Genomic DNA, 112,644 nt, shown 5'->3' on the forward strand with positions numbered 1-112,644 from the left:
AGCGGCAGGCCGAGCCCGCGGGCCCGGCGGCGGAGGACGCTCGTGGTCTCGTCGAAGCTGAGAACCAGCACCTTCTCGCCCCGGGCCACGGCCGCCGATACGCTCATCAGCGCCAGCGTCGACTTGCCGACGCCGGAGGGGCCGATCAGCATCGTGCTGGTGCCACGGTCGAGGCCGCCGCCGAGCAGGAGATCGAGTTCGGGGTTTCCGGTGCTGCAGCGCTCCTCCGCGAACGTGCCGACATGCTCGGCCGCGACGAGCCTGGGGAACACCGTGAGGCCGCCGCGCCGGATCAGATAATCGTGATATCCGCCCCGGAACGGCGTCCCGCGCATCTTGATCACGCGCAGGCGCCGCCGCTCGCCGCCATACAGGGGTGCGAGCTGCTCCAGCCGGATTACCGCATGGCTGAGGCTGTGCAGGTTGAGGTCGTCCGTCTCGGCGGTCAGGTCGTCGAGGAACAGGGCGGTGGTGTTCTGGATGAGCAGGAAGCTGCGCAGCGCGTGGACCTGCCTGCGGTAGCGCAGCGACCCCTCCGACAGGAGCCGGATCTCCGACAGGCTGTCGAACACGACCCGCTGCGGCTTGACCCGCTCGATCTCGGCGATCGCGATCCGCACGGTCTCGCCGAGTTCGAGGTCGGACGAATGCACGAGGCTCTGCTGCTGTTTCGGATCCATGCTGAGTTCGGGCGGGACGAGTTCGAAGATCTCGATTCCGTCCAGGGACCAGCCATGGCGCTCGGCGACGTTCAGCAGCTCGCGCCGGCTCTCGGACAGCGTGATGTACAGGCAGCGCTCCCCGCGCATCACGCCTTCGAGAAGGAACTGTATCGCCAGCGTGGTCTTGCCGGCACCGGGCCGTCCCTCGACGAGGTGCGAACGCTGCGCGGCGTAGCCGCCGGCCAGGATGTGATCGAGGCCGGTCACACCGGTGGAGACCGGCGCGGCGTCGTGATCGCTCGATGCCATCTGGGTGTCCTTGCCGTCCCAAGACGGCCGTTGATCACCGTCTCCACGCGCCGCCACGGATGAAACCCGGAGGCAGGGCGTAGCCTGGTACACGAACTCCTCACAAGGACATAACGGGGTCCAACCGAGAGCAAGACGCGGAGCCCCTCGCGGAGGCGCCTCGCCATGCCCGGAGCGCCGCATGCCTCCGGCGAAGCCGACCCTCGCTTGTACGTCCGCGCGGATCGGCCCCGAGGCAGGCGGCGGGCCGATGCCCGGCTTTCTGATGCGCGTGGCCGGTACCCGAAAGGTGGCGTTTACCATTCGGGGTTCAGCGCTGGGGGTCAGATGCGCGTGGCGCTGTCGCCCACAGCATCGTGCGGCGGCGTACGGATCGTTCCCGAGGGCGCCCCGTTGGGGTGAGCGAAGCCGTTTGGAGAACCGACGATGTGTCCGGCCCGGAAACCGACACCCGCCCGGTTCGTCGCCAACCCGCATGTCCTGACCGCGGCGCCGTGGCAAAGCTTTCGGGCCGCCAACGACAACATGCGCCTGGACAGGGCGGCCGCCATCGTCGTCGCGATCGGTCAAGCCAGCGCGGCGCTCGCCGGCATCAGCGGGCTCGTCGCGGTCGCCCTCATGATCGCCCGCTGAGGACGGGCGTCGCGACGCGACCCGGGCGCGCGGACGCCCGGACCGCGTCCGCGGACCTGTCGCCCCGGTTCAGGAACCGGGATGCCGCAGGCGGCCGGGTCCGCCCGTCGCCGTGAGCGGTTGTCCACGCCCGCAGGCCGCTCTCCACATCCCTGAGGCGCCGGACGGGCATCACTGCATGGTTCTTGCGTCCGACTAGGCGTCGGGCCTTCGCCCGATCTCCATGCCCGCCCCGCGGTCATCTCCCCCCTCAGCCGGAGGGGCGGGCGTGGATCCCCGATCGCGGATCCCGGTTCGGTACCGGTCGTACCGCAACGATGCCGGGCGGAGCGGGCCGTCGCCGGCGCGAAAGCCGGGGGCGGAACGCTTGAACTCGCCTGCCTGGGCTGTTTTTATTGCAACCAGGCCCGTATGCGGCGATCAAGTCCCGCGAAAACGGGCCGTCCGCGGCGTGCTTCGGCCCTGGTCTTGCCGGAGACATCGGTCGTTCCGAAGCCGGGCAGATCCGCACCGGGCACCAGAGGCGAAGGGCTCAGGCAGATGACGGGAGCCGGCGGGGGGCCAGACAAGATGGCTGAGGTCGCCGGTCTGGCGGCCGCGATCGCCGATCGCATCCTCGAACAGCACGAGGCGGGGACGTCGATCCCACCCGAGCAGTTCCGGATGCTCGTGCGCGCGGCCCGGATGCTTCTGGACAACGACGTGCCGTGGCCGCCTTCCGTGGAGCACGTCGTGATGGAGGTCGCCCGGCGGCTGCAGGATGTCGAGGGGCCATCCGCCCAGCCTGCGCCGGGGCCGAAAGGCGACGATGTCGTCGTGGGTCTGACGCGGGCGTTCGGTGCATCCAAGCGGCCGTGACCCGGCGGGGGTGAGGGCCGACCGGGCGTGATCGCTCCCCGTCCACCCTGGGGCCGTGGCACAGCCGCCATGGGCGTGTCCCGATGGAGCAAAGTCCGGCGGATGTTCGTTGCGGTCGTCGAGGGGCGGCACCGCGTCCCCGCTATCGCAGCGCTCGGGCGGGTGCATCGCGGCTGTCCGCCTCCCGCGGGCGGCGCATCGCGACGGCGACCTCCGGGCTGAGGGGGTGCGTCAGGAGGTTGGCCGGTTGGCTCATTGGATCGCGATCGCCGCCGCTGCAGGCGCGGCGGCCTGGGTGACCTGCGGATCCGCATGGGCCACCTCCGACATCACGATCGCGGCGATCGCGACAGGCCGGCTCTACGTCGTCGGCAGCACCGATCAGCCGCACACGCCCGTGGTGCTGGATGGCCAGTTCCGCACGGAATCCGACGACCAGGGCAAGTTCCAGTACGAGTTGGTCTACCATCCGTCCCGCTGCATCGTCTCGGCGATGATCGCGGGCGAAGCCCACGAGGCAGTGGTCGGCAATTGCGGGGGATCCTGCGCGCTGCCTCCGTCCGGCACTGTCGGAAAGCCCCCCGTCTCGGGCCGGACACCGCAATCCGCGACGCCCGCGATCACGCATCCCCCGCTGCCGCCGCAAAGGCCGAGCTCCGGCCTCGGCACCTGAGCGGGGACCGGTTCACCGGCGGCTGGCGCGATCGATCGTCTCAGGAAAGCCGTACGCGCTTTGGGATGTGGGCGAACGAGGCCCGTCCGATGGCCGTCTCGAATCTCGAGCGCCAGGCCGGAGCGTGGGGCAGGCCGGCTACACGCCCGTCTGGCGGATCAGCGGAGGCCTAGCGGCTGCGTGCGTGCGGGTCGCGGACGGCACCCGCGGCGGCGGCGCTGAGCGCGGCGCTGATCACGACGAGGAGACCGGCAGAGATCATGGAACAGGCCCCTTTGTATCAAGCGAACCAGCGCCCGTGATAGTTAATATTCCATTAAATGGTACTGAACTCGACCCAACAATTTAACAAACGCGAACGATTCATAGAGCTGTGCTTGAGCCCCAGCCAGTCGCAGGCGCGGCTCGTCAACAGCGAAGCGCAGTCTTGTTTGTCGGCTGGGGCATCCCGGTGCGGGATCGAACACGCCCGCGCCGGAGAGGGAGCCGCTGCCGGCGGACCGTGCGTGGATTGGCAAGGGACTGGCTCCGGCTGTCGAGCAGATGCCGGTGCGTCAGAGCCACCGCTCGTCGAGATCCGTGGCGTTCCGCTCGGCCAGGGGCTGCGTGTCATCACCCTCGGCGAAGATTACGATATCGCCGGGGCCGACATCGCGGCTGGCGTAGAAGTCCCAGCGGCGATGAATCACCCGAGGGCCGCCGAAGATCCGGACGGCGTTCCAGTAGCGGTCGTCGCGGAAGCCGACATAATGGACGCAGCGCGTCGTCATCGGCCGTCCGTCAAGGTCGCCGCGCGACCAGCCGCGCCAGGCGCGGCCGCAGGGGCAGCGAGAGGCGGTAGGCCAGCTCGGCGATCGTCAGCACGGGGCGGCGGCCGAGCACGTGCAGGTCGAGCAGCCGGCCGAGCCACCGCCATCCGGGCAGCGTCCGCCACAGGCGGGCGAAGGCGGCGGCGCCGGACAGCACCCGCCCGTCCGGCGCACGCACGTGGAAGCGCCGCAGGGCTGCCCCACGATCGAGTCCGGGCCCGAGCGCCTGCGCGGGTGCCGTGCGCCCGACATCAACGAAGGCGATCCGGTCGGCCCCCGCACAACCGCGGTAATGGTCGATCTCGGCGCGGCAGAGCGGGCAGTCCCCGTCGTAGAAGACCTCGAGCCCCGCTCCCGATGCGTCGTCGCTCATGGCGGTTCCGAACCTCCCGAAATCCCGGCCGGCGCCTGTGCTCTCAATTGGCCGGCGGAACCAGGACCAGCTTGCCCTTGAACGGGGCATCTTCCGCGCGGGTGCTGGTGCAGGCGTACTCCTCCTGCCCCGCCTTCATCGTGCGCAGGCGCAGCGTGCCCTGGCCGTTCTGCTTGACAGTGTAGCCCTTCTCGCTGGCTACATGGATCAGATCGCCGTCCGCGTGCAGAACCAGGCCGTTCTCGAACTGCCCGGGGGCGGTCAGCGTGACCGGCGCGTTGGCGGTGCTGACGATGTGCAGCGCGATGTTCGTGTCGGCCGGCAGGCGGAGCTCGGCGGGGGCGCAGACCGGCTTGCCGTCCTTGAGGCTGATGCTCAGTTCCACGGGCGGCATCGCATCGCTCGCCGGGGGCGGCAGCGGCTTGCCCTGGGCGAAGGCCGGCCCGGCGGCAAGACAGGCGACGAGGGCCGCCGCACCACGCGAAAGAGTCAGCATCAGGGGCGTCTCCGGGACAGGGACTCGGCGGCAGCCGCCGGGCATCCTCGGAAAGGCGATGCGCTCCGCGGTGTTCCCGGGCGCAACGCCGCACCGGGGCATCCCGGAGGCCGGACCCGGCGACGTCGCGGCTCTCAATCGAGGGCGTAGCCGAGCAGGCCCTCGGTCGCCTGCCCCTCGCAATGGGGGTCGGTCGATGCGAAGTGATCCCGGCCGCCGGACAGGCAGCGGAAGATCGGGTGGCTGCCGGTGTGCGGCGCTTCGTAGAGGTAGCCGGTCTGCCCCAGCGGGGTCCGGCCCTCGCAATGCGGATCGCGGCTGAGGAAGTGGTCCGTGCCGGCCGCGCAGCTCATCAGCGCGGCGGTGCCCGGCTTCGGAAGGAGGAACAGCGCGCCGAGGGCGGGCTCCATCGTGTAGCCCGGGGCGATGTAGCCGGTCGTGACCCAGTGGCCGCCCGGTCCGAACGCCCGCTTCAGCGGCGCCCGGTCCGCGGCGCGCGTCTCGGTCGCGACGGCGATCCGCCACGTGCCCGGATAGGGATCGCCCCCCGAGAAGTAGACGGTGATGCTCGGCAGGAACGGCGTGAGGTTGCCCGAGGGGTCGCGCTGGAAGCCGGGGCTGTGATTGAGATAGAAGCCGGTCACATCCGTGTTGAGATAGCCGGCCGGGCTCCACGTGGCGGGGGTGCCGCTGAGCAGGGCTTTCAGCGGCATCCGGAACAGACCCATCTGGAAGGTCTCGCGGTCGGGATTGCGGGCCGTGTCCTTGCAGGCGACCTGCCGGCAATCGCGCCCCGGCAGGCCGGTGATCACGTAGATGTCGCCCGAGGACGGGTCGTAGGCGAAATCGGAATTCGGGTTGATGGTCGCGCCGTCGGCGGTACGGTTGGGCACGCGGATCGGCGGGTCGAAATGCACCGCGTCCGCCGTGCGGCGCACGTAGAGATCGCCGAACCCCGCGACGCCCTGCGGGCCGGTCAGATCGGTGGTGAACACGAGCAGGCTGGACCGGCCGTCGAGGTTGACGGTCGCCGGCTGCCCGGCGCCGTAAGTGCCCTGCGCGACGGCCGGGTTGAGCGGGGCGATGACCGGCTCTGGGTAATCGATCCAGGTCACCTTGTCGTTGGAGAAGGCCAGGCCGGTCTGGTTGTTATGCCCCGGCAGGTTGTCCGACCCCGAATAGTACATCGCGTAGGCATAGGTCCGGCCGTCCGTAGGGTTGCGGAACGCGCCCTTGATGACGCTCGGATCGCAGACATACTGGTGGTTCCAGGATCCGGGCGTGGGCTGGAAGACGACCTGCGCCGGCGAGAGCCCGGCTTGCCGGCTCGACGTGCGGTGGAAGATCACGTCGGTCTTGCCCTGCCCGCACCACCAGATGTCCGTCGTCCCGCCCTCGGTGATCACGCTCGGCGCGTAGTTGTACCCACTCGGATTGGCCTCGTTGATGAACAGGGCCTGCGCCTCCGGCCCCTGCCAGCCGGCCTGCGCCGCAGGGAACGCCAGGGTGGCGACGGCGGCCCCGATGCGGGCGGCGGATGACAGGCTGAGTTTCACGACGATCCCTGCTCCGCGCGGTCGATCACCCGGGGTTCGGGTCGGCAGCAGCCCCCGGGATTGGTGTGGAGGAGCCGGTTATATCGCGGCACGGTCGTGTGCCCAGCGATGGGACGCCGGCCGGAGAGCCCTCACGCCGCGGGGTGCCTCGCCGCCCGGCCTCGCGACCGCGCGGCGGTGTCACACAATGCCGCCATCATTGGTACGTAAGTCCCTGTTTCATCATAGAAATTGCGCGGATGGCAGGGGCCCGCGCGCCGCGCCGGCAGAGTCTCGGTCCGGGCCTCGTGCCGCAGCCGCCGCGATCATCCGTTGAAGGGACGGTGCGGACGTGAATTCGACAGCCCTGTTCACGATGGTGAGCCTCGTCCTCGGCTGGGCCGTGCTGGCCGGTGCCGCGCTAGCGAGCGGCCGGCTGCCGACCTTCGCGTTCCTGATCCTGTCGCTGACCGCGCTCTACCTCTACGTGCCCTGGGTGCGGCTGCGTGCCGGCGGCATCGACGGCTCCAGCAGGCCGGTCCGCTTCTGGACGAATGTCGCCATGCTGATCGTCAGCGTGGCGGCCTGCCTCGCCCTCGGGGTGATGCTCGCCCGGCGGATGGGGGTCCTGTAAGCGGCGCCGGAGCTTCCCGGCTCGACGCTCCGGGGGCAGCCCCGGGCGGATCAGACGGGAACGGCGCTGGTTTCCAGATAGGCGGGATCGAACTGCGCCAACCGTTCCAGTCGCGGGCGGTCGAGGAGCGTCAGTCGTCCGCCGTGCAGGTGGATCAGCCGGCTGTCGCGCAGGCTCTTCAGCACCCGGTTGACGTGAACGGAGGTCAGCCCCAGCGCGTCGGCGAAATCGCTCTGCGTGATCCGCATCTCGAAACTGTCCCCGATGACCAGCCCCACCGCTGCGAGCCGCCAGTGCAACTCACACAGCAGGTGGGCCATCCGCTCGATGCCGACGCGTCGGCCGAGGCTGACAATCCACTCGCGCGCGATGGCCTCCTCACGGCGCAGACGACGGTTGAGGGCGTCGGTCAGATCGTGATGATCGAGGGCGGCGATCCGTGCCAGCGGGATTTCGCCCACCGTGCAGCGGGTGAGCGTGTTGACCGCATAGTCGGCGCGTTGCGCAAGGATCGCCTCTGGATCGCAGATGTCGCCCGGGATCAGGATCGCGGTGATCTGCCGGCGGCCATCCCGCAGTACCCGGTTGCGGCAGGCCTGACCCGCCAGGAGCAGGTGGGCGAGATCGGGCAGCAGCAGATCCTGCTGCTTGGGGATCGACCGCTCCCGCATGGGGAGGTCGAACCTCCGCGCGAAACCCTCGGGGCTGGCGGGGTGGACCGTCGGGAAGTCGGTCAGCCCGTTGATCTGGGCGGTGAGCATCGATGCACTCCAAGCCGTTGACGATGCACCCCAGGCTTGCATGCGCAGCGGAAACTGACGCATCTTGGAGTATAAGCCTGCCAAACGTGTTTCGACCACCGTGAGTTGAAAATATTCGATCGCGCCGCACGCGCGCGAACCGACAAACCTGGCCAATCCGCTTGCGCGTCAGGTCGATCATCTGTGGCTGCGCTTGATGGATTGGTCCCCGCCGCCGGGGGCGTCCTCTCTGCTCGGGCTTCGCGGGGCGTCACGTGCGAACGGCCGTCGATAGACCTGCGGCCGAAGGGCCCAGATTTCCGGTGCGAAAGCCCCGTCCGGCGACGGGACATTAACATGGATTGAGACGTCTTAACTTGAGTTATAAAACCGTCGAGCCCGATTTTATCAGAGAAAAATTAAATTTTTGGCCGCTTCACCGCTGATTTATCAGCAGAAAATCAAATTTCGCGCGGATTAATCGCTCTAAATCTGCCCATCGACTGAACCGAGGTCCCGAAGCCGGGTTGGACAGGGTGCGAGGCCCGATGCTCCCATGGAGTACGGGACCTACGGCCGATCGTGCGGTGAGCTTGAGCGCGCCGTGCCTCTCACGAGGGACAGACATTATGTACTATCACGACAAGCGCCTGCAGTACCCGGTCAAGGTCGAAAGCCCCGATCCCGTCTATGCCCGCATGCTCCAGCAGGCGATCGGCGGCATCGAGGGCGAGATTCGCGTCGCCTTCCAGTACTTCTTCCAGGCCTGGGGCAACCGCGCTCCGACCACCAAGTACCGCGACATGCTCCTCCACACGGCCACCGAGGAAATCGGCCATATCGAGATGCTGGCGACCGCGGTGGCGATGAACCTCGAAAACGCCCCCACCAAGGTTCAGGAAGCCGGCGCGGCCGACGCCATCGTGGGCGCCGTCATGGGCGGCGAGAACCCGCGCCACATGGTTGAGGGCATGCTGCACCGGCACCTGCTCTCCACCGGCATGGCGGCCTTCCCGGCCAATTGCGACGGTGTGCCGTTCGACATGAGCCACATCTACGCCAGCGGCAACATCGCGGCCGACATGTACTGCAACGTCGCTGCCGAGAGCACGGGGCGTGTCCTGGCGACCCGCCTGTACAACGCCACCAATGATCCCGGCATGCGCGACATGTGGAGCTTCCTCATCGCCCGCGACACGATGCACCAGCAGCAATGGCTGGCGGTGATCGAGGAACTGGGCGGCGACGCCGGCACCCTGCCGATCCCGAACTCCTTCCCGCAGGAGAAGGAGAACCAGAAGTTCAACTACAACTTCTTCGCGACCGCCGCGGACGGTTCGCCGCCCCCGGCCGGCCGCTGGACGGAAGGCGCCGCGATGGACGGCAAGGGCCAGTTCAGCGTGGTGCAGAACCAGCCGATGGGCGAGGAGCCGGTGCTCGGTCCGGCCCGTCCCGACAGCGGGGCCGAGACCCAGCAGATCGGGTAACGGCACGGTGCTCCGGCCCGCTCGACGCGCCAGCGCGCCGGAGCACTCCTCCCCCGAGGCGCGCCGGGCCCGGCCCATCCAGGTCGACCCCCGGCGCGGATCAGACAGGCAGGTCCCAGAGCGGTGACAAACGGCACCTTCGTCGATGGTTGTGTCCTGCTCGCCCGTACCGACGCGGAGCGCGCGCCCCTCGTCCGGCGGCTGGGGCGCATCGAGGGGCAGATCCGGGGCCTGCGGGCGATGGTCGAGGCGGACCGGTACTGCCTCGACGAGATCCAGCAGGTCCGGGCCGCCACCGCGGCCTTGCGCGAGGTGGCGCTCCTCCTCATCGGTCAACACCTTGAGGCGGGTCTGGCCCTGGCGACCGAGCCGCAGGATCGCGAGGCGGTGCTGGAGGATCTCCGGCGGGTCCTGCGGGCCGCCATGGCGGAGACGCGGTAGGATTTGGTGGTTCCGGCCGCCGGTCTCAGTGCCGGGTCAGCGTCGCGACAACCGCATCCTGCTCGACCGTCTCGGAGAAGCGGGCGAGCCGGCTGAGGCTCGGTTCGCTCAAGCCCCCGGCATGGGCGAAGGTGGTCAGCGCGATGCCGACCAGGAACCGCGCCTCGTCGGCGGTCACGGCCCGCCCGCTCAGCGTGCTGGCTGCGCCGCGCAGCGCAAGGACGGCCTGCTGGAAGGCCGGGTCGTTTTCGAGGTCCGATAAGCGGGTCATGCCTGGGGTTCCGGATTCGGCGTGCGGTCATCTCGGCACGGTCGAGCTTGAAGGGTCACCGCGATGATCTTCCGCCCGGGTCGGCAGATACGCCGCAGTGCGGGATAGATTTGCGGTGCTGACATCCCTCGAAAACCGTTCCGAAATCACGAGTTTCGTCCTCGATTATCAGCCGGTACATCATGGATCAATCGTAAGATCTCGATTTCGGCTGATCCATGTTGCGGCATCGGTTTGGGGATCAGGGACTAATGGGCGGACCGATGCTCTTAATTCATCTCAGGTGATCGGCTGTCATGCTTCAACACGCGACTGACGGTGAGACACTCACCCCGCAGGTGCCCCGGCTCCCGGGCAGCGTCCAGTCTCATCTGGGCCATCTGCTCGCGGCGACCTATGCCCAGGATGCGATCGAGCCGACCATCGCGGACCGCTTCGCCGACCTCCTGAAGCTGCTGGACGCGGCCTTCGGCAGGGCCCAGGACGGCCACGAGGCGGCGTTCCAGACCTCCCTGCTGCGCATGGTGCCGAACCTTCAACGCTTCGCGCGCTCGCTGCTGCGCAACCATGTCGGGGCCGACGACCTCCTTCAGAACACGCTGCTGCGAGCGTGGCGCTCGCGGGCCAGCTTCGCGCCGGGCACGAACCTGGAGGCGTGGCTGTTCACGATCATGCGCAACCAGTTCTACAACGAGCACCGCAAGCGCGGCCGCGAGGTGCAGGACGAGGATGGCGCGCAGGCGGAGCGGATGGTCTCGCTCCCCGAGCAGGGGGGCCACCTCGACCTGAGCGACGTGCGCGCCGCCCTCGACCGGCTCGCGCCCATGATGCGGCAGGCGCTGGTGCTCGTGGCGATCGAGAACCTCACCTACGAGGAGACAGCCGCAGTCATGCGGTGCCGGATCGGCACCGTGAAGAGCCGGGTCTGGCGGGCGCGGACCCAGCTCGCCGAGATGCTGGGCTATACCGGCCTGGAGGTCGGCACCGACGAGGTCATGCTGGCCGCGGCCGGGCCACGGGGCCGGAGACCCGCCACCGTCTCCTGAGCGCGACGCGTTTCGGGGGTCGCGTCAGGCAACCTTGCACGCGTAGGATGATGCAACCGTCACGCGCGCCAGGAGCCGCCGTTCCCGCATGCCGTCGCTTGTTCCCGCCCGCTGGACCCTCCTTCTCGGTTTGCTTCTGGTCGCCTGCGCGTCTGCCGTCCGGGCGATGCCCGGACCTGCGGCGCGGGCTTGGCTCTCGGACCTCGTCATGCGGATCGATGCCGCGGATCGGGCCGAGCGGCGGACAGGGTCCGGGCGGCGGGCCGGCACCGTTGTCGTCCATGTGGAGATCGCCACCGACGGGGCCTTGCAGCTTGCCGAGATCGAGCGCAGCTCGGGCTCGCCGGCGCTCGATCAGCGGGCTCTGCGCGCCGTCAGGGGCGTCGGCCCGCTCTCCGCGCCGCCGGCCGGCCTCGTGGGAAGCGCGGGCGTGGCCGACCTGAGCATCCCTGTCGAACTCGGCCGCTGAGTGCGCGGCGGGTCAGCGTGATGACGATCACGCCCGAACCGAAGCAGGACGCCACGCGCAGCAGGATGCCGGCCCGTTCCCGCACCCAAAACCGCCTCCCGAAGCTCGAGCGATCCTGGGCTGATCCGCTGGTGCGCCAGTGGCGCGGGGATCGCAGTGCTGCGTCTGGGCAGCGGAGGATCGGGCCCGCCCCACGTCGGTCGGTGCGCGTGCGAATCCGATCGAACATCGATGTCATCAATATGAGCTATCGATCCAATCTGTTTGGATCATGTTGCTGTGCAGCGTAAATATCCCTCGACGCCGGGCAGGACCCGGCCATTGAGAGGATTGATCATGACCCTTCGCACCTTTGTTCTCGCCGCCCTCATCGCCGCTCCGACAGCCGGCACGGCCCTGGCCGACGAGGCCCTCACCCTGACGCCGCCGCTCTACCGCGAGCAGGCGCGGACCACGGCCGCGACGCGCCCGACCTCCGAGCTCGCGACGGTTCCGCGCCTCGTCCCGGCCTCGCCGACCGCCCGGCGGGTCGTCGCGACGGCGGTGCCGGCCCGCTGATGCCGGCGCGGCCGATGAGCCGCCCCTGCCGGAGCAGCCGGCCCCTCTCGGACGTGCTGCGGGCGTCCCGTCCGCAGCACGCAGGCCTTCGCACAGGGCCTGTTCGCCATCCCAGCTGATTCCCGGTGTCGCCCCTCGGCCCGGCGCCCCATGCAAATATTGCATGGCCGTCCCCACCGCTCGCCGTGCATCTGGGCCATGCCCTCCGGGGACGACTCTCTTCGGCCGCAATGTGTATGCTCGGGCCAAACGGAGGATACCGATGGCCTACAGAATCTCGTTCCAGAAGGGGAAGCGGGTCAGCTTCACCAAGCTGTGGCCCTGCGATCTTGAGGCCGCCATCGCCCACGCCAAGGCTCAGCTCCCGGTTCAGAGGGCGCAGAGCGGCGCCACGTCCGTCAGCGTCGTGTGCGAGCGGACCGGCGAAGTCGTGTACACCTTCACGGAGCAGCCCGAGGCGGTCGAGTCCTGATCTGTCCCGCGGCGCCCCCGCGCGGGTCAGCGTCAGTTCCCGCCCGGCAGGTGGATCGTCCAGGGGTGCGCGAACGTGTGCTCCGCCAGGTTCTCGCCCGGTCCGCCCCGGTCGATCACCACGAAATCCTGCCGCGCCCCGAACGGCGTGAGAACGCCGTGCCACGTGCCGCGCGCGTAGCAGACGCCCTGGCAGCCCCCGGCGGTAACGAAGGCCCGCGGCCGCCCGGGCTTGCCGTCCTCGTCCGGGCAGACCACGACCAGGAACGGGGCGGCGCTCAACGGAACGAAGGCCTGCGCCCCGAGTGGGTGTCGCTCGACTAGGCTCAGGCGTAGCGGCAGCGCGTAGGGTTGAGCCTCCACGAGGCCGACCACCACCCGCGCGCCCTCTCCCACCACCTCGACGGCCGCGAGATCGTGGAAGCGGCGCGCCATGCCGGCATTCATCGGGCGCGGCGCAGTGCCCGCCGTGTCGATCACCTGCCCGAACGGCGCGAAGGCCGCCGCCGTCAGGGGCTCGGCCGTCACCGAGCGCGTTCCGGGCTCCGCCGCCTTCATCGGGCAAACCCGCGCGGCGCCAGGGCGGGATGCCGGTTGACGTCCTTGTACAGGAGGTAGCGGAACTGGCCCGGGCCACCCGCGTAGCAGGCCTGGGGACAGAAGGCGCGCAACCACATGAAGTCGCCCGCCTCGACCTCGACCCAGTCGCGGTTGAGACGGTAGGCGGCCTTGCCCTCCAGCACGAACAGGCCGTGCTCCATCACGTGCGTCTCCTCGAACGGGATGGTCCCGCCAGGCTGCATCGTGACGATGGTGATGTGCATGTCGTGGCGCAGGTCGTCGGGGGCGACGAAGCGGGTCGTGGCCCAGGCGCCGTTGGTGCCGGGCATGGCGGCCGGCGCGATCTCGCTTTCGTGCGCGACGATGGCGTCCGGCACGCCGAGCCCCGGCGCGGGCTCGTAACGCTTGCGGATCCAGTGGAAGCGGGCCGCCTCGGTGCCGTCGTTGCGCAGGCGCCAGGACGCGCCCGGTGGCAGGTAGGCGTAGCTGCCGGGACGTAGCGTGTGGGCCTCACCCGCCAGTTCCAGGCGCGGGGTGCCCCCGCTCACGAACAGCACGCCCTCGGCTCCCGAATCGGGCTCAGGGGTCTCGCTGCCGCCGCCCGGGGCGACCTCCATCAGGTATTGGGCGAAGGTCTCGGCGAAGCCCGAGAGGGGCCGTGCCAGGATCCAGGCCCGGGTCCCATGCCAGCCGGGCAGGAAGCTCGTGACGATGTCGCTCATCACGCCGTGCGGGATCACCGCGTAGGCCTCGGTGAAGACCGCGCGGCCGGTCATCAGCGCCGTCTGCGCCGGCAGGCCGCCACAGGCGGGGTTATAGGCTTGCGCGGTCATGGACGCTCTCCGATGGCCGTCAGGCCGATTGCGGCTGGGCGACCGGCGGCGTCGAGGATCGCCGCCGTGTCGGTGGTCTGCTCGCCGTTCAGTACGCGGTGCGCCTGCGCGCGGTCGAGGTCACCCTCCCAGGCGGCGACCACGAGCGTCGCCACGCAATTGCCGATCAGGTTGCCGAGCGCCCGGGCGATGCCGACGAACCAATCCACCGACAGGACCAGCACCAGCCCGATCACCGGGATCTCCGGCACCGCCGACAGGGTGGCGGCCAGCACGACGATGGCCGAGCCCGGCACGCCGTGGGCGCCCTTCGAGGTCAGCAGGGCGATGCCGAGGATGAGCATCAGATGGCTGAAGGACAGATCCGTGTTCGTCGCCTGGGCGATGAACACCGTGGCCAGCGTCAGGTAGAGTGAGAACGCGTCGAGGTTGAACGAGTAGCCGGTCGGGATCACGAGGCCGACCGTCGAATCCTTGATGCCGAGCCGCTCCAGCTTGCGCATGACCTGGGGCAGGACGCAATCGGAGGAGGCGGTGGCGGCCACCACCGTCAGTTCCTCGCGCAGGTAAGCCAGCAGCTTGAGGATGCTGAAGCCGGCAAGCCGCATGATGCCGCCGAGGACGACGAGCACGAACACGCCCACGCCCGCGTAGAACAGCGCGACCAGCATCCCGAGCTGCTTCAGCGAGCCGACGCCATACCGGCCAACCGTGAACGCGACGGCGCCGAGCACGCCAAGCGGGGCGAGCCGAACGATGAAGCCTACGATCTTGAACAGGACCTCGGTGATGCGCTCCAGGCCGTCGGCCAGGGGCCGGCCGCGCTCGCCGAGGAGGGTGAGCCCGGCGCCGAACAGGATCGCGAGGATCAGGACCTGGAGGATGTCGCCCTTGGCGAAGGCATCCACGAAGGTCGTGGGCACGAGCCGCATCAGGAAGTCGACGGGCCCGGTGACCTGCCCGACGCGCTCCGTGTAGCCGGCGAGCGACTTGGCGTCCAAGGTCGCCAAATCGATGTTCATGCCGTGGCCGGGGGCGAACAGGTAGGCGAGGACGAGGCCGAGCACGAGGGCCACAGTCGTCACCACCTCGAAGTAGATCAGCGCCTTGAGGCCGACACGCCCGACCTTGCGCAGGTCGCCGGCGCCGACGATGCCATGCACGACGACGCCGAAGACCAGCGGCGCGATCACCATCTTGATGAGCTTGATGAAGGCATCGCCCAGCGGCTTGAGGGCGATTGCGAAGCCCGGCCAGACCATGCCGACGACGATGCCGAGCACGAGGGCGGCGACCACCTGCCCGAACAGCGACGCGAAGAAGCGCCTCATCGCAACCTCCCTGATGTGCGCGAGCGGTTCCGCTCCCGGGCCGTTCGGCTCCGATCCGCGGACGCGGGCCAAATGGTCGAGCGTCGCAGCACGACACCCTCCCGCCGGAGCATTCAGACGTCAAATATCTGTTTCGTTTGCATTCAGACGCTTTGAGTCTAGATATGGTTGTAAACCAGCGTCGAGCCCTCCTTGGCCCGGGGATCCCGCTCCCGCAGACGCGTCAAAGCTGACCAGCGCTTCGCCGGCACGCCGGCGGACCTCCACCGCGTCGCCTTCGCCTGCCTCCTGCTCCGACAGGCCGCTCGAGCCGCCAAAGGCCCATAGGAGCCCTGGGATACACGGCATGGAACTTCGGCATCTTCGCTACTTCCTGGCGGTCGCCAGACATCTGAACTTCACCGCGGCCGCCGAGAGCCTCGGTGTTGCGCAGCCGCCGCTGAGCCAGCAGATCCGGGACCTCGAGGCCGAGATCGGAACCGCCCTGTTCGTGCGCACGACGCGGCGCGTCGCCCTGACCCCGGCCGGACTGGATTTCCTGGCGGAGGCCGCCGCGATCCTGGAGCGGGCCGGCGGGGCGGTCGAGCGCGCGCGGGCCATCGGGGCCGGAACCGCCGGCATCCTCAATGTCGGCCTGACCGGATCGATGCTGGCCGGTCCCCTCGCCCGGGCGATCCGGGACTATGCGCGCGCCTATCCGGACGTCGATCTGCGCATCCACGAGATGTCGCCGGACCGGCAGATCGCCCTGCTGCGATCCGGGCAGACGGATGTCAGCTTCCTGCGCTGCCCGCCGCCCGACGCCGACCTGATCCGTGCACGCGCCTGGCGGGAGGGCGTCCGCCTCGTGCTGCCGAAGGGGCACCGCCTGGCCGCCTCGCCCGTCGCCCTGGCGGATCTCGCCGGCGAGCGGTTCGTGTTCCTGCGGCTCGCCGATTCCCGGTTCGCCAAATACCTCTGGGACCGCTGCACCGAGGCCGGCTTCGTCCCGACCATCACGCATCAGGCCGTCGAGGCGGCATCGCTGACGAGCCTCGTCGCGGCCGGGCTGGGGATCGCCATCATCCCCGAATGCGTCGCCCGGCTGGCCCATGCCGACGTGGTCTACAGGCCCCTCCGGGGACCGCGGATCCGCGCCGACGTCTACGCCCTCTGGATGCACGCGAAGCAGCCGCTGGTCGAGACCTTCGTGCGTCGGGTGCAGGGCGAAGACCCGCGCCCATGATCGATCGGATCCGCGGCCGGACCTGGGTTCGCGTCCCAAGCCGCGCCACCGTCTGAGAATCGGGGCGCCGGCACGAACGATCAACCTGAACGCCAGCCGGCACGGCGTTGTAGAAAATTCATGATAGTCACCATCGCGTTGCTCGACCGTACTGGAGAAAATAGAGCTTCTGATAGTGAAGTCTGCGCAAGAGATGGTTATATTGAACGCGTACCGACCAAGAATGACTTTGCATTGTAGTGTATAACTCAAAGATCATCTGAACAATTTGTGGTTCATCTGTGCATCGCAGATCAGAAAATCACGATCAGTTTATTGATTTGAAACTTGAGGCTTCGTATGACCCGCCGCGTGAAAGCGTTCTGCGTGGTCGTCGCTGGCGTGCGGCCTCAACTTGAGAAGAGCGGAAAGACGTCATGGCTCTCGTGAAGAAGACCGCCCTCCCGGGGCCGCAAAGCGCAGTGCGGAAGAGCGAGCAGGCCAGTGTCAGCCAGCTCGGGCGGCTCAACGAGGAGAACCGGCGCAGGGCCCGGACCTTCGCCAAGCAGCAGAAGGCGGCCGAGCGCATCGCCGCCGCCACGACGCAGCTCGCCAGCGGCATCGCCGAGGCATCCTCCGCGGCGGAGGAACTGCGCAAGGCCATGGAGCAGATCGCCGCCGGGGCCGAGGAGGCGGCCGGCGCCTCCGAGCAATCGCAGCGGGCCGTGACGACGGTGTCCGAGGCGATCACCGGCGCCCGCACCGAGGCCGAGACCTCCCGCCAGAAGACCGAGGCCCTGCAGACCCTGATCGCCGGGGTGAGCCAGCAGATCCGGTTCAGCCTCAGCTCGATCGGCACCGCCGCCGAGCGTCAGGCCGCCTCCGTCAGGATGATCGTCGAGCTGGAGCGTCAGGCCGCCAATATCGGCGACATCGTCCGCGCCGTCGCCCGGATCGCCGACCAGACCAACCTGCTGGCGCTCAACGCCGCCATCGAGGCGGCCCGCGCCGGCCAGCACGGCAAGGGCTTCGCGGTGGTGGCCGACGAGGTGCGCACCCTGGCCGAGACCTCCGAGAAGAGCGCCGAGGAGATCCAGGCGCTGATCGGCCGGATCCAGGAGGACGTGAAGGTCATCGCCGACGGCATCAACCGCTCGGCCGAGGGCTCCCGCCAGCAGGTCGAGCGGGGCCAGGCGATCACCGCCCAGCTGGAGGGCGTGCGCGCCGCCATGGTCGAGATCGCGAACGGGGCGGATGCCATCGCCCGGGTGTCGATCGAGGCCGAGAAGGGCGCGGTCGAGGCGCAGAAGGGGGCCGAGCTGATCGCCGCGGCGGCCGAGGAGCAATCCTCCGCGTGCCAGGAATCGCTCAAGACCATCGAGCAGCAGACCACCGCCCTCGGCGAGAGCGAGCAGGCCTCCGCCGAACTCTCGACGCTGGCCGACGAGCTGAAGAACGCCACCGACATCGGCAAGAGCGCCGAGGAGGTCGCCTCCGCGGCCGAGGAGCTGTCCTCCGCGGTGGAGGAGATCAACCGCGCCGCCGCGCAGATCACCACGGCCCTCGACCAGATCGACCGGGGCGCCCAGCAGCAGACCGCCGCCGCGCAGCAATCGTCGGCCGCCATCGCGCAGATCGAGCGGGGGGCGGGCGTCGCCCAGGCCCGGGCGCAGGAAGCCCTCGACAAGGGCAACCTCGTCACCGGCCAGCTTCAGGAGAACCGGGCCGCGGTGGACGCGCTGGTCGCCGGGGTCACCGAATCGCTCGCGGAGACCGACAAGAGCCGCGAGCAGATCCACGGCCTGGAGCAGGTGAGCCGGAAGATCGACAAGATCGTGGACGCGATCACCACGGTGGCGATCCAGACCAACATGCTGGCGGTGAACGGCTCGATCGAGGCGGCCCGGGCCGGCGAGTTCGGCAAGGGCTTCATGGTGGTGTCCACCGACATCCGGAACCTCGCCCGGGATTCGTCCGAGAACGCCGAGCGGATCAAGGATCTGGTGAAGGCGATTCAGGATCAGATCGTGGTGGTGAGCCGCGACTTGGAGGCGATCTCGTCGGCCGCCGGCGCCGAGGTCGAGAAGAACCGGGCCATCACCCGGGACCTGCAGACCACCGCCGACGACATGGAGGGGGTGCTCGAAGGCAACCGGCAGATCCTGCAGGGCGCCGACATGATCCTGCGCACCATCGAGGAGGCCAAGCGCGGCATCGACCAGATCGCTACGGCGGCCCAGCAGGGCAGCCAATCGGTGGTCGAATCGCAGCAGGCGGCCCGCGAGCAGGCGAAGGGCGCGGAGGAACTCGCCGCCGCGATCGAGGAGGTCGCCTCGCTCGCCGACGAACTTCAGAACCAGGAGTAAGGGGCGCCGGCTCTCGGCGCCGTCGCGGCGTCCGCCCGCGCCAGGGGCGTCCTCTCCGAGGGCGCCCACGCAAAGACCGCCCCGCCGGGACGGTCCCGCCCGAACCCTGCCTGCCCGGAATCCGACATGTCCAACGATGTCACCGCCTCCGCCGCACCGGACGATCCCTCGGTGGCCTCCAATGTGCGGCAGTTCGTGACCTTCCACGTCGAGCGCGAGACCTACGCGGTGCCGCTCGCCGAGGTGCAGGAGATCATCCGCCTGCCCGAGATGGTCGATGTGCCGCTCGCGCCACCCGCGCTCGCCGGCCTCGCCAACCTGCGCGGCTCGGTCCTGCCGGTCGCCAGCCTGCGGCGGCTGTTCTCCCTCCCCGACAAGAGCCACGACGACGCGACCCGGGTGGTGGTCATCAACCGGGCGGGCGGCCATGGGGGCGGCCAGGAGATCACCTCCGGCTTCGTGGTCGACCGGATGGCGAGCGTGATCACGGCCGAACCCGGCGAGATCGAGGGCGCCGAAGGCCTCACCGCCAGCGCCGAGGCCGACCTTTTGTCCGGCGTGATCAAGCGGACGGCCGGGATGGTGATGATCATCGATCTCGGCCGCCTGCTGCAGCGGAGCGGCTCGGGGCGCGGCGGCGGGGCCGGCCGGCAGGTCGACGGCCCGGTCGAGTTCGGTGCCGCGACCACGGCGCGGGCCGGGGCGGAGGGCGAGGCTTCCGATGAGATCCAGCTCGTCTCCTTCGAACTCGCCGGCCAGGAATACGCCCTGCCGATCGAGCACGTGCAGGAGATCGTTCAGGTGCCGGAGGCGGTGAGCGAGCTGCCGAACGCCGAGCGCCACGTGATCGGTGTGATCAACCTGCGCGACCGGCTGTTGCCGCTGGTGAGCCTGCGAACCTTGTTCGGGCTGCCCGCGGCGCCGCTGGGCGAGCAGAACCGCATCGTCGTCGTGTCCCGGGGGGAAGCGGCCGGTTCCGTCGGGATCGTGACCGACACCGTGAAGGAGGTGCTGCGGGTCGCCCGCGCCGTGGTCGATCCGCTGCCCGACCTGCTGTCGAACGGCGGCTCGCTGCGCGAGGTCGAGTCGATCTGCCGGCTCAACGGCGGCAAGCGGCTGGTCTCGATCCTGTCGGCCGGCCGCCTGTTCGCCACCACCCAATTGTCCGGCGACTTGGCCGTCGAGGAGGGGACCATGCAGGAGACGCGCGGCGGGGCCGAGGTGACGCGGGCCGACGAGGAGGAGCAGTTCGTGGTCTTCCGCCTCGCCGACGAGGAATACGGCGTGCCGATCGAGGCGGTGCACGAGATCGTCCGCGTCCCCGAGCAGCTGACCCACGTTCCGCGGACCCCCGACTTCATCGAAGGGGTGGTCAACCTGCGCGGGGCGGTGCTCCCGGTGGTCGATCAGCGGCGGCGCTTCCAACTCCCGGATGCCGAGCGCAACGACCGCCAGCGCATCATGGTCTTCGCGATCGCCGGGGTGCGGACCGGCTTCATCGTCGATTCGGTCTCGGAGGTTCTGAAGATCCCCCGCTCGGCCATCGTGCCGGCGCCGGATCTCTCGCAGGACGGCGACAACGCCGTCGAGCGGATCGCGAATCTCGCCGCGGCCAAGCGCATCATCCTGATGGTGAACGTCGATCGGCTGCTGAGCCGGCACGAGGTCGCCGATCTGAAGGCGGCCTGACGGCCGCCCTGCCCCCGAACCCCAGCCCGCCGACCCACCGACCAGCCTTTCGCATCCCGATGCCCAAGCTCCTGATCGTCGACGATTCCGCCCTGATGCGGCGGCACCTGCGTCAGATCTTCGAAGAGACCGGCCAGTTCGAGGTCCGCACCGCCCGCAACGGGCGCGACGCCCTGGACCAGCTCCCCACCTACGCGCCCGACGTGATCACCCTCGACATCAACATGCCGGAGATGGACGGGCTCACCTGCCTGAACGAGATCATGACCACGAGCCCGCGCCCGGTGGTGATGGTCTCCTCGCTCACCCGCGACAGCGCGGCCGTGACCCTGGAGGCGATGCAGCTCGGCGCCGTGGACTACGTCGAGAAACCCGGCGGCACGGTCTCGCTCAACATCGCGGATGTCCGCGACGAGATGGTCGAGAAGGTGCGCCACGCCGTCCGGGCCAAGCCGCGGCGCGCCCACGGCCTCGTCGACCGGGTCCGGCGCGGGCGCAGCGAGATCGTCAACAGGGCGCCCCGGCCGGCGACCCGGGTGGACGGCTGCGTCCTGATCGGCGTCTCGACCGGGGGGCCGCGGACCCTCGAGGAGATCCTGCCGGACCTGCCCGCCGACCTGCCCTGGCCGGTGGTGATCGCCCAGCACATGCCCGCCGCCTTCACGGGGCCCTTCGCCCAGCGCCTCGACCGCATCTGCGCCCTGAAGGTCGTCGAGGTCACCGGTCCGGCGCCGCTATCCCCGGGCCACGTCTATATCGGCCGGGGCGACGCCGACGTGGTGATCGAGCGCAAGCTCGGCCGGCTCATCGTCAACACGGTGGCGAGCGACCCGGCCCTGCGCTGGCACCCGAGCGTCGATCGCCTCGTGCGCAGCGCCCGGGACCACATGGCCGCCGACGCCCTGATCGGCGTCGAGCTCACCGGCATGGGCGATGACGGCGCCGCCGCCATGGCGGCGCTCAAGGCCGCGGGCGGCCGGACCATCGCGGAGGCGGAATCCAGCGCCGTCGTGTTCGGCATGCCGGCGGAGCTGATCCGCCTCGGCGGCGCGACCCTGACGCTGCCCGCCCGCTCCATTCCCGGCCAGCTTGTCGGCTGGCTCTCCTGAGATCGTCATGGCCCTCATCCGCAAGCATCCCGAGGCGCCAGCGCCTGCCGCCGCCGAGGATCCGCTGGTGGCCCTGGAGGGGGCGACGGCCGCCGAGCGCCGGGAGGCGGCCCACCGGCTGGCGGGCGATCCCGGCGCGGTCGGGCCGCTGGCCGACCGCCTCGCCCGGGAGGCGGATCGCAGCGTCCGCGAGGCGATCCTCCTGGCTCTGGGCCGCATCGGCACCGCGGAAGCGGCCGACAGCCTGTTCGCGCTGCTCGGCTCCGAGGATGTCTGGCTGCGCAACGCCGCCATCGAGACCCTCTCGGAGATGGACGCGGCGGTGATCGGCGCCCTCGACCGGGCGCTCTCCGATCCGGACAGCGACCGGCGCATCTTCGCGGTCAACGTCCTGGTCTCCCTGCGCCATCCCGCGGCGGCGGATTACGCCCGCCGGGCGCTGGCCGAGGACGCGCATGTCAACGTCGTCGCGGCCGCCATCGATGTGCTCGCCGAGATCGGCACACCCGAGATGATCCCGGAGATCGAGGCCGCGGCGGAACGCTTCCCCGACGCCCCGTTCCTGCGCTTCGCCGCGCGGGCCGCCCGCCGCCGCATCGCCTGACCGGCGGCCCGCATGAGCGCCCACGACCCCCGATCGGCACCGGTCGTCTCGGACAGCGACTTCGTCCGATTCCGCGATTTCTTCTATCGCAAGACCGGCATCATGTTCGCCGACAACAAGCGCTACTTCGTCGACAAGCGCCTGCAGGAGCGGATGCTGGCCAGCGGCCAGACGCTGTTCCGCGACTATTTCAACACCATCCGGTTCCAGGCCAGCGGTCAGGAGCTGCAGACGCTCGTCAACCTGATGACGGTCAACGAGACCTATTTCTACCGGGAGGAATATCAGTTCCGCTGCCTCGTGCAGTCGATCCTGCCCGAGGTCACCCGCCGCAAGCGGCCCGGCGAGGCGGTGCGGATCTGGTCGGTGCCCTGCTCCACCGGGGAGGAGCCCTATTCGGTCGCCTTCCAGCTCCTCGATACCTGGCCGGAGGTCGACCACTACGACATCGAGATCGTCGCCTCCGACATCGACACCACCGTGCTCGACCAAGCCAAGCGCGGCCTCTACGGCGACCGGGCGGTCCAGCACGTGCCCAAGGCGACGCTCGAGCGCTACACCCAGCGGGTGCGCGGCGCCTACGAGGTCATCCCCGATATCCGCGACTCGATCGCGTTCGCGCGGGTCAACCTCTCGGACCCGCTCTCGACCCGGCAGTTCCGCAACTTCGACGTCGTGTTCTGCCGCAACCTGCTGATCTACTTCGACGACGCCTCCCGGCGCGACGCCGCCCAGACGATCTACGAGGCGCTGCGGCCCGGCGGCTTCGTCTGCCTCGGCCATTCGGAATCGATGAGCCGGATCTCCTCGCTGTTCGAGCTGCGAAAGTTCACGGAGGCGATCGTCTACCAGAAGCCCCTGAGCGCGGAGGCATGAGATGACCCGTATCCTCGTGGTCGACGATGCCACCACGGTGCGCATGTACTATCGCGACGTGCTGGAGGAGGCCGGTTTCGCGGTCGAGGAGGCCGTGAACGGCTTCGAGGGCCTGGAGAAGGCCGTGGCCGAGAGCTTCGACCTGATCCTGGTCGATGTGAACATGCCCAAGATGGACGGCTATGCCTTCCTGCGGCAGGGCCGGACCATGCCCGAGCTGCAGGCGGTGCCGGCCGTGATGATCTCCACGGAGAGCGCCGCGCAGGACCGGGACCGGGCCTACGCGGCGGGCGCCAACCTCTACCTCGTCAAGCCCGTGCGCCCGGAGGTGCTGACCGAGGTGGCCGCCGTAATGGCCGGAGTCGCACCGTGACCAACGCCCTGCTCGCCCAGTTCATCCCGGAGGCACGTGAGCTCCTGGAGCATGCCGGAAGCGGCCTGCTGGCCCTGGAGAAGTCGCAGAGCGCCGAGGCCCTCGACGACATCTTCCGGGCGGTGCACACCCTCAAGGGCACCTCCGGCCTGTTCGACATCGCGCCGCTGACCAACCTCGTGCACGCCGCCGAGGATCTCCTGGTTGAGGTGCGGGCGGGCAAGCTCACCCTGGAGTCCGAGATCGTCGATGGGCTGCTCGACAGCCTCGATCTCGTCGGCCACTGGATCGATGCGCTGGAGAGCCGCGAGGTCCTGCCCGACGACGCCGAGGCCGCGATGGCGGGCCGGGTCGAAACCCTGCGCGGCTGGCTCGAAGCAGGGGGGCCGGCAGCCTCGGTGGACACGGTGGGGCGCCAGGCGGCGCCGGACTGGCTCGGTTCCCTGCCCGAGGCCGAGCGTCAGGCCGCCTATGCGGCGGGGGCGCCCCTGGTTGCCTGGAGCTACGAGCCCGACGAGAGCTGTTTCTTCCGCGGCGACGACCCGGCCCACCTCGTGGCGCAGGCGCCCGGCCTGCTCGGCCTGCGGGTCGTGCCGCGCGGCCCGGTGCCGCCCCTCGAAGCCTACGATCCGGTCCTGAGCTGGCTACGCTTCGAGGCGCTCTGCGCCGCCCCCCTCGAAGCTGTATCCGAACACCTGCGTTACGCCTCCGATCAGGTGCAGCTGAGCCCGATCGAGCCCGAGGATCTGATCGTCCTCGCCGGGCCCGAGGACGCGGCCGAGATGTTCGGCGATTTCGGCGTGCGGGCGCGGGCGCTGGTGGCGACAGGCGCGCGAGCGGAGCTCAAGGCCGCGGCCGCGGCACTCCTGGGCATCATCGGCTCGGCGACCCGGCAGGCCGCGGCCCTGCGCTGGATCGCGGCGTTGGCCGCAACCGCCGACGCCGGCGCGCTGCTGCGCCTCGTGTCCGCCATCGACGGCGCGACACCCGTCCCGACGCCCGCTTCTCCTCCGGCCGCCGCTCTCCAGGCCCCTGCCGGGGCCGCGCCGTCTCGGACCTCAGCCGGGGCGGAATCTCCCTTGCGCCAGCGGGCGGAGGCGATCCTGGCGGTGCAGGCCGAGATGCTGGCCGTGACCGCCGAGGAGGCTCTGAATGCGGGGCGGCTCGCGGCAGCGCGGACGGTGGTGCGGCGCTGCCTGCCGCACCTCGCCCCGGCCCGGGCGGAGGCCTTGAAGGCCGCCCTGGCCCGGCCCGGCGATACCGCCGCGCTCTTCGCCCTCCTCCGGCCGGCGGACGACGCCGTGCCGACCGCCGCCCCAGCCGCGACACCGACCGCCGTGGCGTCGCCCGCCGCGCCCGCGCCGGCGCTGTCGGCCGCGGAATCGCCGGACGGCGGTGACGGCAAGGGGGCGGGCGCTGGCCCGGCGCGGATGCTGCGGGTCGATCAGGCCAAGGTCGACACCCTGATGAACTTCGCCGCCGAGTTGGTGGTCGCCAAGAACGGTCTCGCCTATCTCGCCGGCCGGGTCGAGCAGGTCAGCGGTTCGCGCCAGCTCGGGCGGGAGATCAAGGAGCAGTACGCGGTCATCGACCGGATCGCCCAGAGCCTGCAGGTCGGCGTCATGGCGATCCGCATGATGCCGGTGAGCCAGGTGTTCCAGCGCTTCCCGCGGCTGGTGCGCGACACCACGCGCAAGCTCGGCAAGGAGGTCGAGCTGGTGATCCAGGGCGAGGACACCGAGGCCGACAAGAACGTGCTGGAGAGCCTCGCCGATCCGCTGATCCACATGGTCCGCAACGCCCTCGACCACGGGATCGAGACGCCAGCCGACCGTGTGGCCGTCGGCAAGCCGGCCCGCGGCACCCTGCGCCTCTCGGCCCGCCAGGAGAACGACAACGTCATCATCGAGGTGGCCGATGACGGGAAGGGCATCGATCCGGAGGTGGTGCGCGACAAGGCCCTGCGCGTCGGCCTGATCACCCCGGATCAGGCCGCCCAGATGGCGCCCGAGGAATTCGTCAACCTCGTCTTCGCGCCGGGCTTCTCGACCAGGGAGCAGGTCTCCGACCTCTCGGGCCGGGGCGTCGGCATGGATGTGGTGCGCAACGCCGTGCGCAAGGCCGGCGGCGACGTCTGGCTGGCGAGCCGGCTCGGCCAGGGCAGCTGCGTGACCGTGCAACTGCCGCTGACCATGGCGGTGACCCGGATCGTCACCGTGGAGGCCAGCGGCCAGCAATACGGCGTCGCCATGGACGCGGTGGCCGAGACCGTGAAGGTGCCCCGCGGCCAGATCCACCGGATCAAGCAGCGCGAGACCTTCGTGCTGCGCGACGCGGTCATCCCCCTGGTGCGCCTCGCCGACAGCCTCGGGCTCGCCCCGGCCGCGGGCGCCCCGCCCGACGAGGAGGCCGTGATGGTCGCCCGGGTCGGGCGCGAGCGGGTCGGCATCGTGGTGGATGGCTTCCGCGAACGCATGGAGGTGATCGTACGGCCCCTCGACGGGCTGCTCGCCGGGCTCGTGGGCTTCTCCGGCACGGCGCTGCTCGGTGACGGCCGGGTCCTCCTGGTCCTCAACCTTCCGGATCTGATCTGATGGCCCTCGAACAAGACGGCGCGACCCTCCGACTCATGGGGCATTGCCCGGTCGAGGAGGCCGAGCCCCTGCTCGACGCCCTGCGGGCGACCCCGGACGCCACAGTGGATCTCACCGGCGCCGCGTGGCTCCACACCGCCGTCCTGCAGGTGCTGATGGTGGCCGCCCCTGCCCTACGCGGCCGCCCGGACGGTCTGGTGGCTGCCGCCTGCCTCGCCGGCCTTCCCGCTGCGGTGGCCGAATGACTGCGCGGATCCTCGCCGTTGCCAATCGGAAGGGCGGCACCGCCAAGACCACCACGGTGGTGAACCTCGCCGCCGCCCTCGCGGATCGCGGCCAGCGGGTGCTGCTCGTCGATCTCGACACGCAGGGTCATGCCGGCCTGGGCTTCGGGGTGCGCGCGGCGCCGGGCGAGCCGACGGTGCACGATCTCTACCGCGGCACCGGGCGCGGCACCGGGGCAGCGGATCTCGGCCATGCCATCCGTGGCACGAACGTGCCCCAGGTCGACATCCTGCCGGCCGACCGCGGTTTCTTGGGTCCGGATGGCGCGGTCGCGCCGCTGGCGCTCGCGACGGCGTTGAAGCCCCTGGCGGCGTCCTACGCGATCACCCTGATCGACACTGCACCGACGGCGGACGCCCTGTTGATCAACGCCCTGGCGAGCGCGCACCACGTCCTCGTCCCCACCCAGCTCCACCACCTCGCGGTCGATGGCGTCGGCCAGTTCGCCCGCTCGTATTTCCACGTCGCCACGACGCTCAACCCGGAGCTGCGCGGCCTCTCGATCATGCCGGTCCAGGTCGATCTGCGCATGACCATGCAGCGGGAGGCGCTGGAGCGGCTCGAGCACCGGTTCGGCCGCGATCGGCTGTTGCCGGGGATCCGTCCGGATATTGCCCTGGCAGAAGCTTTCGGCCGCGAAGTGCCGCTCCGTTATTTCAAGCCGCGCTCGCGAGCGGTTCAGGATTTTGACGTGCTATGCAGTCACGTCATGGAAAAAGTTCTGGCGATCTGAAAAACCCCATTGCTGAGGAATTTATGATGGTTCTAATCTAAAGATGTCGAAATAGAGAGGTCGGGCATGTACCGCGTTTTAATTGTTGATGACTCGCCAACGATTTTGGCAAGCATGTCCGGTATCTTGAACAGTGCAGGATACGCCGTGGAGAGGGCCGCCAATGCTGAGGAGGCGCTCAAGAAAATCCAATCCGGGCTCAGCCCTGCACTGGTGATTACGGATTACCACATGCCCGGCATGCACGGCGTCCAGCTCATTCAGGAGCTGCGCAAGCTTACGCAGACCCGCTTCACGCCGATGCTCGTGCTGACCACCGAGTCCCAGCAGGAGAAGCGGGACGAGGCGCGGAAAGCGGGCGCGACCGGCTGGCTGGTGAAGCCGGTCCAGGCCGACAAGCTGCTGCAGGTGGTAAGGCAGGTCGCCCCATCACTCCAGGCCCGCGCTGCTTGATCCGGACGACGCACCTGTGCCGAAACCCGTTTGCGGGCTTCGGCCTCCCGGCCCCGTAGCGTGTCGCCGATCGAGACGCAGCAACTGTTCCCGCGATGCAAACCGCTTCCTCCGCTGCCCTTAGGCCTGCCGCCCACAGACCTGCCGTCGTTAGGACCGACGTGAAGACGCTGCTCGTCAGCGGTGCCGCAGGCTGCGCGGTCGGCGTCCTGCCGCTGATCCTTGGCGCGGCGCAACCGACGCAGCTCCTGATCACGGCCGCCGCCTCGATCTGCGGGGGACTGGTGACGCGCGCGGCGCAGCGCTCCGCCGATCCGGCCCCGGCCGATGCGGCACTCCCACCTCGGCCCATCGATGCGGCCTCTGCTGAGCCGACGCGGAGTGCGCTGCCGGTCGAGAGTCACGTGGCTGTGGCGGGACGGGATGTGGCGCGGGACCTCGTCGCGCTCGAACCCCTCTTTTCCGTCACGCACGAGCAGTTGCTCAGCATCGTCGCGCAGACGGAGGATGCGGCCGGCGCCATCATGATGTCCCTGGAGGCGCTCAACGCGGCTCAGATGCGCAGCGCCGGCTGCATCGCCGACACGCGTGAACGGATCGTCGGCTTCGCCGAGCAGAGCGACACCGCGCTTCACACCCTGGCGCAATCCCTTGGAACCTACCTCGATGGCCGTCTCCGGGAGACTCGGGCGGAGCGGAGCACGGTCGATGCCGCGGCGGACCAGATGCGTGGTCTTGATACCCTGATCGTCTCGCTGGAGAAGGTCGGGGCCTCGACGCGGATGCTCGCCCTCAACGCCAACATCGAGGCCAGCCGGGCCGGCATCCACGGGGCCGGATTCAAGGTGATCGCCCGGGAACTCCAGGATCTCGCCCAGGCATCCCAGGCGGCCATGGCGGAGGCCCGGGCCCAGGTCTCGAACGTGCAGCGGACGATCGCTCAGGTGCTCACCACCGATCACGGGGCCGAGGGGACGCACAGCGAGCAGCAGCGCCTCGAGTCCCTGATGACCGAGTTGGACGGCATCGCCCGGACGACGACCCAGGTGCTCCTCGGGATGGTGCGCACCGATCTGGCCGAGATCGCGTCTCAGACATCCGCCGTGGGCGATCAGGTCCTGTCGGTCTTCGGACAGGTGCAGTTCCAGGACGTGGTGCGCCAGCAGATCGAGGCGGTCGATGAATCGAACGCGATGCTCCGCCAATGTCTCGACGGGCTGCGGCAAGGCCTGATCGGGGCCGAGCCGGCGGCACTGATCCGGCCGACCGCCATCCTAGAGACGGTCCGGTCGCGCTACGTGACGCAGATCCAGCACCGCGTCGACGCGCAGGCCCTCGGCAAGGCGACTGCCGGCACGGATACGCCGGATATCGAGCTTTTCTAGAGCCTAGTCCCGGGGCAGCGTCCGGCGCTGCGAAGGCCCGGCACGCCCGTCTGTATGCGCCATCCCCGCTCCCGATCGCAGGCGTGGGCGTCCGGGCCTGGGGGGCTTGGGCGTCCCGCCAGTGAGCCCTGGGGAGACGCGGTGGACCGGCGAACCTCGTGATCGCGCAGACTCGGCCCGGCACCCTAGGGGTCGCGATGGCCTACACCTCCGAGCGCTTCCGTGCGCCCGATCAGCGGGGCGGCAACCTCCCGGTCCGATGCAGCTTGGGAGGTGAGGGCGTCGTCGTACTGCGTCAGCGGGGTCGACACCAAGCGGCCATCGCGGAAGACGCGCGGCGGCGCATCATCGCTGCACAACCATGCCGACGCCGCCGTGGCGGCTTAGAGCCGAGGATGTTGTTTTCCCGCCAGACATTTGGCTGGGGGCGCCGTGATCCTGTTTCTGTGCGACCTAAGCCGAATTCTCGAGCAATTTCAGGGCTCACTTAGATCTGTCAGTCCGCATTCGTAGCAAGCGAATGGGGCGGACGGCGGGGCGCGGGCCGAGGCGGAGGAGGGTCTCGCCGCGGTGAACGGGCAGATGCGGACGCTGTGCCGGGTCGGCTGGGGGCTGGCCTCGGCCGCGCTGCTGGCGTTCAGGGGAATCGTGCTGGCGAAGGTGGGGCTGACGGGGCACTGATCGAGAATGCGAAGTTTCGCTGACCGCAAAGGCGTCCTGGTTTGGGCAGGGGCACCTCTCGTCGCTTCAGCCCCAGTGGCTCAGCCGCGCAAGTTCTTTGTAAGCCTGTCGCATCCCTCGCTGAGACTGACCAGTTCGCACGAAGAAATTTCAGGGACTGCCTCTTGTTCCATTTCTGATTAGCTATTGCGAAGAACGTTGTTGCCATACAGGCATTCAATTCTATGACAGATTGAGCTTTTCATTTAATAGACTAATCAGGAGTGCATGTTCCTCGTGACTCAGATCATCCTTTGAATGTGGTAGGTGTGTTGCAGCGAATGCGAGATCCTCGCCGCCGCCTTCCTCAATGATGTGTTTGAATTTATAAAATAAAACTGGGCTCGAAACAGCTGGATGATATATCATTCCGTCTTTGAAGCCACGCCTGAGATAATTATAGGGGTACGGCCTTCGAATGCCGAATGTCTCAATGGATGTTAGGTGGCGACCAAATGAATTGATGTTTCTGCAGTTGAACCCAGCATCTGTGAGCATCGTTGCGCAAAATACCTCATCATTCGGATAATCCTCGATTCCTAGTTTTTGCCCAGGGAGTGGAGCGCGGCGTTTGTCGAGCAGATAATTTGCTGCTCCCCACGATATTCGGACGACTGGAAAGAGGCATCCGTAGACCGGCAGTCCATAGGCAGACATTGTATTCGACCAGACCCAGCCCGGGTAAGCTCGATCATAGCCCGCAGCAATAAAATCTACCTCGGCATGATCATCGAAAAGAGAAAAAAATTCGTTTTCGTCTTCGAATCTGAGAAAGACGTCCGGTTCGATCATCCAATAATGTCTATACGGTCGTCTGCTCAACATGGATGCATATATAAAATAGTCTCCACAGGCCCAGCCAGCCTTTTCCGCAAGCGGCAGATTTTCTTGCGTCATGAAATCCTTATCAATCACAATTTTAATAAAGCGTCCTGGAATCGGGACAGCACCCGATGTTTCGTCAACAGCAACGCAGAAATCAAAACCCTTGATAGTCGACAATCTATTGCAAATAAATTCATGACGATCGTCGAATTTATTTGTTCGAAGAATGATAATCTGCTCGTTAGTCAAGTTAATTTATCCTCAGGATGCGGGTAAACGCGAAGTGAATCGCTTGGTCTTATCAATTCGGGAAGTTTTGAATCTGCTTCTGTAGCAAAACTGCTGCTGTTCTGAGAGATAAAGCCTTCGATCTCTAAGTAATCCCCCTGCTTCTCAGAGTCGAGGGTTTATGCCCGTTCTCTTGCATTAAGACAAGATGCTCTAACACTGCTTTGGCTGACTGAGTTTGGGGTGGGAGATCGAGGAGTGCGTGACAGTGCGGGCAAGGCCGCGGCGGTGGCCGACTGAGGTGATCGAGGATGGCCTGCCGGATCGCCGGCATCCGGGGCTGGGGCGGGGGGCAGGCGCGTCCTTGTTTCGTCCCGCCGCTGCGTGGCGCCGGGTCTGAAGGAAGGCGTAGGCCATCCTTGTCATCAGCGCGTGCCGATGCAGCCCGGTCCACGAGCGGCCCTCGAAGTGGTCGAGGCCGAGCTCCTCCTTCATCTGCTGGTGGGCCTGCGCGCAGAGCGCGCTCAAGGCCTACTGGAACGGGGCTGACCCATACCGTGCATTGGCCACCATGTAGCCGAAGCGCATGCCACCCGCCCGAACCCGGTCGATCTCCGCGACCGCACTCTCCAGCTTGGTGCAGCCCGCACGCAGGCCCTTGGGTATGCCGGCCCATACCATTCGATTCGGGTCGCCCGTGGAGCGCTCGGGCAGGAACTGCGCTCAGCCGACCGCTATGGGTGCCTCACCGCGTGCCAGGGTGAGCGACACCCGCGTCTAGCCGTCGGCGGACTTGCCCAGCGTCGTGGCGTATAGCGGTGCGACCCCGACCGAACGGTTTCCCGTCTTCGGCAGGGGGTGTCTTCGCTGACCATGATCGCATGTATATTGCATCGCGCCAGCGTAGCTTGATCGAATTATCGGCAGCAAAATTATCTTTTCATATGAGGTCAAGGTGTGGAACTTCTGTTGAGATGATTGCTCGCGTAGCAGAGTTTGGTGACCACCACGATCCTGTCGAGCCGCAGTTCCAATGCATCCTCCGCTTTGGCAGCGTCATCTCTAAGGGGTCCGCCATCTGCCAGTCTTGAGCGCTTGGATTCCTTTCAGGTACTTTGTTGGACGCGGGGACCGAACCAGGATTGGCAGTACCGAGACTTGGTCACCCGTGTAGCGCTGACAGCGGCCGATAAACGTTGGTGACGAAGTTCCAGAACATCCCGATCCAGATGAAGAGATTGATGCGGAGCGGCACAGCGCAGGTCCGGCGCGGAGGTCGCGCCGGGAGATGGTGCGGCAGCGGAACGCGCTCAGCCTCGTGCCCGGCGAGCCAAGCCTCGAGCCGCTTCTGAGGGGGCTTTCGGATCGAGCGCCATATCTTTGGGCTATGCTGGCCGGTCTGATTCGCCCACCGGGTGCGCAAACATGATTGCGGCTGGGACCTTGTCACGCTTCCGCACGAGCTGGTCGGCCTTCGACGCTTCTGCTTCCGCTTCGCGCTGACTCGCGAGACGCGTCTCGACGAATGTGCGGGTCCAGCCGGTTGTGGGGTTGGCACGCTTCCGGGGCGCGGTCGGTCGGAACCAGATCGACCAAGGCGTCAATTTGGCAATCGTCGATCTCAGCGGCTCTTCGAAGCTCAGGGACGGCTGGGTTTGTGACCGTTTGGAAGTGTGCCGACCCTTGTGCGCCGGAAAAACACGTTCTGTTCCGCAGTGTCCATCATATCCCGGCCCTGAGGGCTTGAAATTCCTCCAGAAATTTGGCTGGGGCGCCAGGATTCGAACCTGGGAATGGCGGTACCAAAAACCGCTGCCTTACCACTTGGCGACGCCCCACCATGGGCCGTGGCTCTCTAGACGGCGGGACAGGGCGTGGCAAGAGCGTGGCAAGCCGAACCCTGTGCCCCGACCCTTCGGCGATCCGACGACCGGCCGATCCGGTCTCAGCGGCGTTCGGGCACGCCGTCAATCCGGCGGGGCAGGCCGAGGGGGTTGGCGGCCTGGAGGGCGGCCGGCAGCAGGGTATCGGGCATGTCCTGATAGCAGACCGGCCGGAGGAAGCGCTCGATCGCGAGGCTGCCCACGGAGGTCGTGCGTCCGTCCGAGGTCGCCGGGTACGGGCCACCATGCACCATGGCGTGCGCCACCTCGACGCCGGTGCCGAAACCGTTGACCAGAATGCGCCCGACTCGCCGCTCCAGGAGCGGCAGCAGGTCCCGGACGGCCGCGTGATCCTCCGCGGCGAGGTGCAGCGAGGCCGTGAGCTGCCCCTCCAGATGGTCGAGGACCGCCCGCATCGCTGACAGATCCGAGCAGCACACGACGAGCGCGGTGGCGCCGAACATCTCCTCCTGCAACACCGGATCCGCCAGGAAGGCGTCCGCATCGGTGGTGAACAGGGCGGCCCGCCCCTGGGTTGCCGCCCCCTCCGGTCCCTCCGCCACCACGGTGACGGCGCCGTGGCCCGCCACCCGGGCGACGCTCTCACGGTAGGCCCGCTGGATGCCGGGGGTCAGCATGGTGGCGGCCGGGCTCTGCTTCAGGGCCGCAGCGGCGGCCTCCAGGAAGGCGTCGAGGCCGGGCCCGGGCTGAGCCAGGATCAGGCCCGGATTGGTGCAGAACTGACCGGCGCCGAGCGTCAGCGAGGCCGCGAAGGCCTGTCCGATCGCCGCGCCGCGCGTCGCCAGGGCGCCGGGGAACAGCAGGACCGGATTGATGCTGCTCATCTCGGCATAGACCGGAATCGGAAGCGGGCGCCCTGCTGCGATCGCCATCAAGGCCGTGCCGCCCCGGCGCGAGCCGGTGAAGCCCACCGCGGCGATCCGGGGATCGGCCACCAGTGCCTGCCCGATGGACTGGCCGGCATCGAACAACAGGGAGAAGACTCCCTCCGGCAATCCGCAGGCCGCGACCGCCTTCTGGACAGCGCGTCCGACCAGCTCGGAGGTGCCCGGATGGGCCGGGTGGGCCTTCACCACCACCGGGCAGCCCGCTGCCAGCGCCGACGCGGTGTCGCCGCCCGCCACCGAGAAGGCGAGCGGGAAGTTCGAGGCCCCGAACACCGCCACCGGCCCCACCGCGATCCGCCGCAGGCGCAGGTCCGGGCGCGGCAGGGGGGTGCGGTCGGGCAGGGCCGGGTCAATGCGGGCTTCGACGGCGCTGCCCTCGCGCACCACGCCGGCAAAGAGGCGCAACTGCCCGGCCGTGCGGGCGCGCTCGCCCTCGATCCGCGGGCGCGGCAGCCCGGTCTCGGCCATGCAGCGGGTGACGAGCTCGTCGCCGATCTCCAGGATGTTGGCCGCGATGGTCTCCAGAAAACCCGCGCGGGTCTCCGGGTCGGTCTCGCGGTAGGTGTCGAAGGCGGCCTCCGCCAAGGCGCAGGCTCGCTCCAGATCCGCATGGCTCGAACCGGGGAAGTCCGGCTCCAGGGGCTCGCCGGTGGCGGCCTCGACGGCGCGGAACGCCGTCTCGGTGCCGCGCCGGGCCTCGGAGCCGATCAGGGTCTCGCCGCGCACGGTCATGGTCGTCTCCTCATCCTGTGATGCGGACGCGCTGGGGCGCCCGCGGGCGGCGGTCAGCCGCGTTGCGCGGCCAGCGCCTTCTCGCGGATCGCCGCGAGGGTCATGGTCGGGGTGAGTGCTTCCGCGTCGACGCGGCAATGGATCAGCGCCGGCAGGTTCGAAGCGAGGCTGCGCTCGAAGGCCGGGGCGAACTCTTCGGTGCGTTCGACGGTCTCGCCATGGCCGCCGCAGGCCCGGGCGAGGGCCGCAAAATCGGGATTGCGCAATTCGGTCGCCGAGACCCGGCCGGGATATTCCCGCTCCTGGTGCATCCGGATCGTGCCGTACATGCCGTTGTCGAGGACGACGACCACGATGGGTACGGCGTACTGCACGGCGGTGGCGAACTCTTGGACAGTCATCATCACGTCGCCGTCGCCCGCGAGGGCCACGACGATCCGCTCCGGGTGGCTGCGCTTGGCCATCACGGCGGCCGGCAGGCCGTAGCCCATGGAGCCCGAGGTCGGCGCGAGCTGCGTGCCGTAGGCGCGGAACCGGTAGTAGCGGTGGATCCAGGTCGCGAAGTTGCCGGCGCCGTTGCAGATCACCGCGTCCGGCGGCAGCCGCTCCCGGAGCCACGTGATCGCCTGGCCGTATTGGAACGCCCCCGGCTTCGGCTCCGGCGTCTCGGACCACGCGCGGTAGGCGGCATGGGCCTCAGAGGCCCGGCCCGACCCGGTCGGCGCGAATTCCGGCAGGGCCGTGCAGAACGCCGCCGGGCTCGCCTGGATCGCCAGGGTCGGCTGGTAGACCCGGCCGAGCTCCGCCGGGTCCGGATGGACATGCACCAGCGGCAGGCCGGGGTCGGGGATGCCGAGCAGGCCGTAGGATTGCGCCGGCATCTCGGACAGGCGCCCGCCGACCATGAGCAGCAGGTCGGCTTCCTTGATCCGGGCGAGGAGGGCCGGGTTCGGGCCGATCCCCAATTCGCCCGCGAAATTCGGGTGGTCGGCGGGGAAGAGCTGCGCCCGGCGGAACGACACCGCCACCGGTATGTCGTGGCGCTCCGCCCAGGCGGCGAAGGCCGCGCAGGTTTCGGCGCTCCAGCGCGATCCGCCGAGCAGCGCGACCGGGCGCCGGGCTTCCGCGAGCATCGCCCGCAGGCGCTCCGCATCGGCCTGGGACGGGGCGGGCTCGGCCGGCTCGACACGAGGGGCGTCACCGACCGCCGCGACGTCGTCGAGCATGTCCTCCGGCAGGGCGATCACGACCGGGCCGGGCCGGCCCTGCATCGCCACCCGGAAGGCCCGGGCGAGGATCTCCGGGATCCGGGCCGCGTCGTCGATTTCCACCGCCCATTTGGCGACGCCGCCGAACATCTGGCGGTAATCGATCTCCTGGAACGCCTCGCGATCCCGCATGCCCCGGGCGATCTGCCCGACGAACAGGATCATCGGCGTCGAATCCTGCCGGGCGATATGGATTCCCGCCGAGGCATTGGTCGCGCCGGGGCCGCGCGTGACCATGCAGATGCCCGGGCGCCCGGTGAGCTTGCCGGCCGCCTCCGCCATGATGGCGGCGCCGCCCTCCTGTCGGCAGACGAGGACGTCGATGCCGCTGTCGCGCAGCGCGTCGAGCACCGCGAGGTAGCTCTCGCCCGGGACGCAGGTGACGCGCTCGACCCCCTGCCCGAGCAACTGGTCGACGAGAATCCGCGCGCCGGTGCGTGGGGGCAATCCGCTCAAGCCGTCCTCCCTGGCGATCCCGCCGTGCGGCCTTCGGCCGAGGTGGCCGCTGATCCGGTCTGAGATGCCGGTGATATCTCAGCCAAGGATAGAGGTCCGCGGGTCGCCGTCAACCTGTCAGACCAGTGGCCGGCGGTCGAGGGCCCTGCGCGTCATCTGGTCGAGAAAGTCGAACAGGGTGCCGATACCGGCAACTGCCATCTCGGCATCGCGCGCCACGACGCCGGCCACGATCCCTGCGTGGATCCGGGCACAGTCGACGAAGCTCGCGGTCGGCTCGTAGGTGTACCAGAAGCGTCGGGACTGGGCGTGGAGCGCCGCCATGGTGCTGGTCAGGGTGGCGTTGTGGGCGGCGTTGACCATCGCCTCGTGCAGCACCCGCTTGCTCCGGAAATAGGTCTCCCGGTCGCGGGCCCCGGCGGCGGCGAGCAGACCGGCGACACCCTTGTCCAGGGCGGCGAGTTCCTGGTCCGTGCCGCGCGCGATCACGCAGCGCGCCACCGTCTCGTCGAGGGGGCGACGGACCTCCAGCAGTTCGAGATGCGTGATGAGGTCGACGGGGGTGACGAGGACGCCCCGGCGCGGATGGACCTCGACGAAGCCGATGGCCTTCAGTCGTGCCAGCGCCTCGCGGACCGGGGTACGGCCGAGCGCCAGTTCCTCGCCCAGCTCGCCCTCGGACACCATCGCCCCGGGGGCGAGGCGGCGGCTGATGATCATCTGCTCGATGGCGTCGTAGGCGGTCTCCGCGAGGGAGCGCGGCCGTTCCGTGATGCTGAGGCCGTTCAAGCCCGATCCTGCCGACACAAATTTCGCTCCGACCAATACACGTGTTTGTTGGTTTCAGGATTTGTCTGACGCCAGACGGAGGCATTGACAATGGCGCCGAACGGCATGCTACTCAAGCCCTGAGATATCAGTCGGCGCCCACGGCGGTTCCTTCGGGCCGCACCGTGGAGTGACACGACCACCAGGGAGGATGAGCCGATGTCCGGGCTGTCGCAGGAAACGCGCGCCAAGCTGAAGACCGTCAGCACGGCGACATTGATGACCGCCCTGTACAAGCGCGGCTTCCGCAACCAGATGATCCAGGGCGTCCTGCCCCTGAAGAAGGGCGGCCCGACCATGGTCGGCGAGGCCTTCACGCTCCGCTACATGCCGGCCCGCGAGGATCTGAACCCGATCACCGTGTTCCGCGACCGGGCGCATCCCCAGCGCAAGGCCGTGGAGGAATGCCCGCCCGGCGCCGTCTTCGTGATCGACAGCCGCAAGGATGCGCGCGCGGCTTCCGCGGGTTCGATCCTGGCGACCCGGCTGATGGTGCGGGGCTGCGCCGGACTCGTGACCGATGGCGGGTTCCGCGATGCCGACGAGATCGCCGCCCTCGACATGCCGAGCTACCACGTGCGGCCGTCCGCGCCGACGAACCTCACCATCCATCAGGCGATCGACATCAACGTGCCGATCGGCTGCGGCGACGCCCCGGTCTTCCCCGGCGACGTGATCGTGGGTGACGGCGACGGCGTCGCGGTGATCCCCGCCCACATCGCCGACGAGGTCGCCGCGGAGGCGGTGGAGATGACGGCCTACGAGGATTTCGTCACCGAGGAGGTCCGCAAGGGGCGCTCGATCCTCGGCCTCTATCCAGCGACCGACGAGCAGAGCCTCGCCGACTTCGCCGCGTGGCGGAAGCAGACCGGCCGCTGAAGGCCAGCCCCGTTCGCGGGCAGATAAAAGCACGGTCAGAACAGGGAGGGCGCCATGGCGGCGGGCATTCCAACGGTCTCGGCGGCGCCGGAGATCGAACGGCGGACCATTTCCAAGGTTTCGTGGCGTCTCCTGCCGCTGATCGTGGTGATCTACTTCGTCGCCTATATGGACCGGACGAATGTGGGCTTCGCCTCCTTCGGCCTGAACCGGGAGTTCGGCTTCTCGGCGACGCTCTACGGCTGGGGGGCGGGAATCTTCTTCCTCGGCTACTTCTTCTTCGAGGTGCCGAGCAACGTGCTGCTGGAGCGCACCGGGGCGCGGATCTGGATCGCCCGGATCATGATTACCTGGGGGCTGATCGCGGGTGGCATGGCGTTCATCGCTGGCCCGGTGAGCTTCCTGGTGATGCGCTTCCTGCTCGGCGTCGCCGAGGCCGGGTTCTTCCCGGGCATGATCCTGTACTTCACCTATTGGTTCCCGCGGAAATACCGCGCCCGGGTGGTGGCGGCCCTGTTCCTGGCGGTGCCGGGCTCGAACGCCCTGACGGCGGTGATCTCCGGGGCGCTGCTCCAGCTCGACGGGGTGCTCGGCCTCCATGGCTGGCAATGGCTGTTCATGGTCGAGGCGGTGCCCGCCATCATCCTGGCCTTCGTGGTGCTGGCGCTGATGACCGACCGGCCCGCCAAGGCGACGTGGCTCGCCGAGGACGAGCGCCGCTGGCTGGAGGATACGCTGGAGGCGGAGCGCCGCAGCACCGTGAAGGCCCATGGCCATTTCACGCTCCGGCAGGCGCTGACCGATTCCCGGGTCCTGACGCTGGCCGGGATCTACTTCACCATCGTCACGGCGACCTACGGCATCACCTTCTTCCTGCCACCGATCCTCAAGAGCCTGAAGCTCACCGACTGGCAGACCGGGCTCGCGACCGCGGTCCCCTACATCGTCGGCACCCTCGGCATGGTCTCGTGGAGCTGGTCGTCGGACCGGCGCAACGAGCGGCGCTGGCACTTCGTCATCGCGGCGATCGTCGCCGCCATCGGCCTCATCGCCTCCGGGCCGCTGCTCGGCAGCCTCTGGGCGCTCGTGGCGATGTCGGTGGCCACCGTCGGGCTCTACGGCACCAAGCCGGCCTTCTGGCCCCTGCCGGCCGAGTTCCTGTCGGGATCGGCCGCGGCCGGCGGCATCGCGCTGATCAACTCGATCGGCAATCTCGGCGGCTTCGTCGGCCCCTACGTCCTGGGCTGGCTGAAGGACACCACCGGCACCTACGAGGCCGGCCTCTACTTCCTCGCAGGCTGCGCGCTGGCCTCGGCGGCCCTGGCCTTCGTGTCGATCCGCCCGCAGGCGCCGGCCACGGAGGCGGGCGCGACCGGCGCGGTCCGCCCCAACGCGTGAGACGAAGGGCATCGCGATGAGCGCACGCAAGAAGACACTGGGTGAGCTGCGCAGCCAGCGCTGGTTCGGCGCCACCGACCTGCGCAGCTTCGGCCACCGCTCGCGCATGCTCCAGATGGGCTACGAGCGCGCCGATTTCAGCGACAAGCCGGTGGTCGGCATCATCAACACCTGGAGCGACATCAACCCCTGCCACCAGCACTTCAAGGCGCGGGTCGAGCACGTGAAGCGCGGGGTCTGGCAGGCGGGGGGCTTCCCGATCGAATTGCCGGCGCTGTCGCTGTCGGAAAACTTCGTGAAGCCGACCACGATGCTCTACCGCAACCTCCTCGCCATGGAGGTGGAGGAACTGCTGCGCCAGCATCCCGTGGATGGCGCGGTGCTGATGGGCGGCTGCGACAAGACCACGCCCGGCACCGTGATGGGCGGCATCTCCATGAACCTGCCGATGATCTTCCTGCCGGCCGGCCCGATGATGCGCGGGCATTTCGGCGGGACGATCCTCGGCTCGGGCTCCGACGTTTGGAAGTACTGGGCCGAGAAGGAGGCCGGGAACATCACCACGCAGGAGTGGAACGACATGGAGGCGGGCATCGCCCGCTCGGCCGGCACCTGCATGACCATGGGCACGGCCTCGACCATGACGTCGATCACCGAGGCGCTGGGGCTCACCCTGCCGGGCGCGGCCTCGATCCCGGCGGCGGATGCCGACCATCCCCGCATGGCCGGCGCCTGCGGTCGGCGGATCGTCGAGATGATCTGGGAGGATCTGAAGCCCTCCGACATCCTCGACCGGCGCTCCGTCGACAACGCGCTGGTGGTCCACAACGCGCTCGCCGGCTCGACCAACGCGATGATCCACCTCGTCGCCATGGCGGGACGCGCCGGAATCCCGGTGAAGCTCACCGAGTTCGACGAATTCGCCCAGAAGGTGCCGGTGATCGCCAACCTGCGGCCCTCCGGTCAGTGGCTGATGGAGGATTTCCACATCGCAGGCGGGATCCGGGCGCTGATGGCGCGCCTGTCCCCCCTCCTCCATCTCGATGCCCGCGCGGTCAGCGGCGGCACGATCGGCGACGGGCTCGCCGGCATCCGGGTCTACAACGACGACGTGATCCGGCCGCTCGACCAGCCGATCGTCGCCATGGGCGGCACCGCGATCCTCTACGGCAACCTCGCTCCCGACGGGTGCGTGATCAAGCCGCCGGCCGCCGAACCGCGCCTCCTCCAGCACACCGGCCCGGCGCTGGTCTTCGACGATTACGATTCCATGAGCGCGGCGGTGAACGACCTCGACCTCGACGTGACGCCCGACCACGTGATGATCCTGCGCAATGCCGGCCCGATCGGCGGCCCCGGCATGCCGGAATGGGGCATGCTGCCGATCCCGAAGGTCCTGCTCCGCCAAGGCGTGCGCGACATGGTCCGCATCTCCGACGCGCGCATGAGCGGTACGAGCTACGGTGCCTGCATCCTGCACGTCTCACCGGAATCGGCGGCCGGCGGGCCGCTGGCCGCCGTGCGCAACGGCGATCTCATCACGGTCGACGTGCCGGGACGGCGGATCCACCTGCACCTCGACGATGCCGAGATCGCCGAGCGGGTGAAGGCGTTCCGCCCGCCGGACCGGGCCTATCCGCGGGGCTACAACCGCCTGTTCGCCCAGCACGTGCGGCAGGCCCACGAGGGTTGCGACTTCGATTTCCTCGAGGGGGCGGGTGGCATCCCCGAACCCGAGATCCACTGACCCATCCTCGGGTCGCCCGGCTCCTGAAATCTCATAGTGCCGCCGGGCGAAGCGATTGGGAACGAAGCACGGGTCCCCTCTCCCGTGCGGGAGAGGGACAGGGTGAGGGACGAGAACTCTCCGGATAAGGCGCACCGTGAACGCACGTCCACGGAGTGGTCCCTCCTGAAATGTCTCGCCCCTCACCCCAACCCTCTCCCGCACGGGAGAGGGGGCCCGTCGCGGCCTGCCGCCGAGGGTTTTTCGGTCTGAAACGCGTGAACAGCGTCAGACTTTCATCAGGGAGGACACATGGCGATGATCGCACGCAGGGGGCTGCTCGCCGGGGCGGCCCTCATCGGTGCCGCGCGGGCGGCGGGGGCGGGCTGGGAGCCGTCGCAGCGGGTGCCGGACCCGGCCGTTGAGATCCTCGAGCCGGCCTTCGCCAAGTACCGCCTCGCCTCGGCGACCGTGGAGCGGGTCGCCACCGGCTGCCGCTGGGCCGAGGGGCCGGTCTGGTTCGGCGACATGGGGTCGCTGCTGTTCAGCGACGTGGTCAACGACCGGATCATGAAGTGGGAGGAGGCGTCCGGCACGCTCTCGGTGTTCCGCAAGCCGTCGAACTACGCCAACGGCAACACCCGCGACCGGCAGGGCCGGCTGATCACCTGCCAGCACAAGACCCGCAGCGTCACCCGCACCGAGCATGACGGCACCATCACCACGCTGCTCGACCGGTTCGACGGCAAGCCGCTGAACTCGCCGAACGACGTGGTCTGCCATTCCGACGGCGCGATCTGGTTCACCGACCCGGCCTTCGGGCCGAACCCGCACGAGTCGATGGCGGCGCCGGAGCTTCCGGGCAACATCTATCGGATCGACCCGAAGACGGGCCAGGCCAGTGTCGCGGTCGAGGGCGTAGCCGGGCCGAACGGCCTCTGCTTCTCGCCCGATGAGTCCAAGCTCTACGTCATCGAAGCCCGGGCGAAGCCCAACCGCCTGATCCGCGTCTACGACGTGGTCGAGAACGGCACCAAGACCGCCAACGGCCGGGTGTTCTACGATGCCGGCACCGGCACGCCGGACGGGTTCCGGGTCGATGTCGACGGCAATCTCTGGTGCGGCTGGGGGATGAGCGAGGCCGAGGACGGGGTGCTGGTGCTCTCGCCGCAGGCCAAGCCGATCGGCCGGATCCGCCTGCCCGAACGTTGCGCCAACCTGTGCTTCGGCGGCCTCAACCGCAACCTGCTGCTGATGGCGGCGTCGCACTCGGTTTATGCGCTGTATGTGAATACGCGGGGTGCGGGGACGTGCTGAAGGCTGGAGGGGCGGTTTGAGCGTACCGTCCTTGCGAGCGGAGCGAAGCAATCCACGGCGGCGGCACGCTGACGAATGTCGCGCTGCCCTGGGTCGCTTCGCTGCGCTCGCGATGACGGGGGCGCGAGCCCCCGCCCCTACTCCGCGGCTTCAGCCAGATACCGCGCCGGGTCGTAGTTCAGGATCGGCCCGAGCCAGCGCTCGACTTCGCGGACATCCATCCCCTTGCGGGCGGCGTAATCCTCGACCTGATCCCGCTCCACCTTGGCGACGCCAAAGTAGTGCGCCTCCGGGTGGGCGATGTAGATCCCCGACACCGAGGAGCCCGGCCACATGGCGTAGGACTCGGTGAGCTTCACGCCGATCCGGCTCTCGGCCTTCAGCAGGTCGAACAGGGTCGTCTTCTCGGTGTGATCGGGCTGGGACGGGTAGCCCGGGGCCGGGCGGATGCCGTCGTACTTCTCCAGCACCAACTCTTCGGGGGCGTAGGCCTCATCGGCCGCGTAGCCCCAGAACTCCTTGCGCACCCGCTCGTGCATCCGCTCGGCAAACGCCTCGGCGATGCGGTCGGCGAGCGCCTTCACGAGGATCGCCCGGTAATCGTCGTTCGCCCGCTCGAAGCGCTCGGCGATCCGCACCTCCTCCAGGCCGGCCGTGACCACGAAGCCGCCGACGTAATCGGCGATGCCGGTCTCGGCCGGGGCCACGAAGTCCGACAGGCAGGTGTTCGACCGCCCGTCGCGCTTGGAGAGCTGCTGGCGCAGCCCGTGGAAGGTGGCGAGCCGCTCCGACCGGCTCTCGCCGGTGTAGAGCACGATGTCGTCGCCGACGCTGTTGGCCGGCCAGAAGCCGATCACCGCCTTCGGGTTGAACCAGCGCTCCGCCACGATCTGCTTCAGCATTTCCTGCGCGTCCTCGTAGAGGGCGCGGGCGGCCGGCCCCTGCTCGGGATCGTCCAGGAGTGCCGGGAAGCGGCCCTTGAACTCGTAGGTCTGCAGGAACGGCGTCCAGTCGATGTAGGGGACGAGGTCGGCGACCTCGTAGGAGCCGTAGACCCGCGTGCCGGTGAAGGTCGGCTTGGCCGGCTTGTAGCCCGACCAGTCGATCTTGAAGGCGTTGGTCCGTGCCTTGGCGAGCGGCAGCCGCTGCTTGTCGAGTTCCGAGCGCTTGTGGGCGTCGGCGACCTTGGCGTACTCGGCCCGGACCTTCTCGATCGTGGGCCCACGGGTCTCCTTCGAGATCAGGCTCGACACCACACCGACCGCGCGGCTCGCGTCGGTGACATAGACCGCCTGACCCTTGGCGTAGGCCGGGTGGATCTTCACCGCCGTGTGGACGCGGCTCGTGGTGGCGCCGCCGATCAGCAGCGGCACGTCGAACCCCTCGCGCTCCATCTCGCCCGCCACATGGACCATCTCGTCGAGCGACGGGGTGATCAGGCCCGACAGGCCGACGATGTCGACCTGCTCGCGCTTGGCGGTTTCCAGGATCTTGGCGGCCGGAACCATCACGCCGAGATCGATGATCTCGTAGTTGTTGCAGGCCAGCACGACGCCGACGATGTTCTTGCCGATATCGTGGACGTCGCCCTTCACGGTGGCCATCAGCACCTTGCCGGCGGCCTGGCGCTTGCCGTCGCCGCCATTGGCGCGCTTCTCCTCCTCCATGAAGGGTTCGAGATAGGCCACCGCCTGCTTCATCACGCGGGCGGACTTCACCACCTGCGGCAGGAACATCTTGCCGGAGCCGAACAGGTCGCCGACCACGTTCATGCCGGCCATCAGCGGGCCCTCGATGACGTGGAGCGGGCGCTCCACGCCCTGGCGCGCCTCCTCGGTGTCGGCCACGATGTACTCGGTGATGCCGTTGACCAGCGCGTGCTCGATCCGCTTCGCGACCGGGGCCTCGCGCCAGGTCAGGTCGGCGGTCTTGGCCTGAGCCGAGGCGCCGGTCTTGAACCGCTCGGCCGCCTCCAAGAGGCGCTCGGTGGCATCGTCGCGGCGGTTGAGGACGACATCCTCGCACAAATCGCGCAGCTCCGCCGGAATCTCGTCGTAGACGGCGAGCTGGCCGGCATTGACGATGCCCATGTCCATGCCAGCCTTGATGCAGTGGAACAGGAACACCGCGTGCATCGCCTCGCGCACCGGCTCGTTGCCGCGGAACGCGAAGCTGAGGTTCGAGACGCCGCCCGAGATATGGGCGTGCGGCAGGGTCTCGCGGATCGTGCGGGTCGCCTCGATGAAGGCCACGCCGTACGGGTTGTGTTCCTCGATACCCGTGGCGACGGCAAAGATGTTCGGATCGAAGATGATGTCCTCGGGCGGGAAGCCGACCTGCTCGGTCAGGATCCGGTAGGCCTTGGTGCAGATCTCGACCTTGCGCTCGTAGGAATCCGCCTGCCCCTGCTCGTCGAAGGCCATCACCACCACGGCGGCCCCATAGGAGCGGCAGATCTTGGCGGCCTCGATGAATTTTTGCTCGCCCTCCTTCATGGAGATCGAGTTCACGATCGGCTTGCCCTGGATGCACTTGAGGCCGGCCTCGATCACCTCGAACTTCGAGGAATCGACCATCACGGGCACCCGGGCAATGTCCGGCTCGGCGGCGACGAGGTTCAGGAACTCGACCATCGCCTTCTGCGAGTCGAGCAGGCCCTCGTCCATGTTGACGTCGATCACCTGCGCGCCGGCCGCCACCTGATCGCGGGCGACGTCCAGCGCCGCCGCGTAGTCGCCGTTGGTGATGAGCTTGCGGAACTTGGCCGAGCCGGTGACGTTCGTGCGCTCGCCGACGTTCACGAAGGGGATTTCCGGCGTGAGCACGAAGGGTTCGAGGCCCGACAGCCGCATCAGGCGCGGGATCTCGGGGATCGGCCGCGGCGCCTTGCCGGCGACCGCCTCCGCGATGGCACGGATATGGTCCGGGGTGGTGCCGCAGCAGCCGCCGACCATGTTGACGAGGCCGGATTCGGCGAACTCGCCGACCAGCTTGCCCATGGCCTCCGGGCTCTCGTCGTAGAGGCCGAACTCGTTCGGCAGGCCGGCATTCGGGTAGGCGCAGACCAGCGTGTCGCAGATCCGCGACAGCTCGGCGATGTGGCCGCGCATCTCGCGGGCGCCGAGCGCGCAGTTGAGGCCGAAGGTCAGCGGCTCGGAATGGCGCAGGGAGTGCCAGAAGGCCGCCGGGGTCTGGCCCGACAGGGTGCGGCCCGAGAGATCCGTGATCGTGCCGGAGATCTGGATCGGCAGGCGGATGCCGGTCTCTTCAAAGACCTGCCAGGCCGCCGCCACCGCGGCCTTGGCGTTGAGCGTGTCGAAGATGGTCTCGATCAGGATCAGCTCGGCGCCGCCGTCGATCAGGCCGCGGACCTGCTCCACGTAAGCCTGCTTCACCTGATCGAAGGTCACGGCCCGGAAGCCCGGGTTGTTCACGTCCGGCGAGATCGACAGGGTGCGGTTCGTCGGCCCGATGGCGCCGGCCACGAAGCGGCGGCGACCGTCCTTCTCCTCAGCGAGCTTGGCGGCCTCCCGGGCGAGCCGTGCGCCCTCGGCGTTCAACTCGTGGATGATCGACTCCATGCCGTAATCGGCCTGGGCGATGGTGGTGCCCGAGAAGGTGTTGGTCTCGCAGACGTCGGCGCCGGCCAGGAAATAGTCGAGGTGGATCTGCCGGATCGCATCGGGCTGGGTCAGGATCAGGAGGTCGTTGTTGCCCTTCTGATCGTGGCCGTGATCCTTGAACCGGCCGCCGCGAAAGTCCTCTTCCGAGTACTTCAGCCGCTGGATCACGGTGCCCATCGCCCCGTCGAGGACGAGGATTTTTTCGGCCGCGCGCTGGCGGAGGGCCTTCTCGATCTCGGTGCCGTCGACGGGGGCAAAAGCGGTCATTCGGGTGATCCCATCAGCCACCTCATCCTGAGGTGCCGGAGCGAAGCGGAGGCCTCGCAGGAGGCCTCCAGATGTCGTGTCGATCCCTGGACCCCTCCTTCGAGGCCGCTCGCGCGGCACCTCAGGATGAGGTGGAGGGTTGGATCCTCGGTTTCTCGTGCGTGCCTGGGCCGTTGGCTCAGACACAACCCGTCTTTGCGAGCGGAGCGAAGCAATCCAGCCGCGCCGCTTCAAACGAGCTGGTGGTGGCTAGCTAGGTCAGCCTGCCTTCTCCAGGGCGGCAAGTCGCCTCTCAATCGCTTCGAGCCGCTCTTCGACCTCCGCAGCAGCGTAGCGTCCGAGGACCGATTCGCCGTTCACGGCTTCACGCAGGTTGTCGAAGCGGCGCTCAAGCTTGTCGAAGCGCGCATCGTGCTCTTCGAGCTTGCGGTCGACGCGCTCGAAACCTGCGCTCATCTCCGCTCTTATCTCCCGGAGGAGCGGAACGATCATATCCTGCGGCTCGGCCATCGCGATGAACCCCCTGCCGCGCCCGAACCGGGCGCGGCTGAAATCTAAGCCGCAGCCTTAGCCGCCGCCAGCTTCGGCGCCTGGGCGCGCAGGCCGAGCAGGTGGCAGATCGCGTAGACGAGATCCGAGCGGTTCATCGAGTAGAAGTGGAAGTCGTTGACGCCCTCGTCCACGAGGTCGAGCACCTGCTCGGCCGCCACCGCGGCGGCCACGAGACGGCGGGTCTCCTTATCGTCGTCGAGCCCCTCGAACCGGGCGGCTAGCCAGTAGGGCACCGAGGCGCCGGTGCGGCGGGCGAAGTTCGCCGCCTGCTTGAAGTTCTGCACCGGCAGGATGCCCGGGATGATCGGGATGGTGATCCCGGCGGCCCGGACCTTCTCCAGGTAGCGCAGGTAGATCTCGTTCTCGAAGAAGAACTGGGTGATCGCCTGATCGGCCCCGGCATCGACCTTGGCCTTCAGGGCGTCGATGTCGGCGTCGAGGGAGGCGGCCTCCGGGTGCTTCTCGGGATAGGCCGAGACCGAGACCTTGAAGTCGCCGATCCGCTTGATCCCCTCCACCAACTCGGCGGTCGAGGCGTAGCCCTCCGGATGCGGCCGGTAGGCGTGGCCGACGCCTTCGGCCGGGTCGCCGCGCAGGGCCACGATGTGGCGCACGCCGGCATCCCAGTAGGACTGGACCACCGCGTCGATCTCCTCGCGCGAGGCGTCCACGCAGGTGAGGTGGGCGGCGGGCTTCAGGCTGGTCTCGCGGACCATCCGGGCGACCGTGTTGTGGGTGCGCTCGCGGGTCGAGCCGCCGGCGCCGTAGGTGACCGAGACGAAGCTCGGCTGCAGCGGGGCAAGGCGCTCGATCGAGGCCCAGAGGATCTTTTCCATCTCTTCGGTCTTCGGCGGGAAGAACTCGATCGAGACGCGAATCGGGTGGTAGCCGTCGCGGCTGGCGCGGTGGGTGGAGCGGCGCATCGGTCTCGTCCTCTATGTCGGTCGGTTCAGACGATGGGTTGGGCCTCAGGCGACGGCGCGCTGAGGCTGTTCGGTGGTCTCGTCGGCCAGCCCGTCCTGGGCCAGCCAGAGGGTGACGGTGAGCTGGCCCGACTCGCGGGGCGCCAGATCGCGGGTGGCGATTGTCGCAAGTCCGGCGTCGGCGAGCCAGCCGGAAACCTGATCGGCCGAGAAGCCGAGCCGCCGGTGGGCTTGGCCGGTCCGCAGGAATTCGAGTTCGTGGGGGGCGAAATCCACCACCAGCAGCCGGCCACCCGGCGCCACCAGCCGCGCGGCACCGCGCAGCGCCCGGGCCGGGTCGTCGAGATAGTGCAGCACCTGATGGACCACCACGAGGTCGAAGCTCGCCCGGGCGAAGGGCGGCGCGTGGATGTCGCCCTGCCGCAGATCGACCCGCGCCAGGCCCTGCCGCTCCAGGTTGGCCCGGGCGACCGACAGCATCGCGTGGCTCGAATCGAGACCCGTGGCGCGCCCGGCGAGCGGCGCCAGCAGGCCGAGCATCCGGCCCGTGCCGGTGCCGAGGTCGACCAGGCTGCCGATCGGCCGGTCGCCCAGAGCGTCGAGCACCGCCGCCTCGACCACGGTCTCGCAGATGTGCAGCGAACGCAGCTCATCCCACTTCGGCGCGAGCCGGGCGAAGAAGGTCTGGGCCGTCTCGGCCCGCTGCGCCCGCACGGCGTCGAGCCGGGCGCGATCCTCCGAGAGGGGCGGTGCCGTGCGGTCGAGCCCGGAGAGCAGCGGATCGGCGAGGCCGGCCCGGGCCTCGGCCAGCCGGAAGAACGCCCAGGCGCCCTCGCGGTGGCGCTCGACCAGCCCGGCCTCGACCAGAAGCTTGAGATGGCGCGAGATCCGCGGCTGCGACTGGCCGAGAATGTCAGTGAGATCGGAGACTGACAGCTCTCCCTCGACGAGCAGGGCCAGGATGCGCAGGCGCGTCTCCTCGGCGGCTGCGCGCAGGACGCCCAAGGCCTCCGGAAAGGGGATCGATCCCGCCTGTCGCTTGGCTTCGATAGACATAAAGATATGTTTATGTGCGTTTCGCGCCCGGCGCAAGCGCGAAACGTCATGGTTTCAAAAGGCCTGGGCCTTTTGCGGGTCCGGGGCGGAGCCTGGGTGGGTTCGGGCGAAGCCCGATATCGGGGCTCCGCCCCGATGCCCCGCCAAAGGGCTCGCCCTTTGGGAACCCGAGAATTACCGTAGCCAGTACCCGTCCGGCGCCAGCGGCTCCGGCATCGGCTCGCCGAGGGCGTGGTGGACGATCCGATCGACCGTGCGGACCATGGCGTCGAGGGGCAGGTCGTTCGGCTCGGTGCCGAAGGGTTCTTCCAGCTCGTCGCCGAGGGCGTCTAGGCCGAAGAACGTGTAGCCGACCAGCGCCACCACGATCGGCGTGCCCCAGCCCAGGGATCCGGCCAGCCCCACCGGCAGGAGCAGGCAGTAGAGCCACGCGGTCCGGTAGACGAGCAGCGTGTAGGCGAAGGGCAGCGGCGTGTTGGCCAGGCGCTCGCAGGCGGTGTGGACCCCCGACAGCGCCTCGATCCGCGCCTCCAAGAGCCCGAACTGAATATCCGTGAGCCGGCCGGCGCGCATGAGCCCGGCGAGGTCGCGGGTCATGGCCGCCAGGATCGCGTCGGTGGCGTTGGGGCCGGACAGGTCCGATCCGGGGGCCTTCCCGTCCACGGCCGCGGCCTCGTCCAGGGCACGCAGGCGGGCGCGCAACCCGTGCGCGAAGGCCGAGAGCCGTCGGAGCTGGGGCGCCGCGTCCGGGTCGGGCAGCAAGGCTGGCAGGGCGCGGGCGAGGTTGCGCACCTCGCCGATCAGGCTGCCCCAGTGCTTCCGGGCCTCCCACCAGCGCTCGTAGCAGGCGTTGTTGCGGAAGCTCAGGAAGATCGAGAGCGCGAGGCCCACCACCGTGAAGGGCGTCACCCCCGCGCTGACCGGGAAGAAGCCTGGCCAGCGCGCCTCCGCCCACACCACCGCGCAAGACACCGCAACGATGCCGACGAGCTTCGGGGCCACCCGCGGCAGGATCGAGCCGCGCAGGGTGAACAGCAGGGTCAGCAGGTTGGGCCGGGTGCGGACGATCATGGGGGCATCGCGGAACGGGGCCGGCCCTCCTGCCCCGCCCAACCGGCGCCCGCAAGGCGGCCGCCCCCAACACGTCTGCGTCAGGGGCGGCAGCCGTGCGTCAGAAGCCCACGGCCGCCGGCGGCCGGCAGGTTTCGGAGAGCGTGGGCGGCGCGATACCCCCCGGCTCCGCCGTGCTGGCGAGCAGGCGGACGGAGGCCGGCGACCAGCAGGCGGGGCGCTTGAACACGAACGCGTTGCGCGCCCGGTGGTAGGGGGAATCTGGCTGGAAGAAGTTCCGGTACATCTGGGTCAGCTCGGCGCGCCGGTACTGCGCCAGCGGGCGCTGCGCCTCGTCCGCGTCCCGCGCCGCCTGCTTGCGGGCGGTGATCGCGGCGTGACCTTCGATCTTGGCAGCGGCGAAGGCCTGCACGGCCAAGTCGAACGCTTCACCGGCGATCGCCTGATCGGCGAGGTCGATCTCCGCGGCGCGGCGGGCGCTGATCGGCAGGCAGCCCTCCGTCAGCGCGACGGCGCGTTCCCATCCGACCCGGCGGGGCAGCAGGTAGGTCCAGTACTCCGAGCCGTAGAGCCAGCCCATGTTGCGGTAATGCGGGTTGAGCACCACGCCCTCGCGGACCAGGACGAAATCCGCGGCGAGCGGCAGGATCGCCCCGCCCGCCCCGACATTGCGGCCGACCGCCGCCACCACGACCGTGTCGGTCGCCAGGATGATCGCGCGGATCAGGTCGTCCATGGCCACGATGTTGGCCCAGGATTCCGCGGCGGCATCCGCGCTCGCCTCGATTTCGTTGAGGTGGATGCCGTTCGACCAGAGATCGTCGCCGCCGGCGAGTACGATGACCTTGGGCGAGCGGGCCCGCGCCTGCTCGAAGGCGGCCTGGAGTTGGCGGCACTGGGCCGTGCTCATGGCGCCGTTGTGGAAGTCGAAGCGCAGGCGGATGATGTCGCCCTGGTGCTCGATGCGCACCTCCTCGACCGGGTTCGGATAAGCCAGCTCCTCCGAGGGGGCGATGACCGGTAGATCCGCGGGGAGCGCGTCGCCGAGCACCTGCACGGCGCTGAGCTTGATGCCGCCCTCCTGCTTCGGCTTCAGGCGGCCGATCCAGACCGCGCCGTCCACCGTCGCCCGGCAGATCGCGCCGCTCTCGGACCGGGCGATCACCTGGCCCGGCTCGCCCCGCAGGCGCGGCTCGGCGCAGGCGGCGTGCAGGTAGACCGGACGGCCGTAGAGTTCGTCGAGGACGCCCGGCACCCCGTCGGCCGCGTGGATATGCGCGAGGATTTCGGCCGTCTCGTGCCGGCTCCAGTCGATGCGGCGGTCCGCCTGTTTCATCGAGGGGCGCAGGCGTCCGAGGGCGGTCGGGGCCGCGTAATCGAGCGGCCGCGGCTGGAATCCGGGCCGTTCGAGGTTGGCCAGCGCCTCCCACAGGCAGGCCACCGCGCCGTCGATCACCTCGCGCCGGTAGATGCTGCTTTTGGGAGCTTGGCGCAGGGGGAAGGTCCGCGTCGCCCAGATCGGGCCGGCATCCATCTCGGCCTCGGCCTGCAGCAGGGTCACGCCCCAGAGGTCCCATCGCTCCTGGATGGCCCAGTCGAGCGCTGAGGGGCCGCGGTCGCCCTCGATTCCGGGATGCACGATCAGCGTGAGGTAGGCGCGCCAGAGCCGTTCCGGGATCGCGCGGGTCAGGAACGGGGCGATGGCGAGATCCGGGCGGAAAACCGCGAAGGCCTCCGCGAGGCGCTCCTCGTCGCCGGCATAGACCTCCACGGCGACGTCGTGGCCGGCATCCGAGAGTTCGACGAAAAACCTCTGCGTCATGCTGTTGAACGCCGAGGATACCAGGAGCACGCGCATTTCAAGACTCCGAAGGGGTTTTGGCTGGTACCAAACCCATCTCGGAGCTCATCCCTGACATTTTATTGATTGTTTTTCTAATTAGCGAGTCAAAAACGCAAAATGAGCAGCTTGTAAGGACGGTAAAATTCGATTGTCATCGAAAATTTTGCGGTCTGTCAGGCTGAATCATCAGAGCTGGACAAAAATAATCTCTGGAAAGACTTTGAGCAAGATGGTTGCAACGGCAAAAATCATGACGGCACCGCGCCGGTGCTGTCCGACGGGCGCGCGGCGAGGTGGATGTCGGGTGTGAACCGATCGTCCGGAGGGTCCCGGTCTGCGGCGGGACCGCGCCCCGTGTCGGCACGGGAGGCGCGCTCAGAGCCTGTTGACCGCAAGGCCCCGGTCGCACGCCGCACGATGCGGCGGCGATCGCGCTCCCGCCCTTCAGGATGTGGATCGGGCGGTCCGAGCCGCCATGCTCCGCGTGGACGCCGTCTCAGACGGCCTCCGCCTCCCACAGCCACGCCGCACCGCGCACGCCCGAGGCGTCGCCGTGAAGGCTCGCCCGCACCGGGGTCTCGAAGGCATCCGAGAAGACGTGGGGGGCGATTGCGGCGGGTAGGCCGGCGATCAGTTCCGGGATCCGCGACAGGCCGCCGCCGATCACGATCACGTCCGGATCGAGCAGGTTGATCACCTGCGCGGCCGCGCGCCCGAGCCGGTCGAGATGGTGGGCGAGCGTCTCCGCCGCGTCGGACGCGCCGTCGCGGGCGGCCTCCACGATCGCCTCGGCGGTCAGGCCCCCACCGTGCCGCCGCGCGTGATCGGCCGCGAGGCCCGGCCCGGATAGCCAGGTCTCGATGCAGCCCCGCCGTCCGCAATAGCAGGGCGGCCCCGGGCGCTCGTCGTCGCGGGGATAGGGCAACGGGCCGTGGCCCCACTCACCCGCGATGCCGTTATGGCCGGTGAGCACCCGCCCGTCGATGGCGAGGCCCGAGCCGACGCCGGTGCCGAGGATCACGGCCCAGACCACCCGCGCGTCCGCGCCGGCGCCGTCGATCGCCTCCGAGACCGCGAGGCAATTGGCGTCGTTCTCGATCCGCAGGGGCCGGGCGAGCCGCCGCGCGAGGTCGGCGCCGAATGGCAGGCCGTTGAGCCAGTGGGAGTTGGCGTTGCGCACGAGCCCGGTGGCCGGGGATAGGCTCCCCGGCATGCCGATCCCGACGGTGCAGGGCAGGTCCGCCTCGGCCTCCAGCCGCAGCACCAGGTCCGCCACCGCCTCCAGCGTGGTGCGATAGTCGCCGCGCGGGGCCGCGATCCGGGCTTCGGCCAGCGTCGCACCGGCCCCGTCGAGGACGATCCCGGCGATCTTGGTGCCGCCGAGATCGATGCCGAGGCGTGCCCGTCCCGTCGGGGCCGCCATCACTCGGCGGCGGCGACCTTGCGGTCCGTCGCCATCGGCTGGGGCGTCTCGTCGGTGATGTGGGTGCCGATGGAGACCGGGTGGGCCATCACCTCGTTGAGCTTGGCCACGTCGAGCTCGCCCTCCCAGCGGCTGACAACCACGCAGGCGACGCCGTTGCCCACGAGGTTGGTGAGCGCGCGGCACTCGGACATGAACTTGTCGATGCCGAGCACCAGGGTCATGGCGGCGACAGGGACCGGGCTGTTGGGGATCGCCGACAGCGTCGCCGCCAGGGTGATGAAGCCCGCGCCGGTCACGCCCGAGGCGCCCTTCGAGGTCAGCATCGCCACAAGGATGATGGTCGCGTATTGCGAGAGGGTCAGATCCGCGCCCACCGCCTGTGCCAGGAACAGGGTGGCGAGCGTCATGTAGATGTTGGTGCCGTCGAGGTTGAACGAGTAGCCCGTGGGCACCACGAGGCCGACCACCGAATCCGAGGCGCCGAGCCGGCGCATCTTGGTCATGAGCTGCGGCAGCACCGTCTCGGAGGAGGAGGTGCCGACCACGATCAGCAACTCGTCCTTGATGTAGGCGAGGAAGCGCAGGATCGAGAAGCCGGCCACTCGGGCGATCGCGCCGAGCACCACCACCACGAACAGGATCGCGGTGACGTAGAAGGTGCCGACGAGCCACGCGAGGTCGTAGACCTTCTGGATGCCGTACTCGCCGATGGTGAACGCCATGGCGCCGAAGGCACCGATCGGCGCGAGCTTCACCACGATGCCGATGATCCGGAAGAAGATCTGCCCGGCGGTGTCGATCGCGTGGTTCACGGACGCCGCCCGATCACCGAGACCCGTCACCACGACGCCGGTGAGGATCGAGATCAGCAGCACCTGCAGCAGGTCACCGGTTGCGAAGGGATCGAGGAAGCTCTTGGGGATGATCGCCAGGATATGGGCGACGGTCGAGTCGGCGGCGGCCTTGTTGGCGTAGCTCGCGACCTTGGAGGCGTCGAGCTTCGACGGGTCGGCGTTGAAGCCGGCCCCGGGCTTGATCACCTCGCCGACCAGGACGCCGATCAGCAGCGCCACGGTCGAGACCACCTCGAAGTAGACCAGCGCCTTCAGGCCGACACGGCCGACCTTCTTCAGGTCGCCGATCGAGGCGATGCCGTGCACGATGGTGCAGAAGATGATCGGCGCGATCATCATCTTGATCAGGCCGATGAAGGCGTCGCCGAGCCACTTCATCGCCTTGCCGGTGGCCGGGTCGTACCAGCCGAGCAGGACGCCGAGCGCGATGGCGATCAGAACCTGAATGTAGAGAACTTTGTACCAGGGCTCGCGGGGCGCCGCGGCCGGACTCGTCGCGTGGATTGCTTGTGCCATGTCCTATCCGTGCGACTGCCGCGCACCCTCCCGATGTGCCGGCACGCTAGCGGCTATCGTCCGGCGCCTCAACGGTAGGTCGGTAATCTACCGGGAACCAAGCGTGACAAAAACCTGTCGATCCCCGCCGCGAAGTACTTCTCGCGCCCGATAATCGCGCTCATCCCAACACGTGCGGCTTATTTCCGTCGTCGCCGGATTTCGCCGTCCGCCCATCGGCGTTCAGAGGCATTCCGGAGGTTTTCCGTGGCTGTACGTCATTGGGCTGGGGCCGCCTTGCTCGGCGGGCTCCTGGCCGGCGTCCTGTCGGCGCCGGCGGCCGCCGGGGTCGTCGCGCAGATCGACCAGGGCAGCCAGCGGATGCGCGTGTTCGTGGACGGCTATCCCGCCTATGACTGGCCGGTCTCCACCGCCCGGCGCGGCTACGTCACGCCGACCGGCCGTTACAGGGTCGGGTTGATGGCGCCGATGTGGCGCTCGCACAAGTATCACGGCTCGCCGATGCCGCACGCGATGTTCTTCCGCGGCGGCTACGCGATCCACGGCACCTACGCGACGGGCTCCCTCGGGCGCCGGGCGAGCCACGGCTGCATCCGCCTGTCGCCGGGGCACGCGGCCGCCCTGTTCAGCCTCGCCCGCAGCCGCGGCGGCGCGGCGGTGGTGATCCGCAACTGAGGCGGAGGCGGGTCGGGCTCGGTCCGCCAGGAAAGGGGCGCGGGGCCTGCTTGTGCAGGGTGTTGAGCAATCCGCAGACATCGCGGCCCGCCGATTTTACGGCGGCCTTTCCCGGGCGCACGGAGCGTCAGCGGAATGCGACCCGGCGCCGTGCGTCTGATCAAGTCTCTCAAAACAGCGGGCCGCGGTGCGTGATGCACCGCGGCCCGGATATCGCTTCGTGCCGGCGCGGCTGGCCCGGATCTCAGGTCTGCTGCTGGCTCCGGCGGGGGCGCACGGTCCAGCGCTCGAACATCGAGCCCGGATCGGTCTCCTTCGCATCCTTGGCCTCGGCCCCATGCTCCGGCTGCTGGTGGATCGCCGCACCAAGCGCCTGCGATAGGCTCTCGATCACGTCGTCGATCCGGGTGTCGCCGTGCAGGGAATCCGCGGCGGCGGCCTGCGGCGCGGGGGCTTCGTGGTGGACGGGTTCCGGCGCCGGCGGCGGGGCCGGGGGGGCTTCCGGCTCGACATGGGCTTCGGGGGCCGGCTCGGGCGGAGCAACCGCGACCGGCGCAGCTTCGACAGGTTCCGGTGCCGGCTCCGGCGCGGGCGGCGGCGGGGCGACGGGCGCGGCCGGGACGGGGGCCGCCTGCGGGGCCGGAGGCGGCGTTACGATGCGCCGCATCGCGCCGAGCGCGCCCTCGTCGGACTCCGTGGACCGGGCGCTCGCGCCGTAGCGGCCGAAGCCGAAACGCGGCTCGATCAGGTCGAGCACCGCGTCCAAAGCCGCGTTGCTCAGGGGCACCTCCTCCTGGGCCGGCACGCCCTGGATCGCCAGGGATTGCCGCTCGAAGGCCGGCTCGCCGCTGACCTCGCGACCGAACCAGCTCGGCGTCTGGAAGCCTGCCGCGTCGCCGTCATTGTCGAAGGCGACGCTGATCAGGTCCAGGCTGCCCGGGGTGACGTAGCGGTCGATGGCGATCTCGCGCCCGCCGATCGTCAGCGTCGTGCGGTCATAGGCGGCCTTGCCGGGGCAGACGTCGAGCAGCGCGTCGCCGTGGGCGCGCGGCACGTCTGTGCGCTCCTCGACCGGGATGCCGTCGGGCCCCTTGTTGACCAGCACCAGCTGGCATTGCTGCCCATCGACCCGCACGAAGGAGGCCCGGCCGCCCTGCGGCGCGAAGTGCCCCTCGGTGATGCGGGCGCCGCCGCGCTCCTTGCGGATCAGGCGGACCAGGGATGGGGCGACCAGAAATCGGCGAACGGTGCTCATGGACTCAATACCCCTCCCGCTTGGTCGGCGGCGCGCCGATCCGGCGGACACCCTTCGGGTCGCAGGCCCGGACACGAGGATGCAAGTGGAACGGCCACGCACGGCGTATAAGCGGAACCGCAACGCCGTATTGGACCATACCCGACCGCTTCCGTCGCCGAACTCCAGGCAGCGACAACATGAGAGAATAAAGCGCTAAGCAAAACTGTGCCGAAATCAAGACCGATTGCGGGCCAGGACACGGTTGCGGCCCGTCCTGTCCCCGCTATCCCGCCTTTGCGCTCAACGTTCGCAACCCAGGTTAAAGGAGAGCCCTAACCTCAACCGGCCGGCTCGAAATTCATCGCGGCGCCGTTCATGCAGTAGCGCAGGCCGGTGGGGGCGGGGCCGTCGTCGAAGACGTGACCGAGATGGCCCTGGCAGCGGGCGCAATGCACCTCGGTGCGGACCATCCAGTGGCTGCGGTCCACCGTGGTTGCCACCGCCCCGTCGATCGGCTCGAAGAAGCTCGGCCAGCCGGTGCCGGACTCGAACTTGGTGCCCTGCTCGAACAAAGGCTGGCCGCAGCCCGCGCAGGTGAAGGTGCCGGGGCGCTTCTCGGCAAGCAGGCAGCTCGTGCCGGCCCGCTCGGTACCGTGCTCGCGCAGGACCCGGTACTGCTCCGGGGTGAGGGTTTCGCGCCACTCGGCGTCGCTGCGGGCGTCGGGGCTGGTGGTCGGCGTATCCGCCATGGTGATCTCCCTTGTCGCAGCACCATATAGGCGTGCGCCGGGGTATTCGGCAGTCCTGCCGCTGACAGTCAGGCTGCCGCACCCACCGTGTCGGCCATCCGCGCCTTCCGGTGCCCGATCGGCAGGGGCGCCCCCGTGGTGGTGTCGCGCCCGGTCTGATGTTCCAATTCGGCGTTGATCTCGCCGCCGAGCAGCACGATCGTCGACGAGATCCAGATCCAGGTCATGAAGCCGATCACCGCGCCGAGCGAGCCGTAGGTCTCATTGTAGGTGCCGAAATTGGCGACGTACCAGGAGAACAGCAGCGAGGCGACGAGCCAGAGCAGCCCCGCCACGACGCTGCCGACCCCGACCCAGCGCCAGCGGGCATGCTCCCGGCTCGGCCCGAACCGGTAGAGCACCGAGAGGCCGCCGAGCAGCACAATCAGGATCGCCGGCCAGCGCAGGGCCGCGAGCAACCACGCGGTCGATCCGAGCCCTAAGAAGTTCAGCATCACCGGCACCACGACGATGACGTTGAGCGCGATGATGATGAATAGCAGCGCCCCGATCGTGAAGGTCAGCGAGCGGAGGTTGAGCCAGAAGAAGTTGCGCTTCTCGTCCTCCTCGTAGACCACGTTCAGGGCATCGAACATCGCCTTCATGGCGGCGTTGGCGCTCCAGATCGACAAGAGCAAGCTGGAGAAGAACGTGACGCTCAAGGAGCCGCTGCCCTTGGCGGCGATGCGCTTGACCTGATCGCCGATCAGCTCGACGGCCCCGGAGGGCAGCACCGCGTGGAGCTGCGCGAGGTGGTCGTTGATCACGGTCACGTCCGCGAACAGGCCGTAGCAGGTCACCAAAGCGGCGATGGCCGGGAACAGCGACAGCAGGGTGTAGAAGGTCACGCCCGCGGCGACGGCCAGGACACGGTCCTTGTTGAACTCCAGGTAGACCCGGACCGCGATGTCCTTCCAGCCGGCCCGCGTCATCTCGGTGGGGGCGTCGGCGGTGCGGCCGCGCTCGGGCTGGGTCGCCACGGTGAGCTGCGCCGCGCGGCCGGTGATCGAGCGCGCCCCGGGGGCCACGTGCCGGCGCGGATCCTTGTCCCCCGGACCTGTCCTGCCGGGCTCGGGGTCGGCCAGCGGGCCAGGGGTCGGACGAGGCGCCGGCTCACCTCGCCGGGCCGCGGCCAGGGTGACCAGTGCCGAGCCGAGCATCAGGATCCACAGGATCGAGCCTGTTTCAGACTGTCCGGTCGAACGCGAGGGCGGCGGAGTCATGGGTCGGGGGCGGCCGTGCGCGCGGAACTGCCGCGCTCACGGGGGCAAACGTCGGCGCGCAGCCCCCGTTCCGCCAATCTTCGCCCTTTGGGCCGGCACGCGAACGCTTTCCGCGCGTTGTGCGTCTTATGGTCGATCAGCCCCGCCTCGGTTTCTGCTGCAAGTTCATCCTGGACGAGCCCCCCGGTACGCACGCCACCCTCAAGGCGGAGCGCGAGGCGACGCTCCACATGAACCTGACCAGCGTGACGATGGCCCATCTCGCCAAGCTGGACCCCGCTTCCCGGCGGGCGAAGCTGTCCGGCCTCGTGGCGCACAACCTCGACGCGCTCGCCCGTCAGATCGCCTGGGTCGGCGCCCGCCCGCCCCTGGAGCGCCTGCTGCGCATGGCGAGCAACGTCCTGCCGGGCTACACCCACCCGATCGCGCAGCCGATCTACGCCGAGCCCGAGATGGCGGCCCTAGTCGAGCGCGGCCTCGCGGAGGCCGGCGCCCTGGCGCGCCGTCTCGGGGTGCGGCTGAGCTTCCATCCCGGCCCGTTCTGCCTGCTGGCGAGCCGGAACCCGGCGGCCATCGCCAACGGCCTGTCGGAACTCGACTACCACGCCGAGATCTTCGATCGGATGGGCTACGGCGGCGGCTGGCACCCGCACGGTGCCCATATCAACATCCATGTCGGCGCGGGCGACCCCGGCGTCGCGGGATTTCGCGAGACCCTGCCCAGGGCGAGCCAGGTGGCGCGCGACCTCATCACGGTGGAGAACGACGAGAACGTGTTCGGCCTCGACGCCGTGCTGCAACTCGCCGACATCGTGCCGGTCGTCCTCGATCTGCACCATCACTGGGTCCAGAGCGGCGGCGAGTACCTCGAACCCGACGAGCCCCGCATCGCCCGCGTGAAGGAATCCTGGCGTGGAGTCCGGCCGATCGCCCATATCAGCGTGTCCCGCGAGGCGGTGATCCCGGATTCCGATCCGGAGGCGCTGCCGGACTTTCCTGCCCTGCGCGAGGCCGGCCATGCCGTCCGGGACCTCGCCGCCCATTCCGACCTGATGTGGAACCGGGCGGTGAACGACCTCGTGGCCCGCCACCTGGTCTGGGCGGATTTCGAGATCGAGGCCAAGGCGAAGAACCGGGCCTCGATGCAGATCGCCGCCTACATCACCGAGCTGGAACGGGCCGCCCCGATCGCCGCCGAATGAGGCCCGGTCTCGACGGCTCGTGCGGACCGCATTAGGCAATCCGGCATGAAGACCGCCGATTGCGACATCCTCATCGTCCCGGGCCTCGGGGGCTCAGAGGAGGACCATTGGCAGGCTCGCTGGGCGGGCCGGCTCGCCACAGCGCGCGTGGTCGCGCAGGACGATTGGCACGCGCCGACGCCGGAGGCCTGGTGCGGGCGGATCGCCGAGGCGGTCACGGCCGCGACCCGGCCGGTGATCCTGATCGCCCACAGCCTCGGGGTGGTGGCGAGCGTCGAGGCAGTGCCGCTTCTCCCCGCGGGCGTGGTGCGCGGCGCCCTGCTGGTCTCCCTCCCCGACGTGGAGGAAAGCCCCGACGTGCCCGCGGCGGCGCGCGCCTTTGCGCCGGTGCCCCGGGACCCCCTGCCCTTCCCGTCGCTGCTCGTCGCCAGCCGGACTGACCCGTACTGCCGCTACGATCGGGCCGATGATTTCGCCCATGCCTGGGGCTCGCTGACGGTCGACGCGGGCGAGTCCGGCCACATCAACGTGGCGAGCGGGCACGGGCCGTGGCCTGAGGGGCTGATGCGGCTCGCGGGGTTTTTGAAGGGTTTGTGAGGGGGCGCGCAGCCCGCTTCGCACGGTCATCGCGAGGGCAGCGAAGCGACCCGGGGCGGCGGGTCGCTTCCGGACGTGGCGCTACCCTGGATTGCTTCGCTCCGCTCGCAAGGACGGCGGTCCACTGCGGTGGCGCGACCTCACTCGGATCGCATCGTTGCGCGGTTTGAGCCGGACATCCGGTAGTGCAGCGGCGACTGGCCGAAGACCCGCCGGAAGGCCGTGCTGAAGGCGGCCTCCGATTCGTAACCTACCCCATGCGCGATCGCGGCGACGCTCGCCTGCGTGCGCCGCAGGCGGTCGGCGGCCAGATGCAGGCGCCAGCGTCGCAGGTATTCGAACGGCGTCAGGCCGACCGTCTCGTGGAAGCGCTCGGCGAACACTGTCCTCGACAGGCCGGCCCGCGCCGCCAGCGCGTCGAGCCGCCACCGGCGCTGCGGCTCGGCATGGAGAGCCTCCAGGGCGCGTGCGAGGCGCGGGTCGGCGAGCGCCCTCAGCCAGCCGGCATGGCGCGCCTGATCCGAGGCCAGCCACAGCCGCAGCACCTGAAGCAGCATGATCTGCGCGAGGTGATCGGCCATCAGCGCGCCGCCCAGCGGTTGCCGGTTCAGCTCGCCGGCCAATTGCTCCAGGGACCAGCGCAGTACTGACGCTTGGTTCGACGCATCCTGGACATGGACGATCGCCGGCAGGGCATCGAACAGCAGGCCCGCCTGATCACTGTCGAAGTGGAAGCGGCCGCCGATCAGGAAGAAATCGCCGCCGCCATTGCAGGTCGCGATGCCGTCCACGGCCCGGTCGTAGATCGCCTCCGATGGGATCGGTAGCAGGCCGCGATCCGTCGCAAGGCGGAACGGCTTTCCCCGGGTCAGCAGGAAGCAATCCCCCGCGCGCAGCGGGTGCGGCTCGGCCTCGCCGTCGACCGACACCCAACACGCACCCTGTAGCACGGCGTTGAACTTGATGCCGTCATGACCGGGGAATTGCAGGGCCCAGGCGCCGCCCGCCTTCAGACCCGCGCTCACCGCCCGTCTCGGCCTCAGCAGCGACAGCACGTCCGACAAGGGATCTATCGGGAGGTCCATCGGGTCGCAATCGGACGCGCGGAAAAGGATAGCGGATCCTAAAGCATGGTCTGCTCTGCCGCCACAGCGCATCGTTTCCGGCGTCGAAGGCAATCCGGCCTTCTCGTCTCAGGAGCCGCAGCGTGCAGGACCCACAAAGACCACTCGGTACCGGATATGGCCCGCAGACGAAGGCCTCGGATGTTCTGAAGGGCCTCGATCTGACTGGCCGATACTTCGTCGTCACAGGTGGGCATTCCGGGCTCGGCCTCGCGGCGACCCGGGCGCTCGCGGCGGCCGGGGCCGATATCCTGGTCGCCGCCCGCCAGCCCGAGGCCGCGATGGCGGCGACGCGGGGCATCGACCGTGTCGCGGTCGCCGCCCTCGACCTCTCGGACCTCGCCGCCGTGGAGCGCTGTGCCGACCGTCTCCTGGCGGCCGGTCGGCCCATCGACGGACTCATCAACAATGCCGGCCTCATGGCCTGCCCGGAGACGCGGGTCGGACCGGGCTGGGAGGCGCAATTTGCCACCAACCATCTCGGGCATTTCGCCTTGACCCTCCGCCTTTGGCCGCTGCTGGCGCGGGGTGCGCGCGTGGTCTGCGTCTCCTCGGCCGGGCACCACATCGCGGGGATCGACTGGGACGATGTGCAGAGCCTGAGCGGCTACGACAAATGGCGCGCCTACGGCCAGTCCAAGACGGCGAACATCCTGTTCGCGGTTCACCTCGACCGCCTCGGACGCGAGAGCGGCATCCGCGCCTTCGCCCTCCATCCGGGCAAGATCTTCACGCCGCTGCAACGCCATCTCAGCCAAGCCGAGATGATCGCACAGGGCTGGCTCGACCCCGAGGGCCGGCCCGCCGATCCAACGTTCAAGACACCCGAGCAGGGGGCGGCCACCCAGGTCTGGGCCGCGACCGCGCCGCAGCTCGACGGGCTCGGGGGCGTCTACTGCGAGGATTGCGACATCGCGGTCCGCGCCGAGACAGCCGATCGACCATTCGTCGGCGTGAAAGCCTACGCCACCGATCCCGACTCGGCCGCGCGGCTCTGGGCGTTGTCGGCCGAACTCACGGGAGTTGATCTGTCGGGCGTTGGGTAGGGCATTGCCCGGAAAGACGGCGTCCGGCCTTCGGGACGGCGTTTCGAGCCGGACGCGTTAACGCGCCGTTTACCACCGCCCCGTTCATTGGGGCCGCGGGCGGTCCTTCGGCCCGAGGCCGCCCCGGGAGAGAATCGTGACGCGCAAAGAGCTTCTGGAACGACTCGAGGCGGTCCAGACCGCGCTCGGGCCGCGGGCGCAGGCGAACTTCAACAGCTCGCTGTTCAACGACGTGGCGCTGCTCAAGCGCATCGAGGCCTTCGAGGCGAAGGTCGGCGAGGCCGAGAAGCCCAAGGTCGCCGACTATACCGGCAACATGTTCTCCCGCATCGCCAACCGCCGGGCTGCGGCGGGCGCCAAGTAGCCCTTATTTCGATTCGGCTTCGGCCGCGCGCAGCAGCTCCCCGGCGACGTCGGCGAGCCGCGGCGGCGCTTCCCGCACGAAGGGGAGCGGGCGGCAGACGTTGAGGGCCGCAAGCCCGAACCGGGCGGTCATCAGCCCGTTGAGCACCCCCTCGCCCAGCTTGGCGGAAATCCGGGCCGCGATCCCGAGACCCAGCACCTGCTGCATCACGCTCTCGCCGACCGCCATGCCGCCGGTGATCGTGAGATGCGCGACCGCCGCCCGTGCCAGCCGCAGGAAGCCGAGGAAACCCGGTCGCCCGCCGTAGATCGCGGCGATCCGGCGCAGGAGCCGCACGGCGGCGAAGACCACGAAGGCCACGTCCACGATCGCCCGCGGGCTGAGCGCCGTCACCGCCGAGACCTGCTTGGCCGACGCCGCGATGGCGTTGCGCGCCTGCCGGTCGAGACCGGACAGCAATTCGTGCTCGGCCAGCCCGATCCGGTCGTCCACGTCGAGGATCGCGTCGGCGGCGGCATCGATCCGGGCGCGGCCGGCCGAGAGGGTGTCGCGGTCGGCGTAGAAGGCTGAGAGCGCCTGCACCACCGCCTGCGCGCCGGTGTGATCGCGCGTGCTCAGGGCATCGACGGCCGATTGGCGCAGGCGCTCGATCTTGCGCTCGCGCCGCAGGCCGGCAAGCTCCCGCACGACGATCGCCAGCAGCGCCAGCGCGGCGAGGCCGAGCAGGGCGAGCGCCACCCATCCGAGCCAGGGTGCGGCCTGGAACAGGTCGGCGATCATCCGCTCGACCGAGAGCCCGATCCCGAGCGAGACGAGGCCGCCCACCGCCGACAGGAACAGCGCCCCCCAGGGCGAGCGGCGCTTGGGCGCCACCGGCACCGCGACGCCGTCGGCGGCATCCACGATCTCGAAGGGTTCCTCGACGATCCGGGTCTGCGGCCCGGGGGAGAGGGGCGTGGTGGTGACGCTCGCGTTCGCGGGCGGCTCCGGGGTGATCCGGAAGGCGCGGGGTTTCTGGCCCGAGGTCATGGAAGAGGGCTCCGCAGACTCACAGACATCGTCACGCCAGCTTGTCCCCGATCAGGAACTGCATCGCCCGGTCCAGCCGGATCTGCGGCAGGTGCCCAGGCCGGCCGAGGCCGTCGGGGCGGACCAGCGGCGGCCGGAAGCGCGGGAAACGCAGGGAGCCCGGTTCCACCGCCCCCTCCAGCACGGCTTCGGCTCGGGCGGGCAGTTCGCCCGGGAAGATCGCGGCCTCGCTCTTGCCGTCAAAGACCTCGTCGCCCACCACCTCGCCGGCCTCCGGCGTGCCGGCGACCGCCCGCAGGGTCTCGGCGCCGTCGTGGACGGTGGTCTCGCGGGTCGCCCGCACGGAGGCCAGGGCCACGGTGCCGACCCGGGCACCCGCGGCTTCCGTCCGCCGCATGGCGCGCGACACGAGGAGGCGCAGCAGCGCATCGAGCCGGTCGTGGCTGGTCTGGTGGAGGTGGTCGGCCTTGGTGGCGGCGAACAGCACCCGGTCGGCCCGGGGCGCGAACAGCCGCGACAGCACCGTATTGCGGCCGATATTGAGGCTGAGCAGCACCGCGTCCAGCGCCTCCTCCAGCTCCGCCAGGGCGGTCGGCCCGGCATCGACCGCCGAGAGCACGTCGACCAGCACGATCTGCCGGTCGACCCGCTGGAAATGGTCGCGGAAGAACGGGGTCACGACCTTGCTCTTGTAGGCCTCGAACCGCCGCTCCATCAGCCCGGCGAGGCTGTTGGGGTCGATCGTCTCACTCAGGCGGTCGAGGGGCGCGAAGGTCAGCGCCGGCGAGCCCGCGAGATCGCCGGGCATCAGGAACCGCCCCGGCGGCGTGGTCGCCACTGATTCCGGCCCGGCCCGCAGGCCGGCGAGGTAGGTCTTGAAGGCGTCGCTCGCCCGCTCGGCCGCGATCTCGTCGAGGGGGCCGTTCGGGTCAAAGCCCTTCAGCGCCTCGAGCCAGGGGGCCGCCACCGCGGCGCGGCCCGGCCGCCGGGTGCCGTTGATCGTGGCCCGCGACCACGCGGTGTAGCTCGTCTCGATCAACGCGAGGTCGAGGAGCCACTCGCCGGGATAATCGACCACGTCGAGCATCAGGGTCGCCGGCCCGGTGCGCCAGCCGGCGGCGCGCTCGTAGGCGATCTCCAGGCGGAACTGGCTGATCCGGTCGGTGGAGCGCGGCCAGCGCCGGGCCTCGGTCAGGGTGCCGAAATGCTCCTCGAAGGGGAAGCGCGGCACGTCGTCGTCGGGCTGCGGCACCAGCTTGGCGCGGCGCAGGCGGCCCTCCTGCGCGGGCGCGAAGGCCGGCAGGGCGTGCGTCTCCACGAGGTGGTGGATCAGCGCCGTCGTGAACACGGTCTTGCCCGAGCGCGCGAGCCCGGTGACCCCGAGCCGGAGGGTCGGCTGGATCAACAGGTCGTGCGAGGCTTCGGCGAAGGCTTTGACGGCCGAGCCGGCGCGCGCGGCAAGGTCGGTCAGGGGCACGGGCGGGCTCGTCGTGAGGGGAACAGGCGGGGCACAGGTGGCGCGACTCGCGTCGAACCGCAAGGCTTGTCGTTACGGCGGCGTGCCTCCGGCGGCCGGCGTGAGCGGGCGCAGCCGGGCGATCGCCCCGGCGACGAGGTCGGGGCCGGCCCGCAGCGTGCCGAGTTCCACCGCCGACATGGCCAGCATCACCGGCGCGAGATTGGCCCGTGGGGCGCCGTCCGGCCCGAACAGGTCGAGGTCGTCGCCGGGCTTCAGGCCGACGCTCCCACTGATCCGGGCGGCATAGGCCTGGATCCGGGTCTCGTCGCCGGTGCAGAGCGGAGCCGGCAGGCGCAGGTCGAGGACTGGCAGGCCGGCCGCGATGGCGGGCAGGAGCGCGGATTCGGCGACCAACCGGTCGGCGCTCGGCACCCGGCCATCCGTTTTGCGGTCGAGGAGTGCCGCCGGATCGGCGACGGTCCGGGCCGGGCGCGCGGAGGGCGTGATGTCGGACGCGATTGAGGGAATGGGCCGGAGGGCCGCGACGTGCGGAATGGTCGGGCGTCGGGCGGGCCGGCCGGCCATCCGGGCCAGCGGCGACCAGGGCTGTACCCGCAGGGCGGTCCGGCCCCGGGGCGCCCCGCCGGGGCGATGCTTGGCGAGGAAGCGGGCGCGCAGCGTCCCGCCGAGGCCCCGGGGCGCCAGGGCCGCCGAAACCGCGGGTGTCTTTCCGCCCCGGCTCGCGGACGCGACCCGGCACTCGGCCGGCGCCCAGCGGCGCACGATGGCGAGCGCCGTATGCCGGTTATAGTCGCGGTAGTAGCGCCGCAGCAGGCTCGCCGCGGCGTCGGCCCCGTCATCGAGGGTGGCGAAGGCGGTGTGACCTTCGGCATCGGCGCCGATCTCGCCGGGCCAGCGGGCCGACTTGATGCACCAGCCATTGTTCAGCCGCACGCAGCGGGCGACGTAGGGCGGATCCTCCGCCAGCGAGGCCGTGAGGGCGAGCGCGCGCGGCGTGAGTTGCGCGCCGGTCTGGGCGTGCCAGTTCGACACCGAGCGGGTGGCGGAGTCGAAGCGCGGGGCTGGTTCGGCGGGGGTGGTGGCTGCCGGTGTGGTCGGCGCGGCGCGCAGGAGGGCCTCCGCGCGCTCTGTGGTGATAGGCATCAGGCTTGTGAGCAGAACGAGGGCGTTCAACAGCACGCGGATCGGCCCTGAAGGCTTTTGGTAGGCGCGCCGCCCTCCCTCCCCCCTCTGCGGGGGAGGGTGGCCCCCGAAGGGGGTCGGGAGAGGGGAGCGACGGCGCAGACCGAGCCTCTGCCCTTCATGAAGGTCGCGCCCTTTCCTGAACCCGGGTTCCCCTCTCCCGACCCCTGCTGAGGCAGGGGCCACCCTCCCCCGCAAAGGGGGGAGGGACGGCGCGTGCCGTCTGCCGATGCGTTCAATCCTCCCGCCGCCTTGCCAGTATGCGGATGGTTTTGCCGCCCTGCCCTCACGGGTTCAGCACCTTGAGCGCCGCCGCGTGCAGCCGCGGGTCGCCCGCCGCCACGACGCGCCCGCCGCCGGCCGCCGACCCGCCGTCCCAGGCGGTGACCCGGCCCCCGGCCCCCTCGATGATCGGGATCAACGCCACGATGTCGTAGGGCTTCAGACCCGCCTCCACCACGAGGTCGATCTGCCCCGCCGCCAGCATGCAATAGGCGTAGCAATCGGCGCCGTAGCGGGACATCCGCACCTGTCCCTCCAGGGTCCGGAAGCGCTCGGCTTCTTCCCCGGCCGCGAACAGGCGCGGGTCTGTGGTGGCCAGGATCGCCTGGCCGAGATCGGCACACCGGCGGGTCAGCAGGGTGCGCTCGCCCGCGGGGCCGCGCAGGCGGGCGTTCTTCCCGTCGCCGGTGAAGCGCTCGCCGAGATAGGGCTGGTGCATCAGCCCGCGTACCGGAACGCCGTTGCGGGTCAGCCCGATCAGGGTCCCCCAGGTCGGCAGGCCCCCGATGAAGGCCCGGGTCCCGTCGATCGGGTCGAGGACCCAGACGCATTCGGCGTCGGTCCGCTCCGAGCCGAATTCTTCCCCCAGGATGCCGTGGCCCGGGAAGGTCTGGCCGATCATCTTCCGCAGCACGACCTCGGCGGCCCGGTCGGCCTCGGTCACCGGATCGAACGGCGCGCCGCCGCGGGCCTTGTCGTCCAAGCCGAACTGCGCCCGGAAGAACGGCAGGATCGCCTTCCCGGACGCATCCGCGAGATCGTCCAGGAACCGCCCGAGTTCGACGACGCTCATCGGTTCTGTCCCCTGTTCCGGCCCCGGCCCGATCGGTCGCCGGGCCGGTGCGAGACGAAACCGGCGTGGGGCCCCGGCCGTCAAGTCCCCCCGCCGCTTCGCCCCGCTCATGCCTCGGCCGGCGCCGACAGGCGCGCCGTGCCCGCGCCCCTGTCGGGGACAGGCTTCGATCCGGTCTCGTCCGGCGCGGCAGGGTCTTGCTGGGCGGCGGCCAGTACCGCCTCGACGGCCTCGCGCAGGGAGCCGACCTGCGCCTCGGCCTGGGTCGCCCGCTCGGTCCCGCGGCCGGCACGCCCGGCCGCCTCGCCCTGGGCGAGCCAGAGCCCGAGCAGGATCGGCACATCGGGCATCCGGTCCTTGAGGCGCCGGATCAGCCGGCGCAGATGCGTCGGCTCGCCGTCGAGCGCCAGGGATATCACGCAGGCCATCCGCGCCGCGCCCGGCCCGAACCGTGTGATTCGTGCCGAGGATGCCTCCGCGAACGGTACCGTACGGACGCCGAGGCCGCGCTTCTCCAGGATCTGGGCCAGGATGGCGGCGGCGGCCTCGTCGAGGAAGCCGCGCCCGGAGATGCACAGGACTGCGCCCGGGCGGGTCCACGCCCTCGACAGGGCATCCGGCGCCGGTCCCATCGGCATCGGGCTGCAGGCGCCCGCCTCGCCCTCCCCGCCGGCTTCGGTCACGGCGTCGCCCCGGTCGGAGAGGTCGGCGATCAGCTCGCCGAGCGCCGTGCGCATCGCCCCCTTCTGGCGCGCGGTCAGGACCCCGCGGGCGCCATCGCGGGCGGCGAGTTCCAGCGCCTTGAGCACGACCTCGTTGTAGTAGGACGAGAGCGAGCATTGCTGCAGGATCAGCTCGGCATGGCCCAGCACCTCCTCCGAATCGCCCGCCAGGATCCGCTGGTAGAAGTTCTGCACGGGGGTCAGGGCGGGCCGGTCGCCGAACAGCACGTCGAGGAATTCGAGGTGCTCCACGTGGCGGCCGAGCACCACGAGGCAGACGGTGAGCGGCGTCGAGAGCAGGAGGCCGACGGGCCCCCAGAGCCAGGTCCAGAACAGGGCCGAGACCAGCACCGCGAACGGGGAAAGTCCGGTCGACTGGCCGTAGAAGATCGGCTCGAACACCTGGCCGGTGAGCGGCTCCAGGATGATGAACAGGATCGCCACGGCGATCATCATGTTCCAGCCGGGATCGACCGCGGCTGCGAGCGCCATCGGCAGGATCGCCGACACGACGGCCCCGAGATAGGGCACGAACCGCATCAGGGCCGAAAAGATCGCCCAGAGCACCGGGTTCGGCACGCCGATCACGTAGAGCCCGATGCCGACCACGATTCCGAAGGCGGCGTTGAGGGCGAGCTGGACCACGAAGTAGCGGCTCAGCCGCTTGGCCGCGTCGTCCATCGCCACGGTGGTGCGGTGCAGGTCGCTCGAACCCGCGAGCCGGATCATGCGGTCGCGGAGGTCCTCCCGCTGCATCAGCACGAACAGCAGCACCACGAAGACGATGCCCACGGTGGCGAGCGGGTGCATCACCGGCGCCAGCACGGTGGACAGCATCTCCAGCGCCCCCGGCGGGGTCGAGGCCACCTCGACGACCAGGGGCTTCTGCGGCGGCGCAGCCTGTTCCGGCCCCGGTTGCGGAGAGGCGGCCTGCTTCTCGGCGCCGGCCGCCTCCTTGCCGGCTTCCTTGCCGCCGTTGTGGAGTGCCCGGCCGATATTGGCCACGTACGCGGTGACGTGCCCGACGGGGGAGTCGCGCAGGCCTTCGATCTTGCGCTCGATCGTGGCCCGGTAGCGCGGGACGTCGCCCGCGAGGTCGGCCGCCTGGATGCCGATCAGGGTGGCCATCGCCCCCACGATGCCGAGCGTCAGCAGGACGCTCACGCCCACCGCCACCAGCCGCGGCAGGCGCAGCCGCCGCAGGCGGTTGATCAGCGGCGTCAGCACGAAGGACAGGAGCAGCGCGATCGCGATCGGGATAAAGATCTCGCGGCCGAAATACAGGGCCGCGATGATGGTGGCACCCACCACCACCGGCGAGGCCATGGCGGCCCGCGGCGTCTCGGCCGCGGTCACGCGCGCCGAGCGCGGCGGGTTCAACGCGGTCCCGCGCCGCGCCGTCGTTTCAACCCCGACCGGGGTGTCGCTACCCATACGCTGATCCGCGTCCCGAACGCCACGCGCGGGCAGCCGCCGGGAGCATCGGATGCCTCGCGGACGGGGAACGGCACAGGGGCCGAAAACGATCCCGCAGGCTTCCTTGCGCGCTTACGCCCCCTGGACGCCCGCCCGCATCACGTCGCCCGCATCCTTCAGCTCCGGCAGGGACCAGCACAGCTGCATCACCCGCTTGGCCTGCGCGTCCGGCAGCACGCCCGCGGCGAGGTCGGCGAACTTCGCCTCCAACTGCTTGTCGGACATCGGCTTCTCGACGCTGCCGATCGCGTGCTCGATGTGGCGGTGGAAGGTCCGTCCGTCATTCAGCGTGACGGTCATGTCGACCTGCGCGGCGTCGATGCCGGGGGTGACCACCGGCATCACCTTCTGGCGCAGCGCCACCACGCGCGGGTCGTTCACCGCCCGGTCGCTGAACTGCTTCTCGCCGCCCGCCCCCTCCACGAAGGCCACCGCGGCGGCGTGGTAGATGCTGAACTTGCCCTCTAGCCCGGTCTTTGGCGCGGTCTTGCCGGTCAGTTCCAGCACGAGCGGATGGACCTTGAGGTCGACCCGCTTGATGTCCTCCGGCTTGACGTGATCCTCGTCGCGGATCTGGATCGCGGCGTCGATCGTCGGATGCATGACGATGCCGCAGGCGAAGGGCTTGTAGGTGTTGAGCTGCGATTCATAGCGGGTGCCGAGGCCGTCGGTGATCTCCGACCAGTCCTGCTTAGTCGAGATCGTGTTGGCCCAGCCGCGCTTGGCCTCGATCATCCCGTCCGACGAGGTGAAGCCCTTGGCCGCCAGGATCGCCGCGAACAGGCCGTTCGCCGCCGCCCGGCCCGGGTTGAAGCTCTTGTTCATGGAGCCGAACGATTCCCGCAGGCCCACCGGCTGCGAGGCGGCCAGCCCCAGCGCGTAGACCATCTGCTGCTCGGTGAGCCCCATCAGCTTGCCGGCGGTGGCGGCCGCGCCGAACGGCCCGCAGGTGCCGGTGATGTGCCAGCCGGCATCGTAGTGGTTCGGGTAGACGGCATTGCCGATCCGGCATTCGGTCTCGATCCCCACCACCAGGGCGTCGAGGAAATCCTTGCCGGAGATCGGCTTCATCCCGGCATAGGCCAGGATCGCCGAGGCGACCGGGCCGGCCGGGTGGATGATCGTCTTCAGGTGCGTGTCGTCGAAATCGAAGATGTGGCTCGACACGCCGTTGATGAAGGCGGCGTTCATGATGTCGAACCGCTCGGTCCGGCCGAACAAACCGGCCTGCGGCGGCCCCGAGAAGGGCTGCAGGGCCGAGACCGCCACGTCCACGGTCTCGTGGTGCGAGCCGCCGATCGCCACGCCGACCCAGTTCAGGAAGCTGCGCACGCCCTCGCGCCGGACCGCCTCCGGCAGGGTGTCGTAGGACGAGCTGAGGATCCACTGGGCGAGGATCTTTGTGACAGGCGGCGGTGCCGGCTTGGCCGCGGGCTTCGAGGCCTCGGCGGCGTGACCGGCCTGCAGGGCAGGCGTCGTCAGGGCGAGCCCAGCGGCCCCGATCAGCGAGCGGCGATTCATCGACATGGCGTTCTCCCGGACAGGGCCGCTCCAGGGCGGCTCCGATTGCCGGGCAGTATAATGAATTCAATCGCCGCTCGTCAGCCCGCGAGTTTCACCGCAGCGGGTCTGACACCGATCCTCACACCACCACGGGTAGCGCCTCCTGGTCGCCCACGCCGAACACCCGTCGATAGCGGGCGACCTCCTCGGCCGGTCCCTGCGCCTTGGTTGGATTGTCGGAGAGCTTCACGGTCGGCCGCCCGTTCGCCTCCGTGACCTTGCAGACGATCGAGACCGGATCGAGCTTGCCGTCCGGCATGAGGCCGCGGAAATCGTTGGTGAGCAGCGTGCCCCAGCCGTAGCCGATGCGCATCCGCCCGTGGAACCGGGCGTGGATCCGCTCAATCTCGTCGATGTCCAGCCCGTCGGAGAAGATCGCGAGCTTGTCCCGCGGGTCGCGCCCACGCTCCTGCCAGAACCGGATCGCCTCCTCGCCACCCTCGATCGGGTCCTTGGAATCGATGCGGATTCCGGTCCAGTCGCTGACCCAGTCGGGGGCGTTCGCCAGGAAGCCCGTCGTGCCGTAGGCGTCGGGCAGGGCCACGAGCAGGTTGCCGCCATAGTCCTCCTGCCAGTCGGACAGCACCGCGTAAGGGGCCTTGGCCAGGGCGGCATCGTCCTCGGCCAGCGCCGCGTAGACCATCGGCAGCTCGTGGGCGTTGGTGCCCACCGGCTCGACCTCCTGCCGGGCGGCGATCAGACAGTTCGAGGTGCCGAGGAACGCCCCGTCCAGCCCTTCGGCCATGGCCTGAACGCACCAATCCTGCCAGAGGAAGCCGTGGCGGCGCCGGGTGCCGAAGTCGGCCACCGACAGGTCCGGCAGCTTCTGCAGCCGCTGGATCTTCTCCCAGACCCGGGTCATGGCCCGGGCATAGAGCACCTGAAGCTCGAGCTTGCCCATGCCGCGCAGCACGGCCCGCGCCCGCAGCTCGTTGAGAATGGCCAGCGCCGGCACCTCCCACATCGTGGTCTCGACCCAGGGGCCGTGGAAGGTCAGCTCGTACTGGCCGTCATGGACGGCGAGTTCATATTCGGGGAGCTGGAAGTTCTCGAACCAGGATACGAATTCCGGCCCGAGGATCCGTCCCTGGCCGCGGAAAACGTTGCCGCGCAGCCACGTGACCTCGCCCTTGCTGAGGCGCAGCGTCCTGGCATGGTCGAGCTGCTCGCGCAGGCGTTCGGCATCGACCTCGTCGGCGATGCGGATCCGGCGCGTCCGGTTGGTGATGCCGAAGGTGGCGCGGATGTCCGGGTGCCGGCGCAGAATCGATTGCGCCATCAGCAGCTTGTAGAAATCCGTGTCCAGCAGCGACCGCACGATCGGATCGATGCGGAAGCTGTGATCGTAGACCCGCTTGGCCAGATCGAGCATTCTTTTGGGACTCTGCCGCGCCTTGCTGACGCAGAGCGCATGCCGGGCCCGGCCCCGTCAAGAAGACGGGCGGCCTCCGATGGAGACCGCCCGCAAAAACGCCGTGACCTGAAACCGGAAGCTCAGGCCAGATCGACCTTCTTGGTCTCGGTCTTCGGGCTCTCGCCGGTGAGCGAGGCCTTCACGTAGCCGTAGAGGTGCAGCATTGTGCTGTTGGGGCTGTCCCAGTACTCGCCCTTCTCCGGGTGGACGCGGATCAGCGCGACTTCCGGGTCGTCCTTGCCGTTCGGGAACCAGGTCTTCAGGCTCTCATTCCACTTTTCATTGATCTTCGCCTGATCGCGCACGATCTCGGCCTTGCCGGCCACCGAGACGTAGGTCTGGCTCGACGGGTCGGAATAGGCCAGGTTGACCTGGTTGTCCTTGCTGATCTCGGCCGTCTTGGGCGAGTGCAGCTTGGTGAAGAACCACAGGTCGCCGTTCTCGTCGGCGTCGTTGTTCCACATCGGGCGGCTGTTGAGCGTGCCGTCGGAATCGGCGGTGGTCATCATGGCGATCTTCACGTCCTTGATGAGCTCGAACAGCTTTTTCGCGCCCTCGTGGTCGCGGTGGTTGCCCTGATGCATGAACTTGGTCTCCTGATCGTCGGTTCGGGCGGTGAGTCCCGCGGGGCGCGAAGGCGCTTCCGGAGAGGTCCCCGCCTGAAGGCTGCCCCGACAACGGATCAATCTCCCGTTGGTTCAGCTTGCGCGTGCCGAGGCGGAGGTTCGGATGACGCGGTCACAGGCGAGGCGGCGGGCCGCCATGCCGCTGGCAATCGGTGCGCTCACCCTCTCGATCCTGCCGGCGTGGGCCGAGGTGCGGTTCGGCTCGGGCGTGCGCATCGGCGGCCACGACTTTTCCAATCGGCGCGCCGGCAGTGTCCATGTCGAGCGCGTGAAGCGGCTGCGCGGCCCCCTGGGCTGCCGGCACGTCCGCAACGGCATGTACCGCCGTGGCGATGGGAGCGTGGTGCGCGGCCCAATGGAGGAATGCAATCTGATCGCCAAGGCGCACTGAGAGATTGACCCGGCAGATCCGAACGCCGTCGGTCTGAAGCTGCCGAAGCCTTGGTACTGGCGCGGCTGGCGATCGCAGACCGGGGGTCTGGTGTTCTGGGCAGGCTTGGTTACATGCACTGGCATACCTGCTTGCCCGGTGGAGAACGATTTTGGCGATTACCCGCGACGACGTGCTGAAGGCGCTTGCCGACGTCACCGTCGATGCCGCCGGCACCACCCTGCCCGGTTCGGGGCGGCTCTCCCAGGTCGTGGTCGATCCGAACAGCCGCGTGATGTTCTCGATCCTGGTCGATGCCAGCGAGGCCGAGCGGTTCGAGCCGGTTCGGCGGCAGGCCGAGGGCCGCGTCCTGCAGATGCCGGGTGTCTCGGGCGTGTTCGCGAGCCTGACCTCCGAGCGGAATCAGAGCCATCCGGCTCAGAGCAGCGCCGCCCCGCGGCCCGTGACGCCACCGCCGGTCGCGCCGCCCCGGCCCGGCGCGCCGCCGAACCAGGGCCCGCAGATCGCGGGCGTGCGCCACATCGTGGCGGTCGCCTCCGGCAAGGGCGGTGTCGGCAAGTCCACCACCGCCTGCAACCTCGCCCTGGCGCTCCAGGCGCAGGGGCTGAAGGTCGGCCTCCTCGACGCCGATATCTACGGCCCGTCGGTGCCGAAGCTGTTCGGGCTCTCGGGTAAGCCGACCGTGGTCGACAACAAGGCCATGGAGCCGATGGTCGGCTACGGCCTCAAGGTCATGTCGATCGGCTTCCTGATCGAGCCCGAGACGGCGATGATCTGGCGCGGCCCGATGGTGCAGTCGGCGATCACCCAGATGCTGCGCGACGTGCTGTGGGGCGAACTCGACGTGCTGCTCGTCGACATGCCGCCCGGCACCGGCGACGCGCAGCTCACCATGGCCCAGGCGACGCCGCTCTCGGGCGCCGTCATCGTCTCGACGCCGCAGGATCTCGCGCTGATCGACGCGCGCCGCGGCGTGACCATGTTCAAGAAAGTCGCGGTGCCGATCCTCGGCGTGATCGAGAACATGGCGACCTTCGTCTGCCCGAATTGCGGCCACGCCTCGCACATCTTCGGGCATGGCGGCGCGCGGATCGAGGCGCAGCGCCTCGGCGTGCCGTTCCTCGGCGAGGTCCCGCTGGACATGGCGATCCGCGAAACCTCGGATAACGGCCAGCCGGTGGTGGCGACCGATCCGGACGGGCCGCACGCCAAGGTCTACCGGGACATCGCCGCCCAGCTCTGGGCGAACCTGTCTGGCGCGCCGGCCGGGCGGACGGCGCCGAAGATCGTGTTCGAGTAAGGCCATGACGTCGCCGCCGGTCCTGGGCCTGATCCTGGCCGGCGGGCAGGCGCGGCGGATGGGCGGGGGCGACAAGCCCCTGCTCCGGCTCGGCGGCCGGACCCTGCTGGAGCGGGTGGTCGAACGGCTCGGACCGCAATGCAGGGCCGGGCTGGCGCTGAGCGCCAACGGCGACCCGGCGCGGTTCGCCGGGTTTCCGGGGCCGATCCTGCCGGATCCGCTACCGGGCCAGCCGGGACCGCTGGCTGGGATTCTGGCAGGGCTGGAGTATGCCGCGGCTCACGGGATCGGGCGCGTGGTGAGCGTGTCGGGGGACGCGCCGTTCCTTCCGGACGATCTGGTGGCGCGGCTCCACGCTGTCGTGCTGGAAACCAGCATCGCCCTCGCGGCCTCGGGGGAGCGGCAGCACTTCACGATCGCGCTCTGGCCGACGGCCCTGCGCCATGCGCTTCGGGATTATCTCGAACGCGGAGAGCGGCGCGTCGGCGCCTTCATCGCGTCTCACGGGGCAGCGGTGGCGTCGTGGCCGGTAGAGCGGCTGGACCCGTTCCTCAATATCAACGCGCCGGAGGATCTGGCCGCAGCGGAAGTGCTCGACCAAGACTGATACAGTTCCGCCGTCATCACGAGCGAAGCGAAGTGACCCAGGGCAGCGGAACATTGGGATATGTCGCGCTGACTGGATTGCTTCGCTCCGCTCGCAAAGACGGCGGAGCCGAAGCCGTTTACCGTGGCCGGTCTCAGGCCTCCGCGACCGTCGCCTTCACGATCTTGTCCGGCGAGCGCGGCGGCTCGCCCTTGTTGATCGTGTCGACCACGTCCATGCCTTCCACGACCTTGCCCCACACCGTGTACTGCTTGTCGAGGAAGCGGGCGTCGTCGAAGCAGATGAAGAACTGCGAGTTCGCCGAGTGCGGGAAGTTGGTCCGCGCCATCGAGCAGGTGCCGCGCACATGCGGCTCGGCGTTGAACTCGGCCTTCAGGTCCGGCAGGTCGGAGCCGCCCGAGCCGGTGCCGGTCGGGTCGCCCGTCTGGGCCATGAACCCGTCGATCACCCGGTGGAACGGCACGCCGTCATAGAAGCCCTGGGCGGCGAGCGTCTTGATGCGCTCGACGTGGCCCGGGGCGAGGTCGGGGCGCAGCGCGATCACGACGCGGCCCTTGGTGGTCTCGAGCACGATGGTTTCGTTGTCGGCCATGTCTTTAGTCCTTCCGGTTGAGGGGAAAGTAGGGGCGCGCGCCGGATCCGGCCAGGACCCGAACGGGGTCGCCGGCGCTCAGGCCGGCGGGCGGTAGACGAAGCGCAGCGCCACCGGGCGGCCTGCAATGGCCCTGCCGAGGCCGGCCGTGATGTGGGCCGGGGTGCAGCGCGACAGGGCATCGAGCGTGCCACGCACGAGGGTTTTGCGCTGGTCGCCCGCAACGCCCGCCGCGTAGGTGATGCGTGGCGGGCCAATCAGGCTGCCGTCGCGCCGGAGAGCGAAGCGCGTGGTGATCTCGAAGTTGTCGGCCCCGGCGTTCGGGCGGCCGAGCCCCGCCGGCACCTGCCAGCAGGCGGCGAGCGCCGGGTAGAGCTCGGCCAGGGTGTCGGCCGGCCGCGTCGCCATGCGGGACACCGGCACCGCGATCGTGGCCCGCAGGGTCTGCGGCAGGCTCAGCGGGTAGCCGCCGCCGGGCTCGAAGGCGTAGCCGTAGAAGGGGCTCCCCTCGTAGGGCGCGGCGGCCGCCGGGCCCAAGCTCACGAGAAGGATCACGGCGGCGCGCCAGCCCGGCATACGGCCGCTACTTGCCCTTCTCGGCCAGCGTCATGCTGACGATCTTGTCGGGGTCCTGCACGGCGCCGCCCGGGGCGCCGGGGGCGGCCTTCTTGATCTTGTCGAGCACGTCGAGCCCGTCGGTGACGTTGCCCACGATCGTGTATTGGCCGTTCAGATTGGGCGCATCGGCGAGGCAGATGAAGAACTGCGAGTTGGCCGAGTTCGGGTCGGACGAGCGGGCCATGCCGACCGTGCCGCGGCGGAACTGGGCCGATTGCGAGAACTCGGCCGGGATGTTCGGCAGGCTGGAGCCGCCGGTGCCGTTGCCCTTCGGGTCGCCGGTCTGCGCCATGAAGCCGTCGATGACGCGGTGGAACTTCAGGCCGTTGTAGAAGCCCTGGGAGACCAGCGTTTTGATCTGCTTGACGTGCTTGGGCGCCAGATCCGGGCGCAGCTCGATGGTGATCCGCCCATCCTTGGTCTGGAGATAGACCGTGTTGGCGTCGGCAGCCCGGGCCGCCGTGGCGGTGCCGAGCGTGAGGGCGAGCGCGAGGAGGGCGTGGCGTCGGTTCATCGAAGTCCTTTCGGGTGATCAGGAATTGGCGGCGAAGCGCTGCCGCAGACGCGCGGCGACGGAAGCGGGCACGAAGGGCGAGACATCCCCGCCCATGCCGGCGATCTGGCGCACCAGCGTCGCGGTGATCGGGCGCGCCTGGATCGAGGCGGGCAGAAAGACGGTCTGCACCTCCGGCGCCATGGCGCCGTTCATGCCGGCGAGCTGCATCTCGTAGTCGAGATCGGTGCCGTCGCGCAGGCCGCGGATGAAGATCGCGGCGCCCCAGCGCCGGGCGGCCGAGACCGCGAGGTCGTCGAAGGTGACGATCTCCAGGGATGCCCCCTCCTCCGTGGCCACCGGCCCGCAGGTCTCGGCGAGGAGCGCCGCCCGCTCCTCGGCGGAGAACAGCGGCGCCTTGCCGGGATGGACGCCGATGGCGATCACGAGGCGGTCCACCAGCCGGCAGGCTTGGCGGACCACGTCGAGATGGCCGTTCGTGACCGGATCGAACGAGCCGGCGTAGAGGGCAGTGCGGGTCATCGCGACCCGACCTAGAGCATTTTCGCGCCGGACGGAACCTGCCGCGCCGGCGCGACGTGTCAGCCCTCGCTGCCGCCCTCCGGGACGTCGTCCGCAGTGCCCTCCGCGCCACCCTCGGCGGCGCCCTCGTCCTCGCCCTCGATGTGCTCCACCGAGACGACCTTTTCGTCCTTGGCGGTGTTGAACACCGTCACGCCCTGCGAGGCCCGGCCGACGATGCGGATGTCGTCCACCGGGACGCGGATCAGCTGGCCGCCATCGGTGACCAGCATGATCTGGTCCGAGGCCTCGACGGGGAAGGACGCCACGAGGCTGCCGTTGCGGGCATTGACCCGCATTGCCGTGATACCCTTTCCGCCGCGTCCCGAGGTCCTGTACTCGAACGAGGAGGAGCGCTTGCCGTAACCGCGCTCCGACAGGGTGAGCACGTATTGCTCGGCCGCCCCCATCTCGTTGTAGCGGTCGAGCGAGATCGCGGCCGCCTCGGTGCCGTCCTCGGCCTCAGCCTCGTTGTTCTCCTCGGCCTCGCCGGTCACGGCGCGGCGCATCTTGAGGTAGCCGGCCCGCTCCTCCGCGGTGGCATCGAAGGCGTTGAGGATGGTCATCGAGATGACCTTGTCGTCCTTGCCGAGCAGGATGCCGCGCACGCCGGTCGAATCGCGGCCCTTGAATACGCGCACATCCTCGACGGGGAAGCGGATGCACTGGCCCAGCGCCGTGGTCAGCAGCACGTTCTGGTCGGGCCGGCAAATCTCGACATGGACGATGTGGTCACCCGGATCGAGCTTCATGGCGATCTTGCCGTTGCGGTTCACCGTGGTGAAGTCCGACAGCTTGTTGCGCCGGACGTTACCGCTCGCAGTCGCGAACATCACGTCCAGCGTCTCCCAGGAGGCCTCGTCCTCCGGCAGCGGCATGATCGTGGTGATGCGCTCGGAGGTGTCCTGCAATTGCAGGATGTTGACCAGCGCCTTGCCGCGAGCGTTCGGGGCGGCCATCGGCAGGCGCCAGACCTTCTCCTTGTAGGCCTGACCTTGGCTGGAGAAGAACAGCACCGGCGTGTGGGTGTTGGCCACGAACAGGCGGGTGACGAAATCCTCGTCGCGGGTCGCCATGCCGGAGCGGCCCTTCCCGCCCCGGCGCTGGGCCCGGTAGGTCGAGAGCGGCACGCGCTTGACGTAGCCGGCATGCGACACGGTCACCACCATGTCCTCGCGGGCGATCAGATCCTCGTCCTCGACGCTGCCGTCGAAGTCGACGATCTCGGTCCGGCGCGGGGTCGCGAAAAGCTCGCGGACCTCGACGAGTTCCTGCTTCACGATGGTCTGGATGCGCACCCGCGAGCGCAGGATGTCGAGATAGTCGGCGATCTCGTCGGCCAGCGTCTTCAACTCGTCGCCGACCTCGTCGCGGCCCAGAGCCGTGAGGCGCTGCAGGCGCAGGTCGAGGATGGCGCGGGCCTGGGTCTCGGACAGGCGGTAGGTCCCGTCCTCGGCGACCCGGTGGCGCGGGTCGTCGACCAAGGCGATCAGCGGCGCGATGTCGTGGGCCGGCCAGTCGCGGGCCATCAGGGCCTCGCGGGCGGTGTTCGGGTCCGGCGAGGTCCGGATCAGGCGGATCACCTCGTCGATATTGGCGACCGCGATGGCGAGGCCGCACAAGACGTGGGCGCGCTCACGCGCCTTGCCGAGGAGGAACTTGGTCCGCCGGGAGACGACCTCCTCGCGGAAATCCACGAAGGCCTGGAGCAGGTCCTTCAGGTTCATCAGCTCGGGGCGGCCGCCGTTCAGCGCCACCATGTTGCAGCCGAAGGAGGATTGCAGCGGCGTGAACCGATAGAGCTGGTTCAGCACCACGTCCGCCATGGCGTCGCGCTTGATCTCGACGACGATGCGCATGCCCGTCCGGTCGGATTCGTCGCGCAGGTCGGAGATGCCCTCGACGCGCTTCTCCTTCACCAGCTCGGCGATCTTCTCGACGAGGGTCGCCTTGTTCACCTGATAGGGGATCTCGGTGAAGATCAGCGCCTCGCGCTCCTTGCGCAGCTCCTCGACATGCGACTTCGCGCGCAGGATCACCGAGCCGCGGCCCGTCGCGTAGGCTTGGCGCGTGCCGGCGCGGCCGAGGATCATGCCGCCGGTCGGGAAGTCCGGGCCGGGCACGATCTCGGTGAGCTGCTCGATGGTCAGACCCGGCTCGTCGATCAGCGCCACGCAGGCGTCGATCAGCTCGCCGAGATTGTGCGGCGGGATGTTGGTCGCCATGCCGACCGCGATGCCGCCGGCGCCGTTGACCAGAAGGTTCGGGAACCGGGCCGGCAGGACGGTCGGCTCCTCCCGCGATTCGTCGTAGTTCGGCTGGAAATCGACGGTGTTCTTGTCGATGTCGGAGAGCAGCGCCGTGGCGGGCTTGGCCAGCCGTGATTCGGTGTAGCGCATGGCGGCCGGCGGATCGCCGTCCACCGAGCCGAAATTGCCCTGCCCGTCGATGAGCATCAGGCGCATGGAGAAGTCCTGCGCCATCCGCACCAAGGCGTCGTAGATCGATTGGTCGCCGTGCGGGTGGTAGAGACCGATCACGTCGCCGACGATGCGCGCCGACTTGACGTATTTCCGCTCGGGCAGGTGCCCGGATTCGAAGGCTGAGTAGAGGATGCGCCGGTGCACCGGCTTGAGCCCGTCGCGCGCGTCGGGAAGCGCCCGGCTCACGATCACGCTCATGGCGTAATCGAGGTAGGAGCGGCGCATCTCGTCGGTGATGGAGACGGGGCGGATGTCGCTGGCGGGCGGGGCTGCGCCAGTCGGATCGTTCTCGGCCAAGTCGGTTTCCGTTCTGAAGCCCGGATGGGCGGTGCTCTCGGCCGCTCCGGGGTGGCGCGCGATGCGCCGGAACGGCCTCTCGGAAGAGCAGTGATATCAGACGGTTAAATAAGGTTTTCCGAGGCCGCCCGCAAGGTCGTCGGCAGGCCCGCGACCCGGCCGGAAAAGGCCGGGCCGCGGGCTGCTGGGCTCAGTAGAATGTCAGGTGGCGGTGGCCCACCGCGCGGCCCCGAAAGGCGTGGTGCCGGTAGCCGTGATGGCGGTGCCAGTGGTGCCGGCGCCAGTGGTGCCGGTGGTGCCAATGGTGGCGGCGGTGATGCCAGTGGCGCCGCCAATGATGGCGATGGTGCCAGTGCCGCCGGTAATGCCAGCGGGCGAGCTGTACCACTGGGGCGGGCGCCGCGGCCTCGGCGGTCGCCGGGACCGGTAGGGGCGCCGCGCGGGCGGGCGCGCCGGCAAGGCCGCCGATCAGCGCGGCCAGGAGGACCAGGATAGGCCAGGGTCGCATCGTCTCTCTCCCGTGGTGAGGCCCGGATGTGCCTGCGGATCCGGGTCGGCGCGCGACGCGCCACCGCCAAGAACGGCCAAGGTCGGCAAACGGTTCGATCCGTGGGACTGCGCAGACGCACCACCCTTGCTTGGGGTTAAGGAACGCCCAGTTTCCGGTAGACCCAGCCGGGCCGTTCCCGCCCCGATCCCCAGACGAGCCGCGTAAGATCCCCATGGCGTTCGCGTTGTCCGACTCTGTCCGCGCCCTCCTCCCGCGTCGCTTCCGCGACCGCCGCCCGCGGGTCGCCGTGGTCCGGCTCTCCGGCACGATCGGGGCGGTCTCGCCGATCCGCCCGGGGCTCTCGATCGGCGGCGTGGCGGGCAGCCTGGAGCGGGCCTTCGGGATGCCGGGCGTCAAGGCGGTGGCCCTCATCATCAACTCGCCGGGGGGCTCGCCCGCGCAGTCGCACCTGATCCACCGCCGAATCCGGGCGCTGGCTGAGGAGAAGCGCCTGCCGGTCCTCGCCTTCGTGGAGGATGTCGCGGCGTCCGGCGGCTACATGATCGCCTGCGCGGCCGATGAGATCGTCGCCGACCCGACCTCGATCGTCGGCTCGATTGGTGTGGTCTCGGCCGGGTTCGGCTTCCACGGCCTGCTGGAGAAGCTCGGCGTCGAGCGCCGTGTGCACACCCAGGGCGAGGCGAAGTCGATGCTCGACCCGTTCCGACCGGAGGATCCGGCGGATGTCGAGCGGCTGAAGCGCATTCAGGCCGACGTGCAGGACCTGTTCACGGGCCTTGTGACAGCGCGCCGCCCGACCCTGTCGAAGGGCGAGAACCTGTTCACCGGGGCGGTCTGGACCGGCCGGCAGGCGCTGCCCCTCGGCCTCGTCGATGCGCTGGGCGACGTGCGCACGGTGATGCGCGCCCGGTTCGGCGAGAAGGTCGATCTCAGGCTCGTCGCCGAGGCCCGGGGCGGGTTCCTGTCCCGCCTGCTGCGCCGGGGTGGTACGCCGGGGGGGATCAACGACCTCGCCGGGGGCGCGATGGCGGCCGTTGAGGAGCGCGCCGCCTTCGCCCGGTTCGGGCTCTGAGCGCGGGCTGTCGCTCTCAGGAAGGATGCGATTGCCCCGTTGCCCGACGGGTGGGCCTAGCAGATTTCCGTTTCCCTTGCCGGCGCTGAACGCTCTTGAAACAAAGCGCTTTTCCCTCCCCCTTGTGGGGAGGGGCCAGGGGTGGGGGTGGTTCAGGATCGAGCGTCAAGGTGCCTTCTGCTCTACCCCCACCTCCAACTCCTCCCCACAAGGGGGAGGAGAGCGCGTCGGCGCCGTTGTGTGAACATCGTAGCCGAGCGGGTGACGGGCAGGCCGATCTGCTGCCGCCCGCACCCAATCGACGTTGTGCGTCAGGCTGCCACCTGCGCCAGGAAGCGCTCGATCTCGCCCTCCAGCTCGGCCGCAACGGTATCGACCGTCTGAGCCGCCTCGGTGACGGTGGCAGCCATCCGGGCGGAGCGCCGGGCGGCGCCCGCCACCGTGGAGAGGCCGCTGGCGATCGCCTCCGTGGCGCCGGCCGTCTCGGCGACGTTGCGGGAGATCTCGGCGGTGGCCGCGCTCTGGGCGCTCACCGAGGCCGCGATGCCGCCCGTGGTCATGCTGACCGCGCGCATCCGCTCGCCCATCCGGCCGATCGCCGCCACGGTGGCCGCGGTGGAGGTCTGGACGCCGGCGATCTGGCCGGAGATCTCTTGGGTGGCCTTCGCGGTCTGCTCGGCCAGTGCCTTGACCTCGCTCGCCACCACCGCGAAGCCGCGGCCGGCGGTGCCCGCCCGGGCGGCCTCGATCGTCGCGTTGAGGGCCAGCAGGTTGGTCTGCTCGGCGATCTGGCGGATCAGCCCGACCACGGCGCCGATGCGGCCGGTGGCCTCGGCGAGGCCGCCGATCTCGGCATTCATCGCGTCCGAATCCGCGCTCGCGGTGGCGACCAGGGCTTCGGCCTGATTGAGCTGCCCGCCAATCTCGCTGATCGAGGCGGAGAGTTCCTCGGCCGCGCTCGCCACGGTCTGGACGCTGGCGGACGTCTCGTGCGAGCCCCGCTCGGTCTCGGCCACCGCGCCCTCGGCTTCGGCGGAGCTGGCCGCCATCTCGCCGGCCCGGTCGCGCATCGAGCCGGTGCTGGCGGTGAGCGCACCCTTCAGCACGCCGACCTGCCCGCGGAACGCCTCGATGGCGCGGTCGAGATTGGCGCGCCGCTGCGCCTCGCCGGCGGCGCCGGCGCTCTGCAGGCCTTCGAGCTCCCGCGTCCGCAGGCCGGCTCCGCGCAGCACCTCGACCGACCGGGCCACTGCGCCGATCTCGTCGCCGCGCCCGGCATGGGGGATCGGCGTCTCCAGATCGCCCGCTGCCAGCCCCTCGATCCGGGTCGCGATCGTCGCGAAGGGGCGGAACAGGCGCGCCGCCGCGAAGCCCACCAGGGCGCAGGCCAGCGCCGCGATGACCAGAGCCGCGATGCCGAGGCTCGTCATGGTCTGCGCGTGGGCGTCGAAATACATCTCGATCGGCAGGCCGACGAACAGGAGGCCGTTCACCGTGCCGGCCGCGTCGAAGGTCGGCTGGTAGACCGTGTAGTAGCGGCGGCCGAACAGCATGGCCGGACCCTCGTAGGTCTTGCCGGCGCGCACGACGGCCTGGGCGGGGCTGTCGGGGGCGAGCGCCGTGCCGACCGCGCGGGCGCCGTCCTCGCGGCGCACCGTCGTCTGGCGGCGCACGAAGCTGTCGGTCGCGGGTTCGAAGCTGAAGACCGTCGCCATGCCGCCGGTATACGCCACGGCGTTGTCCACCACGGCGGCATCCGTGAAGCCCGAGAGGCTCGGCGTCGCGACCTTGGCGACCCGGGTGTCCGCGAGTTCCGTGGTCGCGCCCGGCAGCCGCTCGGCCAGGACCAGGGCGAGCGTCCGCAGGTTGCGCTCGCCGTTGGCGCGCTGGCGATCCTCCATCTGCGACCACGTCTGCCGCGAGACGGTGATCGAGATCGCGCCCGCGGTGATAGACACCGCGAGCATCGCCAAGAGGATCACCTTCGTGGACAGGGACATCGCGCGTAGCGAGACGAGTCGGCGAAGCATGTGCTGGTATCCGCGTTTAAAGTCGCGCGGACACTGTAACGTTTATTTGAACGGAGTCTTAAATTTCGCATTTAAGGTGCAATGTCGTTGCCGGGTTCAACCCTGCCCTGCACGGCGTGCGGAGACCCGGGCGAGCGCCGCGAGATCCTTCTCGCCGTCGCCGTGGCTGATCGCCTCGATCAGGCTGTCGCGCAGGACGCTGGCGAACGGCATCGGCACGCCCGCGCCCTCGGCCGCCTGGAGGGCGAGCCGCACGTCCTTGGCGCCGAGCTTGAGGATGAAGCCCGGCGGCTCGTAGCGGTTCTGGGCGATCGACGCGCCGTAGCCCTTGTAGACCGGCGAGGCGAACAGGGTGTTGGTCATCAGGTCGAGGAAGTCGGCGCCCGGCACCCCGTGGCCCTCGGTCAGGCTGCAAGCCTCCGCCATGGCCTCGATCGCCGAGATCAGCATGAAGTTGCCGGCGAGCTTGACGGCGTTCGCCCGCACCGGATCGTCGCCGAACCGCCAGGTCTTGGCGCCCATGGCGTCGAGCAGCGGAGCGGCGCGGTCGATCAGGTCCGACGCGCCGGCCGCCACGATGTTGAGCTTGCCGGCCTCCGCCACGTCCGGCCGGCCGAAGACCGGCGCCGAGATGTAGGGGACGCCCGCCCGATCGTGCACCGCAGCGAGCTGCTTGGCGAGCGCCACCGAGATCGTGCTCATGCCGATATGCACGCCCGGGCGCTCCGGCCGGTCGAGCAGGCCGCCGGCCACGATCACGGCCTCGAGCGCCGCGTCGTCGGCCAGCATGGTGATGACGGCGTCGCCCGCAAAGGCCTCCGCGGCGCTACCCACCGGCGTCACTCCCGCAATGCCCTTCGCGGCCTCCGGCGACCGGTTCCAGGCCCGGACCGTGTGCCCGGCCCTTGCGAGACTGGCCGCCATGGCCCGCCCCATCCGCCCCAGTCCGATGAATCCGACGTTCATGGCGTGCTCCTTGATCCGGTCTGCCGCCTGACCAACCGGAGAACCCGGTCGGGCGGTCCGCGGCGCCTGCCGGGATTTGCGTCGATCGCCCGTCGTGGCAAGCTCCACCGATGCTGCGGAATTGCATCACGGATATTCCCGGCCTGCGGGTCGGCCACGCGAGCGATCTGCGGATCGCCAGCGGCGTCACCGCGATCCTGTTCGACGCGCCGGTGATCGCCTCCGTAGACGTGCGCGGCGGCGGGCCGGGGACCCGGGAGACCGACCTGCTCGATCCCGAGCGCACCGTGGAGCGGATCGATGCTCTGGTGTTGTCCGGGGGCTCGGCCTTCGGACTCGACGTGGCGGCGGGCGTGACGGCGTGGCTCGCCGAGGCCGGGCGCGGCTTCCCGGTCGGCGGGATGCGGGTGCCGATCGTGCCCGGGGCGATCCTGTTCGACCTGCTCAACGGCGGCGACAAGGAATGGGGCCGCTACCCGCCCTATCGCGAACTCGGCTTCCAGGCCGCCGCGGCGGCGGCCGAGGCCTTCGAGCTGGGCTCCGTGGGGGCCGGGACCGGCGCGCGCACCGGGCGTCTGAAGGGTGGGATCGGCTCGGCCTCGGCGCTCGTCGCGGGCACGGGCTTCCGGGTCGGTGCGCTCGTGGCGGTGAACGCCTTCGGCAACGCGACGATCGGAGACGGGCCGCATTTCTGGGCCGCGCCCTTCGAGGCGGGCGACGAGTTCGGCGGCCTGGGCTCGCCGGCCCGGGTACCAACCGACGCCCTCGCCTTTCCGGCCCGGGCGCTGCCGGGCGCCGCGACGACGCTCGCCGTGGTGGCGACCGACGCAGGCCTGACCAAGGCGCAGTGCCGCCGCCTCGCGGTGGCGGCCCAGGACGGCCTCGCCCGCGCCCTCGTGCCGGCGCATACCCCCCTCGACGGCGATCTGGTGTTTGCCGCGGCCACCGGCGCCGTGCCGCTGGCCGATCCGGTGGTGGAAATGGCGCGCCTGGGCGATGCCGCCGCGCAGGTGCTGGCCCGGGCGGTGGCGCGGGGGGTGTTTTCGGCGCGAAGCCTGCCGGGGCAGGCGGTGGCGGCGCCTCTCTCGTGGACGGGCTTGCCGCCGGCTTGGGGTGATGTGTTTCGAGGGGCTTAGGGGCCGGGGCTTGATGCCGTCCTCGCCGTCATCACGAGCGAAGCGAAGTGACCCAGGGCAGCGCGACCTCGGAGGGCGTGGTGCGACACTGGGTTGCTTCGCTCCGCTCGCAAAGACGGCGGCTCACACCTCGCCGCGCGCATCCTCGATCAGCTGCGCCAAGCCGGCATCGACTTCGTCGGCCAGCATTGTCCGCTCCGCGTCGGTGAGATCCTTCGCCCAGGCGCCACTCCCAAAACCCTCCGTGCAGCGCGCCCGCTCGGAGGCGATGTAGGCCTCGGTCTCTTCGGGCCGCGTCTTCATGGCGTGGACCATGCCGAACCACGCCGCACGCTCCACCACGGCGAGCCGCGCCCGCAGGCGGATCGCCACCGCCTTGTCGGGATCGATTCCCTCATCGCTCATGGCCTGTCCCCCGTCTCCTGCTCGGCGAGCCGCGCGATCAGGCCCTGGAGTTGTCCCGGCACCGGCTCGCTCGCCGAACGCGCGTAGAGCACCCGCAGTTGCCGGCCGATCTCCGCGAGGCTCATCGAGCCCTTGGCGATCACCCGGTCGGCCTGCCGGGTCAGGCTCTCCTTCTCGGCATGGGTGATCTCCTTGGCGGTGAGCACCACCACCGGCACGTCGCCGTCGGGCCGGGCGCGCAGGGCCCGCAGGAAGCCGAACCCGTCCATCTCGGGCATCATCAGGTCGAGGAGGATCAGGCTCGGCCGCGCTTCGTTCACCCGCTCCAGGGCGATCCGGCCGTTCTCCGCCTCGTCGACGATCCAGCCCTCGCGGCCGAGCGACCGGCGCAGGCGCTCGCGGGCATCCGCGTCGTCGTCGACCACGAGGATGCGGGCTTCGTTCGGCGCCTCAGGCCGGTAGCGCTCCATCATACCCTTGAGCCGGTCCCAGTCGATCGGCTTGACGAAATAGTCGGTCGCGCCGAGCGCCTGGCCGAGGCCCTGCTCGGCCACCACCGAGGTCATGATGACCGGCGTCCCGGCGAGGTCGGGGTCGTTGCGGACCGCGTGCAGCACCGCCCAGCCGTCCATGCGCGGCATCTCGACGTCGAGCAGGATCGCCCGGGGCTTGAGCGCCCGGGCGAGCGTCAGGCCGGCGCGGCCATCGTTGGCGCTGCGCACGTGGAACCCCTCGCGCTCCAGGAAACGCTGGAGCAGCTCCCGGGCGGCCGGATCGTCGTCGACCAGCAGGACCGTCTCGTGCTGCTCGTGCGGCTCCACCGCGTGGGCCTCGGCCTCGGCGGGCGGTGCGTCCTCGGGCGCCAGCGTCGCGGGCAGGCGGATCGTGAAGGTCGAGCCCGCCCCTGGATTGCTGGTGACGCCGATGTCGCCGCCCATCGTCCGGCAGAAGGCGCGGGTGATGGCGAGCCCGAGGCCCGTGCCGCCGAACTGGCGTGTGGTGGAGTCGTCGGCCTGCACGAAGCGCTCGAACAGGCGCCCGATCTGCTCCTCGCTCATGCCGATGCCGGTATCCGCGATGGCGAAGGACAGCCAATCGGCCCCCGCCTCCCGGTGCCGCTGCACCGTCAGCGTGATGGTGCCCTTCTCGGTGAACTTGGCGGCGTTGCCGATCAGGTTCAGCAGGCACTGGCGGATCTTGGTCTGATCCTGGTGCATCGACCCGAGATCGGCCCCGTCCGTGTCGAGGACGAAGCGGTTGCCCTTCTTCTCCACCAGGGAGCCGGTGGCGTCGGACACGTCCTGCAGCAGATCGGTGACGGCAAAGGTCTCGGCCGAGGCGGTCATGCGGCCGGCCTCGATCTTCGAGATGTCGAGCACGTCGTTGATCAGCGACAGGAGGTGGCGCGCCGCCGCCTCGATCTTGCGCAGGTCCGGCAGGAGGGCGGCCTGGCCGATATCCTCCAGCTCCTCGCCGAGCATCTCGGAATAGCCGATCACCGCCGAGAGGGGCGTGCGCAGCTCGTGGCTCATGTTGGCGATGAACTGGCTCTTGGCGCGGTTGGCGGCCTCGGCGGCTTGGCGCGCCCGCTCCACCGCCTCCTCGGCCTCCTTGCGCTCGGTGACGTCGACGCAGGTGCCGACCCATTCCCGCAGGCTGCCGTCCTCGGCCAGCACCGGCACGCCGCGGACCTCCATGGCGCGCCAGACCCCGTCGTGGCGGCGCAGGCGGTACTCGATCTCGTAGGTCTTGCGCGCCTCCACGCAGGCCGCCCAGGCATCAGCGGCTTGCCCGCGGTCGTCGGGGTGGACCGCGTCGAGCCAGCCCCAGCCCTGATAGGCCTCCTCGGTCTGGCCCGTGTAGATGCTCCAGCGGACCTGCGGCGGGGTCAGCTCGCCCGCGGCGTTGGTGTTCCAGATCACGGCCGCGGAAGCGTCGACGAGTGCCCGAAATCGCTGCTCGGAATGGCGCAGGCGCTCCTCGATGGCGCGGCGACCGGAGATATCCGTGTTGGTCCCATACCAGCGCAGGACCCGCCCGGATTCATCCCGGTGCGGCCGCGCCTTGGAGAGGAACCAGCGGTAGACCCCGTCCCGGCCGCGCAGCGGGAACGTATCCTCCCAGGAGCTTCCGAGGGCGATGGCGGCCTGATAGCGTTCCGTCACCGCCGCGACGTGATCCGGATGGTGGACGGTGCGCCAGCCCCAGCCACGCATCTCCTCGAGCGAGGTGCCGGTGTAGTCATACCAGCGCTGGTTGTACCAGATGATGGTGCCGTCGGCCTCGGCGATCCAGGCGAGCTGCGGCAGCGTCTCGGCGAGAATCCGGTAGTCGGCATCCGTTACGGCCGCGGCGCCGCCCTCTGTCTCGCTCATCGCTCGCTCATCGGCTGCGCATCATTCCTGATCCGGCCCCGGCTGGCCCGTACCAGTATGCCTTATACACGCATCGCGCCCGGATCCGACCGCGCCGGCGCGGGGACCGGGGTGCGCCGGCCCCGGAGGGCATCGACGGTGTAGAGGGCGAGCGCCACCCAGATCAGGGCGAGCATCAGGGCCCGGTGCGGCTCCACCCGCTCGCCATAGGCCAGCACGCTGAGGCCGAGCAGGCAGGTCGGGGCGACGTATTGCAGCAGGCCCAGCGTGGTCAGGCGCAGCCGCACCGCCGCGGCGGCGAACCAGATCAGCGGCAGGGCTGTCGTGAGGCCGGTCAGCATCAGCAGCGCGCGGCTCGCAGGCTCTGCGGGCAGGAACGGCTCGGGCGTGAGGACGAGCCACGCGATCGCCGCCGGCAGGAGCAGCAGCGTCTCGGCCAGGAAGCCGACCAGCGCGTCGACCCCGACGATTTTGCGGACGAGGCCGTAGAGCGCGAAGCTCACCGCCAGCGACAGGGACATCAACGGCAGCTCGCCGGCCCAGATCACCGCGACCCCGACACCCACCGCCGCGACCACGACGGCCGCCGCCTGCAGCGGCCGCAGGCGCTCGCCGAGCGCCACCCGCCCGAGCGCCACGCTGACCAGCGGATTGATGTAATAGCCGAGGCTCGCGTCGAGCAGGTGCCCGCTGCTGACCGCATAGAGGTAGAGCAGCCAGTTCACGCCGATCATCGCGGCCGAGAGCGCCAGCATGGCATGCCGCGGGCGCAGGGGCCGCGGCAGAACGAGGCGATGGCGCGCCGCCAGGACCAGGGCCAGGGTCCCGGCGAACAGGCTCGACCAGACGATGCGCTCGGCCAGGATGTGGTTCGGGCTGTAGGCTCCGAGCAGACGGAAATGGACCGGGACCAGCAGGCCCCAGCTCAGATAGGCGGCGAGCGCGTAGACGAGGCCCACGGGTTCCTCCCGATCGGCCCGGACGGCCGGGCGGTGCCGGGGCTGTACGCCCGGCAGCCCGCCTGGGACAGGGGGAAGGACGCAGGGCCGACCTCCCCTGTCCCGGTCCCGCTTCGGTCAGGCGGCGCGGATCGTCGCCAGGAAGCGCTCGACCTCGCCGCTGAGCAGCTCGGATTGCCGCGACAGGTCCGACGCGGCGCCGAGGACGTGGTCCGCCGCCCGGCCCGTCTCCGTGGCCGCCGAGGCCACGCCGGCGATGTTGCTGGTCACCTCGCCGGTGCCCTGCGCCGCCTGACCGACGTTGCGGACGATCTCCTGCGTGGCCGCGCTCTGCTCCTCCACCGCGGCCGCGATCGACGTCGCGACCGCTTCGATCTCCCGGATGCGGTCGGTGATCCCGCCGATGACCGAGACGGCCGAGCCAGTCGATTTCTGGATCTGGCTGATCTGGCCGGCAATCTCCTCGGTCGCCCGGGCGGTCTGGTCGGCCAGCTCCTTGACCTCGGCGGCGACCACCGCGAAGCCCCGCCCGGCCTCCCCGGCCCGCGCCGCCTCGATGGTCGCGTTGAGCGCCAGCAGGTTGGTCTGAGCTGCGATGTCGGTGATCAGCCGCACCACGTCGCCGACCTTGGCGGCGGCGGCGCTGAGGTCCCGCACCAGTGTGGCCGTCTGGCTGGCCTCGGACACGGCGCCCTGGGCAAGCTTGGCCGAGCCATCCGCCTGCCGGCCGATCTCCTGCACCGACGAGCCCAGTTCCTCGGCCGCGCTCGCTACCGTGTTGACGTTCGAGGCGGCCTGCTCGGCGGCAGCCGCCACGGTCGTGGACTGGCTGGCCGTCTGTGTTGCCGTCGCCGTCATGGTCTGCGCGGTGGTCTGCAGCTCGGTCGCCGCAGCGGAGACCAAGTTGATGATCCGGCCGACCGTGCCCTGGAATCCGTCGGCGAGTTCCAGCATGGCCCGGCGGCGCGCCTCCGTGGCTGCCTCTTCGGCCCTGCGCTGGCTCTGGGCCTGCTCGGCGGCGTTCCGGGCGACCAGGGCCTTGATGCCCTCGACGGCCCGGCCGATCAGGCCGATCTCGTCGCCGCGTCGGGCCTCGGTGATCTCCGCGTCGATCGCCCCGTCGGCCATGCGCTGCAGTTTGGCCGCCAGCCGGCGGATCGGGCGCGTGACGCCGAAGATCACGACCACGAAGCCCGCGGCCACGCCGACAGCGATGCCGGTGAGCGAGACGGCCAGCAGCAGCGAGCGCGTGGCGTTGACCTCCACGGTCAAGTCGTCCGACCGCTTCTGGAGCGAGGCTTCCATGTCGTCCACGAGCATGTGGGCGGCCTTGGTCACCTGATTCTGGTCGCCGTTCGCGATCCGGCGCGCCAGGGACAGGGCTTCGTCCGCCTTACCCGCGTCGGCCAGATCGCGCAGGTCGCGGATCGCCCGCATAGAGGCGTCGAAATAACTGGCGATCTGATCGATGCGCTCCCGGAAGTTCGGCGCCTCCCGCCGGGCGCCGTCGATCAGCGTCGACGCCTCGGCCGCGAGGGTGTCGAGATGGCGGCCGATGCTTGTCCCTTCGGCGGTGCCGGCCTCCGTCGCAGTGCGCAGGGCGGTGTAGCCGAGCTGCGCCACGATGCGGTTCAGGCGGGCGACCTTCACGACCGCCTTCGATTCCTTGTCGAGCAAGATCGTGTAGGCCCCGTCGATGCCGGCGATTTTATTGGATGTGTACAGGGCGCATCCCAAGAAAATGGCACCCATCAAAGCAATGACCGTCAGCAGCTTCGACAGAATATTTACCTTGATCGTTAAGTTCATGATGGTTCCTTCGACGCGGCCTTGGTCTGGCTGCGTCAAATTATGTCAGCTCCAAACAGAGACAAGCGATAGTGTTGATTTTTTGCGTGATGATCAAATAACTAAAGATTGTTCTGTAGGCGATATGCGAAGATGCATATGCAGGATTTGAATTCTAAATTGGATATGATTTCGGACAAAGAAAAATCTTTCGATGCCAATCATGAGGCCTTTTGGCCGCACGATCCGGCGCCCTCGAGTGGCCGAGCTCACGCCGCCCGGATCGTGGCGAGAAAGCGCCGGACCTCGCCGCCGAGTTCCTCCGACTGGCGCGCCAGAGCGGAGGCGGCGGCCAGAACCTGACCGGCGGCGGCGCCGGTCGCCTCCGAGGCCTCGGCCACGCCCGCCATGTTGGCGGTGACCTCTCTGGTCCCAGTCGCGGCCTGCGCGACGTTGCGGACGATTTCTTGGGTGGCCGCCCCCTGCTGCTCCACCGCCGCCGCGATCGAGGTGGCCACCGTGTCGATCTCGCGGATCCGCGCCGCGATCGTGGCGATCACCGACACCGCCTGTCCGGTCGCCCCCTGGATGTGGCCGATCTGATCCGAGATTTCTCCCGTCGCCTGGGCTGCCTGCCCGGCGAGTTCCTTGACCTCCCCAGCCACGACGGCGAAGCCACGGCCTGCCTCGCCGGCCCGGGCGGCCTCGATCGTGGCGTTGAGCGCCAGCAGGTTGGTCTGGCTCGCGATGGTGGCGATCATTTCGACGACGGCGCCCACCTTGCCGGCGGCGGCGCTGAGATCCTGCACCAGGGCGGCGGTCCGGTCGGCCTCCGAGACGGCGTTCTGCGCCAGCGTGGCCGAGCCGCTGACCTGCCGGCCGATCTCAAGGACCGACGAGCCCAGCTCCTCGGCCGCGCTCGCCACCGTGTTGACATTGGCGGCCGCCTCCTCGGCGGCGGTCGCCACAGCGGTCGAGCGGTCGGCGGTGCGCGCGGCCGTGTCGGTCATGGTCTGGGCGGTGGCCTGCAGCGTGGCGACCGAAGCGGAGACGAGGCCGATGATCCGGCCCACCGTGTCCTCGAAGCCGTCGGCGAAGGCCATCAGCGTGCGGCTGCGATCGGCGGCGACGGCCTCGTCGGTCCGCCGCTTGCTGTCCGCCTGCTCGGCGGCCCTGCGGGCGACCAGGGCCTTGATGGCCTCCACGGCCTTGCCGATGGCGCCGATCTCGTCCCGGCGCCGCGCCTCCCGAACCTCCGCGCTCAGCTCTCCCTGCGACATGGCCTTCAGGGCCACCGTCAACCTGCCGAGCGGGCGCGTGACGCCAAAACTCACGATCAGCAGGCCGACCAGGATGCTGGCCGCGATGCCCGCCGCCGACAGGCCGATCACCCAGACCAAGGTCGTCCGGGTCTCCGTCCCCAGCGCCGCGGAGCCGTCACGGATCGCCGCGCCGAGGTCGTCCGCGAAGGCGTCGAGTTCCGCAAACAGCGTCTTCTGGAGGGGATCCACCTTCTTGTGGGCAAGGGTCAGGGCCTGGGCGCTCATGCCCTTCTTGGTCATGGCGCACATCTCGCCGGTGAGATGGGCGTAGGTGTCCAGTAGACCGGCGATCCGGTCGATCCGGTCGTGGAAGGCCGGCGCGTTCCGGCGCACGCCGCCGAGGAGCTTCGAGGCCTCGGCCGGAAGCGGTTCGAAGGCGCTGCCCACCCGGTCCGACTCGTCCGGATCGGCCTCGCCGAGGGCGCGAAAGGCCACGTAGCTCATCTGATAGACGACGCGGCCGAGACGCGCCGCCATCGTGGCGGCCGTGGCGTCGTTGTCGAGATAGGCGCTGTAGGTCGCATCGACCACGATCATGCGCTTGGAGATATACCATAAATACCCGACTGAATTTGCTGCGATAAAAGCGAATGCAAAAGCAATCTTCAAGGAAATTCGAGTCTTAACGAAACGGCTCACGACTTTGGCTCCTGACGAAGCGCAGCATAGGTCTGAAATTTCCGCAACTCAATAATAAATCTGCGTGGTTGGGCGCTGATCAGCGTCGGCGAATTTTTGCCGATGGATGTGACAGTTCTGAATGCTAATGGAGTCGGTAGTAGAACTTCTGCGCGGTATTTCTGCCCTGAGCGGCGGTAAGAATTACGGGTGGACAAACTGTTCCGGACGCCCGAGTTGGGCGGAGGCTCCCGGTGCGGCCATGAGGCACGACGGTGACGCCGCCACCGCCAAGGTCCCGCCCGCCTTCATCTCCGCCGCCGTGTGCAGATCCAGGCTGCCTGCCCGCGGGCATCTACGCCGGTATGCCGGTGTTCACCCCCGGCCAGGAACTGCCAATCGGACGCGGCGGCCGCGTGCGCGCTGGCGACCCTGCCGGCCTTCTGGGGACCGGGTCTGCTGTCGGGATGCCGTTCCCCGTCAAGGCCCCCCGGGATGGATCCGCCCCCTGGCCTGCGCGGGGGGGGGGGGCGGCCCCGGCCCAGGCGTCACGCCTCGGCTTCGATCCCTGCCGCTCCGCGTCGATGCAAGCCACAAGACACGGCTTGGACCGCCGTAAGCGTCTGCCGTGCGGGAGAGGGGCGCGGGGTGCGCAACGGATCCGGCCGCGTCGCGATTCCGCCCGGACGCGTCCGCTGCGGTTCCCCGAAGGCGGCCTCTGAACCGGCGCTTGAGAACAGTCCCGATGCTGTAGGCCCGGTTTTGCGAAGGCTTACCGGCCCGGCAGGATCGGGTCGCCGCGCATGAGGGCGTGGAGCCGCTCGGTGTCGAACCCGTTCGGGATGCTGGGCGCGGCCGGCTTCGGCGCCGGCGCGGCTTTCATCGGCGCCGGAATCGATCCGGTTGCGGAGGGCTCCGCCTGGGCGGCGCGGACCACCGGGGTGGGCGCCAGATGGGCGAGCCGGTCGGCACTGACGAACACCACCGTCGCCGTGGAGGCGAGGACGAGGGCGGCGCCGAGGAGAGAACGCAGGATACGCACGCGACGACCCGGGACGCGACTTGAGACGGCAACAGATTTACGACGCGGCCGTTAACGAAGCCCCACCCCAAGGCTTCAACCCCAAATCTTCGGGAGGCGATATTGACCAACGTCCAGGCCACCGCGAGCGACAGCCCGTTCATCCAGGGCCGCAATGCCCGCCTCTACGGCAAGCCCGTGACCGCGTGTCCCTATCCGGAGGGCTCCGAGGAACGCGCCGCCTGGATGGAGGCGTATGAGGAAGCCGTGAATTCGGATCCGCCCGAGAAGCCGTGATCCCGGGGAAACGAAGGCGTCCGGGGCTTTGGGACTGGAGGCTTCGCTTGACCTTGCCGGGCGGGCGGCGCTTCGTGCGGTGCAGCGCAGCCCGGTCCCCGAGTTCCGATGTCCCTGAAGCCCTCGCCCGAGTCCGAAAAGAGTTTCGCCCCCGCGACACGCCTTGTCCATGCGGGCCGCGACCCGGGCGCGCAGCACGGCTTCGTCAACACGCCGATCTATCGCGGCTCCACGGTCCTCTACCCGACCTACGACGCCATCAAGCACCGGCGCGGGCGCTACAATTACGGCACCTCGGCGACGCCCACCATGGACGCGCTCACCGAGGCCTGGACCGAACTCGCGGGCGCCGCCGGCACGGTGGTGACGCCCTCCGGTCTGGCGGCACTCACCGTCGCGCTGATGGCCGCGGTCTCGGCGGGGGATCACCTCCTCGTCACCGATTCCGCCTACCGGCCGACCCGCCAGTTCTGCGACGGCGTGCTGGCCCGGTTCGGCGTGGAGGTCACCTATTACGATCCCACCATCGGGGCTGGCATCGCCGCGCTGATGCGGCCGAACACGAAGGCCGTTCTGGTCGAGGCGCCCGGCTCGCAGAGCTTCGAGATGCAGGACATCCCGGCCATCGCCGCGGAGGCGCATGCCCGCGACGCCTGCGTGATCATGGACAACACCTGGGCGACGCCGCTGCTGTTCCCACCGCACGAGCGCGGCGTCGACATCGCGGTCGAGGCCGGGACCAAGTATCTCAGCGGCGGCTCGGACCTGCTGATCGGCCTGACCTCGGCCAACGCCCGCTACTACCCGGCCGTGCGGCGCACCTTCGACCATTTCGCCATGTGCGCGGGTGCGGAGGACATCTTCCTGGCACTGCGCGGCATGCGCACCATGAACCTGCGCCTGCGCGAGCATGGCCGCGCCGGGCTGGAGATGGCCCGGTGGTTCCAGGCCCGGCCCGAGGTGCTGCGGGTGCTCCATCCCGGTCTGCCGGAGGATCCCGGCCACGCCATCTGGAAGCGCGACTTCTCCGGCGCCTCCGGGCTGTTCGGGGTGATCCTGAAGCCGGTGCCGGAGGCAGCGGTCGCCGCCATGCTGGACGGGCTGCAGCTGTTCGGAATAGGCTTCTCCTGGGGCGGCTTCGAGAGCCTCGTGATCCCGTTCGATTGCGCCGGCTACCGCACCGCCACGCAATGGGCGCCGGGCGGCCCGGCCCTGCGCTTCCATATCGGGCTGGAGGACGTCGAAGACCTCAAGGCCGACCTCGACGCCGGCTTCGCGCGCCTGCGGGCCGCTACGTGAACGCGCCGACCCGGCGCCGCCTGATCCAGGGCGCCGGCGCCCTCGGAGTCGCGAAGGCCCTGCCGGCCCTGGCCGGGGAAGCCAACGTGACCGGGCGGCTCGCCCGCTACATGGCATCCGCCCGGGAACAGGCTCTCCCGCCGGAGGTGCTGATCGCCTGCAAGCACCGGATCCTCGACACCTTCGCCGCCATGGTGTCGGGCGCCCGTATGCAGCCCGGCGCGATGGCGCTGACTTACGTCAAAGGTCTCGGCGGCACCGAGCAGGCGGGGGTCGTCGCCTCCGGCTTCCGGACCACGACGGTCAACGCCGCCCTCGCCAACGCCATGTGCGCCCATGCCGACGAGACCGACGATTTCGAGCCGGTGACCAAGGCCCATCCCGGCTGTGCCACCGTGCCGGCCGCCCTGGCGCTCGCCGAGCTGCACGGCAATTCCGGACCCGAATTCGTCCGCGCTGTGGCGTTGGGCTACGACCTCTGCTGCCGGCTGCTGCTGGCGCTCGGGCCCGATCAGGTGCGCGGCACGCACCGGAGCGCGGAGGGGACCAGCTCGACCTTCGGGGCGCTGGGCGCTGCCGCGTCGCTCGCCCGCCTCGACGAGCGCGGCATGCGCTTCGCGCTGTCCTACGCGGCCCAGCAGGTCTCCGGCCTGTGGAGCTGGGTGCGCGATCACGACCATGTCGAGAAGGCCTTCGACTTCGCCGGCATGGGCGCGCGCAACGGTGTCACGGCGGTCGGCATGGTCGAGGCCGGGCTGACGGGCGTGGCCGACGTGCTCGACGGACGCCACAACCTGCTGAACGCCCTCTCGACCGCACCGAAGCCGGACGCGATGCTGGACGGGCTGGGCAGCCGCTTCTTCGTCACCGAGACGGCGATCAAGACCTACTCGGTCGGCTACCCGATCCAGTCGCCGCTCGACGCGACGCTGAGCTTGCGCCGGCAATACGGCCTGACGCCGGAGACTGTGCGCCACATCCTGGTGAAGGTGCCGACCGACGCGGTGGGCATCGTCGGGTCGAGCGCCATGCCGGATGTCAGCTGCCAGCACCTCGTGGCGTTGGCGCTGGTGAAGGGCGCGGTCTCCTTCGCCGACAGCCACGATGCCGGCCTGATGCACGATCCCGTGATCGCGGCGGAACGCGCCAAGGTCGAGCTCGCGGGGGATCCGGCCCTGATGGACCCGGCTGCCCCGCGTGGTGCGATCGTGACGATCACGCTGGCGGATGGCCGGATCGTCGAGCACCACACCCGGCACCCGCCTGGCACGAAGGAGAACCCGCTGAACACGGAGGCGGTCAACGCCAAGGCGTGGGACCTGATGGCGCCGGTTCTCGGGCCGGACAAGGCCGATCGGCTGATCGCGCGGGTCAACGCGCTGGAAGGGGTGGCCGACATGCGGGAGCTGCGGGAGCTGCTGGTCGCTTGAATGTGCCGCCGCTGCGTGGCGCGTCTCGCGCTGGGTCCGGATCAGGTTGCGCTGCGCTGCACCGGTCCGCGAGAAGGGGTGGTGCCGCCAAGACTCCCCCTGTCCCGGCGGCATGGAGCGCCAGCGGAATGCGACCTCGCCTCCAACACACAGACAAGACGTGACAGCGGTACCGAATGCTCCGCCCGATACGGATATCCGCACCCCTGAGCCCCCGGTGCATTTGACCTTCCCGCGCGATCCTGATTGACCGGCCCGGCATGACCACGAGCCTTTCCGCCGGCGGCACTGCGCGCCTCGCACCCGCCGACCGGATCGGCCGCGGGCTCGATGCGCTGAGCGTGACCCATGCCCGCGCCGTCGCCGCCCTGCTGGCGCTCTGCCTGGTCCTGTTCCTGCCGGGCCAGATCTCGCTGCAGCCGATGGACCGGGATGAGCCGCGCTTCGCTCAGGCCTCGAAGCAGATGCTGGAGACCGGCGACCTTGTGAACATCCGCTTCCAGGACGAGGCGCGCAACAAGAAGCCGGTGGGGATTTACTGGGCCCAGGCGGCCGCGGTGGCGGCCGGGGAAGCGCTCGGCGTGCCGGACGCCCGCACGCAGATCGCCCTCTACCGCATCCCCTCGCTGATTGGCGCCGCCGCCTCGGTGTTGCTCGCCTACTGGGCGGCGCTCGCCTTCCTCCCGCGCCGCGGGGCGCTGCTCGCCGCCGCCCTCTACGGCGCCTGTCTGATGCTCAACGCCGAGGCGCACCTCGCCAAGACCGACGCGTTCCTGGCGGCCTGCGCCACCGCGAGCCTCGCGGCGCTCGCCCGAACGTGGCTCGCCGCGCGCGCGGGCCGAACCCCTGCAGGACCGATCTTCGCGGCCTTCTGGCTCGGAATGGCTCTGGGCATCCTCGTGAAGGGGCCGATGGTCCCGCTCTTCGTCGCCCTGCCGGCGCTCGGATTGTCGGTCGTGGCGCGCTCCGGGCGCTGGCTGCTGCCCCTGCGGCCGCTGCCGGGCCTCGCCCTGACCCTCCTGCTGGTCGCCCCCTGGTTCGCCGCCATCGCCTGGAAGAGCGGGGGCGCCTTCTACGCCGAGGCGATCGGGCACGACATGCTCGGCAAGGTCGGCGGCGCGGCCGAGCGGCACTGGGGACCGCCGGGGGCTTACACGCTCGCGTTCTTCGCGACCTTCTGGCCCGGCGCCGCCTTCGCGGCCATGAGCCTGCCCTTCGCGTGGCGGGCGCGGCGCGAACCCGCCATCGCGTTCCTGATCGCCGCGGATCTGCCGGCCTGGCTGATCTTCGAGGCGGTACCGACCAAGCTGCCCCACTACGTCCTGCCGCTGATGCCGTGGCTCGCGATCCTCACCGTGCTGGCTTTGTCGCGGGGGGCGCTGGATCCGCGGCTGCGCGGCGCCCGCCTGACCGCGCTGCTGGTGCCGGCGATTCCCGTGGCGCTGACCCTTGGCCTGTGCGTCGTCGGCTGGCGCCTCGATAGCCACACGATCCCTTGGCCGGCCCTGCCGCTGCTCGCGGCCGCCTGCGCGGTGGCCGGCCTTGCGTGGCTGACCTTCGCCCGAGGGCCTGTGGAGGGATCGGCCGAGCGTGCCCTCGTGCTCGGCGTGCTGGCCTCGTGCCTCCTCGGACCGGCGGTGCTGGGCGTGGCGCAGCGCTCGCTGCCGGCCCTCAAGGTCTCCCCGCGGCTCGCCGCCCTGCGCGACCGGATGCCCTGCGCGGACCCCGCGGTGGCAAGCCTCGGCTATCGCGAGCCGAGCCTCGTGTTCCTGATCGGCACCGGGCTCGCCCTGCCGCCGGACGGTCCGGCGGCGCGGGAGTTCCTGGAGGCTGGCGGCTGCCGGCTGCTCTTCGTCGAAGCCCGGGACCGCGACGACTTCAACGCCGCTTGGCCGGTGGGGCACGGGGCGCCGGCCCCGATGGCCGAGGTCGAGGGCTTCAACCTCAACACCGGCCGGCGGGTCTTTGTGACGGCCTACGGGGTGACTCCATGACCGAGGCCCCCCGTCTCAGCGTCGTCGTGCCGATGCGCAACGAGGCCGGCAACGTCGCGCCCCTGGTAGCCGAGATCGAGGCCGCCTGCGCGGGCCTCGCCTTCGAGCTGATCTGCGTCGATGACGGCTCCACCGACGCCACCCCGGCGGCGCTGGCGGCGGCGCGGGCGGGACGGCCCTGGCTCCGGGTGCTGCGCCATGCAACCGGTGGCGGCCAGTCCGCCGCTGTGCGCAGCGGCGTCCTGGCGGCCCGGGGCGAGACCGTCGCGACCCTCGACGGCGACGGCCAGAACGATCCGGCCTTCATCCCGGTCCTGCTCGCCGCCCTTGATGAGGCCGGCCCCGGGGCCGGGCTCGCCCAGGGCCAGCGGCGCGGGCGCAAGGACGGGCCGTTCAAGATGCTCCAGTCGCGGATCGCCAACGGCGTGCGCGGGCGGATCCTCAAGGATTCCACCCGCGACACCGGCTGCGGCCTCAAGGTGTTCCGGCGCGCCGTCTATCTCCGGCTGCCCTATTTCGATGCCCTGCACCGGTTCATGCCGGCGCTCGTGGCGCGGGAGGGTTTTGCCGTGGTCCATCGCGACGTGATCGACCGGCCGCGGCTGACCGGCGTTTCGAATTACGGGCTGTTCGACCGCCTCTGGGTCGGGCTCCTCGACCTCGCGGGCGTCTGGTGGCTGATCCGGCGCAAGCGCTCCGATCCGCGCCCGGAAGAGATCGCCGCGCCGGCCGGCCCGCCGGCAGACCAGGACGTCGGATGCTGATCCAGCTCGCCCACGACCTGCCCGACTACTTCTACGACGTGTTCGTCACCCGGATGGATTTCTGGCTGGTGTTCGGCATCGTCGCTCAGGTGGTGTTCGGCTCCCGCTTCATCCTGCAATGGATCGCCAGCGAGCGGGCGGGGCGCAGCGTGATGCCGCTGTCCTTCTGGTTCCTCTCGATCCTCGGCGGTCTGATGACCCTGGTCTACGGCTTCGTGCGGCGCGAGCCGGTGATCATCATCGGCCAGGGCCTGTCGACCGGCATCTACCTGCGCAACCTCGCGCTGATCTTCCGCGAGCGGCGCCGCAGGCGGAGCGGGGCATGACCCGCGCGCCGCTGCCGGCCTTCTACGACGACCTCGACGCCACCTTCGCCGAAGCGTGGCGGCTCCTGGCAGAGGGCGCTGCGCTGGGGAGGAGCGGGTTCCATCTGCCGGCCCTGGCGACGCTGAATGCGGACGGCGTGCCGCGGCTGCGCATCGTGGTGCTGCGCGAAGCCGATCCTGAAGCCGGCACCCTCCGGTTCCACTGCGACTGCCGCTCCGGCAAGGCCGCCGAGATCGCCGCGAACCCGGCCTGTGCGCTCGCCGCCTACGACGCGGCGGCCAAGATCCAGATCCGCGTCGAGGGCCAGGCAACGCTGCACACCGAGGACGCCGTGGCCGAGGCCGCCTGGGCCGGATCCCGGGCGATGAGCTGCGTCTGCTACGGCGCCGAGCCTGCACCGGGAACCGCGTTGCTCGAAGGCGGCGCCTACCGGCTGCCGGACGAGAATGCGGCCCCATCGCTCGGTCGGCCGCATTTCACCGCCGTGGTGGTTCGGGCCGAGCGGCTCGACGTTCTCTATCTCGATCGACGCGGCCACCGTCGGGCGGCTTGGCACAGGTCTGCGACCGGCTGGCGCGGGGAATGGCTCGCGCCCTGACCGTATCGCGCGGTCGCGCGGGCGCAGCAAACCGGGCGCCCGGCTGGTTCGACCGGCCTTCCCGACCTATCGCGCCGTCCGGAACACCTGGAGGTCGAGATCCCGCACCTTCTTGCGCAGCGTGTTGCGGTTGACCCCGAGCAGTTCCGCGGCTCGGATCTGGTTACCGCGGGTGGCGGCGAGCGCCGCGCCGATGAGCGGGCCTTCGATCTCCCGCAGGATCCGGTGATAGAGCCCCGGCGGCGGCAGCGTGTCGCGATAACCCGAAAAGTAATCCGAGAGGTGCCGCTCCACCGCGCTCGACAGGCTCTCCGACTCACCGCCGGCCTTGCGCGCGGCGCCGTTGGCGGACGGTGCCGCGGGACTTGCGAGCGGCAGGGTGTCGAGTTCCGCCTCGATCACCGGGCCGGTGATCGTGTCCTGCGGGTAGAGGGCGGCGAGCCGCCGGACGAGGTTTTCGAGCTCGCGGACGTTGCCGGGCCAGCGGTAGCGCTTCAGCCGCTCCATGGCGTCGCCGTCGAGGGACTTCCGGGTCAGGCCCTCGCGCTCGACCAGCACGAAGAAATGGCGGACGAGGTCGGGCACATCCTCCGAGCGCTCGCGCAGGGCCGGCAGCCGCAGCGGGACCACGTTCAGCCGGAAGAACAGATCCTCGCGGAAGATCCCCTGCTGGATCGAGATCCGCAGGTCCTTGTTGGTCGCCGCGATGATCCGGACGTTGGTCTTGATCGGCACCCGGCCGCCGACCGTGGTGTACTCGCCCTGCTGGAGCACGCGCAGCAGACGGGTCTGCGCTTCCATGGGCATGTCGCCGATCTCGTCGAGGAACAGCGTGCCGCCCTCGGCCTGCTCGAACCGGCCGGCCGAGCGCTGGAGCGCGCCCGTGAAGGCGCCCTTCTCGTGGCCGAACAGCTCGGATTCGATCAGGTCGCGCGGGATCGCCGCCATGTTGACCGGCACGAACGGGCCGGTGCGGCGCCGGCCGTAATCGTGCAGCGCCCGGGCGACCAGCTCCTTGCCGGTGCCGGATTCACCGGTGATCATCACGGTGAGGTCGGTGGGCATGAGCCGGGCCAGCGCCCGGTAGATCTCCTGCATGGCGGGCGAGCGGCCGACCAGGGGGATGTCTTCATTCTCGGGGGGCGCGCCGGCGGGTGCCGTGCCGCGGGGCCGCGACAGCGCCCGACCCACGATGGCGATCAGCTCCTTCAGGTCGAAGGGTTTGGGCAAATACTCGTAGGCGCCCCGCTCCGAGGCGCGGATCGCCGTCATGAAGGTGTTCTGCGCGCTCATCACGATGATCGGCAGCTCCGGCCGCACGCGCTTGATGCGCGGCAGCAGGTCGAACACGTTCTCGTCGGGCATCACCACGTCGGTGATGACGAGGTCGCCCTCCCCCTGCGCGACCCAGCGCCAGAGGGTGGCGCAGTTGCCCGTGGAGCGGACCTCGTAGCCCGCCCGGGACAGCGCCTGGTTGAGCACGGTGCGGATCGCGGCGTCGTCGTCGGCGACGATGATGTGGCCGTTCGGCATGACTCTCTACTCAGACCTCCGACGGGGGCCGGATGGGAAAAACCATATTACGGATCGACCGCCGATTCGCGCCCGTCCCGGGCGCTCGACATCGGCAGGAGGATGCGGAACGTCGTGCGGCGGGGGGCGGGATCGCACTCGACGATCCCTCCGTGATCGCCGACGATCTTGGCCACCAATGCAAGACCGAGGCCGGAGCCCTGTGCCTTCGTGGTCACGAACGGATCGAACAGGTCCTGCAGCAGCTCGGCCGAGATGCCGGGGCCGTTGTCGCGCACCGCCACCTCGATCGGCAGGCTGACCCGCTCGCGCGAGCCCGGCACCTGCAGACGCAGGCCGGTGCGGAAGGCGGTCGACAGGGTGATCTCGCCCTCGACCGCGTCGGGGCCGATCGCCTCGGCGGCGTTCTTCACGAGGTTCAGGATCACCTGGATCAGCTGGTCGCGGCTGCCCAAAACCGGCGGCAGGGACGGATCGTAGGTCTCGACGAAGCGGATGTGCCGCGCGAAACCCGATTGCGCCGAGCGCTTCACCTGATCGAGCACCCCGTGGACGTTGACGGCGCCGCGATCGGCCGGGCGCTCGTCGCCGAACAGCTCCATCCGCTCGACGATGCGCACGATCCGGTCGGATTCGTCGCAGATCAGGCGGGTGAGCATCCGGTCCTCCTCGGCGCCGGTGCTCTCGAGGAGTTGCGCGGCGCCGCGGATGCCCGCGAGGGGGTTCTTGATCTCGTGGGCCAGCATCGCACCGAGTGCCACCATCGAGCGGGCGGCACCGCGATGGGTGAGCTGGCGGTTCATCTTGTCGGCGATGGTGCGCTCCTGCAGCATCATCACCACGGCATCGCCGTCGTCGCCGAGGGGCGTCGCGAACACGTCGACGCTGCGCTCCAGCCCGAGGCGCGGCTGGGTCAGCTCCACCCGGTACTCGCTGACGCTGGCCCGGCGCCGCCGCACCTCGGCCACCAGGGCGATGATCGGCGAGGCGAACGGGATGATGTCGCGCAGCCGGCGGCGCTGCATCAACCGAGCGGAATAGTCGAAGAACGCCTCCGCGGCGTGGTTGCAGTGGAGGATCTGCTCGTCGCCGCCGATGGTGAGCACCGGCAGCGGCAGCGCGTTGAGCACTGCCTCGGCGGCGGTATCGCGCCTTGTGCCGGGGTCCTGGGGGGGAAGTTCGTCGCTCACGCGGCCTCCCGCACGGTGTCGGCCGGTCCCGCGAAGGCCCGGGCCAGAAGGGACAGGGCGACCTCCGGATCGGTGGTGGTCAGGAGCGCCGACCGCTCGGCCGGCTCCAGCGCCCCGCCGGTCTCGGCATAGGCGGCGAGGTGCTTTCGCGCGTGGCGCACGCCCATCTGGCGACCGTAGAGCGCCAGGAGGCCGGCATAGTGTTCGGCGGCGAGCGCCGCCTGCTCGGCCCGCGACGGCTCTGGGACCAGCCGGCCGGCGAGCGCCGCTGCGACCTGCCCGACGCGCCAGGGACGGCCGGTCGCCGCCCGGCCGATCATCACCCCGGCGGCGCCGGAGGCCGCGAGGCAGTCCCGGGCGCTGGCGAGGTCGGTCACGTCGCCGTTGGCGATCACCGGGATCGACACCGCCTCCACCACCGCGCGGATCGCCGACCAATCGGCCGTGCCGGTGTAGAATTGCTGCCGGGTCCGCCCGTGGACCGTGACGGCGTTGAGCCCCAGCCGTTCGGCGCGGGCTGCGAGGTCGGGGGCGTTGCGGGTCGCGTCGTCCCAGCCGAGGCGCATCTTGACGGTGACCGGCACCGAAACAGCGTTCCGGACCGCGGCGAGCAGCCGCTCGGCATGGTCGAGGTCGCGCATCAGGGCCGAGCCCGAGGCGATGCCGGTGACGATCTTGGCCGGGCAGCCCATGTTCACGTCGATCACATGGGCGCCGCCGGCCTCAGCGAGGCGCGCGGCCTCCGCTATCGGCTCTGCCTCGCAGCCCGCGAGCTGAACCACGTGGAGATCGACGCCCGACCCGTTCGCGCGCAGCGTGGCCTCGCCGGATCCGCGGGTGAATTCCCGCGCCGCCACCATCTCGGAGATCACCGCGTCGGCACCGCAGCGGCGGGCGATCCGACGCATGTGCAGGTCGGTGACGCCGGAGAGCGGGGCCAACAGGCAAAGCGGCGCAGGCTGTGCCCCGCCCTCCATCGGCCGTCCCCCGCGCAGCGCGCTCAAATAATGATCAGTCGCCATTCTGCACAACAATGAGGCAAGCCCGGTCCGCTGGCAAGCGGGGCCGCGCGTTGATTTCGCGTCCACCCCCGCTTAAACGACGGGCCTGCTCACCGGCAGGGCAGTGGCGGCACGGCTGGCCCGCGCCCGGCCGCGATCCTGCACCCAGATCCCACGAGTTCACCGCCCATGTCCGCCACCGGCACGCCTGCCACCGGATCCGCACAAGCGGGTTCCGGCGTCGCCGCGGTGGTGGTGGCGGCCGGCCGCGGCATCCGCATCGGCGGCGGGACGCCCAAGCAGTATCGCCGCGTGGGCGGTCAGGCGGTCCTCACGCGCACGCTCGCAGCGCTGGCCGCCCAGGATGCGATCGACCGGATCCAGCCGGTGATCGCCGCCGACGCGGCCGACTTTTTTCAGACGTGCCTGGAGGAGCTCGACGCCGGGCTTCGCGCCAAGATCGCCCAGCCGGTCGAGGGCGGCGCGACGCGCCAACTCTCCGTCCGGGCCGGTCTCGAGGCCCTGGCCGGCGCGGCACCCGAGATCGTGCTGGTCCATGACGCCGCCCGCCCCTACGTCGATGCGCCGCTGATCGCCCGGGCGATCGCGGCCGGGCGCGACCACGGCGCCGCCGTGCCGGGCGTGCCGGTGACCGATACGGTCAAGCGCGTGGTCGACATCGCCCCAGGCATCGGCCGGGTGCACGAGACCCCGCCGCGCGAGCACCTGCGCGCCGTCCAGACGCCCCAGGCCTTCGTGTTCGGCCCGCTGCTGAATGCGCATCGCGACGCCGCGGCCCAGAACCTCGACGCCTTCACCGATGACGGGGCGCTCGCCGAATGGGCAGGCCTGTCGGTGGTTGTGTTCGCAGGCGATCTCGCCAATCGCAAGATCACCCAGCCCGCCGACCTGATCGAGGCCGACCGCGCCTTCGCGGCCGGCACCACTGATGCCCCAGCGCCGGGAGCCCGCGCCATGACCAGTTACGTGACCCGTCTCGGCACCGGCTTCGACGTCCACGCCTTCACCACCGGGGACCATGTCTGGCTCGGCGGCGTGAAGATCCCGGCCGATCGCGGCGTGCTCGCCCATTCCGACGGCGATGTGGCGCTCCACGCGCTGACCGATGCGCTGCTCGGCGCCATCGCGGACGGCGATATTGGCACCCACTTCCCGCCCTCCGACGAGCGCTGGCGCGGGGCCTCGTCGGATCAGTTCCTGGCCCATGCCTGCGAGCTGGTCCGCGCCCGGGGCGGCCGGATCGACCACCTCGACATCACCGTGCTCGCCGAGGCGCCGCGCATCGGCCAGCATCGGGAGGAGATCCGGGCGCGCATCGCCGCTATCGCCGGGGTGCCGCTCTCGGCGGTCTCGATCAAGGCGACGACCACGGAAAAGCTCGGCTTCGTTGGCCGGGCGGAGGGGCTCGCCGCCCAGGCCGCCGCGACGGTGCGGCTGCCCGAGGTGGACGAGCCTGCCTAAGGGGCGGGCGCGAAGTCTTGGTTTCGAAAGGGCGAGCCCTTTCGCGGGTCCAGGGCAGAGCCCTGGAATCCGTCAGGGCCTTGCCCTGACAACCCACCAAAGGGCTCGCCCTTTGGAAACCCGGACTCAGCCCGCCCGCAGCAGCAGCGCGATCGCGGCGATCCCGAGCACCGCCAGCGTCAGCAGGATGCCGCCACCCCGGCAGGCGAACTGGCGCGGGGAGTTCGGGGCTGCGAACATCCCGATCGGGTGCAGGATCCGGCCGACCAGCAGGGCCACCAGTAGCCCCTGCACCAGCCCGTGGCCGCCGCCGCCGGCTTCCAGCAGGCCGATCAGGATCAGCGCCAGCGGCACGTATTCGATGAAATTCGCGTGCGAGCGGATCCGCTTGAGCACCGCGGTGTCGCCGCCGTCGCCGAACAGCACGTTCTCGGAGACCCGCGCCCCGATCACCCAACCCGATAAGCCCAGATAGACGAGGGCCAGCAGCCCGGCAAAGATGGCCGTCGTAGCAGGGAAGATCATGGACGCGGTGTCTCCTGTCGGCAGCCGTTCGTCCTTGAGTGGAGGCCGGCCCTGGTTCACACCACGAGATAGGGCGCCCCCGCCCGATGGGAGCCTGTTCGCGATGATCGACGACACGGAGCTTCTGGCCCGCGCCGAGGCGCTGGTGGCCGCCTACACCAAGGCCGGACGCACCATCGCCACCGCCGAATCCTGCACGGGCGGCCTCGTGGCCGGCCTGCTCACCGCGGTGCCGGGCTCCTCGGCGGTGGTCGAGCGCGGGTTCGTCACCTACTCGAACGAGGCCAAGGCCGAGGCGATCGGCGTGCCGATGGATCTGATCCAGAAGCACGGCGCCGTCAGCGAGCCGGTGGCGCGGGCCATGGCGGCCGGCGCGCTCGGCGCCTCGCGGGCCAAGGTGGCGGTGGCGATCACCGGAATCGCGGGTCCCGGCGGCGGCAGCGCCGAGAAGCCGGTTGGTCTCGTACATTTCGGCCTCGCCGTGCGGGACGGCGCGGTGCGCCACCTCGAGCGACGCTACGGCGATCTCGGCCGCGCGGGCATCCGCCGCGCCGCCGTCGCCGACGCGATCGGCCTTCTGGAGGAGGCTCTTCGCGACTGACCTGGGAGGGACGGTCGATGAATACGGTGACCACCCGCCTCTGCATCGTCGGCGGTGGCCCCGCCGGGATGATGGCCGGCCTACTTTTCGCCCGCGCCGGGATTGAGACGGTGGTGCTGGAGAAGCACGCGGATTTCCTGCGCGACTTCCGCGGCGACACCATCCACCCCTCCACCCTCGACCTGATGGATGAGCTGGGCTTCACCGAACGCTTCCGCACCCTGCCCCAGCGGCGTGTCGAACATCTTTCCGGGGTCGTCGGCGGGCGCAGCTACCGGGTCGCGGATTTCAGTCGGCTGCCGACGCGCAACCGGTTCCTGTCCTTCATGCCGCAATGGGACTTTTTAGACTTTTTGGCCGACGAGGCCGGGCGCTATCCGGCCTTCCGCCTGATCCGCCGCACGGAGGCCCGGGACCTGATCGAGGCCGACGGTCAGGTCCTGGGCGTACGTGCCGAGGGGCCGGACGGCCCCGTCGAGATCCGGTCCGATCTGGTGCTCTGCGCGGATGGCCGGCACTCGCGGATGCGCGACCGTGCGGGCTTCACGCCCCGGGCCTTCGGCGCGCCGATCGACGTGCTGTGGTTCCGCTTATCCCGTCGGGACGGCGATCCGGAGGCGGCGGCCGGGCGGTTCGGGCCGGGGCGCATCCTGATCACCCTCGACCGGGGCGATGCGTGGCAATGCGCCTACGTGGTGCCCAAAGGTGGCGACGCGGCGCTGCGGGCGAAGGGCCTGCCGGCCTTCCGGGATGCGGTCGCGCAGATCGCGCCGTTCCTGGCCGACCGCACCGGGGAGATCGCCGATTGGGACGCGGTCAAGCTCCTGACCGTCACCGTCGACCGGCTGGAGCGCTGGCACCGGCCGGGTCTGCTCTGCATCGGCGATGCCGCCCACGCCATGTCGCCGGTGGGTGGCGTCGGGATCAATCTCGCGATTCAGGATGCGGTGGCGGCGGCCAATCTCCTGGCCGGGCCGCTGCGGGCAGGTCCCGTCGCCGAAGCCGACCTCGCCCGGGTCCAGGGCCGCCGGATGTTTCCGATGCGGGCCACGCAGGCGCTACAGCGGGTGATTCAGTCCCGGGTGATCGCCGCCTCACTCGAGGCGGATGCGCCGTTCCGCGCACCGCTGGCCCTGCGGATTCTCGACGCGGTGCCCCTGCTACAGGTCCTGCCGGCCCGGATGATCGGGATGGGTGTGCGACCGGAGCATGTGCGCGTGTCGGCGCGGGCCTGAACCCGTCTCTGCGAGCGAAGCGAAGCAATCCAGGGCAACGCTCTATTCGGAGGCGTCCCGCTTCCCTGGGTCGCTTCCCAGCGCTCGCGAGGACGGCGGTTACGCCCGCGCCCCGTACATGCGATCCGCGCGCCCCTCGAAGGCGTCGGTGAACTTGCGGAAAGCCCGATCGAACATCGTGCCCATCAGGAGCCCGAGGGTGCGGCTCTTGAACTCGTAGGTGATGAAGAAATCGACCGCGCAGCCGCCGTTCGGGCCGTCCTTGAACAGCCAGCGGTTCTCCAGGTGCCGGAACGGGCCGTCGATATACTCGGCCACGATCTTGAGATTCGCCGGATCGAGGCTCACCCGGGTGGTGAAGCGCTCGCGGATCGCCTTGTACCCAACCCCCATCTCGGCGATCAGCACCTGCCCGCTGTCGGGCATGTCCTGGCGGCGGATCACCCGCAGGGATTCGCAGAGCGGCAGGAACTCGGGATAACGCTCCACGTCGGCGACGAGGTCGTACATCTGCTGCGGCGAATGCTTCACCGTGCGGGTGACCCGGAAGGACGGCATCGTGTCTGGGTTTCCTCAGGCCGAGAGCGCAGGCGCCAGTTTCGCCCGACGTGCAGCCTGCAAACGCGCGAAATCCTCGCCCGCATGGTGCGACGAACGCGTCAGGGGCGTCGCCGAGACCAGCAGGAAGCCCTTGGCGTAGGCGGTGGTCTCGTAAGCCTTGAACTCGTCAGGGGGGACGAAGCGCACGACCTCGTGGTGCTTCTTCGACGGCTGCAGGTACTGGCCGATGGTCAGGAAGTCGACATCGGCCGAGCGCAGGTCGTCCATGAGCTGGAGCACCTCGTTCCGCTCCTCGCCGAGCCCGACCATGATGCCGGACTTGGTGAAGATCGCCGGATCGAGCTCCTTCACCCGCTGGAGCAGGCGCACGGAGTGGAAGTAGCGGGCGCCGGGCCGCACCGTGAGGTACTTGGCCGGCACGGTCTCCAGATTGTGGTTGAATACGTCGGGCTTGGCGGCGACCACGACCTCGAGCGCGCCGTCCTTGCGCAGGAAGTCGGGGGTCAGGATCTCCACGGTGGTGCCGGGGCTGGCCCGCCGGATCGCCGCGATGGTGCGGGAAAAATGCTCGGCGCCGCCATCCTTCAGGTCGTCGCGGTCGACCGAGGTGATCACCACGTGGTGCAGGCCGAGCTTGGCGACCGAGTCACCGATCTTTTCGGGCTCGGCCATGTCGAGGGCGTCAGGCAGGCCGGTGCGCACGTTGCAGAAGGCGCAGGCCCGCGTGCAGGTGTCGCCCATGATCATGAAGGTGGCGTGCCGCTTCTCCCAGCACTCGCCGATATTCGGGCAGCCCGCCTCCTCGCAGACCGTGACGAGGCCGTGCTCGCGGACGATCTTCTGCGTCTCGGTCCAGGCCCTGGAGCCCGGCGCCTTCACACGGATCCAGTCCGGCTTCTTGGCCTGGACGGGCTGATCGGGCCGGTGGGCCTTCTCGGGGTGGCGGACCGGCCGCGGATCGTTCTTCAGGATGTCGAGGACGACGGCCATGGGTCGGGGGCTGCCACACCGCGTGGGGCGCCCGGAGGCGCGGTCGGAGTTCGTCCTGACTTAAGCCCCGACGCGCCGCGCCGCAAACCGCCGCGACGCAGGGACGCCCCGCGGCGGTTGAGGATATGGCGGTTCCGTCAGATCCCGAGGGCGCGCACGAACAGCCCGGCCAAAGCCGCGCCGACAACCGGGGCGGCGACCGGGATCAGGGCGTAGCCCCAATCCGAAGAGCCCTTGCCGGCGATCGGCAGCACCGCGTGGGCGATGCGTGGTCCGAGGTCACGGGCGGGGTTGATGGCGTAGCCGGTGGTGCCGCCAAGCGACAGGCCGATACCCCAGACCAGCATGCCGACCATGTAGGGCGCCACACCCCGCGGGATGGCGCCGGTCGAGCCCAGCGTATTGGTCACGAGGGCGGAGATCGTCAGGATCAGGAAGAAGGTCGCGATGATCTCGGAAATCCAGTTGGATTTCGCATCGCGGATCGCCGGGCCGGTGCAGAAGCAGGCGAGTTTGAGGTCTTGCTCCGGCGTGGCTGCCCAATGCGGCAGGTAATGTAGCCATACGATGACCGCGCCCACGAAGGCGCCCAGCATCTGGGCCGGGATGTAGACCGCGAGCTTGCTAAAATCCCCGGAGCTGACCGCGCCTGCTACCGTGACGGCGGGGTTGAGATGCGCGTCGGGACTGCCGGTGGCGTTCGCTACGAAGATGCCGGCGAGCACCGCGAAGGCCCAGCCTGCCGTGATGGCGATCCAGCCTGCGCCCTCACCCTTGGATTTCTTGAGCAGGGCGCCAGCGACGATCCCGTCGCCCAGCACGATCAGCGTCATCGTGCCCAGGAATTCGCCCAGGAATGGTGATGCCATGATGTTGTCTCCCCCGTTTGTTGTTGATTTTTGACAGTTCCGGTGCCGCGCAGGACATGGCGCCCATGAGGCGAGCTCCGGCAACCGGTCACGCGCTCTCCCCCCCCCCCCTGCGGGGGGGGGGCGGGGCCTGCGTTAGCAGGGGGCGGGAGAGGGGAGCCCGGGTTCAAGATCTGGCGCAGGCTTCATGACGGGCGCAGCCTTGTTCTGCACCGTCGCTCCCCTCTCCCGACCCGCTTCGCGGGCCACCCTCCCCCGCAGAGGGGGGAGGGAGAGAAGCGGCGCCGTCCGCTCCCTCACTCCTCGTCGGTCTTCCAGTCGAAGGAGCGCTGCACCGCCCGGCCCCAGGCGGCGGCGATCTTTTCGCGCTGGCCGGCATCCATCTTCGGCGTCCAGCGCTTGTCGACGCCCCAGTTGCGCTTGAGGTCGTCGAGCCCCTTCCAGTAGCCGACCGCCAGACCCGCCGCGTAGGCGGCGCCAAGCGCCGTGGTCTCAGCCACCTTCGGGCGTACCACCGGCACGTCGAGCAGGTCGGACTGGAACTGCATCAGCGTGTTGTTGGCCACCATGCCGCCGTCGGCCCGCAGTTCCTTGACGGGGATGCCCGAATCCTTGGCCATCGCCTGCAGCACTTCGCGGGTCTGGAAGGCGGTCGCCTCCAGCACCGAGCGGGCGATGTGGCCGCGATTAGCGTAGCGGGTCAGGCCGATGATCAGGCCGCGGGCGCCCTCGTTCCAGTGCGGCGCGTAGAGCCCCGAGAAGGCCGGCACGAAATAGACGCCGCCATTGTCCTCGACCGTGGTGGCGAGCGTCTCGACCTCGGCGGAATCCTTGATCATGTGCAGGTTGTCGCGCAGCCACTGCACCAGGGCGCCCGTGATGGCGATCGAGCCCTCCAGCGCGTAGGCGGGCTTCTGCCCGTCGAGGCGGTAGGCCAGCGTGGTGACGAGGCCGGCCTTCGAGGGGACCGGCTCTTCGCCGGTATTCATCAGCGCGAAGCAGCCGGTGCCGTAGGTGTTCTTGGCCTCGCCCGGGGTGAAGCAGGTCTGGCCGAACAGGGCCGCCTGCTGGTCGCCCAGGATGCCGGCGATCGGCACGTCCGCGAACGGCGCCCTGGTCTCGCCGTAGACCTCGCTCGACGAGACGATCTTCGGCAGCATCGCCTTCGGGATGCCGAAGGTCGACAGCATGCCCGCGTCCCAGTCCAGGGTCTTGAGCGACATCAGCTGCGTGCGGCTGGCATTGGTCACATCGGTGACGTGCAGGCCGCCCTCCGTGCCGCCGGTGAGGTTCCAGACCAGCCACGTGTCGATGTTGCCGAACAGCACGTCGCCGGCCTCGGCCTTCTCCCGGGCGCCCTCGACATGGTCGAGCAGCCAGCGAAGCTTGAGACCCGAAA

Annotated in this window: 102 protein-coding genes, 1 tRNA gene and 1 pseudogene (2 of these 104 cut by a window edge); 46 read left to right on the forward strand and 58 right to left on the reverse strand. The window is 69.7% G+C overall.

Annotation, left to right across the window (positions count from 1 at the left end):
* Nucleotides 1–971, reverse strand: the 5' portion of a protein-coding gene (locus tag BLQ49_RS09995; RefSeq protein ID WP_091715470.1) for an ATPase domain-containing protein. Its footprint begins 532 nt before the window's first position; the window shows 971 of its 1,503 coding nt (coding positions 1–971); the start codon lies at nt 969–971; its stop codon lies beyond the left edge, outside the window.
* A 426-nt stretch (nt 972–1,397) separates the two neighbouring features.
* On the opposite strand from BLQ49_RS09995, the gene BLQ49_RS10000 reads away from it, so the two are divergent.
* The 3 genes from BLQ49_RS10000 (at nt 1,398) to BLQ49_RS10010 (ending at nt 3,135) form a co-directional block, all read left to right on the forward strand.
* Nucleotides 1,398–1,604 carry a hypothetical protein gene (locus tag BLQ49_RS10000; protein WP_091715471.1) on the forward strand — a complete coding sequence of 69 codons (207 nt, stop codon included), beginning with the start codon at nt 1,398–1,400 and terminating at the stop codon, nt 1,602–1,604.
* Nucleotides 1,605–2,174: 570 nt separating this feature from the next.
* Nucleotides 2,175–2,462, forward strand: coding sequence for a hypothetical protein (locus tag BLQ49_RS10005; protein WP_244507529.1), 288 nt, complete (start codon nt 2,175–2,177; stop codon nt 2,460–2,462).
* Between the two features lie 247 nt (nt 2,463–2,709).
* Nucleotides 2,710–3,135, forward strand: a complete 426-nt coding sequence (locus BLQ49_RS10010) for a hypothetical protein (protein WP_091715474.1) — start codon at nt 2,710–2,712, stop codon at nt 3,133–3,135.
* 554 nt (nt 3,136–3,689) lie between these two features.
* Here the strand turns inward: BLQ49_RS10010 and BLQ49_RS10015 are convergent.
* The 4 genes from BLQ49_RS10015 to BLQ49_RS10030 form a co-directional block, all read right to left on the reverse strand.
* On the reverse strand, nt 3,690–3,905 hold the full coding sequence (locus tag BLQ49_RS10015) for a hypothetical protein (protein ID WP_091715476.1): 216 nt from the start codon (nt 3,903–3,905) through the stop codon (nt 3,690–3,692).
* 10 nt (nt 3,906–3,915) lie between these two features.
* A complete protein-coding gene (locus tag BLQ49_RS10020) occupies nt 3,916–4,317 on the reverse strand; it encodes a thiol-disulfide oxidoreductase DCC family protein (RefSeq protein WP_091715478.1) in 402 nt (133 codons plus the stop codon).
* A 43-nt stretch (nt 4,318–4,360) separates the two neighbouring features.
* Nucleotides 4,361–4,813, reverse strand: coding sequence for an anaerobic typically selenocysteine-containing protein (locus BLQ49_RS10025; protein WP_091715479.1), 453 nt, complete (start codon nt 4,811–4,813; stop codon nt 4,361–4,363).
* Nucleotides 4,814–4,947: 134 nt separating this feature from the next.
* On the reverse strand, nt 4,948–6,369 hold the full coding sequence (locus BLQ49_RS10030) for a glycoside hydrolase family protein (protein ID WP_244507530.1): 1,422 nt from the start codon (nt 6,367–6,369) through the stop codon (nt 4,948–4,950).
* 331 nt (nt 6,370–6,700) lie between these two features.
* Here BLQ49_RS10030 and BLQ49_RS10035 point away from each other — a divergent pair, with 331 nt between their 5' ends.
* Entirely contained in the window at nt 6,701–6,982 is a 282-nt protein-coding gene (locus tag BLQ49_RS10035) for a hypothetical protein (RefSeq protein WP_091715483.1), read from the forward strand.
* Nucleotides 6,983–7,032: 50 nt separating this feature from the next.
* Here BLQ49_RS10035 and BLQ49_RS10040 read toward each other — a convergent pair whose 3' ends face one another.
* Complete coding sequence (locus tag BLQ49_RS10040; protein WP_244507531.1) at nt 7,033–7,899, reverse strand: Crp/Fnr family transcriptional regulator; 867 nt, start codon at nt 7,897–7,899, stop codon at nt 7,033–7,035.
* Nucleotides 7,900–8,351: 452 nt separating this feature from the next.
* On the opposite strand from BLQ49_RS10040, the gene BLQ49_RS10045 reads away from it, so the two are divergent.
* Both BLQ49_RS10045 and BLQ49_RS10050 read left to right on the forward strand, forming a co-directional pair.
* Nucleotides 8,352–9,209 (forward strand): manganese catalase family protein, encoded by an 858-nt coding sequence (locus BLQ49_RS10045; RefSeq protein WP_091715486.1) that lies wholly within the window; start codon nt 8,352–8,354, stop codon nt 9,207–9,209.
* A 123-nt stretch (nt 9,210–9,332) separates the two neighbouring features.
* A complete protein-coding gene (locus BLQ49_RS10050) occupies nt 9,333–9,650 on the forward strand; it encodes a metal-sensitive transcriptional regulator (protein ID WP_091715487.1) in 318 nt (105 codons plus the stop codon).
* A 25-nt stretch (nt 9,651–9,675) separates the two neighbouring features.
* Here the strand turns inward: BLQ49_RS10050 and BLQ49_RS10055 are convergent, their stop codons facing one another.
* On the reverse strand, nt 9,676–9,921 hold the full coding sequence (locus BLQ49_RS10055) for a hypothetical protein (protein WP_091715489.1): 246 nt from the start codon (nt 9,919–9,921) through the stop codon (nt 9,676–9,678).
* A gap of 296 nt (nt 9,922–10,217) precedes the next feature.
* Between BLQ49_RS10055 and BLQ49_RS10060 the strand changes: the two genes are divergently transcribed.
* From BLQ49_RS10060 to BLQ49_RS10075, 4 genes are all read left to right on the forward strand, one after another.
* The gene (locus BLQ49_RS10060; RefSeq protein WP_091715491.1) at nt 10,218–10,967 is read left to right on the forward strand and encodes a sigma-70 family RNA polymerase sigma factor; all 750 of its coding nucleotides are present in this window, start codon (nt 10,218–10,220) and stop codon (nt 10,965–10,967) included.
* An 88-nt stretch (nt 10,968–11,055) separates the two neighbouring features.
* On the forward strand, nt 11,056–11,436 hold the full coding sequence (locus BLQ49_RS10065) for an energy transducer TonB family protein (RefSeq protein ID WP_091715492.1): 381 nt from the start codon (nt 11,056–11,058) through the stop codon (nt 11,434–11,436).
* A 336-nt stretch (nt 11,437–11,772) separates the two neighbouring features.
* Nucleotides 11,773–11,994: a hypothetical protein gene (locus BLQ49_RS10070; RefSeq protein WP_091715494.1), complete on the forward strand. Its 222-nt coding sequence runs from the start codon at nt 11,773–11,775 to the stop codon at nt 11,992–11,994.
* A gap of 262 nt (nt 11,995–12,256) precedes the next feature.
* The gene (locus tag BLQ49_RS10075) at nt 12,257–12,466 is read left to right on the forward strand and encodes a hypothetical protein (RefSeq protein WP_091715496.1); all 210 of its coding nucleotides are present in this window, start codon (nt 12,257–12,259) and stop codon (nt 12,464–12,466) included.
* A gap of 32 nt (nt 12,467–12,498) precedes the next feature.
* On the opposite strand, the gene BLQ49_RS10080 is transcribed toward BLQ49_RS10075, so the two are convergent.
* From BLQ49_RS10080 to BLQ49_RS10090, 3 genes are read right to left on the reverse strand one after another with little or no spacing between them, the layout of a single operon-like run.
* Nucleotides 12,499–13,023, reverse strand: coding sequence for an ureidoglycolate lyase (locus tag BLQ49_RS10080; RefSeq protein ID WP_091715497.1), 525 nt, complete (start codon nt 13,021–13,023; stop codon nt 12,499–12,501).
* On the reverse strand, nt 13,020–13,859 hold the full coding sequence (locus BLQ49_RS10085) for a bifunctional allantoicase/(S)-ureidoglycine aminohydrolase (protein ID WP_091715499.1): 840 nt from the start codon (nt 13,857–13,859) through the stop codon (nt 13,020–13,022). The genes BLQ49_RS10080 and BLQ49_RS10085 overlap by 4 nt, the downstream gene beginning before the upstream one ends.
* The gene (locus BLQ49_RS10090) at nt 13,856–15,190 is read right to left on the reverse strand and encodes a dicarboxylate/amino acid:cation symporter (RefSeq protein WP_091715500.1); all 1,335 of its coding nucleotides are present in this window, start codon (nt 15,188–15,190) and stop codon (nt 13,856–13,858) included. Before BLQ49_RS10090 ends, BLQ49_RS10085 begins: the two co-directional genes overlap by 4 nt.
* Nucleotides 15,191–15,536: 346 nt before the next feature.
* Here BLQ49_RS10090 and BLQ49_RS10095 point away from each other — a divergent pair, with 346 nt between their 5' ends.
* From BLQ49_RS10095 to BLQ49_RS10150, 12 genes are all read left to right on the forward strand, one after another.
* Nucleotides 15,537–16,415, forward strand: coding sequence for a LysR substrate-binding domain-containing protein (locus BLQ49_RS10095; RefSeq protein ID WP_091715502.1), 879 nt, complete (start codon nt 15,537–15,539; stop codon nt 16,413–16,415).
* Nucleotides 16,416–16,831: 416 nt separating this feature from the next.
* On the forward strand, nt 16,832–18,760 hold the full coding sequence (locus BLQ49_RS10100; RefSeq protein WP_091715504.1) for a methyl-accepting chemotaxis protein: 1,929 nt from the start codon (nt 16,832–16,834) through the stop codon (nt 18,758–18,760).
* 126 nt (nt 18,761–18,886) lie between these two features.
* Nucleotides 18,887–20,449 carry a chemotaxis protein CheW gene (locus BLQ49_RS10105; protein WP_091715506.1) on the forward strand — a complete coding sequence of 521 codons (1,563 nt, stop codon included), beginning with the start codon at nt 18,887–18,889 and terminating at the stop codon, nt 20,447–20,449.
* A 59-nt stretch (nt 20,450–20,508) separates the two neighbouring features.
* Nucleotides 20,509–21,558 carry a chemotaxis-specific protein-glutamate methyltransferase CheB gene (gene cheB, locus BLQ49_RS10110; protein ID WP_091715508.1) on the forward strand — a complete coding sequence of 350 codons (1,050 nt, stop codon included), beginning with the start codon at nt 20,509–20,511 and terminating at the stop codon, nt 21,556–21,558.
* A 7-nt stretch (nt 21,559–21,565) separates the two neighbouring features.
* Nucleotides 21,566–22,162 carry a HEAT repeat domain-containing protein gene (locus BLQ49_RS10115; protein WP_091715510.1) on the forward strand — a complete coding sequence of 199 codons (597 nt, stop codon included), beginning with the start codon at nt 21,566–21,568 and terminating at the stop codon, nt 22,160–22,162.
* A gap of 12 nt (nt 22,163–22,174) precedes the next feature.
* A complete protein-coding gene (locus BLQ49_RS10120) occupies nt 22,175–23,038 on the forward strand; it encodes a CheR family methyltransferase (protein ID WP_091715512.1) in 864 nt (287 codons plus the stop codon).
* Nucleotide 23,039: 1 nt separating this feature from the next.
* Nucleotides 23,040–23,411 carry a response regulator gene (locus tag BLQ49_RS10125; RefSeq protein ID WP_091715514.1) on the forward strand — a complete coding sequence of 124 codons (372 nt, stop codon included), beginning with the start codon at nt 23,040–23,042 and terminating at the stop codon, nt 23,409–23,411.
* Nucleotides 23,408–26,005: a chemotaxis protein CheA gene (locus tag BLQ49_RS10130; protein ID WP_091715516.1), complete on the forward strand. Its 2,598-nt coding sequence runs from the start codon at nt 23,408–23,410 to the stop codon at nt 26,003–26,005. The genes BLQ49_RS10125 and BLQ49_RS10130 overlap by 4 nt, the downstream gene beginning before the upstream one ends.
* The gene (locus tag BLQ49_RS10135) at nt 26,005–26,250 is read left to right on the forward strand and encodes a hypothetical protein (protein ID WP_091715517.1); all 246 of its coding nucleotides are present in this window, start codon (nt 26,005–26,007) and stop codon (nt 26,248–26,250) included. Before BLQ49_RS10130 ends, BLQ49_RS10135 begins: the two co-directional genes overlap by 1 nt.
* Nucleotides 26,247–27,023, forward strand: a complete 777-nt coding sequence (locus BLQ49_RS10140; protein ID WP_091715519.1) for a ParA family protein — start codon at nt 26,247–26,249, stop codon at nt 27,021–27,023. Before BLQ49_RS10135 ends, BLQ49_RS10140 begins: the two co-directional genes overlap by 4 nt.
* Before the next feature lie 66 nt (nt 27,024–27,089).
* On the forward strand, nt 27,090–27,476 hold the full coding sequence (locus BLQ49_RS10145; protein ID WP_091715520.1) for a response regulator: 387 nt from the start codon (nt 27,090–27,092) through the stop codon (nt 27,474–27,476).
* 161 nt (nt 27,477–27,637) lie between these two features.
* Entirely contained in the window at nt 27,638–28,861 is a 1,224-nt protein-coding gene (locus tag BLQ49_RS10150; protein WP_167627685.1) for a methyl-accepting chemotaxis protein, read from the forward strand.
* 903 nt (nt 28,862–29,764) lie between these two features.
* Here the strand turns inward: BLQ49_RS10150 and BLQ49_RS28920 are convergent.
* The 6 genes and pseudogenes from BLQ49_RS28920 to BLQ49_RS10170 form a co-directional block, all read right to left on the reverse strand.
* Nucleotides 29,765–30,655: a hypothetical protein gene (locus BLQ49_RS28920; RefSeq protein WP_143012240.1), complete on the reverse strand. Its 891-nt coding sequence runs from the start codon at nt 30,653–30,655 to the stop codon at nt 29,765–29,767.
* Between the two features lie 158 nt (nt 30,656–30,813).
* Nucleotides 30,814–31,515, reverse strand: a pseudogene (locus BLQ49_RS30240) (transposase); the annotation flags it as partial.
* Nucleotides 31,516–32,397: 882 nt separating this feature from the next.
* Nucleotides 32,398–32,472: transfer RNA gene (locus BLQ49_RS10155), tRNA-Gln, on the reverse strand.
* A gap of 107 nt (nt 32,473–32,579) precedes the next feature.
* A complete protein-coding gene (locus BLQ49_RS10160; RefSeq protein ID WP_091715523.1) occupies nt 32,580–34,157 on the reverse strand; it encodes an aldehyde dehydrogenase (NADP(+)) in 1,578 nt (525 codons plus the stop codon).
* Nucleotides 34,158–34,210: 53 nt separating this feature from the next.
* Nucleotides 34,211–35,881: a thiamine pyrophosphate-binding protein gene (locus BLQ49_RS10165; protein WP_091715525.1), complete on the reverse strand. Its 1,671-nt coding sequence runs from the start codon at nt 35,879–35,881 to the stop codon at nt 34,211–34,213.
* Nucleotides 35,882–35,998: 117 nt separating this feature from the next.
* Nucleotides 35,999–36,670: a GntR family transcriptional regulator gene (locus BLQ49_RS10170; protein WP_244507532.1), complete on the reverse strand. Its 672-nt coding sequence runs from the start codon at nt 36,668–36,670 to the stop codon at nt 35,999–36,001.
* Nucleotides 36,671–36,868: 198 nt separating this feature from the next.
* On the opposite strand from BLQ49_RS10170, the gene BLQ49_RS10175 reads away from it, so the two are divergent.
* The 4 genes from BLQ49_RS10175 to BLQ49_RS10190 all read left to right on the forward strand — a co-directional run bounded on the left by BLQ49_RS10175 (nt 36,869) and on the right by BLQ49_RS10190 (nt 42,029).
* Complete coding sequence (locus BLQ49_RS10175) at nt 36,869–37,588, forward strand: ribonuclease activity regulator RraA (protein ID WP_091715526.1); 720 nt, start codon at nt 36,869–36,871, stop codon at nt 37,586–37,588.
* A gap of 54 nt (nt 37,589–37,642) precedes the next feature.
* On the forward strand, nt 37,643–38,986 hold the full coding sequence (locus tag BLQ49_RS10180) for an MFS transporter (protein ID WP_091715528.1): 1,344 nt from the start codon (nt 37,643–37,645) through the stop codon (nt 38,984–38,986).
* A 16-nt stretch (nt 38,987–39,002) separates the two neighbouring features.
* Nucleotides 39,003–40,733 (forward strand): L-arabinonate dehydratase, encoded by a 1,731-nt coding sequence (gene araD / locus BLQ49_RS10185; protein ID WP_091715529.1) that lies wholly within the window; start codon nt 39,003–39,005, stop codon nt 40,731–40,733.
* A 291-nt stretch (nt 40,734–41,024) separates the two neighbouring features.
* Nucleotides 41,025–42,029 carry an SMP-30/gluconolactonase/LRE family protein gene (locus BLQ49_RS10190; RefSeq protein ID WP_244507533.1) on the forward strand — a complete coding sequence of 335 codons (1,005 nt, stop codon included), beginning with the start codon at nt 41,025–41,027 and terminating at the stop codon, nt 42,027–42,029.
* Between the two features lie 137 nt (nt 42,030–42,166).
* Here BLQ49_RS10190 and metH read toward each other — a convergent pair whose 3' ends face one another.
* The 8 genes from metH to BLQ49_RS10235 all read right to left on the reverse strand — a co-directional run bounded on the left by metH (nt 42,167) and on the right by BLQ49_RS10235 (nt 54,160).
* The gene (gene metH / locus BLQ49_RS10195; RefSeq protein ID WP_091715531.1) at nt 42,167–45,919 is read right to left on the reverse strand and encodes a methionine synthase; all 3,753 of its coding nucleotides are present in this window, start codon (nt 45,917–45,919) and stop codon (nt 42,167–42,169) included.
* 258 nt (nt 45,920–46,177) lie between these two features.
* On the reverse strand, nt 46,178–46,429 hold the full coding sequence (locus BLQ49_RS10205; RefSeq protein WP_091715534.1) for a hypothetical protein: 252 nt from the start codon (nt 46,427–46,429) through the stop codon (nt 46,178–46,180).
* Nucleotides 46,430–46,473: 44 nt separating this feature from the next.
* A complete protein-coding gene (gene metF, locus BLQ49_RS10210; protein ID WP_029359478.1) occupies nt 46,474–47,394 on the reverse strand; it encodes a methylenetetrahydrofolate reductase [NAD(P)H] in 921 nt (306 codons plus the stop codon).
* A 45-nt stretch (nt 47,395–47,439) separates the two neighbouring features.
* Nucleotides 47,440–48,450, reverse strand: coding sequence for an ArsR/SmtB family transcription factor (locus tag BLQ49_RS10215; RefSeq protein ID WP_091715536.1), 1,011 nt, complete (start codon nt 48,448–48,450; stop codon nt 47,440–47,442).
* A 174-nt stretch (nt 48,451–48,624) separates the two neighbouring features.
* Nucleotides 48,625–49,521, reverse strand: coding sequence for a bestrophin family protein (locus tag BLQ49_RS10220; protein ID WP_091715538.1), 897 nt, complete (start codon nt 49,519–49,521; stop codon nt 48,625–48,627).
* 100 nt (nt 49,522–49,621) lie between these two features.
* On the reverse strand, nt 49,622–51,379 hold the full coding sequence (locus BLQ49_RS10225) for a hydrogenase maturation protein (protein WP_091715540.1): 1,758 nt from the start codon (nt 51,377–51,379) through the stop codon (nt 49,622–49,624).
* 481 nt (nt 51,380–51,860) lie between these two features.
* On the reverse strand, nt 51,861–52,787 hold the full coding sequence (locus BLQ49_RS10230; RefSeq protein WP_091715541.1) for an ROK family protein: 927 nt from the start codon (nt 52,785–52,787) through the stop codon (nt 51,861–51,863).
* On the reverse strand, nt 52,787–54,160 hold the full coding sequence (locus BLQ49_RS10235) for a dicarboxylate/amino acid:cation symporter (protein ID WP_091715543.1): 1,374 nt from the start codon (nt 54,158–54,160) through the stop codon (nt 52,787–52,789). The genes BLQ49_RS10230 and BLQ49_RS10235 overlap by 1 nt, the downstream gene beginning before the upstream one ends.
* A 246-nt stretch (nt 54,161–54,406) precedes the next feature.
* Between BLQ49_RS10235 and BLQ49_RS10240 the strand changes: the two genes are divergently transcribed.
* Entirely contained in the window at nt 54,407–54,835 is a 429-nt protein-coding gene (locus tag BLQ49_RS10240; RefSeq protein ID WP_244507534.1) for a L,D-transpeptidase, read from the forward strand.
* A gap of 244 nt (nt 54,836–55,079) precedes the next feature.
* On the opposite strand, the gene BLQ49_RS10245 is transcribed toward BLQ49_RS10240, so the two are convergent.
* The 3 genes from BLQ49_RS10245 to BLQ49_RS10255 form a co-directional block, all read right to left on the reverse strand.
* Nucleotides 55,080–56,090 carry a CYTH domain-containing protein gene (locus tag BLQ49_RS10245; protein ID WP_091715546.1) on the reverse strand — a complete coding sequence of 337 codons (1,011 nt, stop codon included), beginning with the start codon at nt 56,088–56,090 and terminating at the stop codon, nt 55,080–55,082.
* Between the two features lie 320 nt (nt 56,091–56,410).
* Nucleotides 56,411–56,821 carry a peptide-methionine (R)-S-oxide reductase MsrB gene (gene msrB, locus BLQ49_RS10250; RefSeq protein ID WP_091715548.1) on the reverse strand — a complete coding sequence of 137 codons (411 nt, stop codon included), beginning with the start codon at nt 56,819–56,821 and terminating at the stop codon, nt 56,411–56,413.
* A gap of 68 nt (nt 56,822–56,889) precedes the next feature.
* Complete coding sequence (locus tag BLQ49_RS10255; RefSeq protein WP_091715550.1) at nt 56,890–58,083, reverse strand: YihY/virulence factor BrkB family protein; 1,194 nt, start codon at nt 58,081–58,083, stop codon at nt 56,890–56,892.
* Nucleotides 58,084–58,211: 128 nt separating this feature from the next.
* Between BLQ49_RS10255 and BLQ49_RS10260 the strand changes: the two genes are divergently transcribed.
* Nucleotides 58,212–59,285: an apurinic/apyrimidinic endonuclease family protein gene (locus BLQ49_RS10260; RefSeq protein WP_091715551.1), complete on the forward strand. Its 1,074-nt coding sequence runs from the start codon at nt 58,212–58,214 to the stop codon at nt 59,283–59,285.
* Between the two features lie 45 nt (nt 59,286–59,330).
* Complete coding sequence (locus BLQ49_RS10265; protein ID WP_091715553.1) at nt 59,331–59,882, forward strand: RBBP9/YdeN family alpha/beta hydrolase; 552 nt, start codon at nt 59,331–59,333, stop codon at nt 59,880–59,882.
* A 140-nt stretch (nt 59,883–60,022) separates the two neighbouring features.
* On the opposite strand, the gene BLQ49_RS10270 is transcribed toward BLQ49_RS10265, so the two are convergent.
* Nucleotides 60,023–60,955, reverse strand: a complete 933-nt coding sequence (locus tag BLQ49_RS10270) for an AraC family transcriptional regulator (RefSeq protein ID WP_425283986.1) — start codon at nt 60,953–60,955, stop codon at nt 60,023–60,025.
* A gap of 134 nt (nt 60,956–61,089) precedes the next feature.
* Here BLQ49_RS10270 and BLQ49_RS10275 point away from each other — a divergent pair, with 134 nt between their 5' ends.
* Complete coding sequence (locus tag BLQ49_RS10275; RefSeq protein ID WP_091715556.1) at nt 61,090–62,052, forward strand: oxidoreductase; 963 nt, start codon at nt 61,090–61,092, stop codon at nt 62,050–62,052.
* Between the two features lie 136 nt (nt 62,053–62,188).
* A complete protein-coding gene (locus BLQ49_RS10280) occupies nt 62,189–62,416 on the forward strand; it encodes a hypothetical protein (protein WP_091715558.1) in 228 nt (75 codons plus the stop codon).
* Nucleotides 62,417–62,419: 3 nt separating this feature from the next.
* Here BLQ49_RS10280 and BLQ49_RS10285 read toward each other — a convergent pair whose 3' ends face one another.
* The 8 genes from BLQ49_RS10285 to BLQ49_RS10320 form a co-directional block, all read right to left on the reverse strand.
* On the reverse strand, nt 62,420–63,445 hold the full coding sequence (locus BLQ49_RS10285; RefSeq protein WP_091715560.1) for a YcjF family protein: 1,026 nt from the start codon (nt 63,443–63,445) through the stop codon (nt 62,420–62,422).
* A gap of 31 nt (nt 63,446–63,476) precedes the next feature.
* Nucleotides 63,477–64,922: a YcjX family GTP-binding protein gene (locus BLQ49_RS10290; RefSeq protein ID WP_091715561.1), complete on the reverse strand. Its 1,446-nt coding sequence runs from the start codon at nt 64,920–64,922 to the stop codon at nt 63,477–63,479.
* 72 nt (nt 64,923–64,994) lie between these two features.
* Complete coding sequence (locus BLQ49_RS10295; protein ID WP_091715563.1) at nt 64,995–66,104, reverse strand: hypothetical protein; 1,110 nt, start codon at nt 66,102–66,104, stop codon at nt 64,995–64,997.
* Nucleotides 66,105–66,393: 289 nt separating this feature from the next.
* Nucleotides 66,394–67,182, reverse strand: a complete 789-nt coding sequence (gene hisN, locus BLQ49_RS10300; protein WP_091715565.1) for a histidinol-phosphatase — start codon at nt 67,180–67,182, stop codon at nt 66,394–66,396.
* 107 nt (nt 67,183–67,289) lie between these two features.
* Entirely contained in the window at nt 67,290–69,338 is a 2,049-nt protein-coding gene (locus tag BLQ49_RS10305; protein ID WP_091715567.1) for an AI-2E family transporter, read from the reverse strand.
* A 114-nt stretch (nt 69,339–69,452) separates the two neighbouring features.
* A complete protein-coding gene (locus BLQ49_RS10310) occupies nt 69,453–70,907 on the reverse strand; it encodes an MmgE/PrpD family protein (protein ID WP_091715568.1) in 1,455 nt (484 codons plus the stop codon).
* Between the two features lie 115 nt (nt 70,908–71,022).
* A complete protein-coding gene (gene pncB / locus BLQ49_RS10315) occupies nt 71,023–72,315 on the reverse strand; it encodes a nicotinate phosphoribosyltransferase (RefSeq protein ID WP_091715570.1) in 1,293 nt (430 codons plus the stop codon).
* A 122-nt stretch (nt 72,316–72,437) separates the two neighbouring features.
* Complete coding sequence (locus tag BLQ49_RS10320) at nt 72,438–72,941, reverse strand: pyridoxamine 5'-phosphate oxidase family protein (protein WP_091715571.1); 504 nt, start codon at nt 72,939–72,941, stop codon at nt 72,438–72,440.
* 178 nt (nt 72,942–73,119) lie between these two features.
* Here BLQ49_RS10320 and BLQ49_RS10325 point away from each other — a divergent pair, with 178 nt between their 5' ends.
* From BLQ49_RS10325 to mobA, 3 genes are all read left to right on the forward strand, one after another.
* Nucleotides 73,120–73,374 (forward strand): hypothetical protein, encoded by a 255-nt coding sequence (locus BLQ49_RS10325; protein ID WP_091715573.1) that lies wholly within the window; start codon nt 73,120–73,122, stop codon nt 73,372–73,374.
* 151 nt (nt 73,375–73,525) lie between these two features.
* Nucleotides 73,526–74,674 carry an iron-sulfur cluster carrier protein ApbC gene (apbC, locus tag BLQ49_RS10330; RefSeq protein ID WP_091715575.1) on the forward strand — a complete coding sequence of 383 codons (1,149 nt, stop codon included), beginning with the start codon at nt 73,526–73,528 and terminating at the stop codon, nt 74,672–74,674.
* A gap of 4 nt (nt 74,675–74,678) precedes the next feature.
* Nucleotides 74,679–75,281: a molybdenum cofactor guanylyltransferase MobA gene (mobA, locus tag BLQ49_RS10335; protein WP_091715577.1), complete on the forward strand. Its 603-nt coding sequence runs from the start codon at nt 74,679–74,681 to the stop codon at nt 75,279–75,281.
* A 133-nt stretch (nt 75,282–75,414) separates the two neighbouring features.
* Here the strand turns inward: mobA and BLQ49_RS10340 are convergent, their stop codons facing one another.
* The 6 genes from BLQ49_RS10340 to BLQ49_RS10365 all read right to left on the reverse strand — a co-directional run bounded on the left by BLQ49_RS10340 (nt 75,415) and on the right by BLQ49_RS10365 (nt 80,854).
* Nucleotides 75,415–75,873 (reverse strand): peptidylprolyl isomerase, encoded by a 459-nt coding sequence (locus BLQ49_RS10340; RefSeq protein WP_091715579.1) that lies wholly within the window; start codon nt 75,871–75,873, stop codon nt 75,415–75,417.
* Between the two features lie 78 nt (nt 75,874–75,951).
* The gene (locus BLQ49_RS10345; protein WP_091715580.1) at nt 75,952–76,449 is read right to left on the reverse strand and encodes a hypothetical protein; all 498 of its coding nucleotides are present in this window, start codon (nt 76,447–76,449) and stop codon (nt 75,952–75,954) included.
* Nucleotides 76,450–76,456: 7 nt separating this feature from the next.
* The gene (locus BLQ49_RS10350) at nt 76,457–77,005 is read right to left on the reverse strand and encodes a peptidylprolyl isomerase (protein ID WP_091715582.1); all 549 of its coding nucleotides are present in this window, start codon (nt 77,003–77,005) and stop codon (nt 76,457–76,459) included.
* 18 nt (nt 77,006–77,023) lie between these two features.
* On the reverse strand, nt 77,024–77,527 hold the full coding sequence (gene coaD / locus BLQ49_RS10355) for a pantetheine-phosphate adenylyltransferase (protein ID WP_091715584.1): 504 nt from the start codon (nt 77,525–77,527) through the stop codon (nt 77,024–77,026).
* A 59-nt stretch (nt 77,528–77,586) separates the two neighbouring features.
* The gene (gene gyrA / locus BLQ49_RS10360; RefSeq protein WP_091715586.1) at nt 77,587–80,346 is read right to left on the reverse strand and encodes a DNA gyrase subunit A; all 2,760 of its coding nucleotides are present in this window, start codon (nt 80,344–80,346) and stop codon (nt 77,587–77,589) included.
* A gap of 190 nt (nt 80,347–80,536) precedes the next feature.
* Nucleotides 80,537–80,854, reverse strand: a complete 318-nt coding sequence (locus BLQ49_RS10365; RefSeq protein WP_091715587.1) for a hypothetical protein — start codon at nt 80,852–80,854, stop codon at nt 80,537–80,539.
* Between the two features lie 214 nt (nt 80,855–81,068).
* Between BLQ49_RS10365 and BLQ49_RS10370 the strand changes: the two genes are divergently transcribed.
* Nucleotides 81,069–81,929: a S49 family peptidase gene (locus BLQ49_RS10370; protein ID WP_091715589.1), complete on the forward strand. Its 861-nt coding sequence runs from the start codon at nt 81,069–81,071 to the stop codon at nt 81,927–81,929.
* A 311-nt stretch (nt 81,930–82,240) separates the two neighbouring features.
* Here BLQ49_RS10370 and BLQ49_RS10375 read toward each other — a convergent pair whose 3' ends face one another.
* The gene (locus BLQ49_RS10375) at nt 82,241–83,959 is read right to left on the reverse strand and encodes a methyl-accepting chemotaxis protein (protein ID WP_091715591.1); all 1,719 of its coding nucleotides are present in this window, start codon (nt 83,957–83,959) and stop codon (nt 82,241–82,243) included.
* Between the two features lie 96 nt (nt 83,960–84,055).
* On the reverse strand, nt 84,056–84,925 hold the full coding sequence (locus BLQ49_RS10380; RefSeq protein ID WP_091715593.1) for an NAD(P)-dependent oxidoreductase: 870 nt from the start codon (nt 84,923–84,925) through the stop codon (nt 84,056–84,058).
* A gap of 110 nt (nt 84,926–85,035) precedes the next feature.
* Between BLQ49_RS10380 and BLQ49_RS10385 the strand changes: the two genes are divergently transcribed.
* Complete coding sequence (locus tag BLQ49_RS10385; protein WP_091715595.1) at nt 85,036–86,061, forward strand: P1 family peptidase; 1,026 nt, start codon at nt 85,036–85,038, stop codon at nt 86,059–86,061.
* 123 nt (nt 86,062–86,184) lie between these two features.
* Here BLQ49_RS10385 and BLQ49_RS10390 read toward each other — a convergent pair whose 3' ends face one another.
* The 6 genes from BLQ49_RS10390 to BLQ49_RS10415 all read right to left on the reverse strand — a co-directional run bounded on the left by BLQ49_RS10390 (nt 86,185) and on the right by BLQ49_RS10415 (nt 94,570).
* Nucleotides 86,185–86,466 carry a hypothetical protein gene (locus BLQ49_RS10390; RefSeq protein WP_091715596.1) on the reverse strand — a complete coding sequence of 94 codons (282 nt, stop codon included), beginning with the start codon at nt 86,464–86,466 and terminating at the stop codon, nt 86,185–86,187.
* A complete protein-coding gene (locus BLQ49_RS10395; protein ID WP_091715598.1) occupies nt 86,463–88,841 on the reverse strand; it encodes a hybrid sensor histidine kinase/response regulator in 2,379 nt (792 codons plus the stop codon). Before BLQ49_RS10395 ends, BLQ49_RS10390 begins: the two co-directional genes overlap by 4 nt.
* A gap of 62 nt (nt 88,842–88,903) precedes the next feature.
* The gene (gene rarD / locus BLQ49_RS10400; RefSeq protein WP_091715599.1) at nt 88,904–89,800 is read right to left on the reverse strand and encodes an EamA family transporter RarD; all 897 of its coding nucleotides are present in this window, start codon (nt 89,798–89,800) and stop codon (nt 88,904–88,906) included.
* Between the two features lie 117 nt (nt 89,801–89,917).
* Nucleotides 89,918–91,609, reverse strand: a complete 1,692-nt coding sequence (locus tag BLQ49_RS10405; RefSeq protein WP_091715601.1) for a methyl-accepting chemotaxis protein — start codon at nt 91,607–91,609, stop codon at nt 89,918–89,920.
* A 248-nt stretch (nt 91,610–91,857) separates the two neighbouring features.
* Nucleotides 91,858–93,447 (reverse strand): methyl-accepting chemotaxis protein, encoded by a 1,590-nt coding sequence (locus tag BLQ49_RS10410; RefSeq protein ID WP_091715602.1) that lies wholly within the window; start codon nt 93,445–93,447, stop codon nt 91,858–91,860.
* Between the two features lie 853 nt (nt 93,448–94,300).
* Nucleotides 94,301–94,570 carry a hypothetical protein gene (locus BLQ49_RS10415; RefSeq protein WP_091715604.1) on the reverse strand — a complete coding sequence of 90 codons (270 nt, stop codon included), beginning with the start codon at nt 94,568–94,570 and terminating at the stop codon, nt 94,301–94,303.
* A 102-nt stretch (nt 94,571–94,672) separates the two neighbouring features.
* Between BLQ49_RS10415 and BLQ49_RS29655 the strand changes: the two genes are divergently transcribed.
* The 7 genes from BLQ49_RS29655 to BLQ49_RS10445 all read left to right on the forward strand — a co-directional run bounded on the left by BLQ49_RS29655 (nt 94,673) and on the right by BLQ49_RS10445 (nt 101,258).
* On the forward strand, nt 94,673–94,846 hold the full coding sequence (locus tag BLQ49_RS29655) for an Rmf/CrpP fold protein (RefSeq protein ID WP_167627686.1): 174 nt from the start codon (nt 94,673–94,675) through the stop codon (nt 94,844–94,846).
* A gap of 108 nt (nt 94,847–94,954) precedes the next feature.
* Nucleotides 94,955–96,145: a cystathionine beta-lyase gene (gene metC / locus BLQ49_RS10420; RefSeq protein ID WP_091715605.1), complete on the forward strand. Its 1,191-nt coding sequence runs from the start codon at nt 94,955–94,957 to the stop codon at nt 96,143–96,145.
* The gene (locus BLQ49_RS10425) at nt 96,142–97,575 is read left to right on the forward strand and encodes an MmgE/PrpD family protein (protein ID WP_091715607.1); all 1,434 of its coding nucleotides are present in this window, start codon (nt 96,142–96,144) and stop codon (nt 97,573–97,575) included. Before metC ends, BLQ49_RS10425 begins: the two co-directional genes overlap by 4 nt.
* Before the next feature lie 260 nt (nt 97,576–97,835).
* On the forward strand, nt 97,836–99,569 hold the full coding sequence (locus BLQ49_RS10430) for an ArnT family glycosyltransferase (protein ID WP_091715608.1): 1,734 nt from the start codon (nt 97,836–97,838) through the stop codon (nt 99,567–99,569).
* Nucleotides 99,566–100,333 (forward strand): glycosyltransferase, encoded by a 768-nt coding sequence (locus BLQ49_RS10435; protein ID WP_091715610.1) that lies wholly within the window; start codon nt 99,566–99,568, stop codon nt 100,331–100,333. The genes BLQ49_RS10430 and BLQ49_RS10435 overlap by 4 nt, the downstream gene beginning before the upstream one ends.
* Entirely contained in the window at nt 100,327–100,659 is a 333-nt protein-coding gene (locus BLQ49_RS10440; protein WP_091715611.1) for a lipid-A-disaccharide synthase N-terminal domain-containing protein, read from the forward strand. The genes BLQ49_RS10435 and BLQ49_RS10440 overlap by 7 nt, the downstream gene beginning before the upstream one ends.
* Nucleotides 100,656–101,258 carry a pyridoxamine 5'-phosphate oxidase family protein gene (locus BLQ49_RS10445; protein WP_091715613.1) on the forward strand — a complete coding sequence of 201 codons (603 nt, stop codon included), beginning with the start codon at nt 100,656–100,658 and terminating at the stop codon, nt 101,256–101,258. The genes BLQ49_RS10440 and BLQ49_RS10445 overlap by 4 nt, the downstream gene beginning before the upstream one ends.
* A 66-nt stretch (nt 101,259–101,324) precedes the next feature.
* Here the strand turns inward: BLQ49_RS10445 and ntrC are convergent, their stop codons facing one another.
* Genes ntrC through dusB form a run of 3 tightly spaced genes read right to left on the reverse strand, consistent with a single transcriptional unit; the run spans nt 101,325 to nt 105,003 of the window.
* The gene (ntrC, locus tag BLQ49_RS10450; RefSeq protein WP_091715615.1) at nt 101,325–102,791 is read right to left on the reverse strand and encodes a nitrogen regulation protein NR(I); all 1,467 of its coding nucleotides are present in this window, start codon (nt 102,789–102,791) and stop codon (nt 101,325–101,327) included.
* 47 nt (nt 102,792–102,838) lie between these two features.
* Nucleotides 102,839–103,981, reverse strand: coding sequence for a two-component system sensor histidine kinase NtrB (locus BLQ49_RS10455; protein WP_091715617.1), 1,143 nt, complete (start codon nt 103,979–103,981; stop codon nt 102,839–102,841).
* A complete protein-coding gene (gene dusB / locus BLQ49_RS10460; protein WP_091715618.1) occupies nt 103,978–105,003 on the reverse strand; it encodes a tRNA dihydrouridine synthase DusB in 1,026 nt (341 codons plus the stop codon). Before dusB ends, BLQ49_RS10455 begins: the two co-directional genes overlap by 4 nt.
* Nucleotides 105,004–105,171: 168 nt before the next feature.
* Here dusB and BLQ49_RS10465 point away from each other — a divergent pair, with 168 nt between their 5' ends.
* Complete coding sequence (locus tag BLQ49_RS10465; RefSeq protein ID WP_091715620.1) at nt 105,172–106,464, forward strand: bifunctional 2-C-methyl-D-erythritol 4-phosphate cytidylyltransferase/2-C-methyl-D-erythritol 2,4-cyclodiphosphate synthase; 1,293 nt, start codon at nt 105,172–105,174, stop codon at nt 106,462–106,464.
* Nucleotides 106,465–106,590: 126 nt separating this feature from the next.
* On the opposite strand, the gene BLQ49_RS10470 is transcribed toward BLQ49_RS10465, so the two are convergent.
* Entirely contained in the window at nt 106,591–106,989 is a 399-nt protein-coding gene (locus BLQ49_RS10470; protein ID WP_091715621.1) for an MAPEG family protein, read from the reverse strand.
* A gap of 103 nt (nt 106,990–107,092) precedes the next feature.
* On the opposite strand from BLQ49_RS10470, the gene BLQ49_RS10475 reads away from it, so the two are divergent.
* Together BLQ49_RS10475 and BLQ49_RS10480 are read left to right on the forward strand one after the other, a co-directional pair.
* On the forward strand, nt 107,093–107,590 hold the full coding sequence (locus BLQ49_RS10475; protein ID WP_091715623.1) for a CinA family protein: 498 nt from the start codon (nt 107,093–107,095) through the stop codon (nt 107,588–107,590).
* Between the two features lie 17 nt (nt 107,591–107,607).
* Nucleotides 107,608–108,825, forward strand: a complete 1,218-nt coding sequence (locus BLQ49_RS10480; RefSeq protein WP_091715624.1) for an FAD-dependent oxidoreductase — start codon at nt 107,608–107,610, stop codon at nt 108,823–108,825.
* 99 nt (nt 108,826–108,924) lie between these two features.
* On the opposite strand, the gene BLQ49_RS10485 is transcribed toward BLQ49_RS10480, so the two are convergent.
* The 4 genes from BLQ49_RS10485 to glpK form a co-directional block, all read right to left on the reverse strand.
* Nucleotides 108,925–109,383, reverse strand: coding sequence for a type II toxin-antitoxin system RatA family toxin (locus tag BLQ49_RS10485; protein ID WP_091715626.1), 459 nt, complete (start codon nt 109,381–109,383; stop codon nt 108,925–108,927).
* 15 nt (nt 109,384–109,398) lie between these two features.
* Nucleotides 109,399–110,376, reverse strand: a complete 978-nt coding sequence (gene lipA / locus BLQ49_RS10490) for a lipoyl synthase (RefSeq protein WP_091715627.1) — start codon at nt 110,374–110,376, stop codon at nt 109,399–109,401.
* A gap of 137 nt (nt 110,377–110,513) precedes the next feature.
* Nucleotides 110,514–111,245 carry an MIP/aquaporin family protein gene (locus BLQ49_RS10495; protein ID WP_091715629.1) on the reverse strand — a complete coding sequence of 244 codons (732 nt, stop codon included), beginning with the start codon at nt 111,243–111,245 and terminating at the stop codon, nt 110,514–110,516.
* A 296-nt stretch (nt 111,246–111,541) separates the two neighbouring features.
* Nucleotides 111,542–112,644 carry the 3' portion of a glycerol kinase GlpK gene (gene glpK / locus BLQ49_RS10500; protein WP_091715630.1) on the reverse strand. 403 nt of this gene lie beyond the right edge of the window, so 1,103 of the gene's 1,506 nt are visible here — the last part of the coding sequence; its start codon lies off the right edge, out of view; the stop codon is at nt 111,542–111,544.

It is taken from the genome of Methylobacterium phyllostachyos, from assembly GCF_900103445.1.
Taxonomy (GTDB): Bacteria; Pseudomonadota; Alphaproteobacteria; order Rhizobiales; family Beijerinckiaceae; genus Methylobacterium; species Methylobacterium phyllostachyos.

What these genes read in the sequence shown, in the direction of transcription:
- dusB (WP_091715618.1), bottom strand. Translation starts at nt 105,003, where the DNA reads ATGGCGACTGATCATTATTTGAGCGCGCTGCGCGGGGGACGGCCGATG.
- BLQ49_RS10215 (WP_091715536.1), bottom strand. Translation starts at nt 48,450, where the DNA reads ATGTCTATCGAAGCCAAGCGACAGGCGGGATCGATCCCCTTTCCGGAG.
- BLQ49_RS10145 (WP_091715520.1), top strand. Translation starts at nt 27,090, where the DNA reads ATGTACCGCGTTTTAATTGTTGATGACTCGCCAACGATTTTGGCAAGC.
- cheB (WP_091715508.1), top strand. Translation starts at nt 20,509, where the DNA reads ATGCCCAAGCTCCTGATCGTCGACGATTCCGCCCTGATGCGGCGGCAC.
- BLQ49_RS10000 (WP_091715471.1), top strand. Translation starts at nt 1,398, where the DNA reads ATGTGTCCGGCCCGGAAACCGACACCCGCCCGGTTCGTCGCCAACCCG.
- BLQ49_RS10445 (WP_091715613.1), top strand. Translation starts at nt 100,656, where the DNA reads ATGACCCGCGCGCCGCTGCCGGCCTTCTACGACGACCTCGACGCCACC.
- hisN (WP_091715565.1), bottom strand. Translation starts at nt 67,182, where the DNA reads ATGAGCGTCGTCGAACTCGGGCGGTTCCTGGACGATCTCGCGGATGCG.
- msrB (WP_091715548.1), bottom strand. Translation starts at nt 56,821, where the DNA reads ATGGCGGATACGCCGACCACCAGCCCCGACGCCCGCAGCGACGCCGAG.
- BLQ49_RS10370 (WP_091715589.1), top strand. Translation starts at nt 81,069, where the DNA reads ATGGCGTTCGCGTTGTCCGACTCTGTCCGCGCCCTCCTCCCGCGTCGC.
- BLQ49_RS10190 (WP_244507533.1), top strand. Translation starts at nt 41,025, where the DNA reads ATGGCGATGATCGCACGCAGGGGGCTGCTCGCCGGGGCGGCCCTCATC.
- BLQ49_RS10025 (WP_091715479.1), bottom strand. Translation starts at nt 4,813, where the DNA reads ATGCTGACTCTTTCGCGTGGTGCGGCGGCCCTCGTCGCCTGTCTTGCC.
- BLQ49_RS10440 (WP_091715611.1), top strand. Translation starts at nt 100,327, where the DNA reads ATGCTGATCCAGCTCGCCCACGACCTGCCCGACTACTTCTACGACGTG.
- metH (WP_091715531.1), bottom strand. Translation starts at nt 45,919, where the DNA reads ATGACCGCTTTTGCCCCCGTCGACGGCACCGAGATCGAGAAGGCCCTC.
- metC (WP_091715605.1), top strand. Translation starts at nt 94,955, where the DNA reads ATGTCCCTGAAGCCCTCGCCCGAGTCCGAAAAGAGTTTCGCCCCCGCG.
- BLQ49_RS10430 (WP_091715608.1), top strand. Translation starts at nt 97,836, where the DNA reads ATGACCACGAGCCTTTCCGCCGGCGGCACTGCGCGCCTCGCACCCGCC.
- araD (WP_091715529.1), top strand. Translation starts at nt 39,003, where the DNA reads ATGAGCGCACGCAAGAAGACACTGGGTGAGCTGCGCAGCCAGCGCTGG.
- BLQ49_RS10070 (WP_091715494.1), top strand. Translation starts at nt 11,773, where the DNA reads ATGACCCTTCGCACCTTTGTTCTCGCCGCCCTCATCGCCGCTCCGACA.
- BLQ49_RS10475 (WP_091715623.1), top strand. Translation starts at nt 107,093, where the DNA reads ATGATCGACGACACGGAGCTTCTGGCCCGCGCCGAGGCGCTGGTGGCC.
- BLQ49_RS10260 (WP_091715551.1), top strand. Translation starts at nt 58,212, where the DNA reads ATGGTCGATCAGCCCCGCCTCGGTTTCTGCTGCAAGTTCATCCTGGAC.
- BLQ49_RS10470 (WP_091715621.1), bottom strand. Translation starts at nt 106,989, where the DNA reads ATGATCTTCCCTGCTACGACGGCCATCTTTGCCGGGCTGCTGGCCCTC.
- BLQ49_RS10105 (WP_091715506.1), top strand. Translation starts at nt 18,887, where the DNA reads ATGTCCAACGATGTCACCGCCTCCGCCGCACCGGACGATCCCTCGGTG.
- BLQ49_RS10485 (WP_091715626.1), bottom strand. Translation starts at nt 109,383, where the DNA reads ATGCCGTCCTTCCGGGTCACCCGCACGGTGAAGCATTCGCCGCAGCAG.
- BLQ49_RS10245 (WP_091715546.1), bottom strand. Translation starts at nt 56,090, where the DNA reads ATGAGCACCGTTCGCCGATTTCTGGTCGCCCCATCCCTGGTCCGCCTG.
- BLQ49_RS10220 (WP_091715538.1), bottom strand. Translation starts at nt 49,521, where the DNA reads ATGATCGTCCGCACCCGGCCCAACCTGCTGACCCTGCTGTTCACCCTG.
- BLQ49_RS10015 (WP_091715476.1), bottom strand. Translation starts at nt 3,905, where the DNA reads ATGACGACGCGCTGCGTCCATTATGTCGGCTTCCGCGACGACCGCTAC.
- BLQ49_RS10480 (WP_091715624.1), top strand. Translation starts at nt 107,608, where the DNA reads ATGAATACGGTGACCACCCGCCTCTGCATCGTCGGCGGTGGCCCCGCC.
- pncB (WP_091715570.1), bottom strand. Translation starts at nt 72,315, where the DNA reads ATGCTCGATCTGGCCAAGCGGGTCTACGATCACAGCTTCCGCATCGAT.
- BLQ49_RS10180 (WP_091715528.1), top strand. Translation starts at nt 37,643, where the DNA reads ATGGCGGCGGGCATTCCAACGGTCTCGGCGGCGCCGGAGATCGAACGG.
- BLQ49_RS10095 (WP_091715502.1), top strand. Translation starts at nt 15,537, where the DNA reads ATGGAACTTCGGCATCTTCGCTACTTCCTGGCGGTCGCCAGACATCTG.
- BLQ49_RS10020 (WP_091715478.1), bottom strand. Translation starts at nt 4,317, where the DNA reads ATGAGCGACGACGCATCGGGAGCGGGGCTCGAGGTCTTCTACGACGGG.
- BLQ49_RS10395 (WP_091715598.1), bottom strand. Translation starts at nt 88,841, where the DNA reads ATGAGCGAGACAGAGGGCGGCGCCGCGGCCGTAACGGATGCCGACTAC.
- BLQ49_RS10340 (WP_091715579.1), bottom strand. Translation starts at nt 75,873, where the DNA reads ATGGCCGACAACGAAACCATCGTGCTCGAGACCACCAAGGGCCGCGTC.
- BLQ49_RS10065 (WP_091715492.1), top strand. Translation starts at nt 11,056, where the DNA reads ATGCCGTCGCTTGTTCCCGCCCGCTGGACCCTCCTTCTCGGTTTGCTT.
- BLQ49_RS10265 (WP_091715553.1), top strand. Translation starts at nt 59,331, where the DNA reads ATGAAGACCGCCGATTGCGACATCCTCATCGTCCCGGGCCTCGGGGGC.
- BLQ49_RS10075 (WP_091715496.1), top strand. Translation starts at nt 12,257, where the DNA reads ATGGCCTACAGAATCTCGTTCCAGAAGGGGAAGCGGGTCAGCTTCACC.
- BLQ49_RS10100 (WP_091715504.1), top strand. Translation starts at nt 16,832, where the DNA reads ATGGCTCTCGTGAAGAAGACCGCCCTCCCGGGGCCGCAAAGCGCAGTG.
- BLQ49_RS10125 (WP_091715514.1), top strand. Translation starts at nt 23,040, where the DNA reads ATGACCCGTATCCTCGTGGTCGACGATGCCACCACGGTGCGCATGTAC.
- BLQ49_RS10345 (WP_091715580.1), bottom strand. Translation starts at nt 76,449, where the DNA reads ATGCCGGGCTGGCGCGCCGCCGTGATCCTTCTCGTGAGCTTGGGCCCG.
- metF (WP_029359478.1), bottom strand. Translation starts at nt 47,394, where the DNA reads ATGCGCCGCTCCACCCACCGCGCCAGCCGCGACGGCTACCACCCGATT.
- BLQ49_RS10080 (WP_091715497.1), bottom strand. Translation starts at nt 13,023, where the DNA reads ATGAAGGCGGCGGAGCCCGGAACGCGCTCGGTGACGGCCGAGCCCCTG.
- BLQ49_RS10135 (WP_091715517.1), top strand. Translation starts at nt 26,005, where the DNA reads ATGGCCCTCGAACAAGACGGCGCGACCCTCCGACTCATGGGGCATTGC.
- BLQ49_RS10410 (WP_091715602.1), bottom strand. Translation starts at nt 93,447, where the DNA reads ATGATCGTGGTCGATGCGACCTACAGCGCCTATCTCGACAACGACGCC.
- BLQ49_RS10045 (WP_091715486.1), top strand. Translation starts at nt 8,352, where the DNA reads ATGTACTATCACGACAAGCGCCTGCAGTACCCGGTCAAGGTCGAAAGC.
- BLQ49_RS10230 (WP_091715541.1), bottom strand. Translation starts at nt 52,787, where the DNA reads ATGGCGGCCCCGACGGGACGGGCACGCCTCGGCATCGATCTCGGCGGC.
- BLQ49_RS10375 (WP_091715591.1), bottom strand. Translation starts at nt 83,959, where the DNA reads ATGCTTCGCCGACTCGTCTCGCTACGCGCGATGTCCCTGTCCACGAAG.
- BLQ49_RS10495 (WP_091715629.1), bottom strand. Translation starts at nt 111,245, where the DNA reads ATGGCATCACCATTCCTGGGCGAATTCCTGGGCACGATGACGCTGATC.
- BLQ49_RS10325 (WP_091715573.1), top strand. Translation starts at nt 73,120, where the DNA reads ATGCCGCTGGCAATCGGTGCGCTCACCCTCTCGATCCTGCCGGCGTGG.
- BLQ49_RS10005 (WP_244507529.1), top strand. Translation starts at nt 2,175, where the DNA reads ATGGCTGAGGTCGCCGGTCTGGCGGCCGCGATCGCCGATCGCATCCTC.
- BLQ49_RS10350 (WP_091715582.1), bottom strand. Translation starts at nt 77,005, where the DNA reads ATGAACCGACGCCACGCCCTCCTCGCGCTCGCCCTCACGCTCGGCACC.
- BLQ49_RS10320 (WP_091715571.1), bottom strand. Translation starts at nt 72,941, where the DNA reads ATGCATCAGGGCAACCACCGCGACCACGAGGGCGCGAAAAAGCTGTTC.
- BLQ49_RS10055 (WP_091715489.1), bottom strand. Translation starts at nt 9,921, where the DNA reads ATGACCCGCTTATCGGACCTCGAAAACGACCCGGCCTTCCAGCAGGCC.
- BLQ49_RS10255 (WP_091715550.1), bottom strand. Translation starts at nt 58,083, where the DNA reads ATGACTCCGCCGCCCTCGCGTTCGACCGGACAGTCTGAAACAGGCTCG.
- BLQ49_RS10310 (WP_091715568.1), bottom strand. Translation starts at nt 70,907, where the DNA reads ATGTCGATGAATCGCCGCTCGCTGATCGGGGCCGCTGGGCTCGCCCTG.
- BLQ49_RS10385 (WP_091715595.1), top strand. Translation starts at nt 85,036, where the DNA reads ATGCTGCGGAATTGCATCACGGATATTCCCGGCCTGCGGGTCGGCCAC.
- ntrC (WP_091715615.1), bottom strand. Translation starts at nt 102,791, where the DNA reads ATGCCGAACGGCCACATCATCGTCGCCGACGACGACGCCGCGATCCGC.
- BLQ49_RS10115 (WP_091715510.1), top strand. Translation starts at nt 21,566, where the DNA reads ATGGCCCTCATCCGCAAGCATCCCGAGGCGCCAGCGCCTGCCGCCGCC.
- BLQ49_RS10090 (WP_091715500.1), bottom strand. Translation starts at nt 15,190, where the DNA reads ATGAGGCGCTTCTTCGCGTCGCTGTTCGGGCAGGTGGTCGCCGCCCTC.
- BLQ49_RS10235 (WP_091715543.1), bottom strand. Translation starts at nt 54,160, where the DNA reads ATGGCACAAGCAATCCACGCGACGAGTCCGGCCGCGGCGCCCCGCGAG.
- BLQ49_RS10225 (WP_091715540.1), bottom strand. Translation starts at nt 51,379, where the DNA reads ATGCGCGTGCTCCTGGTATCCTCGGCGTTCAACAGCATGACGCAGAGG.
- lipA (WP_091715627.1), bottom strand. Translation starts at nt 110,376, where the DNA reads ATGGCCGTCGTCCTCGACATCCTGAAGAACGATCCGCGGCCGGTCCGC.
- BLQ49_RS10390 (WP_091715596.1), bottom strand. Translation starts at nt 86,466, where the DNA reads ATGAGCGATGAGGGAATCGATCCCGACAAGGCGGTGGCGATCCGCCTG.
- BLQ49_RS10465 (WP_091715620.1), top strand. Translation starts at nt 105,172, where the DNA reads ATGTCCGCCACCGGCACGCCTGCCACCGGATCCGCACAAGCGGGTTCC.
- BLQ49_RS10405 (WP_091715601.1), bottom strand. Translation starts at nt 91,609, where the DNA reads ATGAACTTAACGATCAAGGTAAATATTCTGTCGAAGCTGCTGACGGTC.
- BLQ49_RS10175 (WP_091715526.1), top strand. Translation starts at nt 36,869, where the DNA reads ATGTCCGGGCTGTCGCAGGAAACGCGCGCCAAGCTGAAGACCGTCAGC.
- BLQ49_RS10120 (WP_091715512.1), top strand. Translation starts at nt 22,175, where the DNA reads ATGAGCGCCCACGACCCCCGATCGGCACCGGTCGTCTCGGACAGCGAC.
- BLQ49_RS10380 (WP_091715593.1), bottom strand. Translation starts at nt 84,925, where the DNA reads ATGAACGTCGGATTCATCGGACTGGGGCGGATGGGGCGGGCCATGGCG.
- BLQ49_RS10365 (WP_091715587.1), bottom strand. Translation starts at nt 80,854, where the DNA reads ATGCGACCCTGGCCTATCCTGGTCCTCCTGGCCGCGCTGATCGGCGGC.
- BLQ49_RS10060 (WP_091715491.1), top strand. Translation starts at nt 10,218, where the DNA reads ATGCTTCAACACGCGACTGACGGTGAGACACTCACCCCGCAGGTGCCC.
- BLQ49_RS10435 (WP_091715610.1), top strand. Translation starts at nt 99,566, where the DNA reads ATGACCGAGGCCCCCCGTCTCAGCGTCGTCGTGCCGATGCGCAACGAG.
- BLQ49_RS10140 (WP_091715519.1), top strand. Translation starts at nt 26,247, where the DNA reads ATGACTGCGCGGATCCTCGCCGTTGCCAATCGGAAGGGCGGCACCGCC.
- BLQ49_RS10305 (WP_091715567.1), bottom strand. Translation starts at nt 69,338, where the DNA reads ATGGGTAGCGACACCCCGGTCGGGGTTGAAACGACGGCGCGGCGCGGG.
- BLQ49_RS10285 (WP_091715560.1), bottom strand. Translation starts at nt 63,445, where the DNA reads ATGACCTCGGGCCAGAAACCCCGCGCCTTCCGGATCACCCCGGAGCCG.
- BLQ49_RS10085 (WP_091715499.1), bottom strand. Translation starts at nt 13,859, where the DNA reads ATGACCGCGCAAGCCTATAACCCCGCCTGTGGCGGCCTGCCGGCGCAG.
- BLQ49_RS10205 (WP_091715534.1), bottom strand. Translation starts at nt 46,429, where the DNA reads ATGGCCGAGCCGCAGGATATGATCGTTCCGCTCCTCCGGGAGATAAGA.
- mobA (WP_091715577.1), top strand. Translation starts at nt 74,679, where the DNA reads ATGACGTCGCCGCCGGTCCTGGGCCTGATCCTGGCCGGCGGGCAGGCG.
- coaD (WP_091715584.1), bottom strand. Translation starts at nt 77,527, where the DNA reads ATGACCCGCACTGCCCTCTACGCCGGCTCGTTCGATCCGGTCACGAAC.
- BLQ49_RS10160 (WP_091715523.1), bottom strand. Translation starts at nt 34,157, where the DNA reads ATGACCGTGCGCGGCGAGACCCTGATCGGCTCCGAGGCCCGGCGCGGC.